We start from the raw sequence: 115343 nt of genomic DNA on the forward strand, positions 1-115343 counted from the left end.
ATTTCGGGGTAGCTTAACGGCCGTTCAAAATCTACAAAATGCCAGTTATACAAGTACTTATAAGTTGAATCCGACTTTATAAAATCAGCCCAGTTACTGGCCATAGCTATTGATTCGTTGCCTAAAATGGCTTTAATGGCTGTGCGTGCTTTAAGTGTCAGGTGGTCTTCGGCTATCTGGCCGCTAATTCGATGTCCATTAGTGCCCCAGGCCATAGCTTGTACCGGGATGTATGACAAGGCTATCGCGATAGCGACTTTTTTCAGTATGTTCAATTTCATGTTAAATGGGTTTTGGGACACAGATGGTACGTTTAATTAGATGTAAATTAACAGGTATTACGTTTGATGTACTTGAAAATTGCACAGTTGAATCGGCTTGCTTGCTTATTTTGAAACTGCCGTCGTAAGGGCCAGAGCGAAAACAGCCTGCCTGCTTTTTCAATGTAAAGTCTGCATTGCAAAAGTTGCCGCGTATACGCAGGGTATCATTAGTTTGATGATAAGTGCCGCGTACATATTCTTTCCAGGCCCCCTTGTTCATACAGCTATCCATCCCAGAGTTTACCTTGGCATACGAATCAATTTCAATATACACAGAATCGCACGTAAAGTTAAACCGGTGGAGCGAATAATTGAGCAATTGCTTCTGCATGGGCACATCGTCTTGCTTCCACTCGCCTTGCAGATAGGCTTCGCCGTTGCCTTGCATGTTCGGGTTAAGCGAGCATGCCGATAAAATCAAGGTAAAAGCAGAAAGGAGAACGGCAAAAGCTTTTTGCATTATTGGGTATTAAGGTCATTCTGGATATAGCGAAGAATCTGTGATAGTTGAAGATTCTTTGCTATATCCAGAATGACCAACTCTTATTTTAATGAACCAATCATATCTTCAGGTCTTACCCATTCGTCAAACTGCTCGTTAGTAAGGTAGCCCAGGCTAATCGCAGCTTCGCGTAATGACGAGCCATTGCTTAGCGCTGTTTTGGCAATCTTGGCCGCTTTCTCATAACCTATGTGCGGGTTAAGTGCGGTTACCAGCATTAATGAATTTTCAAGGTGTTTCTTAATGCCTTCGTAATTCGGCTCAATGCCTGCAGCGCAGTTGTTGGTGAACGATACGCAGGCATCGCCAATTAAACGTGCCGATTGCAGGAAATTAGCGGCCATAACCGGCTTAAACACGTTAAGCTCGTAGTGACCGTTTGAACCAGCGATAGATATGGTAACATCATTACCCATAACCTGGGCCGCTACCATGGTAAGCGCCTCATTTTGGGTAGGGTTAACTTTGCCTGGCATAATAGATGATCCGGGTTCGTTATCGGGTATATGGATCTCGCCGATACCAGACCGCGGGCCTGATGCCAGCATGCGGATATCGTTACCAATTTTCATTAATGACACGGCAATTTGTTTTAAAGCGCCATGGCTCTCTACAATAGCATCGTGTGCTGCCAGGGCCTCAAATTTATTCTCGGCCGTAATAAATGGCAAGCCGGTAAACTCGGCGATATACTGAGCAACCTTAACATCATAACCTTGTGGGGTATTAATGCCGGTACCAACCGCGGTACCACCTAAAGCCAGTTCAGACAGATGGTCTAAAGTATTACGTAAAGCTTTTAGGCCATGGTTTAGTTGGGATACATAGCCAGAAAATTCTTGACCCAAAGTTAATGGCGTAGCATCCATAAGGTGGGTACGACCAATTTTTACAACGCTTTTAAAAGCTTCGCTTTTTGCCTGTAAGGCATCGCGTAATTTCTCAATACCCGGTATGGTAACGTCAATTAACATTTTATAAGCGGCAATGTGCATTGCCGTAGGATAGGTATCGTTTGATGATTGCGATTTGTTGACGTCATCATTTGGGTGGATAAAGGTTTTACCCTCGCCTAATAAGTTGCCGGCTAATACGTGTGCACGGTTAGCTACAACCTCGTTAACGTTCATATTTGATTGTGTGCCCGAGCCGGTTTGCCAAATCACCAATGGAAATTCAGCAGCTAACTTGCCTGCTAAAATCTCCTCGCAAACGGCGGCTATCTGGTCGCGTTTGTCAGCTGGTAAAACGCCCAGATCGGTATTGGTAAAAGCGGCAGCTTTTTTAAGATAGGCAAAGGCTTCAATAATCTCTTTTGGCATTGAAGCTTCAGGGCCAATTTTAAAATTGTTACGCGATCTTTCGGTTTGCGCGCCCCAATATTTGTCGGCCGGTACTTGTACCGCGCCCATAGTATCATGTTCGGTTCTGAAACTCATTACAGTAGCTATATTTTTACAGCCGCAAAGGTAGGGGTAAATCAGCGGGGATCTTAAATAATATTAAAAAAGTCGAGTTAATCCAAATTAGCATCTTGGATTATTTAATGAAGTCGTATCTTTCTAATATGAACGAGAAAGTATCTAGCGTCGATAAAGGAACAAAATTCGAAAAGTCAGTTGAAAAAGTTCTTAACTGGATGTATTCTCAATACGACAGTGTTTCTATAAAACACAATGTTTTAATTAATGGCCCAGATACAAATAGACAAATTGATGTCCTTATTACTGTGACTATACGTGATTTAGTGTTCAACGTTGCAGTGGAATGTAAGGATTACAAAGGTAGACTGCCAGTTGGCATACTAGATGCCTTTGTATCAAAACTCGAAGACGTTAGCGCAAGTAAAGGTATTATAATTGCTAGTAATGGATTTAGTTCATCGAGCATAGCTAAAGCTAGAAGAAAGGGTATTACTCTGTATTCTTTGACGGATAAAATTGAGTTCAATGACGCCGCATTGGACGTCACCATAGTTATAGAAGAAGTTATACCATTTGAAACAGAACTTAAAATTTCCGTAATGCGCGATGCAGCTCAAAATATGAAGGGTGAAACTTTAATAACAGATCCCTTAATAGTAAACGGATATGACGTTCACGAAACTCTTAAAGAAGCTTGGAAAGCTCAAACGTTGGAATATAAATTACATACAGATTTTCAAGAAATTCAAATACCTAAAATCGATCCACCCTATAGAGTCAACTATTTTATAAACACAAAAAATGATATGATCGACACGGTCGAAATCTCAGATTTTAACCCGAGATTAAAATTGAAAATCAATTACTACACTATTCCTTTAAAGGAATTAGTTGATTTAAAAGTACTTGAACATATAGAAGGTAAAAAATATGAAATGTTTATAGATATTGACACGATAACAAATTCACTGCCTAATGCAAAGCCTGTTAATAAAAGATTCGTTGAGGAGTTTGGAGGATCAAAATTTATCATCAACGTTAGAGGGCCTTTCAATATAACATCTATTGGAGGCGAATATACCGGAAGGGATTTTTTCGACAGTTAATACTTTATATCCCCGAAACCAACATAAATTGTATTTTTGAAAATATCGTAAAATCACAAACGACCTGTGAAGTCAACACATCGATGCAATCAAAAACAACAATGAAGAAGCTTTTCCTTTTAGATGGTATGGCCCTGATTTACCGGGCGCATTTTGCTTTAAGTAAAACCCCGCGATTTACTTCGGGCGGGTTAAATACATCGGCAGTAATGGGTTTTACCAATACCTTGCTTGATGTATTAAAAAAGGAAAAGCCTAGCCACATGGCGGTAGTATTTGATACCGACGCGCCAACCGAACGCCACACCGATTTTGCTGCCTACAAAGCACACCGCGAAAAAATGCCGGAGGATTTGTCTTCAGCTCTTCCATATGTAATTAAGCTGATACTGGGTTTTAACATCCCGGTTATTATGGCTGATGGTTTTGAAGCCGATGACATCATAGGCACCCTGGCAAAAAAGGCCGAGCAGAAAGGCTATAAGGTTTACTGTATGACACCTGACAAGGATTTTGCGCAGCTGGTGTCAGAGAACATCTTCGTTTATAAACCTGCCCGCATGGGTAACGATATGGAGATTTTGGGCGTACCCGAAGTTTTAAAGAAATGGGAGATTGAGCGCCCCGAGCAGGTAATAGATATTTTAGGTTTATGGGGCGATGCGGTAGACGGTATCCCGGGTATACCGGGCATCGGCGAAAAAACGGCCAAACTCCTGATCAAACAATACGGATCTGTAGAAGAGATTATAAACCATAGCCACGAATTAAAAGGCAAGCTTAAAGAAAACGTGGAGGCCTTTGCTGAGCAGGGCTTGCTGTCGAAAAAGCTGGCAACTATTAACCTGAACTCGCCGGTTGAGTTGGATGAGGCCGGACTTGAAATGTGCGACCCAAGCAAAGAGTTGCTGGAGCCATTGTTTGCCGAGCTGGAGTTTAGAACTTTGGGCCGTCGTGTTTTTGGTGATGATTTTAGTATCACAGAATACAAGGCGACATCTGCTGGAACGCAGATTGATTTGTTTGGCTCCGCTAACGCAGAGGGACGTACTACGATGACGGTTGACGTGCAGGATATTGGTTCGTCGCCAGATATGGTTATCGCCTCAAAAAACATAAACAACGTTGAGCATACCTATCACCTGGCAGATACGCAGGAGAAGCGGGCTGAACTCATCGCCCTGCTAAAACAACAAAAAAGCTTTTGCTTTGATACCGAGACTACCGGTACTGATGCAAACAATTGCGAACTGGTGGGTTTGTCATTTGCTGTAAAAGCCTTTGAGGGCTGGTACGTACCGGTTCCTGTAGATCAGGCAGAAGTTAAAGCCATTGTAACCGAATTTAAGGAGATAATGGAAGACCCTGCCATTGGCAAGATAGGTCAGAACCTTAAGTTTGATATCCTGATGCTGAAATGGTACGGCGTACAATTGTGCGGCGACTTGTTTGATACTATGATGGCGCATTACATTATAGACCCCGATACCCGCCATGGCATGGATGTGCTGAGCGAAAATTACCTGGGCTACAAACCGGTATCTATTACCGAACTTATAGGCCCTAAAGGTAAAAACCAGGGCAGCATGCGCGATGTGGAGATGGAGAAGATAAAGGAATATGCCGCCGAAGATGCCGATATCACCCTGCAACTAAAAGAAGTTTTTGAACCTAAGATAAAGTCAGTTGGGGCAGATGATCTGCTGCATAAAATAGAGAATCCGTTGATCTATGTCTTGGCCGATATTGAGCACGAAGGTGTTAAAATTGACCATAATACCCTTAAAGAGTTTTCGAAAGAATTAGAGATTGACATAGCTAAACTGGAAAAGACAGTTTATGAAAAGGCCGGTGTAAGGTTCAATATCGCGTCGCCAAAACAACTTGGCGAGGTGCTGTTTGAAAAGCTGATGCTTGACCCTAAAGCAAAAAAAACCAAAACCGGCCAATATCAAACAGGCGAGGATGTGCTGCTGGGCCTTGCCAACAAAAGCGACATAGTGCGCGAAATTTTAGATTATCGCCAGCTGCAAAAGCTAAAATCAACCTATGTTGATGCACTGCCGACTATGGTGAACCAAAAAACCGGCCGCGTGCATACCAGCTATAACCAGGCGGTAGCGGCTACGGGCCGTTTGAGTTCTACCAACCCTAACTTGCAAAATATCCCTATTCGAACCGAGCGCGGGCGAGAGGTGCGCAAGGCTTTCATCCCTAGGGATGATAACCACGTTATTGTGTCTGCGGATTATTCGCAGATAGAGCTGCGCATTATTGCCGAGATCAGTAAAGACGCTAATATGATGGCTGCCTTTGTTAATGGCATTGATATCCACACCGCTACAGCGGCCAACGTTTACGGTGTAGCGGTTGCTGATGTAGATAGCAGCCAGCGCCGTAATGCCAAGGCGGTTAACTTTGGTATTATTTACGGGCAGTCGGCCTTTGGTTTGTCGCAAAACCTGGGGATCCCGCGTAAAGAAGCTGCCGAGATCATTGAACAGTATTTTGCGCAGTTTCCGGGTATTAAGCAATACATGGCCGATACTATGAACTTTGCCCGCGAAAACGGGTACGTAACCACGTTAATGGGCCGCCGCCGTTACCTGCGCGATATTAACTCGGCCAACCAAACCGTGCGTGGTTTTGCCGAGCGAAATGCCATTAACGCACCAATACAAGGCAGCGCTGCAGATATGATCAAAATAGCTATGATCAACATCCACCGTGAGCTCAAAAGTCAAAAACTGGATAGCCGGATGACTATGCAGGTGCATGATGAGTTGGTATTTGATGTGCCTAAGCACGAGATAGAAATAGTGAAACCCATTATAATGGATAACATGCGGAATGCTATAAAAACCACTGTGCCTATTATAGTCGAAATTGGTACCGGAGCAAATTGGTTAGAGGCGCATTAATAAATCCAACCCTTTTGTATGACAAAAAAATAGTGGCGGGACCCTAAACCCGCCACTACCTTACAAACTAATAAACAATTACACAATTATAACTACTGTTACGAAGCGTGTTAGGTAGTGGTTGCCTGCAGTTAGATATTATCGAGAAGCTGTTTTGTTTCACGAGTGTGTGAGACGAGTGAAGCAAAGGACACAAGATATTCAATCAATTAATTAATTATAAGTCAGTTGTAAAAATACTATGAAACTGACTCGTCCTGAAAAATGACGGCAATTCGTAAAGTTAAGTAATTATTCATAGCGGAACGTCTTTTGGTGATTTTGTAACCGATGTCGTTAACTTTGAATACATCATAGCATACAGAGGCATTGGGATATAGAGGGCTTTTTTCGCCTCATCAAACCGAAACCCGATAAATATCTGTTTATAAAATATTTAGATAAACAAAACCAACCTCCTTAATTGAGGCCTTTTTTATTTAACAGCCATTTGTATATTTGCACCATGGAAGTACAAAGTTTACCAGTTAATTATTTGCCTATCATTTTCCAGATGATTGTGGCTTTAGGTTTTGCAGTAGGTACCATGTTTGCAACGCATAAATTGGGGCCTAAACGGGCAACTAAAGACAAGCTTACGCCATTTGAATCAGGTATCGAGGTTATTGGTAACGCACGTACACCTATCTCCATCAAATACTTCCTTGTAGCTATACTCTTTGTGTTGTTTGATGTCGAGGTTATATTTATGTACCCCTGGGCAGTAAACTTCCGTGATTTGGGTCTTACCGGCTTGATAGAGATGTTTATCTTTATGGCTACCCTTTTGGCCGGCTTTATCTACATTATTAAAAAAGGCGCCCTAAACTGGGATTAAAAATTCAGTCTGCCTTATCTCTCTGGTAAGGCTTTGACTATTTGTAGTTATATTCAAATGTCCACTTGGCTATACATCTTGGCCGCATTTGTTATTGCGTCGAATGATTAATGTTTCATTGTTTAGAATTGTTCTAAATATATCTCCTCCCTGTAAACGGTACTAAATACAAGGTTTTTTATCATAAATTTGCGCTTTCCATTCACGTTTTGGAAGAGTATTTGTATTAATAGATTTCATGAGTGATATTCAAATAGTTGGGGCTCCTGCCGGTGTTGAGGGATCAGGATTTTTTGCTACTTCGCTTGATAAGGCGGTAGGTTTAGCCCGTGCAAATTCGTTATGGCCATTACCATTTGCAACATCATGCTGCGGTATTGAGTTTATGGCTACTATGGCATCGCATTATGACCTTTCGCGTTTTGGTGCAGAGCGTTTGAGCTTCTCACCCCGTCAGGCCGATCTTTTAATGGTAATGGGTACCATCTCCAAAAAAATGGGCCCGGTGTTGCGCCAGGTTTACCTGCAAATGGCCGAGCCCCGTTGGGTTATCGCTGTAGGTGCCTGTGCATCAAGCGGTGGTATATTTGATACTTATTCCGTACTGCAAGGTATTGACGAGATCATACCGGTAGACGTTTACGTACCTGGTTGCCCTCCGCGTCCTGAAGCTATCATTGACGGCTTTATGCACATCCAGGAGCTTGTTAAAACAGAATCGACCCGCAGACGCGAGACGCCTGAATATCAAAAACTATTAGCTTCATACGGTATACAGTAATGGGTAAAATAACTAACGAAGAGCTTTTAGCCGCTATTAATACGAAGTTTGAAGAGCAAATAACCGTTTTTGGCGATCCGTATGGTTTATTAACTATCGAAACCAATACGGAAAGTATCATATCGCTTTTAACTTTCCTTAAAACTGATGCTACGCTTCAGTTTATATACTTAACAGACATTACAGCTATACACTATCCTGAGCAGGAGAAAGCTATTGGTGTAATTTACCACGTACACAGCCTCGTAAATAATATACGTATCCGCGTTAAAGTATTTATTGATGCGGTTAACTGCCACATACCGACGGCTACCCCACTGTGGAATGGCGCCAACTGGATGGAACGCGAAACTTATGACCTTTTTGGGGTGATATTTGACGGCCACCCTGATTTGCGCAGAATATTAAATGTTGACGACATGACCGCCTTCCCAATGAGAAAAGAGTTCCCGCTGGAAGACCCGAACCGTGTTGATAAAAAAGATTATTTTTTCGGAAGATAAGAGATGATGAATAACCATCCTGTATTTACAGACAACGATCCACAAAGCGAACTGTCGACCCTAAATTTGGGGCCAACGCACCCGGCTACCCATGGTGTGTTTCAGAACGTGTTGCAATTAGATGGCGAACGAATTGTTAGTGGCGTATCTACCATTGGCTACATTCACCGCGCTTTCGAGAAAATTGCCGAGCACAGACCATTTTACCAGATAACCCCATTAACAGACCGCCTGAACTACTGCTCGTCGCCTATAAATAACATGGGCTGGCACATGACGGTTGAAAAGATGCTGGGCCTTACTATGCCAAAGCGAGTTGACTACCTGCGTGTAATTGTAATGGAGCTTGCCCGTATTGCCGATCACATTGTATGTAACGGTGTATTGGGAGTTGATACCGGCGCGTTTACCGGTTTCTTATACATGATGGAGTATCGCGAGGCGATATATGAAATTTACGAAGAGGTTTGCGGATCGCGCTTAACTACAAACATTGGCCGCATAGGCGGATTTGAGCGTAACTTTAATGCCAAGTCGTTTGCCAAACTGCGTAAGTTTTTGGTTGATTTCCCTAAGACATTAAAAGAATTTGAAACCCTATTTGACCGAAACCGCATATTTGTTGACCGTACCAAAGGTGTGGCCGCAGTTACTGCCGAAGATGCGTTAAACTATAGCTGGAGCGGCCCATTATTACGTGCTGCCGGTGTAGATTATGATGTTAGGGCCATGAATCCTTATTCGTCATACGAAGATTTTGATTTTGAAGTGCCAGTTGGCGAAAACGGCGATGTATATTCACGTTACCTTGTACGTAACGAGGAAATGAAACAAAGCATGCGCATTATTGAGCAGGCTTTAACCAAGTTAGAAAAAGAGCCAAACGATATTTTCCATGCGGACGTGCCGGAGTTTTACTTGCCTCCAAAAGAAGAAGTTTACAACAACATGGAAGCCCTGATCTATCACTTTAAAATTGTGATGGGCGAGATACCAACCCCTAATACTGAAATATACCACGCGGTTGAGGGTGCCAATGGCGAGTTAGGTTTCTATTTAGTAAACGATGGCGGACGCTCGCCTTACCGTTTGCACTTTCGTAGACCAAGCTTTATTAATTACCAGATGTACGCGCCTATGAGTGCAGGCATGTTACTATCTGACGCGATCATAAACATGAGTAGTTTAAACGTTATAGCCGGAGAATTAGATGCTTAGAGTTGAAGATACCGAATATGTGCCGGTAGAATTTTCGGCAGAGCTGACAGCTAAATTCGCTGATATTGTAAGCCGCTATCCCGAAGGAAAACAAAAATCGGCTCTGTTGCCCATACTTCACCTTGTGCAAGCCGAGTTTGGCTGGACAAGCCCTGCAGCAATGGACAAGGTTGCCGAGTTTTTAAGTATACAGCCCATTGAGGTTTATGAGGTTGCCTCGTTTTACACCATGTACTTTTTACGCCCGCAAGGTAAGTACGTGTTAGAGGTTTGCCGCACAGGCCCTTGTTGCCTGGTGGGGGCCGAAAAAATCATGGATCACATAGAGCAGCAACTAGGTGTTAAAGAAGGCGAAGTTACCGCTGATGGCTTGTTTAGCTGGCGGGGTGTTGAGTGCTTAGCCGCTTGCGGTTTTGCACCCGTGTTACAGATTGGCCCCGAATATACTTTTTACGAAAAGTTAACCTCCGAGTCGGTTGATCAGTTGATTACAGACTTAAAGGTTAAAGGATAATTTAACCAAAGTGAGCAATGCGAATTTGGTGATCGGTGATTCATTATTTGCATTGGGTTTAATATTGGTTTTAGTAACCGGCACAGTAAAAGATTATAGCATTATAGTAGTACCGCTGCTAATAATTGCCTTTGCAAGCTGTGTGGTTAGACACATTAATAACTATAATAAAACCGGAAGATATTTTTAGATAAATGAGCAGAACGTCGATGATTTTAAGGGATGTATTATATACGGCAATGGCAGTAATGCTGATTATGCCGGGAAGCCCACTTGAAATGTCCATCAGCATACGGCTGATTATAGCGGTATTAATTATCGCTACCCGCGTTTGGCAGCACATTAACTATTATAAAGCAACCGGCAAAATATATTAAGATGGCTTCTGAAAAAGATAAAGATTACCACATGTTACGTCACCCTGAGAAATACTCGGAGTTGGGTAGTAATCGTGATACTTACGGTAATCTTACTAAAGGAGGAGCCGAAGCTTATAGAAGATACAAGGTGATTTGGAGCAAATACGGAAACAAGTCAATGGTTTGTGACAAACGCAGACGTAATTCGACACGTAAAAGCAATCAAAAAGACAAACAGATTTTACACCAAATGGAAAGAGCTCAGTTTAAAAGCAATTTAAGAAATCATTTGGCTAATGAGGATCAGCCGATTTTAACACCGGCAGGATCAGGAAATATTATTTTCGTTAAATAGGACATGGGACGCAAATTATTACTTGAACATATTAACGTACCCGGCATCAATACATTTGATGTGTATCGTCAAAAAGGCGGTTACAGATCTGTAGAGAAGGCTTTAAAACAAATGACACCTGATGAAGTGGTGGAAGAAGTTAAGAAGTCTGGCTTGCGGGGTCGTGGTGGTGCGGGTTTCCCTACCGGGATGAAGTGGGGCTTTCTGGCTAAACCGGAAGGTGTAGAACGTTACCTGGTATGTAATGCTGACGAATCTGAACCCGGAACTTTTAAAGACCGTTATCTGATGACCTACATCCCTCATGCTTTAATTGAAGGTATGATAGTGGGTAGTTTTGCATTAGGTGCTAAAACATCATACATATACGTACGTGGCGAAATGATGCCGCAGATCCGTATCCTTGAAAAAGCCATTGCCGAAGCCAAAGCGGCAGGTTTTCTTGGAAAAAACATATTAGGTACAGGTTATGATCTTGAGTTGTATGTACAACCGGGCGGTGGTGCCTACATCTGCGGCGAAGAAACCGCTTTATTAGAATCACTGGAGGGTAAACGTGGTAACCCGCGGATTAAACCACCTTTCCCTGCTATTGCCGGTTTGTATGGTTGCCCTACTGTGGTTAACAACGTCGAGTCTATTGCAGCGGTAGTGCCTATCATCAATGATGGTGGCGAAGAGTATGCTAAACTAGGTATTGGCCGTAGTACCGGTACAAAATTGATCTCGGCAGGTGGTAACCTGGTGAAACCAGGTGTTTACGAAATCGATCTTGGCTTACCTGTTGAAGAGTTTTTATATAGCGATGAATATTGTGGTGGTATCGCTGGTGGCAAACGTTTAAAGGCGGTTGTTGCAGGTGGTTCATCAGTACCAATTTTACCGGCCAATTTGTTTTTGAAAACAGCGACCGGCGAAGGCAGATTGATGAGCTATGAGTCGTTAGCCGAGGGTGGATTTGTTAGCGGTACCATGATGGGGTCGGGCGGTTTTATCGCTTTTGACGAAGATCAATGTATAGTTAGAAACACCTGGAACTTTGCCCGTTTTTATCACCACGAAAGCTGCGGACAATGCTCGCCTTGCCGCGAGGGTACCGGGTGGATGGAAAAAGTGTTACACCGTTTAGAGAACGGCCACGGCAGCATGAGCGATATGGACTTGTTGGTTGACGTATCTAAAAAAATTGAAGGTAACACCATTTGCCCGCTGGGCGACGCAGCAGCCTGGCCGGTGGCGAGTGCTATCCGTCACTTCCGCGACGAGTTTGAATGGCATGTATCGCATCCTGGTGAAGCGACAACAAGGAATTATGGATTGGCACATTATGCCGACCCACTTCCGGTACCTGAGCCAAAACCGGAAGCGACGGTATAAAAAAGAATATTGTCATTGCCAGGAACGAAGCAATCGCACGCTGCAAAGTTTGCGATTGCCACGCTACGCTCGCAATGACATACATTGATTAAATTTGACTAATATTAAGTGTCAATGAAAGTTACAATAGACGGAATATCAGTAGAAGTACCAGACGGAACATCCATCCTTAACGCCGCAAGGGTTATAGGTGGCGATATCGTTCCGCCTGCTATGTGCTACTATTCTAAATTGGCTGGTAGTGGCGGTAAATGCCGTACTTGTTTGGTAAAGGTTACGCAAGGTTCTGAAAAAGATCCCCGTCCTATGCCTAAGCTAGTAGCATCTTGCCGTACCAATGTTATGGACGGTATGGTGGTGCAAAATATTACTTCGCCAGAAGTTATTGAAGCACGCAAAGGTGTGGTAGAGATGTTATTGATCAATCACCCGCTGGATTGCCCGGTGTGTGATCAGGCCGGCGAGTGCCATTTGCAGGATCTTGGTTTTGAGCACGGCGCTGTTAAAACCCGTTACGAGTTTGATCGTCGTACATTTAACAAAATAGACATTGGCGACAAGATCCAGCTGCACATGACGCGTTGTATCCTATGCTACCGTTGCGTATATGTTGCCGATCAGATCACTGATAACCGTATTCATGGCATATTAAACCGTGGCGATCACTCTGAAATATCCACCTACATACGAAAAGCAGTTGATAATGATTTTTCAGGAAACGTTATTGACGTTTGCCCGGTAGGTGCGTTAACAGATAAAACTTTCCGCTTTAAGCAACGTGTTTGGTTTACCAAACCTGTGGAAGCACACCGCGATTGCGAAAACGAAAAATGTAAAGGTCATGTAACGCTTTGGTATAAAGGCGAAGACGTTATCCGCGTTACTGCCCGTAAAGACGTTTATGGCGAGGTAGAAGATTTTATTTGCAACAGCTGCCGATTTGATAAAAAGAAAACGTCTGACTGGGTAATTGAAGGTCCGCGTAAGGTATCGCACCAATCAGTTATCAGCGCAAATCATTACGATAGCTTAAAACCACTACCAGTTGTTAAAACAAACCCGGTATTACAAGAAGCTAATAAAACACAATTTGAACGCGAAACACGCTTATAATGGAGTTAGCAGACATCATAATTAAATTTACATTGGTGGTTATCATCTTCGCGATAAGCTTAGTGGTAGCCATGTATTCTACCTACGCAGAGCGTAAGCTGGCAGCATTTTTCCAGGACCGTGTTGGCCCTGATCGTGCAGGCCCATGGGGTATTTTACAACCCCTTGCCGATGGTGGCAAAATGTTCTTGAAAGAAGAGATCATCCCAACCAATGCTAATGCCTTTTTGTTTATTGTAGGCCCTGCATTGGCTATCATGACGGCCTGTATTGCTTCAGCAGTTATCCCCTGGGGACAAAAATTGGTTATAGGTTCTTATGTAGTTGATCTGCAAGTTGCCGATATCAACGTAGGGATCCTATATATCTTTGGTGTAGTGTCATTAGGCGTCTACGGTATTATGATAGGTGGCTGGGCATCAAATAATAAATATTCGTTGTTAGGCGCTATCCGTGCTGCATCACAAAATATCAGCTACGAAATATCAATGGGCTTGTCTATTATCGCTTTATTGCTGGTGACAGGTACTTTAAGCTTACGCGAGATTGCCGAGCAGCAACATGGCTGGCATTGGAACGTGCTGTATCAGCCAGTAGGTTTCCTGCTGTTCCTGATCTGTGCTTTTGCAGAGACTAACCGTTCACCATTTGACTTACCTGAGTGCGAAACTGAATTGGTTGGAGGTTATCATACCGAATATTCGTCAATGAAGCTGGGTTTTTACCTGTTTGCAGAATATATTAACATGTTCATATCATCGGCGGTAATGGTTACTCTTTACTGGGGTGGTTATAATTACCCGGGTATGGATTGGGTTGCTGCGCACACGGGACCTACTATTGCGCCATTAATTGGTGTGGTTGTGATGTTTACCAAGGTATTCATGTTTATATTTTTCTTCATGTGGATCCGCTGGACAATCCCGCGTTTCCGTTACGATCAGTTAATGGATCTTGGCTGGAAAACGTTGATTCCGCTGGCCATTGCCAACATTGTAATTACCGGTATAGTTATTACTTTAATAAACAGATAAGATGCAACCGCTAAGTAATAAAAGGAAATTGATAGAGACCAAGCCGCTTAATTTATTAGAGCGTGCTTACCTGCCTGCAATAATAAAAGGCCTGTCAATTACAATGAAACACTTTCTTAAAGTTGTTTTTGCTAAAGGTGAAGTAACGGTACGTTACCCGGAGCAAAAGCGTGAGTTTTCTGAAAACTTTCGTGGTATGCACTCGCTAAAGCGAGATGAGAACGGTAAGGAACGTTGTACCGCTTGCGGCCTGTGTGCTTTATCATGCCCTGCAGAAGCGATTACCATGATTGCCGGCGAGCGTCAAAAGGGCGAAGAGCATCTATATCGCGAAGAGAAATATGCCGCAGTTTATGAAATAAACATGCTACGTTGCATTTTCTGCGGATTGTGCGAGGAGGCTTGCCCTAAAGAAGCTATTTATTTAGATGGCGACATTGTACCGTCTGACTATTTAAGAAAAGATTTTATATACGGCAAAGACAAATTAGTTGAGGCCCCGTTAAATAAATAAGTTTTATACCTTTGCCCATCCTTTTTAGGGGGCAAAATGTTTGCAATTTTAAACCATGAATATATTTTACTTCATCGCGTTTTTGTCCGTTTTCTTCGCCATTTTGGTAATAACCGCCAAAAATCCGGTGCATAGTATCCTTTACCTGGTACTAACGTTTTTTACGTTCACCATTCACTACATTTTACTGAACGCGCAGTTTTTAGCCGTCGTTAATTTCATTGTATATATGGGTGCCATCCTGGTGCTGTTCCTGTATACGCTGATGTTAATGAACCTTAACAAGGATGCGGAGCCTGTAAAATCAAGTCTGGTCAAGATAGCTGCTGTTATAGGCGGTGGTTGCTTTTTGGTAACGATCATTGCTTCTGTACGCGCCCTGGATCCATCTGCCACGGTAGTATTGAAAGACCCTAACCTGGGCCTGGTGAAAAATTTAGGAAAGACCTTGTTTAATGAATATCTGCTGCCTTTTGAAATATCATCTGTCTTGCTCTTGTCGGCAATGGTTGGTGCGGTTTTATTGGCTACTAAAGATCCTAAAGTAACAGTATAATGGAACAACTTACAAATTCAATGCAAGGCATACCGCTTAACTCGTATATACTGTTAAGCTCGGTGATATTTTCCATAGGTGTTATGGGCGTGTTACTACGCCGTAATGCTATTGTGATATTTATGTCGGTTGAGCTGATGCTTAATGCTGTAAACCTGTTATTAACCGCGTTCTCTGTTCACTTAGGTGATGCCAGCGGACAGGTGTTTGTGTTTTTTATTATGGCCCTGGCTGCTGCTGAGGTAGCAATTGGCCTGGCTATTATAGTAATGATCTACCGTAACACAAATTCGATAGACATTAACGTACTGAATAGATTGAAATGGTAAGCCCCACCCAAACCCTCCCCGGAAGGGAGGGCTTTTTGGAGAAGGTAAATAAATATTAACAATAAAAACAAAAATCATTTAAGTCTCCCCTGCCGGGGTAGATTTAGAGGGGGCTTATATGGAAAAATACATCTGGCTTATTCCTTTATTACCGTTAGCCGGTTTCGTTATCAACGGCCTTGGCCGCAATACTTTGTCAAAAGGTGTTATTGGCACTATTGGCAGCTTGCTGGTGTTGGTATCGTTCGGACTTAGCGTTGCCGCTTTTTTTGAAGTAAAATCAACCGGTCAGGCTATTAATGCTGATCTGTTTACCTGGTTCCAGGTGGGTGGCTTGAAAGTACAATTCGCCTTTTTGGTTGATCAGTTAAGCTCGATTATGCTACTGATTATTACCGGGGTTGGTTTTCTGATCCACCTGTATTCTGTAGGTTATATGCATGACGATGATGGCTTTGGTAAGTTTTTCGCTTACTTAAACCTGTTTGTGTTCTTCATGCTATTGTTAGTAATGGGTTCAAACTACCTGATTATGTTTATTGGTTGGGAGGGTGTTGGCCTTTGTTCATATCTGCTTATCGGTTTTTGGTTTACTAACCCAAGCTACGCCGATGCAGCCAAGAAAGCCTTTATTATGAACCGTGTTGGCGACTTAGGTTTCCTGATCGGTATCTTCCTGATATTTCAAAACTTTGGCAGTCTAGCCTATGCAGATGTGTTTACCCGTGCGGTAAATACCCCGGGTGCACCATTGGTATTGATCACCATGTTGCTTTTTGTTGGTGCTATGGGTAAATCGGCACAGCTGCCATTGTTTACCTGGTTACCAGACGCTATGGCCGGGCCAACCCCCGTATCAGCCCTGATACACGCCGCAACTATGGTTACAGCGGGTGTTTACATGATAGCACGCTCAAACATTTTATTTACGCTTGCTCCTGCCACCATGCATTTTGTTGCATTGGTTGGTTTGTTAACCGCCGTGTTTGCAGCGCTGATAGCTTTAACACAAACGGATATTAAAAAAGTACTAGCTTATTCAACCGTATCTCAATTAGGCTACATGTTTTTAGGGTTGGGCGTTGGCGCATATACAGGCGCTTTCTTCCATGTGTTAACACACGCTTTCTTTAAAGCGTTATTATTCTTAGGTGCAGGTTCTGTTATCCACGCCATGGGCGGTGAGCAGGACATGCGCAAAATGGGCGGATTGAAAGGTAAGATAAAAATTACTTTTGCTACCATGCTTGTTGGTACTATTGCTATCGCAGGTATGCCCCCATTCTCTGGTTTCTTTTCAAAAGACGAAATATTAGCGGCAGCGTTTGCACACAGCACTATTTTCTATATAGTAGGCGTTATTACCGCTATGCTGACGTCATTCTATATGTTCCGGATGATGTACCTTACTTTCTGGGGTAAATTCCGCGGAACACATGAGCAGGAGCATCATTTACATGAATCTCCTCCAAGCATGACTATTCCTTTGATCGTTTTAGCTGTTTTGTCAGCCGTAGCAGGTTTCATCGGCGTACCTCACGTTTTAGGTGGCCACCATGAGTTAAACGAATTTTTAAAACCGGTTTTTCAAGGTTCTGTTAACCGTTTAGGCGAGCACGCGTTAGGAGCCAGCACAGAATACCTGTTAATGGGCCTATCGGTAGGCGTGGCACTAATAGCTATGGCTTATGCTTATGTTAAATATGTAAAGAACGCCCATGTACCGGTTGATGATACACAAGATCGTCCGATACTGGCCAACCTATCATACAATAAGTTTTATGTTGATGAGATATATGATTTTCTGATCCGTAAACCATTAGATGCTCTATCAGGCTTTTTCTATAATGTGGTAGACAAGTTGGGTATAGACGGACTGGTTAATGGCTTTGGTAAAGGCGCAATAGAATCGAGTAAAGGTTTGCGTTTGCTGCAAACCGGTAACGTTGGTTTTTACATATTTATGATGGTAGCCGGCATAGTGGCGGTATTACTGTATAGTTTAAAATTGTTTACAATATAAAATGACGGTTAGTATATTAATTATTTTGCCGGTTATAGCGGCGCTGATTATTCTTTTATTTAAGAATAATACAGCTAAACACGCTGCATTATTTTTCTCTGTAGTTAACCTGGCGTTGGCCTACGTATTCCTGGTCAATTTTGTGCCCGACGCTACCATGCAGTTTGGTTTTGATGCACCGTGGATACCGCAGATAGGCGCCTATTTTAGTGTAGCTGTTGATGGTATAAGCATGTTGATGGTGATGCTTACTACCGTGCTTGTACCGCTTATTATATTGACTAGCTATAAACACCAATATAAAAATGCCAATGTATTTTATGCCTTAATAATGTTTATGCAAGCGGGTATGCTGGTTGTATTTACATCATTAGATGGCTTTTTATTTTATGTTGGTTGGGAAGCAGCGCTGATACCTATCTACTTTATATGCTCACTATGGGGCGGCGAGAACAGGATTCGTATTAACTTAAAGTTTTTCATCTATACGTTTGCCGGTTCGCTGTTTATGTTACTGGCTATAATTTACGTGTACCTCCAAACACCGGCAAAGGTTTACTCGCTGCAAGAGTTTTATCGTACTGCAACTATAATAGCTGATCATCAGGGTTTGGTATTCTGGGCGTTCTTTTTGGCATTTGCTATTAAGATGCCCGTATTCCCGTTCCATACCTGGCAACCGGATACTTATACCGAATCGCCTACTGCCGGCACCATGCTGTTATCAGGTATCATGCTTAAAATGGGTGTGTATGGTGCTATCAGGTGGATGATTCCAATTGCTCCGCACGCGTTTTTAAACTGGCAGTTAGTGATTGTTATTTTAGCTGTAATAGGTGTTGTTTACGGATCCATCATTGCGTTTACGCAAAAAGATGGTAAGCGTTTAGTTGCTTACTCATCAATTGGCCACGTTGGTTTAATCGCCGCCGGTATATTTTGTTGGAACGTACAAGGTGTACAAGGCGCCATGATACAAATGCTAAGCCACGGTATTAATGTGGTAGGCATGTTCTTTATATGGGATATTATTAGCTCTCGTTTAGGTACCCGTGATATCAGCCAGTTAGGCGGTATAGCTAAGGTAGCTCCTCAGTTTGCTATCGCATTTTTAATTATCGTATTGGGCACAGTAGCACTCCCATTAACCAACGGTTTCATCGGCGAGTTTTTATTACTAAATGCTGTTTATCAGTATAATATTTGGCTGGCTGCAATAGCCGGGCTAACCATCATTTTTGGCGCGGTATACATGCTGCGTATGTACAAAAATGTTATGCAGGGCCCAACCAATGAACTTACTGTCACATTTGCAGACATCCACGGTTCTGAGAAATTAGCTTTAGCTATCATCTGTTTATTAATTATTGTTTTAGGTATATATCCGCAGCCTATATTGAACATATCATCAGCAGCGGTTCAAAATTTGGTACACAGTACAACATATATCAGGTAAGTTTTAATCATGAATACTATAATAGTTATATCTGTTTTGCCTATAGTGCTTTTGTATTTAGGTTTATACAAAATGCAAAAAGCATTATTGCCGGTAACCATTGTTGGTTTGCTGGTAGCTTTAGGCTTAGCTGTAGCACAATGGAACGACGTAGCGACCCCGCTTTACAGCGGTATGTTGCTGTTTAATAATTTTTCTATCGCGTTTTCAGCGGTAGCTATCGTATCTACAATCCTGATCTTATTGTTATCAAAAGGCTACTTTGAAAGAATCAGCAGCCATATTGCTGAATATTATGCCATTATGCTGTTTTCGCTAGCAGGGGTCATTGTAATGGTATCATTTTATAACCTGGCCATGTTATTTATTGGTATCGAGATCATGTCGGTTAGTTTATATATTCTTGCCGGTATCAAGAAGAACGATTTTGCATCTAACGAAGCTGCCTTAAAATACTTTCTAATGGGTGCGTTTTCTACAGGTTTCCTGCTGTTTGGCTTTACATTGATCTACGGTTCAACAGGTTCATTCTCGTTAGAGCATATTCAGAAATGGGTATTAGATAGCAATACTATTACACCTATGCTTTGCGCAGGTGTCATGCTGGTAATTGTGGGTTTATGCTTTAAAGTAGGCGTGGCGCCCTTTCACTTTTGGACACCTGACGTATACGAAGGCTCGCCATCATTAATCACCGCCTACATGTCTACAGTTGCTAAAACAGCTAGCTTCGCAGCTTTTCTACGACTGTTTGCTACATGTTTTCCCGTTATATCGAACATTTGGGCACCGGCATTAATTGTTATCGCAATTATTACTTTATTCATTGGTAATATTACGGCCTTATACCAGCAAAGCTTTAAGCGTATGCTGGCATATTCCAGCATATCACATGCGGGCTATTTGCTATTCGCAATACTGGCTTTAGGGGCAAGCTCAGCCAATACTATTTTCATGTACGCTACAGCCTATTCAGTTGCTTCTATTATTGCTTTTGGCGCGCTAATACTTGTACAGCATGAGACCGGAAGCGACAGCTTTGAGAGTTTTAATGGTTTAGGTAAAAAGAACCCCTTTTTGGCAATTGTGCTTACTGTGTCAATGTTGTCATTAGCTGGTATACCACTTACAGCGGGCTTTATTGGTAAATTCTTTGCCTTTAACATGGTGATGGGAAAATACCATGTAGCACTGCTTATTGTAGCTGTTATAAACGCTATTATTAGTGTATTTTATTACTTCAGGGTCATTATCGCCATGTACTTCCGCAGTGCAGAGCGCGAGCAAATTGTGGTGCCACCGTACTATGCGTTTGTGTTTGGCTTTTCGGCCCTGGCAACTATAGTGATAGGCGTTTATCCGGCCATCATAAGTTCCCTTAAATTTTAATACGCTAACAAAGCCCAACAAATTGTTTTAATATTTGTAGTTTTACAAATATCGTAAATGGAAAGTATTTGGGAACACCTGCAAAATTTAACGGACGCTCAATCCATTTTAAGTAAGGGAGGGTTTTACTTTCTGCTTATTGTTGTTTTTGCAGAAACCGGTCTATTTTTTGGGTTCTTTTTGCCAGGAGACTATCTGCTGTTTATGGCAGGTTTACTATGTTCATCTGGCAAAATAGATGTTGGCTTAGGCACATTGGTACTATCCGTAATAGCAGCAGGTATTTTAGGTAATTACACAGGGTACTGGTTTGGTTACCGAACGGGGCCCATGCTCTTTAAAAAGAATGATTCGTTGTTCTTTAAAAAACGCTATATTGAGGTTGCCGAAGAGTTTTATGCCAAGCATGGCGGCATGGCCCTAGTTTTAGGTAGATTTTTCCCAATAATAAGAACTTTTGCTCCTATCTTTGCAGGCGTAGTTAAGGTTGACTTTAAGCGGTTTACTGTATATAACTTTGCAGGCAGCGTAACCTGGGTAAATACTTTTATTTTAAGTGGATACTTTTTGGGCCGTAAATTTCCGCAGTTGCAAAACTATCTGGAGTATATTGTTGTTGGGTTGATTGTTATTACATCAATACCCTTGCTTTGGGCTTTTTTGAAAAGACGATTAGTAAAAACTGAAAATATATAATACAAACATCTAAATATAAGAATGAGTACACAACATCCATGGCACCAGGTTTCTCCGGGTGAAAATATGCCCGAAATTGTAAATGCCATCATTGAAATTCCAAAAGGATCAAAAGCTAAATATGAAATTGATAAAGATTCAGGTTTGTTAAAACTTGACCGGGTGTTATTTTCATCAGTAATGTATCCCGCCAATTATGGTTTTATTCCGCAAACTTATTGCGACGATAAAGATCCTTTGGATATTTTGGTAATATGCTCAATAGATGTGTTCCCCATGTCAATTATCGAAGCTAAGGTTATCGGCGTAATGCATATGGTTGACAATGGCGAGCAGGATGATAAAATTATCGCGGTAGCGAAAAATGATATGTCTGTTAACTATATTAACGACTTAAATGAGCTACCACCCCATACCATGAAAGAAATTGTACGTTTCTTTAAAGACTATAAGGCTTTAGAGGACAAAAGCGTAACTATTGAGCATATGCTTGGTAAAAAATATGCCTGGAAAGTTATAAACGAAAGTTTAGACTTGTATAAGTCTACTTTCCCCGTGTACCAATAATTAATTAATGGACCCTGAACATTACGAAATAAGTGCGTTTTATATATTTGCCACTTTAGCGCTGGTGCTTCTTAACGGCTTTTTTGTGGCCGCAGAGTTTGCAATGGTGCGTGTTAGAGGATCTCAAATTGAGATCAAAGCAAAATCGGGCAGCAGCGTAGCCAAAGTTGCCCGGGGCATTTTACACAACCTTGACGGCTACCTGGCCGCAACGCAGTTGGGTATTACTATTGCCTCACTGGGCTTAGGTGTTGTAGGCGAGGAAGTTGTGACTAACTTGGTTATCCGCGGATTTTTATCTGTAGGTATTCAATTAACACCAGCTTACATCACCACCAGCCATATCCTGGCGTTTACATCTATCACGGTATTACACATTGTATTTGGCGAGCTTGCTCCTAAGTCTATCGCAATACAAAGGTCAATCAATACAACGTTGGCTGTTTCTGTTCCACTACGGTTTTTTTACGTTGTATTTAAACCGCTTATTTGGTTGCTTAACGGTTTTGCCAACTTCATATTGCGCATGTTTGGCATAGCTACTTTAGAAGGTGGCGAGGCGCATCATAGCTCTGAAGAATTACAATACCTGTTAGAACAAGGTAAGGAAACTGGTGCGCTTGATTCAAACGAGCACGAGCTTATTCAAAATGTGTTTGAGTTTAACGAGCGCGTGGTTAAAAATATCATGGTGCCACGTACTAAGATATCAGGTGTTGCATTAGACACACCTAAAGAACAGTTGCTGGAAATACTGATCACTGAAGGCTACTCGCGGTTACCGGTATATGATGAGGTGATTGATAAGATCGTTGGGATTGTTCACGCTAAAGATATCTTACCACTGCTGGCACATAACGAGGAGATCGTTTTAAAGGACATCATCCGCAAACCTTATTTTATCCCTGAGACGAAGAAGATCAATGATTTGATGGCCGAATTGCAGCAAAAGCGCATCCAGATTGCTATTGTGTCTGATGAGTTTGGTGGTACTGCCGGTATGGTTACGTTGGAAGACATTGTTGAAGAATTGGTTGGCGAGATACAGGATGAGTACGACGAAGAAAAGCCAATTGTTGAGGTATTAAATGAGCGGGAGTTTATTGTAAACGCCTTGGCGCCTATTTACGATGTCAACGGCCACTTACCGCATGATTTGCCCGAGGACGGCGACTTTGATACGGTATCGGGTTGGTTGGGCCATATATTTGGTAAAATACCAGACGTTGGCGAGCAAAAAGAATCGAACGGCTACAACATCACTGTTTTGAAAAAATCAGACCAGAATATCGAGTCGGTTAAGCTTGAACTGTTGTTAAACGAAGAGGATACAGTAGATTTGCATTAAGTCTGACTGCCAATGCATCTTTTTTATACTCCTGATATTCAGCCATCACATCCCCAGTACTTTCTTAACGAAGAAGAGAGTAAGCATGCGGTCCGCGTATTGCGGCTTGAGTTGGGTGCAGAAGTGCAACTGATTGATGGCCGGGGAGGCCTTTATACTGCCCAGATAAAAGATGCGCATCCCAAACGTACTATACTGCAAATTACCAATGTAATTACCGCTTACGGTAAACGCAATCACTATCTACATATCGCGATAGCGCCCACAAAAAATCTGGACCGCCTGGAATGGTTTTTAGAAAAAGCTACAGAGATCGGGATTGATGAGATCTCGCTCATTATCTGCCAACGATCAGAACGTAAGGAAGCCAAAACCGAGCGTTTAAATAAGATCATTACATCGGCCATCAAACAGTCGCTCAAAGCATATCATCCGGTATTAAACGAAGGCATTAGTTTTAATAAATTTATTGCTAAATCGTTTGACGGACAGAAGTTTATTGCCCATTGCGAGCCGGGCGTTAAGTTGAACCTAAAAGAAGAACTCCGTCACGGAGGTAACTGTTTAGTTATGATAGGGCCTGAAGGCGATTTTTCGCCTGCAGAAATCAGCCTGGCTTTGGATAATGGATATAAAGCCCTAACTTTAGGTGAAAGCCGACTGCGTACAGAAACCGCCGCGCTGGAAGCATGCTTTGAAGTAAATTTTTTAAACAGATAAAGCGCTAATATTTAACCCTTGCCAAAATGAAAAGGATAGTCTGTGCAATTTGTGCTTATTGCCTGCTGATTTTAACCAGCAGTTTTAATACTATACCTACGTATAAACTAGCCAGGCTGAAATACAGTGGCGGCGGCGATTGGTACGGCGACCGCACAGCTTTACCCAACCTGATCAAATTTTGTAACGACAACTTGAAAACCAACTTTCAGGCGGAAGACGATATTGTTGAGCCGGGCAGTGCGCAGTTGTTTAACTATCCCTTTGTGTTTTTAACCGGACACGGTAATATTATTTTTTCTGATCAGGAAGCCAAAAACCTGCGCAGGTATTTAATGGGTGGCGGCTTTTTGCACATTGACGACAATTACGGGCTTGATAAATTTATCCGCCCCCAAATGAAAAAAGTTTTTCCTGAGCTGGAGTTTGTTGAGTTACCAACCAATTCTCAGGTTTATCATCAAAAATATCCTTTCCCTAATGGATTGCCTAAGGTGCATGAGCATGAGGGTAAACGCCCGCAAGGCTTCGGCTTACTGTACAAAGGACGCCTGGTTTGCTTTTACAGCTTTGAATGCGATTTAGGCAATGGATGGGAAGATTTAGGCACCTACGCCGGCGATAGCCAGGAAGCTCGCTTAAAAGCCTTAAAAATGGGCGCTAACCTTGTTCAGTATGCCTTAACCCAATAACAGAAACATGTATCAGATAAAAGTTAATGACAAGTTTAGCTATACAGTTGACAACGATGGCGAAGGTTTGCTGATGAACAACGGCCTTATTGATGCTGATGTGAGTAAGGTGGGCCCAGCAACATGGCACATTATCGATCAGTTAAAATCATACAATGTTGAGTTAGTAAATTTAGATCAGATCACAAAAACTGCAACCATTCGTGTAAATAATAATACCTACCAGGTTACTGCTAAAGATAAGTTTGATATCCTGCTTGATAAAATGGGATTAAGTGGATTAGCCACAGCAAAAATTAGCGAGCTTAAAGCGCCTATGCCGGGCTTGGTGTTAAAAACATTTGTTGAGGACGGAACTACCGTTCGAAAAGGAGAAAGCCTGTTTATATTGGAAGCTATGAAGATGGAAAACATTATTAAATCACCTTCTGATGGCATAATAAGATCTGTTAAAATAAAGCCCGGTGACAAGGTAGAAAAGGGACAGATACTACTAATGTTTGTATAGGATAAGAAACCTTTGCCGAATAATATGTGTCATTAAAAAGGCGATGGAGTAAACTTCATCGCCTTTTTAAATATAATTGAATTGGTATTAGCCCAATCCCTAATATTTACTTTGCTTTTTTAATGCTAAAGTGGGGTTTGCCACCCGGATGAATTTCTGGCGCGCCAACAAGGTCCATCGCGCAACGGAAACCGATCTCAGCGCTTGCATCATCTTCGTTTATAAAACGACGTGTTGCAGGGTTTAACCAATAAGCCATATCATTCCATGAACCACCTTTATATACTTTTGATTTATCACTTACCAAGGTTGTAGTGCCATATAGATTAGCGTTCACGGTATCTAGATAACCACGAGCATCAGGATTGTACGCTTTACCTGCCAAAGGATCTCGGGTAGGGGTGCCGCCTGCTACAACCGGAGCATTAGGGTCTGTCGCCTGGTTAGAGGTTGCCTGTTGTTGCGAAGCGATCAGCTCAGCATAAGTCATCTTTTTAGCTGATTTTGCCGGATCTTTAATAGGGCGACCGTATTTATCTTTCGCTAATTTACCGGTTGCCGGGTCGGCAAAACGTTTGTCGGCAAACTGGTTACCGCGGAAAGGGTTAAAATCGTCAACCTCATCATAAGTCATTTGACGATAAGTATCTTGTACCCATTCGTTTACGTTACCAGCCATGTTATACAAACCAAAGTCGTTTGGAAGGTATTGTCTTACCGGTGCAGTAATCATAGCTTTATCATTCAGGTAGCCACCTACACCGGCATTGTCACCAGCGCCACGTTTAAAGTTAGCGAGGATTAAGCCGCGGGTTGCTTTGCTCGCAGATCGTACACCTAAGCCATTCCAAGGGTAAATTTTACCATCCGTAATATTTTCAAACTGTGTATTGCCTGCGAATGCTAAAGCGGCATATTCCCACTCGGCCTCTGTTGGTAGGCGGTAAGATGGTTTTAGAATACCATCCTCAATACTACTTGGCCTGACAGCTCTTTTCTGACCGGCAATAGGTTTACCATCCAGATTTTCCGTCATTTTTTTACCATCTATGCCGGCGCCTCTAAACTGATTATTTAAATATATATCCGTGTTGAAAGGTACTTTTTGAGCATTAGCCGCCGCCGGATTTTTAGCGTTCTTTTTATCCTTAGGATTTAAAATTTTACCCGCATTTTGTAAAATGAATTCGTTAGTACGATCGGTACGCCATACGCAATACTCTTGGGCCTGATCCCAGGTAACACCAACAACCGGATAATCCTGAAAAGCAGGGTGTCTCAAGTAATTATAAACATACGGTTCGTTATATGACAATGGTCTGCGCCATACCAAAGTATCAGGCAAGGCCGTGTAATATAATTCATGATCGGTAGGGAATGTAACTGCTATCCAGTGCAGGTAATCAAGCCAATCCTGGTTTGAAACCTCGGTTTCGTCCATATAAAATGCTGGGATGGTTACACGTTTACGTACGTTGTTATACTCATAATTCATGTCCTGGTCTGCACTACCACCAAGAACAAAGGTGCCACCTTCAATAGCAACTAAACCCGGGGCAGGTGATGGATGGGTTTGTTTGAATTTAGAATAGCCGTAAGCTTTATCGCCGTAAGGGATACCAGTTTTTTGCGATTTGCCGCTTTTACTGCCACAACTGCTTAACACTACTAAGCTCACCAACACTAAAGCAGTATTAGTAAAAAGTAATTTCATATTTTTACAATAATTATATAGGGGTAAATTTATAAATTTTTTTATATAAAATACTAATGAGGATTAAGCGTTGTTTAAGCACTATCCCGCATAGCACCTTTAACGTATAAAACCATGTTTGTGTTGCGTGGCGACGTAAAATTTAATAAAAACGACAAACGGCTTATTAGCAAATGTATTATTAGCCTATCTTTATCCAATTATTAAAAACCGACCGACGAATGAAGCTTGTTTACCGTAAGGCCTCTTTTTTGTATTTACTTTCGATATTACCATTAGCTGCTCTTGCTCAATCCGGTACCAATGCGGATGGTTCTAACTTAAATTCTTTACGTACCGCTACTCCTTTTTTAAACATTTCGCCTGATTCACGTTCAGGTGCTATGGGCGAGGCTGGTGCGGCCATATCGCCGGATGTCAATGCAAATTACTGGAACCCGTCTAAACTTACTTTTATTGAGGGTAATACCAACGGTATATCCGCATCATATAGCCCATGGCTAAGGCATTTAGTGCCCGATGTTAGTTTGTCTTATTTGAGCTATTACCATCATCTGGACGACCGTAACACCATAGGCGCTTCATTACGTTATTTCAACTTAGGTTTGATACAGCTTACTGACCGTATGGGGACCGACCAAGGCACGTATCGCCCTAATGAGTTCTCTATTGATGGTTCGTTTGCGCGCAAGTTTGGCGACAATTTTTCATTGGGCCTAACCTTACGTTATATTCACTCCGATTTGTCCAGTCAGTCATTCGCTGCCGGCTCAACAGAAACCACTAAAGCCGGCAACGCTGTTGCTGCAGATATATCCATGTATCACAAGAGTGAAATGCAGCAGTTTGGCAAAGATGCGGTATTCTCTTATGGGGTTAATATATCCAACATAGGCACTAAGATGAGCTACTCTGAAGTGGGGCAATCATACTTTTTACCCACTAATTTAAGGGTAGGCTTAGCCAACACCGTTAATATTGACGACTTTAACCAGGTTACCTTTGCGCTTGATTTTAATAAGCTGCTAGTGCCAACCCCACCCAAGCGCGACGCCAATGGTTTAATTATTAGTGGCAAGAATGATGATGTTTCTGTTCCTGCAGGTATATTCGGTTCCTTTTCTGACGCTCCGGGCGGTTTTAGCGAGGAGTTGAAAGAGGTTTCCGTTTCGCCGGGTGTAGAGTATTTATATGATCAGCAATTTGCCATTCGCGGTGGGTACTTTTACGAGAATGCAGCTAAAGGCGGCCGGCAATACCTAACCTTGGGTGTGGGCCTTAAGTACGACGTTTACCGCTTTGATTTTTCATACCTGGCTGCCAGGCAGCAAAATAGCCCATTGGCCAATACCCTGCGGTTTACGCTGGTCGTTAATTTTGGGAGCAACAAGTAGTTATGGGTAAAATTAGAGTAGGCTTTGGCTTTGATGTACATCAGCTAAGAGAAAATCACCCCTTTGTTTTAGGCGGAGTTAATTTAGAGCATCATTCAGGAGCTTATGGGCACTCTGATGCCGACGTGATGCTGCACGCCATTTGCGATGCCCTGTTAGGGGCCGCCAACCTTCGCGACATCGGCTTCCACTTCTCTAACACGGACGACCGCTGGAAGGGCATTAGCAGCCTTAAACTGTTACAGCACGTTATGGTACTGCTGCGTGAAAAAGGCTGGGAGATAGGCAACATAGACGCTATGGTGTGCCTTGAAGCACCCAAGATCAATCCGCATATCCCTGCGATGATTACCCATATTGCCGGTGCCGCCGGTATCAGCGAAGAAGACATCTCTATCAAGGCCACCACTAACGAGCAACTTGGCTTTATAGGCCGCGAAGAAGGCGTTGTAGCCTATGCTGTTTGTTTGATTGAAAAAGCTTAGCAACTTGCCTTAAACTCATCCTTGTTTCACGCGCGTGTGCAACAGATGTTTTTTGGTAATTTACCGCCTTGTGGCCAATTTCCGGCTTGCAAATCTCCTAATTATATTAAGTTTGTAATACCATTTATACAGTAAGCGAGGGTAAAAAACCAAGATTATACATAGTTTTATCAGCATAAAACCATGTGAAAAACCACCATTTATGAAACTAAACAGAACCGTATTGACCGTGGGCTTTAGCGCCATGGCTATTGTTACCGTCATTGGGCTGTCCGGTCTGAAAAAAGCCGCTGTAAAACCTGCCGACAATCGCCCGAACATTGTTCTGATCATGGCAGACGATATGGGCTTTAGCGATGTTGGTGCGTATGGTGGCGAAATCCCTACACCGAATATTGACGGTATTGCTAAAAGCGGCATCAGGTTTACCCAGTTTTATAATACATCGCGCTGCTGCCCAACCCGGGCATCATTGCTTACGGGTTTGTATTCGCACCAGGCAGGTGTAGGCCAAATGGCCGAAGATCCTTTTGGCAACGCGGCCGACGATCCGTTCCATTGGGGCACACCGGCTTACCAGGGGTTTTTAAGCAACAACAGCCGCACCATTGCCGAGGTTTTAAAACCGGCAGGCTACCACACTTACATGACCGGCAAATGGCACCTGGGTATGCACGGACAAGAGAAATGGCCGGTACAACGCGGTTTCGAAAAATATTACGGCATACTAGCCGGCGCCAGCAGTTACTTAAGGCCAGCCCAGCCACGTGGTTTAACCTACATGAACCAGAATCTGGCCGCGCCCGATTCGGCTTATTACACCACTAATGCCTTTACCACCAATGCTATAGATTTTATCAGGGAGCAAAAGGATGATAAACCCTTCTTTTTATACTTAGCCTACAACGCGCCGCACTGGCCATTGCAGGCATTGCCCGAGGATATTGCCCTATTTAAAGATAAATACAAAGTTGGTTGGGACGCTATCCGTAAGGCACGTTTTGAAAACCAACTTAAGCAGGGAATTTTTGATAAAGATTTCAAATTATCCAATCGCGATGAGCGGGTGCGCAGCTGGGATAAGCTAACACCTGTTGAACAAGAGCGGGTGAGCTACCGCATGGCAGTTTACGCGGCTATGGTTTATCGCATGGATCAAAATGTGGGCAGACTGATTAATCACCTGAAGAAAACAGGTAAGTATGAAAACACCATATTTATCTTCCTGTCAGACAATGGCGCGTGTGCCGAGAGTTATGACGAGCAGGGTAGCGGCGATACATCGCTGATCAACAGCCCTAAATATTCGTCCGTGTCTTATGGTATGGGTTGGGCCAATGCCAGCAACACGCCATTCCGCAAATGGAAAAACCGCCCCGAAGAAGGCGGGATGACCGCGCCATTCATGATCTCGTGGCCGGCCAAAGCAGGTAAAACCTATCAGCCCGGCAGCTTTAACCGCACCCTTTGCCACCTGATAGACTTGATGCCAACGTTTATGGAAGTATCGGGCGCTAAATATCCGGGTACTTTTAATGGTAAACCAACCCCCGAATTGCAGGGCCGCAGTATTATGCCGGCACTGGCAAGTAAGCCGTTATCGGTTCACCCTTACCTGTTTTTTGAGCACGAAAATAATTGCGCCGTACGCAAAGGCGACTGGAAAGCCGCCAAAGCTATCAAAGACACACAATGGCGCCTGTTCAATTTAGCAACAGACCGCGCCGAAGAGCACAATGTTGCCCAGCAACACCCCGATATTGTAAAAGATCTGAATGATCACTGGCAGGAGTGGGCCGTGAAGAATGGCGTTTTGAATAAAAAGAAATCTTGATCTATTGATCGCATTGCTGGTGTAACATTACATCCCGCGATGATTTTATCTCCCCCGTTAATCCGGGCTAGCTCAAAGAAAAGGAAATCGTGATGTACTGTCATTGCGAGGTACGAAGCAATCGCACGGAGCTTGGTGTACACTATTCTGCGTTCACGTCACGTTTCGTTATTCCGTTTAACGCGACTTTTATTAGAGATCACTCAATAATACAAGTGCACAATTCAATTAAACTATTCTGTATATTTAATTATGTTAATAATCTGGCAGGGTTTCAAAAATATGGGACGACTTGCCAATCATATAGACCAATGTCATTAATAGCGTTGATGATATTGTGTTAATTGCACTTTCAAGTTATTGTTATGATTAATATTTTTCAGGTGCCCGACAAGGAAAGAAATTACCAGGGATACATGGTATATGCACTTTCTATCATATGGTCTATCGTAACTGGTGCAACAGTTTCTCTCGGCTTTTTTTTCTTTCCGGATTTGTGGACCCGATGGATGACCTTTTTGGTTGGTTCTATATTTATAGGGATCACCAATCTTACCATAAATTGCCTGGGCTATCACCGCGCTGCAAGTTGGTCGCTTGCAATTATGCTGTGGGTGTACATCACTATACCTTGTTACACGGCCGGCGGGATGGTGGCCCCGGGAATTATATCGCAAATGAGCGTTATCTTAACTGCCGGCTTTTTACTGGGCTGGCGGGGCGGACTTATATGCGGTTTGTTAACCGTAGGCGTTGACTTTGTTTTCGCATACATGGAAGTAATAGGCAGCCTGCCTCAGCCGGTAGTATTACATACCCCCATTACACGTTGGCTAGGTACCGCTATTCCTTTCGGCACAATCCTTTCCCTGCAATACTATGCTACAAATCACTTGCGTACAAGTTTGGTTTCGCTGCGCCAGGAAATATCTAAACGGGAGGAAGCCGAAAACATTAAGGATGAAGCACTATATAGCCTTCAAGAGCGCGTTAAAGAGTTAAAAACGCTTTACGTGGTAAGCGACTTGTTAAGAAAAGACGACATTACTTCTGAAAAAACATTTACCGGGATAGCCGAAACTCTTCCGTCCGGTTGGCAATATCCGGAAATAACGGCTGCCTGTATATCTGTAGCAGGTAAAAAATATCAAACAAGCAACTTTAGGCCTGCGGAGCATAGGCTTTATACTAAGGACGTAACAGCCAAAGGGATAGATCTGGAAATAGAGATAGTCTATTTGAAAACAATGCCGGTGGCTGATGAGGGACCCTTTTTGAGCGAGGAGCGTAATTTGATTGATATGTTAGGAGAGATGCTCAAAATTCATTTAGAACAGCAGGAAAGAGCTATCGAGTTACGCGATTATAAATTTGCGTTAGATGCTGCCGCCATTGTAAGTGTGTCAGGCGTTGATGGCTGTTATAATTTTGTTAACGAAAATTTTGTTAAGATTAGCAAATATGATGTGAATGAACTAAGGGGCGCCTACCATAGCATTATCTGGTCGGGTTATCATCCTCCTGAATATTTTGACGAATTACGGGTTGCGATGCAAAACGGAGCGACTTTTAGGGGGCAATTTTGTAACAAAGCAAAAGATGGATCTTTGTATTGGGTCGATTCGACCATTGTTCCGTTTTTAAATGAGGAGGGGGAGGTTTATCAATATTTATCTATTGATCAAGATATTACCGAGCATAAAAAGGCTCAGGAAAAAATAGAGCAAAGCGAGTTATTGCTCAGGAAGATAACAAGCCAGGTACCGGGCAATACTTATATGTTTGAAATGCCGGAAGGCGGGCTGCCCAAAATACTTTTTATGAATCAGGGTACTAACCCATTTAACCAACGTTTTAATATTGCTGATACCTTGACGGACCCACAAAAACCATGGGAAATAGTGTATGCAGATGATATAGCGCAGTTTAATATCGCCATGCAGGATGCTTGCAGAACAAATTCGGCTTTAAGTTTTCAGTATAGAGTTATGATCAATGATGAGCTGCAGTGGCGATGGATGCAGGCGGTGCCTGATATAGAGAAAGATGGTAAGGTTGTATGGTATGGAGCAACAAGCGACATAACACCGCTTGTTGATTATGTAACATCAATAGAGCAAATAATTTACGACGTTGCACACGTAATGCGCAGGCCAATTTGCACAATGCTTGGGATGACCAAACTTATTATTGACGATCAGCTAACAGCAGCTGAACTTAAACAGCACTCGAGAGCCTTTATCATATAGCTAAAGAGATGGATGATTTTATCCGAGCATTAAACAATGCCTATCAACAAAAAAAGGAAGCTACGCTCTTCAATTTTGATATATCCTCGCCAATTGATAAAAGAGATTCTTTATTTAGTTAAAAGACGCTTTGTATGCCCGAATAAGAAGATTGACGGCGTGCGATTGATTTTCGGATAGTCTTAATGAACTATGTATCTTAATTTTTTTGCAAAGCCTGGTATTTAATCCCGTTGGCGGGATCAGCTTTGCTTAAAATGTTCATGGCTTCCAGCCGGGGTTGGGGTTCGGTGTTGGCGTATATAGCTACTAATTCGTCGGCTTTGGCGGCGTAGAATGCAATTGGCAGCATGGCGCCAATGCGTTGCCTGTTAATTTGTGACAGGGTAGGCAGTAAAGCAGAGATCACTTTACGCGCTTTACCGGCATTATCTGCCATAATATCTAAACCGTTACGATGGTAATCATACAAGAAAAGGCGCATTGGCTCATAAACCTTATTGTTAAGGTTTTCGGCCAGCCAGTAGCGGTTAGCATTGCCATCAAAACCTTTCCAGCCTTTGTACGACGATGTTTGCGCGTTAGTGGCCACAATTTGTGCCAGATTATAATAGTAGCCGCCACCCAGTTTAGTAAAGGTATCGGCATCCATACCGGCAATTATGTACGCGTAAAATGCCATTACCGAGCCCAGGTTTGATTGAAAGTTTTGATCATTATAGTCAATAGACTGCCCCTCGTTATAAATAAATTCGAAGTCTTTATCATTTACGCTAACCACCGTGCTGGTATAATTAGTGTTAAACACCGGGCGCGACGACTGTATTTGCAGCTCGCCGGTAAACTTGGTAGCGTTGTCCCACGCTGTTATGTTTAAAATGAAGTTGCACTCAATGCGCTCTTGCGGCTTTACGGGTTCTGTCAACCACTTTTTGCCGTTCAAAAAATCCTTCATCGCTGTCTCTAACGATTGAAAGATACGCTTGTTGGTAGTTTGTATTTTGGGTGTAAGTACAGTTACATGTGCGTTAAGGTCCTGCGCGTTGGCGCCGAAACCTATTAAAAGCAATGCTATATAAATACTAAGCCTTTTCATTTTTTAAGATCGATATTATTTTTTGGCAGATATCTTTAGCAACATCATCTTTGCTTTTTAAGTCGAAGGTGGTTTTTTGCAGCTGCTTATCTATAATGGTGATCTTGTTGGTGTTGGTTTTAAATCCGGCCCCCTCATCACTTAAGGAATTTAGCACAATAAAATCAAGATTCTTGCGCTTCAACTTGTCGATAGCGTTTTGTTCTTCGTTGTTGGTTTCTAACGCAAAACCTACCAATAGCTGGCCCGGTTGCTTATTATCGCCCAAAAACTTTAATATGTCGGTGGTCTTTTTTGTTTCTATGGTGAGGCCGCCGCCATCCTGTTTCTTTATTTTTTGCGTTGCAATGGTCACCGGCGTATAATCTGCCACCGCTGCGCTCATGATACAGAGTTTAGCGTCGGTGTAGTTCTCCAGGCAAGCCTCCAGCATTGCGGCGGCGCTGGTAACATCAATCCGTTTAACCGTACGTTGCTTGCTTTGTTGTGCCGATGGTCCGGATATTAAAGTAACATCGGCACCCAGCCGCGCCAGCTCATCCGCGATAGCGAAACCCATTTTGCCCGACGAATGGTTACCGATAAACCTTACCGGGTCAATAGCCTCGTAAGTAGGCCCGGCCGTCACTATTGCTTTAATACCCACCAGTGGTAGTTTCTTTCTAATATTGGCGATCAAAAATTCCATGATCTCTTCAGGTTCGGCCATGCGGCCCTCACCATGCAAGCCACTGGCCAGTTCGCCGGTGCCGGGGGCAATCATTATATTACCAAAAGAATGTAAGGTGTTAATATTGGCTTTGGTTGATGCATGTTTCCACATATCAAGGTCCATAGCCGGGGCAAAGTACACCGGGCATTTGGCCGACAAGTAAACCGCCGTAAGCAAATTGTCAACCAAACCGGTGGCCATTTTAGCCAGGGTATTGGCGCTAACCGGTGCAACTACCATTACATCGGCCCAAAGGCCAAGCTCTACGTGGTTATGCCATTCGCCGGTTTCGGCCACAAAGTAATCTGTATATACCGGGTTTTTTGATAGGGTAGCCAGGGTAAGCGGAGTAATAAAATTGGTAGCATCGGGTGTCATCACCACCTGTACATGGGCGCCGGCTTTAACCAGCAGCCTAACCAGCGTTGCCGATTTGTATGCGGCAATACTGCCGCAAATACCTAATAGTACGTTTTTACCTTCAAGCATAAGCCCCCTAACCCCCTAAAGGGGGAATAATAAGTAAAATTAGAAAAATCCTAAGACAAAAAAACTCCCATACGGGAGTTCTATATTGTATGCCTTTGCTCCCCCTTTTAGGGGGCAGAGGGCTATTGTTGATCTTCTTTAGCCGGGTTACGATAGTAGATCTTACCATCTAAAAACTCCTGTACTGCTACCAAACTTGGTTTAGGCAATTTCTCGTAATATTTAGAGATCTCAATTTGCTCGCGGTTTTCAAACACTTCTTCAAGGTTATCGTTTACCGATGCAAACTCAGAAAGTTTACCGTGCAATTCTTCTTTAATATTGTTCGAGATCTGGTTTGCCCTTTTTGACATAACTACCAGCGACTCATAGATATTGCCTGTTTCTATATCCAGTTCGCGCAAATCGCGGGTTACTGTGCTGTTTGCAATTGCAGGTTTAACTGCTGCTGCTGCAGGGTTGTTATTAGTGTTGTTACTCATATCTCTTTTATTTATGGAGTTTTTTTGTTAAGCTCCGGGGTTACTGATCGTGGTTGTTTATAAACAGAATCTTTTTTAGCCAGCTTGCGTGCCAGTTTATCATCATTTTCTGCCTGGGCAATTATTCTCTTAGTTTGAACTATACCGTCCTGGCTGTCTTTTTTTAGCAGTTGGGCCTCGGCGGTGTATTTACTGCCTGGGTACTTCTCAAAAAACTGATCAGCATACGTCATAGCCTGGTTATAGCGCTCCTCTTGTTTGTACTCGCGGCTTTGGTGAGCGTACTCATACTGGGCCTTTATCATTAAATACTCAAGCTCCTCGGCGTATTTAGTATCAGGGTAATCGCGCAATGTATTGTTAAACGCAATAACTGCCGATTGGTTGTTGCCTATGTTTAAATAAAGCTTAGCGTTCTCGTACGATTTTCTTTCTAACCTGTCGCGCAAATCCTGAATCAATTTACTGGCCTCCGCAACACGGTCGCTTTTGGGGTAAAGGTTGATAAACAATTGCAGCTTATCAATACACTTAAAAGTATTCTCCTGGTCTAACGAGTAAACCGGTGCGTCAAGATAGTAGCAATAAGCCGTTAAAAACCTTGCCTCTTCTGCTCGGGGGTCAGACGGGTACGATGTAGCAAACTCATTAAAGTGGTATGCTGCCGCAGTGTAATCCTTAAGCTTGTAATTAGTCATAGCATTAAGGTAAAACAAATCGGTAGCGCCGTCAGTACCACGGTAGCGCGACAGCAAGGTTTCAAACAAGCCTAACGCCTTGTCATATTCCTTCTTGTCGTACAGCCTCTTTCCTTCCTGAAACTTTTTAGCGTTATCATTACTTGCCTTAAGCTTCTCGTACTTGCTTTTACAGCTAATGGCGCCAACAAGCAATACTATATATAAGCCTACAAATAATGGTAATTGTTTTTTAAACATTTTGCAAAGATAATCAATATTATAAATCAGTCAATTATTTATTTGAGTGCTAATATATAGGCTCCTTTTTACTATGTATATATATAGTGCCTCATTTAACATCTTTTAACCTTTAATATTGTGCCGCGTGTTGGCAAAAGCATAAGGCGCCATACTATATATACTAACGTGATGATTACTATATATAAGGTGCAGTAATGGATGGGCTTTGCAATATCAATAATGAACCGGCTTGGGATGGTGTATATTGACTGACTATATATATGTATAGGGGGGCGACTGTATATAGTTATTATATATATGGTGATGCGCGATTACATACTTGCTACTATTATCAGGGCTTCAAAAAAACCTACCCTACCGTAGACCTATTACTTATAATAGAAATAATGGCTATTTGTAAAGGTCTGAGCGATGATATGCATAATCCCTGCAATTTTTTCGTGCTGATTTGCAAAGTGTTATCTATACACCATCATTTTTTTGTATCAGGGATTTGCACAAACGGAAACTATGCGTACCTTTGCAGCCCGCAAAAGAGTTAGCGGGACTCGTTCTAAAAGACATCAAAAAAAGGTAAAAAAATTATATGAAAATATAATTTGGAGATTCGAAAAACAATCATACCTTTGCAGCCCGATCAAAAGGGAAGTTCTTAAAACATAACGAGAATGAAAAGGCCAGAAATTATTTTAGAAATAAAGTTTGGTAAATTAAAAAAGGTTGTTACCTTTGCAACCCGATCAAAAGGGAGCACAAAATAAGAAAGCCGCCGGGAGCAATTCCTGGCAGAAAGTTAACGAGAGTTAGCGAGATAAAAAATGAATAGTTAAGCCGAGGCAACGAGGCGAAAGCATATAAAGGCCCACTGCGACAGTGGATAAGCCGCACAGTTCTTTTAGGAAATAGAAAATCATATAGTAGCGGGCTTTAAGTTCTTACCCAAGGCTTAAAGTTTGCAAACACAAAGAGAAGGATTTTAGCGTAAGATATTGTATAAAGATATATATACAATGATTAATTAAGATTCTGTTATTTATAATAGGGTCAGAGCAATCAAACATAACATTTTACAATGGAGAGTTTGATCCTGGCTCAGGATGAACGCTAGCGGCAGGCCTAATACATGCAAGTCGGACGGGATTGAGGAGCTTGCTCTTCATGAGAGTGGCGCACGGGTGCGTAACACGTATGTAACCTACCCATATCAGGGGGATAGCCTCTCGAAAGAGAGATTAAGACCGCATAAAATCACATTGCAGCATTGCAAAATGATCAAATATTTATAGGATATGGATGGGCATGCGGAACATTAGCTAGTTGGTAAGGTAACGGCTTACCAAGGCTACGATGTTTAGGGGATCTGAGAGGATGGCCCCCCACACTGGTACTGAGACACGGACCAGACTCCTACGGGAGGCAGCAGTAAGGAATATTGGTCAATGGACGAAAGTCTGAACCAGCCATGCCGCGTGCAGGAAGACGGCCCTACGGGTTGTAAACTGCTTTTGCAGGGGAATAAACCTCGATACGTGTATCGAGCTGAATGTACTCTGAGAATAAGGATCGGCTAACTCCGTGCCAGCAGCCGCGGTAATACGGAGGATCCAAGCGTTATCCGGATTTATTGGGTTTAAAGGGTGCGTAGGTGGCCTGTTAAGTCAGGGGTGAAAGACGGTAGCTTAACTATCGCAGTGCCCTTGATACTGATGGGCTTGAATGAACTAGAGGTAGGCGGAATGTGACAAGTAGCGGTGAAATGCATAGATATGTCACAGAACACCAATTGCGAAGGCAGCTTACTATGGTTTTATTGACACTGAGGCACGAAAGCGTGGGGATCAAACAGGATTAGATACCCTGGTAGTCCACGCCCTAAACGATGAATACTCGATGTTGGCGATATACAGTCAGCGTCTAAGCGAAAGCGTTAAGTATTCCACCTGGGGAGTACGCCCGCAAGGGTGAAACTCAAAGGAATTGACGGGGGCCCGCACAAGCGGAGGAGCATGTGGTTTAATTCGATGATACGCGAGGAACCTTACCCGGGCTTGAAAGTTAGTGAATAGAGCAGAGACGCTCTAGTCCTTCGGGACACGAAACTAGGTGCTGCATGGCTGTCGTCAGCTCGTGCCGTGAGGTGTTGGGTTAAGTCCCGCAACGAGCGCAACCCCTATGTTTAGTTGCCAGCACGTTAAGGTGGGGACTCTAAACAGACTGCCTATGCAAATAGAGAGGAAGGAGGGGACGACGTCAAGTCATCATGGCCCTTACGTCCGGGGCTACACACGTGCTACAATGGTTGATACAGAGGGCAGCTACCTGGCAACAGGATGCCAATCTCACAAAGTCAATCACAGTTCGGATTGGGGTCTGCAACTCGACCCCATGAAGTTGGATTCGCTAGTAATCGCAGATCAGCAATGCTGCGGTGAATACGTTCCCGGGCCTTGTACACACCGCCCGTCAAGCCATGGAAGTTGGAAGTGCCTGAAGTGCGTAACCGCAAGGAGCGTCCTAGGGTAAAGTCGATAACTGGGGCTAAGTCGTAACAAGGTAGCCGTACCGGAAGGTGTGGCTGGAATACCTCCTTTCTGGAGCAGTATCTTACCTTTCTTTTCATTAAGTTAGCAAAACTGTTGCTATATGATTATTTTCTAAAATTAGTTTAGCAGGGCTTCGGCTTATGCTATTAACTAATAAACGTAAACCCAAGGATGAAATCACTCAGTATATTAGTACTGATCACATCTGGGAGACAAGATTGTAAGAGATTACGATGACGATTTACGAAATCTAAAATCGTAGATCAGAAATCTAAGATCACATAGTCCTGTAGCTCAGTTTGGTTAGAGCACTACACTGATAATGTAGGGGTCAGCAGTTCAAATCTGCTCGGGACTACAAAAGATAAATCTTTCGGGGGATTAGCTCAGCTGGCTAGAGCACCTGCCTTGCACGCAGGGGGTCAACGGTTCGAATCCGTTATTCTCCACCAAGTATCTATCAGAGGGTATATTATATACCTGACGTAATACGAACGTTCTTTGACATATTGAAAGAAGTAATAACAAGAGAAAACAACAGATAGAGACAGTTGTAGGCTTTTGAAGGAACTTGATGAAAGAAACAAGTGTAAGATTCGTCTTGCGTTTTGAATATTGAATCTTGAACTGGAGAAACGACGACTTATCTAAATAATAAAAAGCATACCGTGCGGCGCAAAAGGCGCATGAGTAGAAGAAAGTAAGAAAGGGTACACGGGGGATGCCTTGGCTCTCAGAGGCGATGAAAGACGTGATAAGCTGCGATAAGCTTCGGGGATTAGCAAATATGAATTGATCCGAAGATTTCTGAATGGGGAAACCTAACTAGTTGAAGACTAGTTGCAATAGCGCAAACCTGCCGAACTGAAACATCTAAGTAAGCAGAGGAAGAGAAAATAATAATGATTTCCTGAGTAGTGGCGAGCGAAAGGGAAAGAGCCCAAACCTATTATGTTACGGCATAATAGGGGTTGTAGGACCACAATATGAATATCAAAATGAATTAGAACAGGGTGGGAAACCTGGCCATAGAGCATGAGAGCTGCGTATAAGTAAGTAATGATAGGATAGTGGTATCCTGAGTACCGCGAGGTCGGAGACGCCTTGTGGGAATCTGCCAGCACCATCTGGTAAGGCTAAATACTCCTGAGAGACCGATAGTGAACTAGTACCGTGAGGGAAAGGTGAAAAGAACCCCGAACAGGGGAGTGAAATAGAACCTGAAACCGTGTACTTACAAGCGGTCGGAGCGGACTTGTTCCGTGACGGCGTGCCTTTTGCATAATGAGCCTACGAGTTACTCTTCTCTGGCAAGGTTAAGTGTTTAAGACACGGATCCGAAGCGAAAGCGAGTCTGAATAGGGCGTATAGTCAGAGGAGGTAGACGCGAAACCTTGTGATCTACCCATGGACAGGTTGAAGGTGCCGTAACAGGTACTGGAGGACCGAACCGATAAACGTTGAAAAGTTTCCGGATGATCTGTGGGTAGGGGTGAAAGGCTAATCAAACTGGGAAATAGCTCGTACTCCCCGAAATGTTTTTAGGAACAGCCTGGCGGTTGAGTTAATAAGAGGTAGAGCTACTGATTGGGTGCGGGGGAGTCAAATCCTACCAAATCCAGACAAACTCCGAATGCTTATTAATATACGCTGGAGTGAGGCTATGGGTGCTAAGGTCCATGGCCGAGAGGGAAAGAACCCAGACCATCAGCTAAGGTCCCCAAATTACTGCTAAGTTGAACTAACGAGGTCCGATTGCATAGACAGCTAGGATGTTGGCTTGGAAGCAGCCATTCATTTAAAGAGTGCGTAACAGCTCACTAGTCGAGCGATCGGGCATGGATAATAAACGGGCATTAAGCAGTATACCGAAGCTATGGATTTCAATAATATTGATCTGGTAGGGGAGCATTCTAATTGCCGGTGAAGCAGGAAGGTAACTGACTGTGGAGGACTTAGAAAAGCAAATGTAGGCATAAGTAACGATAAGGCGGGAGAGAAACCCGCCCACCGAAAGACTAAGGTTTCCTGATCAACGCTAATCGGATCAGGGTTAGTCGGGGCCTAAGGTGAAGCCGAAGGGCGTAGCCGATGGACAACTGGTTAATATTCCAGTACGTTTTATAACTGCGATGCAGTGACGGAGTAGTGAAACTGACGCGAACTGACGGAATAGTTCGTTAAAGGCCGTAGGTATAGGTTTGGTAGTTAAGTACGCCAGATTTGCTGAAAGCCGATAGTACTCTGAGCCTTCGGGTAAGGAGATAGTTCAGGTAATCAGACTTCCAAGAAAACCTGCTAAGCTTCAGGTTATAAAACCCCGTACCGTAAACCGACACAGGTAGTCGAGGAGAGAATCCTAAGGTGCTCGAGTGAATCATGGCTAAGGAACTCGGCAAAATGGCCCTGTAACTTCGGGAGAAGGGGCGCTGGCAGCAATGTCAGCCGCAGTGAAAAGGCCCAGGCGACTGTTTAACAAAAACACATGGCTATGCAAAATCGAAAGATGACGTATATGGCCTGACACCTGCCCGGTGCCGGAAGGTTAAGAGGGGATGTTAGGGTTAAACCGAAGCATTGAATCGAAGCCCCGGTAAACGGCGGCCGTAACTATAACGGTCCTAAGGTAGCGAAATTCCTTGTCGGGTAAGTTCCGACCTGCACGAATGGTGTAACGATCTGGGCGCTGTCTCAGCCATGAGCTCGGTGAAATTGTGGTATCGGTGAAGACGCCGGTTACCCGCAACGGGACGGAAAGACCCCATGCACCTTCACTACAACTTAACATTGATATCGGATACAGGATGTGTAGGATAGGTGGGAGACTGTGATCCGGCTTCGCTAGGAGTCGGTTAGTCAACGTTGAAATACCACCCTTTCTGTATTTGGTGTCTAACCCTTCATTGAGGGGGACATTGTTTGGCGGGTAGTTTGACTGGGGTGGTCGCCTCCAAAAAGGTAACGGAGGCTTTCAAAGGTAAGCTCAGTACGCTTGGTAACCGTACGAGGAGTGCAATAGCATAAGCTTGCTTGACAGTGAGACAGACAAGTCGAGCTGGGTCGAAAGACGGATATAGTGATCCGGTGGTTCTGCATGGAAGGGCCATCGCTCAAAGGATAAAAGGTACGCTGGGGATAACAGGCTGATCTCCCCCAAGAGCTCATATCGACGGGGAGGTTTGGCACCTCGATGTCGGCTCGTCACATCCTGGGGCTGGAGAAGGTCCCAAGGGTTGAGCTGTTCGCTCATTAAAGTGGCACGCGAGCTGGGTTCAGAACGTCGCGAGACAGTTCGGTCCCTATCTGTTGTGGGCGTTGGAAGTTTGAGTGGGGCTGACCTTAGTACGAGAGGACCGGGTTGGACTAACCTCTGGTGAATCTGTTATGCCGCCAGGTGTATTGCAGAGTAGCTACGTTGGGAATAGATAAGCGCTGAAAGCATCTAAGTGCGAAACTAGCCACAAGATGAGACTTCCATTGAGGGCCGTAGCAGACTACTACGTTGATAGGTTATAGATATAAAGGTGGTGACATCATAGTCGAGTAATACTAATCGCCCGAAGCTTTCTTCGTGTTGGATTTATAGGGTGGATATAGCAATATATTCACCCGACCAAAACTAGCAGACAGATAATTAATTACTGTTGTTTTCTCTTATACTTACTTCTTTCAATAATATGTCATTGTTTGTAGTCCGAAAGCCGGAAAGTCTGAAAAGACCGGAAGACCAAGGATCATTAACAAATACAAAATTGGTTTACAGCAATGTAAGCTATAAAAACCTTCAGGTGCCTATATCGGCGGTGTCTACCTCTTCCCATTCCGAACAGAGAAGTCAAGCCCGCCAGAGCCGATGGTACTGCGGTAAAACGTGGGAGAGTAGGTCGGTGCCCAATTTTATAAAGCCTTCAATCGTATGATTGGAGGCTTTTTTGCGTTAAATCGGATTTGGAGCTGAGACGCCTGTACCGGCAACGACTTGATTATTAACCATTCATACGTTATCTTAGCAACAAGTTAAAACCCTGATTAACCGACTATTGCTAATGAAAAAGATAGTACTATTACTGTTTTTAATCCCCAACATATGTTTTGCTCAACGAGAGAGAACTATCGATAGCTTAATAGACCAGGCTAAGAAAAGCTTTTTTAGCGATTACAACAAAACTATCGCATTAAGTAGTCGCGCGATAAAGCTCAGTAGAATTTCTAAAAACTTTGCCAAAGAGGCAACTGCTTACAACATTAAAGGGTTAGGCCACCAATTTAAAGGCGAACTTGACAGCGCATTAGCCAGCCTTCAACGCGCGCAGGTGTTGGCGGCAAAAGTTAATGATCCGCTCTTGTCTGGGAAGATTAGTGGTAGTTTGGGATCAACCTTTTTTAGGCTGGGCAAGTATGATAAGTCATTATATTATGGCTTTGAGGGCTTGAAGTTTATGGAAAAAGCAAGGGACACCAGTGGAATCGCACGCTTGATGGCTGATATTGCCAACAGTTTTATTATGCAAAAACTTTATAATAAGGCTATTGAGTATTTAATGCGGGCTATCGTTTTGGCGCAAAAAGCTAATGAAAATGCCGCGACGGGCAATTTTTATAACTCTTTGGGCGTAACATATAACAACATGTCCCGACTTAGTGAAGCAGAGGCTGCTTTTCAAAAGGCACTTAAAATTTTCAAGGCAAACAATAATATAAAAGGACAGCTATCAACAATAGTTAATGTCTCTGAACTTAATAATTTACTCAAACGGCCCGTCAGCATTCCGGATTTAATGAATGGCGAGAAAATTGCCATCCAATTGGAAGATAAGCAGCGTTTAGGCGAAATCTATAACCTGCTGTCCCAGGAGTATCGCCGTCGTGGCAACACTGTCGAGGCGTTAAAATATATTGAACTGTCGATAAAATACGAAGAAAGTGCCAAGGATATTGACAACCTGATAGGAGCGCTTAAAGAACAATCGTTTCTTTACAGCGATACCAAACTATTTGAAAAAGCCTACGAGACGCGTATGCGCATTAGCGTTTTACAGGATAGCCTTTATAATACAAAGGTGCTCAGACAACTGCACGAAACTGAAGTCAAATATGAAACTGAAAAGAAGCAGCGACAAATAGAGCTTTTGAATAAGCAGTCCACCATTCAAGGTCTAGAAATTAACAATAAAGAATTATTACTAAATAACCAAAGCTTAACCTTGCGGGAAACCCGTCAGCATCTGCGCTCTAAAAACCTTGAGGCTAAAGCCAAGGGGCAACAAGTGGTCTTGCTCAACAAAGAAAATACTATACAGAAGCTATCTATCGCCAGTCGTAATCAAACCATCGGCGTTATTGCCGGATTATTTCTGTTGGCCGCGATGTTTTCGGGATTATTTTATAGCCGCACTAAATTGAAGCAGAAGGCATTGTTACAGGCCCAAATGCTTGCGCAGCAAGAAACACTTACCCGTGCGGTTATAGAGGCTGAAGAAAAAGAGCGCCAGCGCATAGCCAGTGATTTGCATGATGGTGTGGGCCAGTTATTTTCGGCTGTTAAAATGAATATGAACGGTCTGTTTGATCGTATTGAGATAAAGCGCGAAGAAGACCGGTTCTTAGTAGAAAAAACCATGGCTTTGGTTGACGAAAGCTGTAAAGAGGTGCGTTCTATATCGCACCAAATGATGCCAAACAATATTCTGCTGCGCTCGGGCATATCATCTGACGTGAAAAGTTTTATTGAGAAGTTAGACTCTGAGAGCCTCAAAGTGAATTTGGAAGCTAACGGTTTTAAAGACCGGATTGAGAGCAATGTAGAAGTGGTACTCTATCGTGTGATACAGGAGTCGGTTAATAACGTTATCAAGCATGCTAAAGCTACTCAGCTGGATATCATACTCAGTCGTACCGGAGACGGTATTAATGTGCTAATTAAAGATAATGGGGTAGGCTTTAACCTGGCCGACCGCAGTAGCTTTGACGGTATCGGGTTGGGTAACATCGAAACCCGTATAGAATACTTGAAGGGCAAAGTAGTTTACAACTCTGCGCCTGGCAAAGGTACCCAGGTTAACGTTTCTGTACCAATATAAAGGTTGCCGGAATTTTCTGATTAACTGGCTGATTATTAATCTTTTTAATAAAAATATACCTTTGAATTTACACAGCTAATCGCTATATTTATAGGATACTACCCCAATTGATATATGAAACATTTGATTAAACTCACCGCAGCGTTAACCATAGGTTTAAGTTTGGCGCTTTCGTCGTGTAAAAAAGCAGACTCTACGGCCAATAAACCGGTTGACAGGACCGATTATAACGCCCTGAGCAAGCAAATAGCACTGAGCTTTTATAAATCTTTAAATAGCGGATCGAGAGGCTTCAAGGCCAGTAGCACCGGCGGAAGACGCGTTAACAGCACCGGCCCACAATGCGGCGATGTGGTTGTCACTCCAACTAACAGTATACAAATCGGCGACACTACCCGTGTAGTTACCGGCAACACCGTGTTTACTTATCTTTGCAACGGTGGCGTGCTTAACGAATACAGTCTTGCAGATACCTTAAGGACGCAAGAAACCGGCGTAGGCTTTGAAAGCATTTACACCACTGCACAAAATTACAGCACCCGCGCTGTTGATGTGAGCTACTTAAAAAGTATAAGCAATGGTAAAATGTCTGTGGGGTATTTTCAACGTAAGGTTAATAACAACGGCGTAACAACCGATCAGTTAAGTTGGGCAACGCACTACACGTTAGTTAATGTTGCGGTAACTCAAACTGTTGATGGCGCAGTGATAACCGGTGGGCAGGCTAACTTTACTTCAACAGTTTACCATAAGGATGATGTTATTGATATTAACGGGTGGTCTGACGAGCACATTGGCTATATCACTTTTCAGGGTAATGATATAATTAAAGTAATATTTGGAAACGCTCAAGGGTTTACCGGCACCTATCTGGTTAATATCAAAACAGGCGCTGCTATACAATTATAACAGTATTATACAAAGTAGCAAAGCCCTGCCTGTTTGGGCGGGGATTTGCTATTTTTAAGGGAATTATTAGACCTTTTATTTCACCACTTCTTTCTCCAGCTCGTCGCTATCATTGTGGGCTATCTTTTTTACGTAAAGCTCGTCAACCAAAATAATAACAATCGCCAGCATCGGTACGGCCAGTATTACCCCCAGTGCGCCGGACACGGTACCCATAATAAGCTGGCTGATCAACGTTAGCGCAGGTGGCAGATTGATCATTTTTTTTTGGATAAGCGGGGTTATAATATTAGCTACGATAGTTTGGGACGTGATATAGATTATAGCCACCAGTATAGCCATATTAGTGCTCACGGTGAAAGCCAATAATACGCCCGGAATCATTGCTATCAACGAGCCTATACTAGGCACTATCTCTAACAAACCGGTAATAAGGGCCAATATCAGTGCTACCGGCATACCCACAATGGTTAATGCAGTGCCTATCAATATAGTGATGCACAGCATAGAAAACAATGTGCCCTTTAGCCAGCCTTTTAATGACAGGCTAATACGATCCATAATACATGAGCCAAGCTCTTTTTTGCTACGTGGCACCAACAGCAATATCCCGTCTTTATATAGCGATGGGTTGGTGGTGAAAAATATGCCCAGGAACAGGATGATATACATATCGCCCAATACCCCAAAAGTGGTACTGAAAAAGCCCGGAATGGAGCTCATCAGCTTGTCTGAATTAAAGCCTGATAAACCATGCAATATTTTTTGACCTACAGCGCTTTGCCCCAACTTGGCTTGTGCAGTTGCAATGGTTTTTGGCAAGGTATTGCTAAGCTCGGCTACCTGTGCCTGCAGTGTAGTACCCATAAACCAAAATATCGCCCCCAAAAATATAACAGTAACAACTACAGATATGGTCATCGAAGCTTTGCGACCGAGTTTGGTACGGCGTTGTATGGCATCGCCCAGGCCGTGAAAGTATACCGACAGCATAGCTCCTGCCAATACCAGTAATAAAATATCAAAGGCTACGCGCACTACCAGTATAGTTACTACCAGCAAGGCAACAATGCCTACGGTTTGCCATACTTTGGTAATGTAACTTGATTCTTCTGCTATTTCCGACGACGGTTTGGGTTTGCTTGTTGCCATATTGTTAAATGTTATAACAATACGGGCAAAGCGCCAAAATGTTTTGCGCCTTGATGCGGGCTGTGAGAATCTGTTAGTTTAATAAAGCCTATATAAAGTCCAATGCTCAGTTTCATACGCTTTTTCGAGCGTGGAGTTGCCACTATTACTCATTTGGTAAACAACAGGACTGTAACGGGTATTTAAGATAGAGTAGCCGGCGAGGCGGTTACGGTTATTGGCAATTAAAATATAACTCACGTACTGGCCGGGCGTTTCAACGGCGCTGATAAAGTTTTCCTGGTAGGGCAGTACCATATCGTTTACGTTATTTACAAAAGCTACTATTGGATAAGCTATGGCATCGTCAATCATTACCCTCGTACCATCTGGCAAGCCGTTAATGTAATTTGCCATATCGCGGTTTTCGTCCTGCTCGTCTTCTTCCTCTTGCTTAATGTTGCGATTTTTAATAGTAGTTATAAAGTTTCGCTCGTCCTCCATCATTGAGTTTGACAAGAAATAGTACCCGGTGCCAAACTGTACCACTATTATAAGGGCAAGAACGATTTTTAGTGGGATAGTATTTTTAACCGGTTGAACCTTGATAATGAAACACAACAGGGCTAATATTAAAAACATCAGGTAATACTGGTGCGAAATAAATACTTTGTCGTATTTAATGTGCAGAAACTCTACAAATGCGAAGGGCGTTAACAAGGTTAATATCTGGTACGGTTTGTCTCTGAATAAGGCTACCGCGAAAACCATAAGCGGGCAAAAGATGATCATTCGAGCTGATATCAATAAAGAAACTTCCGGCGACTTAAAATCGCGGTTAAGCGTTACGGTTTCGTAAATAAAACGCTCGGCCAGTACTGTCCAGGTAGCGTATGGGCTATTCATGAAATAATCGGCGTCGTTAGCATTAGTAAGGTTAAGAAGCTTATAACACACAATAGACGCTATAGGCAACACAAACAAAATAACGTATAAGGCAAACGTTTTATTAATCAGCTTACGCCTTAACGACGGGCTGTTAAAACTTTGCGTCATCCTAAAAATAGATTCTTTCTCGGCCAGATTTAATGATTGTAGGGAAATAGAAAATACTAAGGGAATAAAGAATAATGTCAGCCAGATAAACTTATAATCGCAAAACAACAGCAACACCAGGCAAATACTGGCGATTGATACGTGAAATGTAGTGTTTGAAGTGTAGTACTTAAATATGTTAAGGAAGAACATATAGAAAAATATCAGCACCATGTATATTGCCTTACCAGACGCAGCCACGTAAAGGATTCCGGGATGAAGCAAAAATGTAAGTAGTAATAAAAACAGGTAAAAATCATCCTGCGTTTTTTTTACCAATGTACTTGCCATAAGGTAAAACAGTGCTGCAGTACCCAATGCTGATGCTATAACCGGCGCCATCAACGGGCTTATGGTAGTGAACGGAAAGGTGGCAAAAAACGGTAGAGGTGGCGAAGTAAGGCCAATAACCTTGAGCTTGTAGCCCGCACCTTCAAATATAATGCGCACCTTCTCAACGTAAAAAAGTGTTTCCTGGTTAAAGTACCCCAGGCTGTGCATATATACGCCAAAAATAAGGTAGTATATGGCTACAACCGCAGTTACAATGGCCAGGCTTTGGCTGCGCGATATATTGAGGCTTAAATTAAACTTCATCAGTAGTTGGCGAAGAATGCGAGTTTACTTTACTTAAACCATGATTGGTTTTTTCCCAATAAAACGGTTTTACTATTAATTGGTAGAGGCCTTTATATGCCGCCCAAGAGTGCAATAGCCAATAAATGGGGTTGGCAATGGCAAATAATATCAGCTCGTAATAGCGGCGTTTAAATACAGCCATCATGTTTACATAGATCATTAGTATGTTACCTACCATAAGGTTGATGATTGACATAAACAACACCCAATCCGGGAAGAAGGAGCGGATGGATGTTAAATCGAACATCAGGTAACATAAAAATATACCCAGCAGCAACGGATAAACCAAAAAGGTAATTGGCGTAGCGCCGATAAAGAAGTTAAAGCCCAGGAAACCTTTCCAGCCAATTTTTTTCCAAAGCTTAACAGGATTACGCATGTGTACCAGGTGGCTTTGCATATAACCCTTAATCCAGCGCGAGCGTTGGCGTACCCAGTTAAACATTTCGTTGTTGGCTTCCTCGTAAGTTGTAGAGTTTATAATAGCCACTTTATACCCCTTAGCGTAAGCACGCACACCTAGGTCGGCATCCTCGGTTACGTTAAACGGATCCCAGCCGCCAAGCTCAATTAAAAACTCAAACTTAAAGTGGTTACTGGTGCCACCCAGCGGGATAGGGATATCGAAGGTATCTAGCCCAGGTAGCATATAATCAAACCAATAAGAGTACTCCAGGGTAAACATACGGGTCAGAAAGTTCTCGCCCCGGTTAAAGTAGTTTAGCGCGCATTGTATTACAACATAGTTGCTTGGCAGCTTAGCAAATAGCGTTACAATTTTTTTAAGCTGATCGGTGTCCGGAACGTCCTCTGCATCATAGATCGTTAAAAATGTGCCCCTTGAAAAGTGAAGCCCGTAGTTACAGGCTTTAGGCTTGGTTTTTGGCATGTGGAAAGGCACAACAATAACCTCAAACACGGCTGGGAAATCAAGGTTGCGTACCGCGTTAAGTGTTTTGTCGTCATCCTCTTCTATCAGCAGTTTAATATCCAGCTTCTCGCGTGGATAATCTAAGCTCTGCAAGTTCCATATCAATTTTTTAATCAGCTTATCTTCCTTGTAAACCGGCAGGTGTATGGTGTAAATAGGTAAATCCTCATCAACAACCTGGCGCACTTCTTCGCGGGTTACCGCCTGGTGCAGTTCAAACCTTGATCCTACCAGTGCCAGGAAGAGTTTGAAAATGATAGATATCAGGAAGAATGAGCTTAAGATTACATTGATAGCAATGGATGTGTTTACAAAATTTACCATCAAGCCAATAACTACAAGCGCAAACATGCCGAAGGTAAAAATAAGCTGTGGTGTAGTAAACGTAGTTAATGCGGAGCTATCAGGGTCGCGGTTCAATAACTCAAATACGGCCGATTTTACGTATTTCTGCCCCAGCAAAATGTGGCTAAGCCAGGTAATATCAAGGTCTGATGCCAGGATGATCTCCGGCTCCATATCATAGGTAAACTTTATATAGTCTATAAACAGCTCATCGCTGGGGTTGGCCATTAAAGTTACTATTTTACCGTTTTGCACCCGTAATGGCAGCGCCAAATGTGCGTCGCAAAATTTTAGTTCGGTTTTTTCAAGTACGTCAAGGTCGTAGTCTTCCTCGCGTATCTGCCTAAATTCCCAACCGGCATTGGCTAATGAGCGCTCATAGTTTTTACGGCTCAGGTAGCCAAAGTTAAGTAGTATTTTTATATACGATAATCCCGATCTTTTTGAAAAATCTTCGATCTTGTCTTGATCGGCTTGTGTCATAAAGCCGTCTTTGATCAAAAGCTCAGGAATGGTTAACTGCATTATACGTTAAATAAAATGTTACACTATTAAACAACTTATTGTTATTTGGTACTGATGTAAATATTGATCCATGCTCAATACCTAACTTATTGTTTAACAACAAATTACTCGCTAAATATATCTGTTGATTTTTGAACCTTGGCACGTACGTATAAGAACGATAGCAAGATCAATACCAACATACCTAACAATATGTAAAGGTTGTAGCTTTCCCAAAAACGGGTAAGCACACTTTTAGTATCAATGTACTCTAAGTTTTCGCTTGATTTACTGATGTTAAACAGGTATTTGTTGCTGTTAACGTCGGATATCGCAACGTTGCTTGATAGCGTTGATAGTTGTTCAGTAATAGATTTTGATGCTGCCAGGAAAGCGTTGGCCAGGTTTTTACCGGTAGCTGTTATTACTAACACTGCGTTATTACTTCGGCCATAAAAGATCTGCGCTAAGCCGTTTGATACAGAATCGGACAGGGAATAAACCACCTTATTATTCTCGTTGTTATAAAGCCTGAATTTGCGGTTAAACTTGATTGGTGCGTCAGGGAAATCTTCCATTAACGGATCATCATGCGATAGCAGGGCAATGATGTTGTTTTTCTTCAAATCATTTTTGTCAATAGCTTCAGCATATTCAAACTCAGGGAAGTTGTTAGCATTGATGTTGTTGTTCAACTCGTAAATGATCTCGCCCATTGCAGCTGCGGCGTAAGGGGCATACTTTTTACTTACTACAATACGTGTAGTACCCGAGTTAAATGCTTCAGGATATTGGTAAAAACTCAGATCGCTGGTGATGAATGGGTTTTTTGATTCAAGGTATGATTTGTCGACATCAACCTCGGCAAAGAAACCGTTAAAGCTGGCAGAACAGTTACCACCGCTTGAGTAAAAACGAAACTCAGTTTCCAGCGTGTTATATTTATGGTGCTGGTAACGGTTAATAGTTACCGCGGTATTAAGTTTACCAGACGCGTCAAGTTTTTCAGAGCTGATCAACATGCCGTTAAGATAAATGTTAAGGTATCCACGGTCGCCCTGGGCAAGGCTGCTATAGTTGGCAATTATGCGTATCTCTACCTCTTTCGGAGTGAAACTAAAGTCGGAGTTTTTAAAGTTGTACACGCTTTTTAAGTTACCAATACCCGACATGAAGTTAGTAGTACCACCAATTTGGCGAAAAGATAATTTAGAGCGGTTTTCGTCAATAGTTTTAAAGAATTTGTTCTCGGCTTTATCAATAATCAGGTAGTCGCCGAAGGTTGAATTCAGGATGTTGATATTACCTAAAGCGGTTATTGATTTTTCGTAGCCGGCGTCATCGCCCCCACTCACAAACAATATTTCAGACGGGGCCACTACTTCTGCCAATGATTTTACGGTTACCAGCTTGCCCTGTACATTTACCAGGCGGGTCATGGTGTCAATGGTTTTTATAACGGCCTTATTCAGGTAAAATAAGCCTTCGCCTTTAGCCGGTAAAATTTTAAGTAAGCCGCGTTTTTGTGGTGTAAGCTTGTTAAGGTTGCCAACTACAATGTAATTTTTAATACTGTCGGGCAGGGTACCTTCTTTAAAAACGCCGATGTTTCTAACGTCAGCTTTTTTTAACCTTGAGTAAGCCCATGCCACTGCCTTTAAATCATGCAGATCAGGATTTGCAGGGTAAGCAATGGCACGCATGGTTTCAAAGCAATTGCCAATGTTTACGTTGTTAAAAAAGTTTTCGGTGCTTTTAAGCAATGATAAATAAGAGTAGCTCTTAATTTTCATCCACATGGCAGGGTTATCTAAATCCTTACACTTATCCTCTGTAACGGTACATAGCGTTTTAACCTGGATTTTCAAAAATTTGTCTGACGATACATCCTGCCTTGATAACTTAAGCGTAACCGTCATTATCGAATCCTGAGATAACGTGCCGCTAAATGCAGGCCGGTCATTAATAATTACGTTAACGTACGACAAACGTTTAATCAAAGCCTGCGATGGTTGTACAAATAAAACCAGCTTACTGCCATTAAGCTCAATGCTTGGATCTATTTTTAAGTAATAAGCACTACTACCGCTCATGCCAATAATGGCATCATCGTCATGCCCCATTGCATGAAAAGAAAGAATCCTTTGTGCAAAGGTGGCGGTGCTTAATAAAAATAAAAAGGCCAGTGAGGTAAAAAATTTGTTCATTGGTTTGCTGCTATTAATTGATTACGTGAAATTCTACTCTAAAATAATTGCCACTGTCGTCGCTGCGGTAAAACAGTTCGCCGCCCATTTCATGGGTAATTAATTTGGCTATTGACAGGCCAAGGCCTAAGCGGCTTTCCTGGGTGGTATTGGCTTCGTTTAAGGTTTTTAGCTTGTTAAACATCATGTCAAGCTCGTCTTGGCCAATGGCTATGCCTTCGTCAATGATCTCGAAAACAAATTTTTGGCGCTGCAAACTGGTAACCACACGTATGTTGTTATTGGTCTGCGAGAACTTGATAGCGTTTGATAACAAGTTTTGAAACACCTGCCCGGCAAAAACCTTATCAAGCTTAACGTTTAGCGGTAGTTTAAGTATGCTGTCAACCAGGTGGATGTTTTTCATTTGCGAGGTCTCCATTAAGCCGCGAAATATGCGCCTAACCTCAACATTAATGTCAAAGATCTCCAGGTTGAATTTTAATTCCGGCGATTCGATCTCTTTAACGTCCATCAGCTTATTAAGCATGTACTGCATCTTATCGGCCGCCTCGGTGATGTAGTCAGTAAACTCTTTCTGATCGGCGCTCAGGCGATAATCCTCCTCCTTGATCATGTTATTACTCATGATGATAGAGCCGATAAGATTTTTTAAATCGTGACCAGCAATGTTAATGAAGCTGTTTTTCTGCTCGTCCATTTTTAACAGGCGCTCATACTGCATGTCGATGATGGCATTTTTTTCGACGATGTCGCGATTTTGATTTTTAAGCTGTTCGTTTGATTTTTCAATCAACAACTGCGATCGCGCTTCGCGCTCTAAAACCTTGAAGCGGGCGCTTGGTATAAGGCATGATACCGAAGCTACGATGAAGAAAAACTGGCCGCCATTACTAACAAACATATCAACGCTGTTATCATTTATAGCATTGAAAAATATGGTTAATAATATTAAAGCGATAAGCGACTGGATAATAGAGTGAACAGGCTCCCAAAACACCTGCATGTTAAAAAACAGGATAAGGGACGAATAAACCAGGAAATATACAGTTAGCTGTTGAATATTAACCATATTACATAACACCGCGGATGTACACGACAGTAAAAAAAATGTAATATGCAACAGTATGCGATAGTTATAGCGCTTGGTTTTAAAGAAAGTGTATAAGCCGTAAATAACAATATCGGTTATTAAACGTACTATTAGAAAATGTACCCATATCTCCGGATTGTAAATAACATCGATAATAGATATTAAGGGGTATAGAAATAAGATAGTCCAGATAATGTTATTAGTCTGGTACCACGCTTTTTTTAAAACTTCTTTTGAAAATTCTTCTTTAGTAATTTGTACAAACATTAAAAACCTGTTTTTAAATTATTGGAAGATTGGACTGTACTCGAGATTAAACTTATAGTTAAATAAGTGAAAAATATAAAAACACAAAGTAAGCTTGTAGCCCCTGCTATTTGCGGAATAGTTGTAATACTGTTCATGGTGTTGAACCCTAGATACGCAAAAAGCCAACCAAGAGTTACGCCAGAACGTGCCTTGGCCTTTAAACGTGCCGCCAGCCTTGATAACGGCGTTAACGTGTCATGGTTAGAGCAAACCTGGGCTAAAGATTTATTAAATGGTAATAGCCCTACAAAAGCCGATTTTGAATTGCTTAAAACGTTAGGTTTTAAAAGCGTCAGGTTACCCGTGGCATTCGCTTTTTTTGAATCTAAAAACATATCGGCAGATAGTGTATATGGATGTATTGATAACATGGTAAAGCTTTGCCAGCAATACGGTATGAAGTTAATAATAGATTACCATTATGGGCAATTAAATGATGATAATTACCTTACTGAAACACCTAAAATTATAAATACCTGGCTAAAACTAGCTAATTACTATAAAAATCGGGGTTCCGATGACTTGTTTTTTGAGTTATACAACGAGCCACCACACATGAACACCCAGGTTTGGAAGGACGCCGCCTACAATTTAGTTACGGCCATACGCAAGGTTGATAAAAAGCGCACGCTTATTATTGGCGCATCAAACTTTAACAGCATATATGAGCTTAGCCGCTTTGTGCGCCTTGCCGACGAGAATATTATTTACACTGTCCATTTTTACGAGCCCTTTTTATTTACCCATCAGGGCGCCCTTTGGGTGGGCGACCAGGTAGCTACTACCGGGGTAACGTTTCCATACATTGCGGAAAAATTTCCCGTTCTTAACCCAAAAACAAAAGGCACCTGGGGCGAGACCAACTACTACCAGTACCGTACGGATGGTAACGAACAATCGTTGACAGACAAATTACTAATAGTTAAAAAGTGGGCAACCAAATATAATGTGCCTTTGGTTTGTACCGAGTATGGTGTTTATAATAAATATGCCGACGAGGACAGCCGGTGCCGCTACATTAAGGCTGTAAGACACGCGTTAAAAAAATTAAATATCCCGAGCGTGCTGTGGGAATATAATGACAATTTTTCTATTTTTAACGGTAAGCCATCGTTAGCCACGTTGCCCGCTTGTATGCGCGATGCTATTGGCTATACCGCTAAAAAATGATGTATTTATTGATTACTTAAATGATTATCTTTGCAAAATAATATAATATTATGGTGTTTTTTGAAGAAAAAAGGCGAGAAGTAATGGTACATATTGAGAAATTCATGCTCGAAAAGATGCAGGAATATCTTAAACCGATTGACACCATTTGGCAGCCGTCAGATTATTTACCAGACTCGACAAAAGATACCTTTTTTACAGAGGTTAAAGAGATGCGTGAAAGCGCTGCAGGCTTGTCTTACGACCTTATGGCCGTCTTAATTGGCGATACCATCACCGAGGAGGCATTACCTACTTATGAATCATGGTTAACCATGGTTGATGGGGTGTCGCGCAATGAAGAAGGCGGCTGGATGAAATGGACCCGCGCCTGGACAGCCGAAGAGAACCGCCACGGCGATCTGCTAAATAGATACTTGTACCTATCAGGTCGTGTGGATATGCGTGCTATGGAGGTATCAACCCAATATTTAATTGCCGATGGTTTTGATATAGGTACAGGGCATGATCCGTACCGTAACTTTATTTACACCTCTTTCCAGGAGTTAGCTACTAACATTTCGCACCGTAGGGTAGCATCGCAGGCTAAGAAAGACGGGGATAACCTGTTGTCAAAAATGTGTGGCGTTATAGCATCCGACGAAATGCGTCATGCTAAAGCCTATATGTATTTCATCAAAAAAATATTTGAGGTCGATCCAAATGAAGCCATGCTGGCTTTTGAGGATATGATGCGCAAAAAAATTGTTATGCCGGCGCATTTTCTGCGCGAGGTTGGCTTGGCTATCGGCCAAACTTTTGGTCACTTTACAGATGCGGCCGAACGCTTAGGCATTTACACCGCAGTTGATTATGTAGATATAATGAAAGATCTGATCAACGAGTGGCAGATAGAAAAAGTAAACGGACTTAACGAAACCGGCGAAAAAGCACGAGACTACATAGTTGCGCTACCTGCCCGCCTTTTGCGTGTTGCCGACAGAATGAAAAATCCAACGCTTGAGTATAAATTTAGCTGGATAAAATAGAACCGGTTTATTTATGCTGCTGCTAATATTATCCACACTGTGACCCTTTGTAAACCTTGTTATCGTTTGCGTCATTTTTTGGGTCATATTTACGTTTGTACGCAAAGCATTAAAATCATAAAAGAACAAAGGCTAACCCTTACCGGTTAGCCTTTTTTTTAGCTTATATATGTTAACCTTCCTGAATCATCTCTACCCCACGGATATCGTCAGTAAGGTCTTCAAACAAACTTGCCAGAATGGATTCTATCGTTAGTGAGTTTACGTCGTCAACATAATGCTCGTTGCGGGTTATCCAAAGCTCTTTTTCGTTTATAGCTATGGTAAAAAGCGCGCCTTCATACATGTCCGGTTGAGAGATCTCTACCGCATCATTAACAATTCCAACGGTAAAGTTAATGGTCTGCTGTCGCTGTTGCGCAAACATAGGGTTAAGGTTTTGCTGCACATGGCTAAGTAATTTATCCGGGGTTGTAGCGGTATGTAGGGTGATGATTTTCATATTAAAAGTACAATCGTAAAAACTTATTGTTTTATTCTAAGCTTTTCATCAGCCCTTACAGATAACATCACGTCGGTCTTCGCCATCACGCATTTATATTTATGTCAATCAAAAACGTAATTCCTACGTTTGCATATAAACATCATACACCATGAATTACAAATTACTGGGCCGCTCGGGCCTTAAAGTTTCAGAACTGTGTTTAGGCACCATGGGCTTTGGCACCGAAGCCGGCTGGGGCGCCGATAAAGAAACCAGCTTTGCTATAATGGATACCTTTGCAAACGCAGGCGGTAATTTTTTAGACACGGCAAACGTATATAAATTAGGTACAAGCGAAAAGATAATAGGCGAGTACCTGCAAAACCACGACCGCAATTATTTCGTGGTAGCAACTAAGTACTCGCTAAAAGACAATACAACCAATCCCAATGCATCCGGCAATAGCCGTAAAAACATGATGCGCAGTGTCGAGGAGAGTTTAAAGCGTCTGCAGACGGATTTTATAGACGTGCTTTACCTGCATATTTGGGATGACCTGACGCCTATGGACGAGGTGCTGCGCGGACTGGATGACCTTATTCGGCAGGGAAAAGTAAACTATGCCGCTATTAGCGATACGCCAGCCTGGCAGGTGGCCAAAGGCAATACCATGGCGGAGCTGATGGGCTGGAGTCAACTTATTGCCTTACAGGTTGAGTATAGCCTTATACAACGTACGCCCGAGCGTGAGCTGATCCCAATGGCCAAGCATTTTGGTATGACAGTTACGCCATGGGCACCACTAGGGGGCGGCGTATTAAGCGGCAAATACCTGCGCGGCGAACAAGGTCGCATAAAGCCTGAAAGTAAACGCCTGGACGACCGCAGCGTGGCTATTACCAAAGTTGTTGTAGATATTGCTGAGGAATTAGGTGTATCCGCCAGTCACGTAGCCCTGCAATGGACCCGCAGTCAGGGGTTTTCATCTATCCCGATTGTGGGTGCAACTAAAGTTAGCCAGGTAGAAGAAAATTTAAAAGTTATTGACGTAACACTAACCCCCGAACAACAACAAAAGCTAGACGAGGTATCAAAGATCGACCTGGGTTTCCCCGGAGAATTTTTTAAAGAGGAGGGCGTAAAGATGAACTCTTTCGGTGGATTTTATGATAGGGTAGAGAAGCGTTAGCTTACACGCTTATCGTTTTGAGGAACGAAGAATCTTCTACTTTGACAGTCGCTATTATACCGACCATGAAAGAGATCCTTCGTTCCCTCAGGATGACAAATATTTTTTTACCCTCTCGCCAAACGCTCCAAAGCGTCAATAAACATCGGCGCGTCGTTGAGGCTTTGTACCAGTTGGACGTGCTCGCCGCCCAGGGCCTTAAATTCGTCACCGTATTCTTTAGTAACTTCGTAAACGGTTTCAAGGCAATCGGCAACAAAGGCAGGGCATAGTACTAGTAAGCGTTTTTTACCCTGATGTGCCAGCTCTTCAATCACCTTACTAGTGTAAGGCTGCACCCATGGATCGTTACCCAGGCGCGATTGGAAACAAACGGTATATTGATCTTTGCTGATGCCTGATTTTTGGGCAATAAGGCGAGCGGTATCGTACGATTGTGCCGAGTAGCAAAACTTGTTAGTGTCGTTCAATGTTTCGCAGCAGCCATCAACCTTTAAGCAATAACTATGGGTATGATCGCATTTCATGAGCTGTCGCTGTGGCAGGCCGTGAAAACTAAACAGCACGTGATCATAAGTAGCAGGCTGATGTTTTTGAGCGTTGTCTGCAAAGGTCTGGATCATCAAATCATCATCGTGAAATGAATTGACGAAGGAGATATTCGGAATAGTTTGCCAGGTCTTAACCAGATCCATCACTTTCTCTTGCACGGAGCCTGTACTGGCCGATGCATATTGTGGAAACATCGGTATTACCTTAATGTCGCTCACCAAATTAGCTTTTAAACGCGCTAAAGCCGACTCAATAGAAGGGCTTTGGTAGCGCATAGCCAGCTCTACCTGATACTCCTCGCCCAAACGGTTGGCCAAAGCTGCGTGCTGCAGTTTACTGTAATGTAACAACGGCGATCCTGTCTCGTCGCTCCAAATCTCGCGATAAAGCTTCGCCGATTTTGGCGCGCGGAAGGGTACAATAATCCCTTGCACCAACATAGTGCGCAATACCGGGTTTATATCAATCACCCGGCCGTCCATCAAAAATTCGTTTAAATATTTGCGTACGTCAGCAGTGCTGGGGCTATCAGGAGTGCCCAGGTTAACCAGTAATATTCCTTTTTTCGACATCGGTACAAAAATAGCAAAAAAGGGGCTAACCGGTTATAGAGGAAATTTCTTTACAAAGCAATGTGATTTTTATCAAACATCGAATAATGAAATGCTTTGCTAGACATCATTTTGTGTTGATATTTATAATTATGCTTCCCGTCTACGGAGCTGGGGAGACTAAAATGTTTCTAAACGTGCCTTTACATCCTCCATCAACCACATAGGGGTCGAGGTAGCGCCGGCAATGCCTATGGTATTATTTGGGGCAAACAAAGTAGGGTCAAGTTCATCAACCGAAGAAATGAAATAGGTATTTGGGTTATGCTTGCGGCAAACCTCATATAGCACCTTTCCGTTTGATGATTTTACGCCGGATACAAATACGATCTTATCAAAGCTGGTGGCAAACACCGGGAGGTCCTTATCGCGGTTTGATACCTGGCGGCAAATGGTGTCGTTAGCATTAAGCTGGTAACCACGGGCGATCAGTTCATCCTTGATGTGGTAAAACTTCTCCATGCTTTTGGTAGTCTGGCTATACAGCGTGATGTTTTTGGGCAGCTCAACATTATCCAGCTCGGCCAGATCCTGAAAAACCAGCGCTTCGTTGTTGGTTTGCCCTTGCAGGCCTATCACTTCGGCGTGGCCGTGTTTACCAAAAATCAAGATCTTCTCTTTTTTATCATGGGATGTTTTGATGCGGTTTTGCAGCTTCAGCACAACCGGGCACGAGGCATCTATCAGGGTTATATTATTCTCTAAAGCGGTGCGGTAGGTTTCGGGCGCTTCGCCATGTGCGCGGATGAGTACTTTTTCGTTGCGTAAACCAGCAAGTGCCTCATGTTCTATAATACGCAAGCCCTTAGCTTTAAGCCGGGCAACCTCTTCGTCGTTATGTACAATATCGCCCAGGCAGTACAGGTAGCCATCCTCTTCAAGGATATCCTCGGCCATATCAATCGCATAGATCACCCCAAAGCAAAAGCCCGAATCTTTATCTATACTTACCTGTAATTTAAGTTGGCCCATAATGCTGCAAATTTACTAAAATTTAAATCAAAGTATTGGCCAGTAGACCCAGGAAGAACAAAAACTGACTAACCAGTAACACTGCGCCAACAATGCTTTGCGTTTTAAAGCGGCATACTTCAAATACAAATAGTAACAGCACACTTATGGCAAACCAGCATACATAGTTCGCCACCGGTACGCTAGGGCTCGCCCAATGCCAGTAATCAAATTTTATAGCAATGGGTTCAATCAACACATCAAGCGCCATTAATCCTGTAGCTCCAATTAGTACACGTAGCCACATTTGTTTAATAGCTACCTGCTGTAAGGCTGTGCCCGCCGCATAGATCAGCAAAAACCAGTTTACACCCATAATAATCGGTATACCGTCTAACCTAATACCCAAGGTTTTGCCATATTGATAATTGCCGAAAAGAATCCCCGTATGCACGCCCAGCCACTCAGCCATAAACCCGGCAATAAATACCACCAGGAAAAATAGCATGAACTTACTATCTCGCTTATTATGACTAATGATCAATATCACCATCATCAATAATAAATGAAACGGCACCAGGTGCAGAAACAATGGTCTGCTTAATACAAGGGACAAACCCACAAAGCCCACGACATGAAAAATGAGAATGATGCGTATTAACTGCGCGGTTTTTGGGTCGCTTATATTTTTCGGCCTTTCCATGTAATGGTTTTGGTTAGGTGGCGTTGTATGGCCAAAAATGCAACCAGCGCCAGACTGAACATTTGCGCCGGGTGTAGTATAATATTGTACCAAGCGTTTTGCCCCGCCGCCAGCGAGATCATTACCCGGGTGAGAACAATTAATCCGACCATGAAAAATACGAAAGCGAAATTTAAGGTCATCAGAATGATCATTGGCCCGCCGATGATGAACACAATGTATATTAAAAACCAGATGATGTTATAATTAAACGCCGCCAAAAAGTTTTTGCTAAAACCATCTACAGCCTCCCGGTAACTGCTGTACATGCGGCAACTAATCATGCCATTGGCCAGCAGCGCCTCGCCTTTGTTGCCTGCAGATTTTACCAACCGCATAATCTCTACGTCCTCCACTATTTTGTGTTTAACCTGCTGGTGCCATTGATGTTTGCGGTAGCTATCTGCATCAAACAACATAAACTGGCCGCTGGCTGCAGCGACGGTATAGTTTTTAACCAGGTAAACCAAGCGCAAGGGCAAAAGGTTAAGTAATATATAATGCATTAAAGGCACCACCATCATTTCGCTTAGGGTATTCATTTGCTGGTTGGCAAACAGGCTGAGTAAGCTTAGTTTGTTGGCATACATTCTATGCACCGCGCTGTTGATCAGGCCCGGGTGCATCTCTTCGTCAGCGTCAACAAAAAGTAAAAAGTTACCCTTAGCTTGTGCGGCCAATTGGTGGCAGGCGTAATTTTTACCCAGCCAATTGCGCGGCAGGTTGTCGCCCTTTATCACACGGAAGTTGCTTTGCTCATTTGCAAATGCAGAGCAAAGCTGATAAGTTTTATCGACTGAATCATCGTCCAAAATGATGACCTCATAATTTTGGTAATCCTGGTCGCGGATGGATTGTAGTAAGCGCAGAATATTTTTTTCTTCGTTGCGCGCGGGGATCAGTATCGATACCAGATCCAGGTAATGTTTGCTAACGCGACGCAGTTTTGGGTCTGATATAAAATTAAACAGCGTTACCACAAACCGCAGGATGATGAAGAAAAAGGTAACTGCTATAAAAGTGACCACTATTTGATAATTTTTGTTTGTTGCTGCCTTGCCGTTGTATATTGTTGCTGATAAACGCTCTGTAACTGCGTAACATTTGCCCAATCTTGCTGTGTTTCTGCTTTTAAATAAACATTTGCAACAGGTTTAAAGTTCTCAAAATTCTCGATAAAAGTGGTGGCAAAAACCAGGTTAAATTTTCCGGCGGCTTTTGCAATAATGCGAATAACGCCCTGTTCAAATATTACTTCGCTCACCAGGTTTGAATACAACTTACCCTGCGGATAAATCAATACCAAGTTGCCCGGGTTGCCAAGCAATTCAGCCGCAAAGTCCAGTGATTGGAGGATCCCTTTTGAGCTTTTACTTACAGAAAAGGCTCCGCCGTAGCTAAGCATCGGCTCTTTAAGTATCGTGCCCTCCAATACCATGGCATGGAATTTTCGTTTGAAAAAATAGCGGTTAATATGGTAAAGTACAAACGTGTCCCAAACGCTAAAGTGGTTGGCAATGAGCAAAATAGACCGGTTGGAGTCTGTATCTATCTGATTGTAATTGATCTGATGGAAATGGCGTGCTGTTAACCAACGTACATAGATATTAAATACGGTCTTTAAAATTATGTTCTGCTTAGGGTAGATCATTTAATGCTCCACGTTAACCTGGTCCTTTAAAGCCTGTTGATGGAAAGCATTGATCTTGCGGGATAGTTCATCAAAGGTTAGTTCGCCCGCTACACCACAGTCGTATAGATGAAAGAATACCGAGGGTTTTAGGCTTTCAAAATAGTCAATCAGTGCGCACGAATACACTATTTGGCAGGGGCCCTTAATGTTTTTGATAAGGCGCTCTATGCCTTTCTCTACCGCAATTTCTGTAGTATGATTAGATATCAGTTGACCTTGCGGAAACACCACTACCAGGTTGTCTTTATTATTTAACAAACCTGCCGCATATTGCAAAGATTTGATCATTTCGCGCGAAGTACGATCGATAGAAAAACCGCCAAACAAGTTTAGCATCATGCGTTTACGCAGGTGGTCCTCCTGCATCATTATATATAAATTGCGCTTTAGATGCCAGTAAGCCAGGTAGTTGCCCCACAGGCCATCCCACCAGCTAAAGTGATTGCAAAGCAGTAATATAGAGTGTCCCTCTTTGGGTTCAAAAGGTGTTACCACCAACCGGTTAAAGTAACCACGCATTCTAAAACGCATGTAGTAAGCAAACCAATTGCTAAACAATTTAACTCGGCGGGCAGGTATCATGGCGTTAAATTTACTAAATATTCATCCAACGCGGGTACCACGAGCCAGTGGCCCAGGTCAACCTCATGCACGTCAGGGCTTTGCAGCAAATTAATAAAGGGGATGGCTGCCAATTTGGGGAACAGTTGATCTTGCCTGCCAAATATCAACCTGCATTTTATTTTATGTTGATTTATAAGTGACGCTATTTTAACAACATCGGGGCGCAAAAGCTTAATCAAATTAAGGGTGTAATAAACATCCATGCGCTTTTGGGGCGTATTCATTTCGCTGTAAGCAATGTCGTATAGGCTTTGATCAATAAACCCAACTTTGCGCAAATTTTTAAGCAGGGCGGGAGCTAGCCACTTGCTTTTGGTGACAGTTTTAAAAAGCAGTTGGCCCCATGCTTTATTTTGTATAATATCAAACCCTTTATAAACGGCGAGGCCATCGGGCGCCATTAATATTACTTCGTCTATCAAATCGGCATACTCCTCAACCAGTATGAGCGCCAGGTTGGCGCCGATGGAGTATCCCATTACAGAAAAACGTTGGCGGCCATACGTTTTAAACCACTGCTCTACATAGGCTTTTACCATAGCTTTGGGCATACCGGCAATAATTTGCTGCTCAGTCCAATCGTCCAACTTACTTTCATTATGAAAAAAATGATCGAAGCCGTAAACATGGTATTGCTTTAAAACAGACTGTTCTAAAACATTAAATTGCTTACCCGTCATACCATAGCCATGGAATGCCAACACGGGTTTTTGGCCTGTGCCGTATTCATGAAAATGTACTTTGCCTAAGCCGGCCAGATTTAAAAAGCCCATTACGGCAATTATAAGGACTAAGATTTACAGGATGAAATGTTTTAAGATTAAAATGGCTGAACTATGATTTATTGACTGTCAGGATTGAGGCTTGCTCCTGCTGCTGTTATCTCATTTCAGACATGATCATATCTGTCGCGCCAATATTTTGCTGGACATACCCACGTGCCTTTTGACCGGCATCCTTAAGTAGTTCAGGGTCACTGATTAAATCGCTTGCAGTTTTTTTAAAGCCTTGCTCATCATCGACACTAAAACCTGCGCCGATGGCTAACAGGTCTTTAGCCTCTTTAAACTTTTGGTAGTTAGGGCCAAAAATTACCGGCAAACCAAAAGCGGCAGCCTCTAAGGTGTTATGTATGCCCGCTCCGAAACCACCACCTATGTAGGCTATATGCCCGTATTGGTACAGTGACGACAGCATGCCGATATTATCGATTATTAAAATTTGAGATTTGACATTTGACATTTGAGAAAAACGCTCATATGAATTTTGTGGCAGCAAATGTATTAGCCTGTTTATCTTATCCTCGTCAATTTCATGCGGGGCGATGATAAATTTCCAATCCGGGTATTCAGTAATCAGGCCAGCTAACAATTGCTCGTCTGCCGACCAGGTGCTACCGGCTATGAAAGTTTTTTGATTATCAGTGAAAGCGGCAATTTCCGGCAGTATCCTTAGGGTCTGAGCATTGGCCCATACGCGATCAAAGCGAGTGTCGCCGCTGATGGTTACGTTGTTGATGTTGATAGCTTGCAATAGTTGTTTTGATTGTTCATCCTGAACGAAAAAGTGGCTCACAAAACTCAGCATTTTACGGTGCAGGCCCCCATACCATTTAAAAAATACCTGTCCAGGCCTAAAAATTCCGGACACCATGTACAATGGGATGTTTCGGTTATGCAATTCATTAAAATAATGATACCAGTACTCGTATTTGGTAAAAACAGCCAGTGTCGGATTAATTGCTTCAATAAACTCGCGGGCGTTGGCGGCAGTATCCAGCGGTAAATAATAAACCGCGTCAGCTAAAAGCGTGTTCTTTCTTATCTCATATCCCGAAGGAGAAAAAAAGGTGATTACTATTTTTGCCTGTAGATTATCTGCCCTGTATCGTTCTAATACAGGGCGACCCTGTTCAAATTCGCCAAGAGAGGCAAAATGAAACCAAACACTGTCCGTAAAGGGGGCGATAGCAACGTTACGACGGCCGGCTATCCACAATCCCGCCTTTTTGTTAAATATCGAAAAAATTAATATTAATATGCTGTAAATACGAAGCCCAAGGTTATATAATTGTAACATTTTGACTGCGAAATCTGTATATTCGCCGCGATAAATATAATAACAATTTAAGTAGAATTTGTGAAAATAGCTGTAGTAGGAACAGGCTACGTGGGTTTGGTAACAGGCACATGTTTGGCCGAAACCGGTAACCAGGTAATATGCGTTGATGTTAACCAAAGTAAGGTTAAAATGATGCAGGAGGGTATGCTGCCTATTTACGAGCCCGGCCTTGAGTCGCTTTTTACACGTAATTTAAAACAAGGACGTCTGCATTTTACTACTGATCTTGCTGAAGCGGTTGCCGAAGCGAAGATCATCTTTTTGGCTCTGCCGACCCCCCCGGGAGGCGATGGCGCGGCTGATTTAAGTTATGTGCTTGGTGCATCAAAGGATATTGCGAAGCTAATTACGGAGTATAAGGTTATTGTAACCAAATCGACCGTGCCGGTTGGTACTGCCGATAAAATTACTGACGTGTTTAATGCGCATACCAACGTAGACTACGCTGTAGTTTCAAATCCCGAATTTTTACGCGAGGGGGTAGCCGTTGAGGATTTTATGAAGCCCGACCGTATTGTTATTGGTACCCTTGATGAGCGCGCACGTAAATTAATGGGCGAACTTTATGCCCCATACGTGCGCCAGGGCAACCCGATAATTTATATGGATCCGCGTTCGTCTGAGCTGACTAAATATGCCGCTAACTCTTTCCTGGCAACCAAAATATCTTTCATGAACGAAATTGCCAATCTGTGCGAATTGGTTGGTGCTGATGTAGACATGGTAAGGGGTGGTATTGGTGCCGACGACCGTATCGGTCGCAGGTTCTTGTTCTCTGGTATTGGTTACGGTGGTAGCTGTTTCCCTAAAGATGTGCAGGCGTTGGCAAAATCTGCCAAAGACAATCAATATGATTTTAAGATACTAAACGCGGTAATGGATGTTAACGACATTCAACGTAAAATATTGGTTGATAAGATAAAGGCATATTACAACAATAATCTTAAGGGTAAAAAACTTGCCATTTGGGGCCTTTCTTTTAAACCAGAGACTGACGATATCCGCGAAGCACCGGCCTTATACATTATTGAAGATTTATTAAAAGAAGGTGCAACTATCACGGCGTTTGACCCGGAAGCCATGACAAATGTTAAAGGCGCATTGGGCGATAAAATTGAATACGCTGCAGACCAATACCAGGCAGCGAAAGATGCCGATGCCTTATTGATATTGACAGAGTGGTCGGTGTTCCGTACACCTGATTTTGATCAGCTGGAATCGTCATTAAAGACTAAAGTGATTTTTGATGGTCGTAATTTATACGATATCCAAAAAATGATTGACTGCGGATATTATTACAACAGTATAGGTAGAAGGGTAGTTAGCTAATGAGTCAGAAACGAATATTAATTACCGGTGCTGCAGGGTTCTTAGGATCGCATTTATGCGACAGGTTTATTAAAGAAGGTTACCACGTTATAGGCATGGACAACCTGATAACCGGCGACCTGCGAAACATTGAGCATTTGTTTAAACTAACAAACTTTGAGTTTTATCATCATGATGTTTCTAAGTTTGTGCATGTGCCCGGCGACTTACATTATATTCTGCACTTTGCATCGCCTGCCAGCCCTATTGATTATTTAAAGATCCCAATACAAACGCTAAAAGTAGGATCACTAGGCACCCACAATTTGCTGGGCCTTGCACGCTCAAAAAAAGCGCGCATGCTTATCGCATCAACCTCAGAAGTATATGGTGATCCAACTGTTAATCCGCAGCCCGAAGAATATTGGGGCAACGTAAACCCGGTTGGTCCGCGGGGTGTCTACGACGAAGCTAAGCGATTCCAGGAAGCTATCACCATGGCTTACCATACTTTTCACGGGTTGGAAACCCGCATAGTAAGGATATTTAATACTTATGGCCCGCGCATGCGTCTTAATGACGGCCGTGTATTGCCAGCATTTATTGGCCAGGCTTTACGTGGCGAGCCTTTGACAGTGTTTGGTGACGGATCGCAAACACGTTCGTTTTGTTATGTTGATGATTTGATTGACGGTATCTATCGCTTACTGCACAGTGATTATGCCCAACCTATGAACATCGGCAACCCGGACGAGATAACAATCAAGCAATTTGGCGAAGAGATTATCAAATTAACAGGGACGGACCAAGAATTAGTATGCGTACCATTACCTACGGATGATCCAAAGCAGCGTCGTCCGGATATTACAAAGGCTAAAGATATTTTGGGCTGGGAGCCTAAGGTGTCAAGAAGTGAGGGTTTAAAAGTTACTTACGACTATTTTAAATCCTTGCCTGAAAAGGAAATACAACACAAAGATTTTACTTATTACAACAAAAGTTAACATGGCAAAAATAGTAGTAACGGGTGGTTTAGGTTTTATTGGCTCGCATACAGTTGTTGAGCTTATTAACGCCGGCTACGAACCTATAATAGTTGACGATCTTTCAAATTCGAACCCTAAAATTTTAGACCAGCTTGCAAAGATCATCGGTTACAAACCGGCCTTTCATAAAATTGACCTTTGCAACGAGGTCGACGTTAAGGCATTTGCCGATAGCAATACAGACATTACAGGCATTATTCATTTTGCTGCTTCAAAAGCGGTGGGCGAGTCTGTACAGCAACCTATAAAATATTACCGCAATAACATCTACTCGTTATTAAACGTAATCAACGCGTTTGATAAACGTTCTGCTAACCTGGTTTTTTCATCAAGCTGTACCGTTTACGGCCAACCTGATGTATTGCCAGTTACAGAAGCTGCCCCTGTAAAAAAGGCCGAATCGCCATATGGGAATACTAAACAGATAGCAGAGGAAATGTTGCAAGACATGTCTGCAGCAGGTAGCACCTATAAGATTATATCCCTACGTTACTTTAACCCGGTTGGCGCGCACAGTACCGCGCTTATTGGTGAGTTGCCTATCGGCGTGCCTCAAAATTTAGTGCCGTTTATAACGCAGGCCGCTATTGGTAAACGCGAAAAAATCACGGTATTTGGGGATGATTATAACACTCCTGACGGCAGTTGCGTGCGCGATTACATCCACGTAGTTGATCTGGCTAAAGCACATGTTGCTGCCTTAAGATTAATGGAGACTGAAGCATTTAAAGGCTACGATGTATTTAACATCGGCACTGGCACTGGCAGTTCGGTTTTAGAAGTAATAAAGGCCTTTGAACAGTCAACCGGGCAAAAACTTAATTATCATAAAGGGCCTCGTCGTAACGGCGACATAGAGAAGGTTTGGGGCGATGTCGCCAAATCAAAAAACACGTTAAAATGGCAAACCGAACTTGATCTGGATACTATGATGCAGTCGGCCTGGGAGTGGGAAAAATATATTGCACAAAATCCTTTATAAAAATCAATAAATGAAAAAGATTATCATTACCGGCGGCGCTGGTTTTATAGGTTCGCACGTGGTGCGCAGGTTTGTTACCAACTATCCTGACTATACTATCATTAACCTCGATAAATTAACATATGCTGGTAACCTGGCAAACTTGAAGGACATTGAAGATGAGCCTAATTATAAGTTTGTAAAAGGCGATATTGTCGACCTAGCTTTTGTTAATAAGCTTTTTGCTGATGAACAGCCGGACGCTGTTATCCACCTGGCTGCCGAATCGCACGTTGATCGTTCTATAACCAATCCATTAGAGTTTGTGATGACTAATGTGGTAGGTACAGTAAACCTCTTAAATGCGGCGCGCGACACTTGGAAGGGCAATTACGATAGCAAACGTTTTTACCATGTATCAACCGATGAGGTGTATGGTACATTAGGCGAAGAAGGTATGTTTACAGAAGAAACAGCCTATGATCCGCACTCGCCATACTCGGCCTCAAAAGCGAGCTCAGATCATTTTGTGCGTGCATATTATGATACTTATGGTTTAAATACCGTTATTTCAAATTGTTCAAACAACTATGGTTCATTCCATTTTCCTGAAAAATTGATTCCGCTTGCTATTCACAACATCCAGCAAAATAAACCTGTACCGGTGTATGGCAAAGGCGAAAATATAAGGGATTGGTTATGGGTTGAAGATCATGCCCGTGCCATTGATGTAATTTTTCATAAGGCGGCAACCGGTACTACTTACAACATTGGCGGCCATAACGAGTGGAAAAACATAGACCTGATTAAAACTTTATGTTCTATAATGGATAGCAAATTGGGCAGGGCAGAAGGCGAATCGGCAAAACTGATAACCTTTGTTACTGACCGTGCCGGCCATGATTTACGTTATGCTATTGATGCCACCAAACTTAAAGACGAATTGGGTTGGGTGCCAAGCATTACTTTTGAAGTAGGATTAGAGAAAACAGTAGAATGGTATTTGCAAAATGAGGAGTGGTTAACCGACGTAACATCGGGTCATTATCAGCAATACTATGCAGAGCAGTATAGCGACCGATAAATGTTTGGTTTCTTTAAAAGGAAGAAAAAACAGGATAATGAAAAGTTTATCCACAGCTATGAGTCAATAGCTGTAGATATGCACTCGCATGTTTTGCCGGGTATTGATGACGGGGCGCAAAATGTAGAAGAATCTATCTTTTTAATAAAAAAAATGATGGAGGTAGGCATCCAGAAAGTTATTGCCACGCCACATATCATGGCCGACTTTTACAGGAACACCCCCGAAACTATTAATGAAGCACTTGGACTATTAAAAGCCGAACTTCAAAATCGCTCGATAGAGATTCAAATTGAAGCTGCGGCTGAACATTATTTCGACGAAACATTTGAAAAACGAGTTGTAGAGCACCGGCTTATGCTCATGGGCGATAACTATGTGCTTTTCGAATACCCTTTTATATCGCCCCCACCAAATGCTCTACCGGTAATACAAAAGATGATTGAGCTGGGTTACAAACCTATCTTGGCGCATCCAGAAAGATACCCGTATATGTCCGTTAGCGAAATGGCTAACCTGCGTGCGTGGGGATGTAACTTGCAATTAAATACAATATCATTAACAGGGTATTACGGTAAAGAGGTTAAGAAGAAAGCGGAGGAGATGATTGACGCAAATGTGGTTGACTTTATATCCAGCGACATGCATCATCCGCGGCATGCTTCGGCACTTAAAGACGCTCTAAATTATCCATACCTGCAAAAAATATTGACAGATTATCCGCTGAAGAATATAATGCTTAAGTAGATGTGCCAATGTGCGGACATGCAAATGCAATTATAAATAGAAAGAGGCTTACAAGTTATTTGTATGCCTCTTTCTATTACGGTAGTCGTTGCTCTAATAATTTACTAAATCCAGACGCATTGCACTACCGGGGCTGGCATATCTGCACTCCACTACTCATATCTCAACGCCTCAACAGGGTCAAGCTTGGCTGCTTTTTTGGCGGGGTAGAAGCCTGAGCCCAATCCTATTAAAGTACAAAGGGCAATTGCACAGAAAAGCCACAACCATGGCACAATAAACTGTCCGCTTATCTGTACGGCTATGAGGTTGCCTGCGGCCATTCCTAGTATAATTCCGCCAATTCCGCCTATCAGGCATATTACTATCGCCTCTATTAAAAACTGTTTACGTATAACAGATGGGGTGGCCCCAATGGCTTTACGGATCCCAATTTCGCGCGTACGCTCTGTTACAGATACCAGCATGATGTTCATTAAACCTATGGCTGCGCCAATTAAGGTGATGATGCCAATTCCAAAACCGGCCACCGTCATGCCGGTTAACTGCCCGGCCAGTTGCTGCTGCATAGAATCGCTGCGTAAGATCTCGAAATTGGAAGGCTTGGTTACGTGCAGCCCACGTATATTTCTGAACAGGGCTTCAGCTTCGCTGGTACTAGCCGTTAAAGCGCTGCCGTTGGTAACCATTACGGCTATTTCAAAAGACGGCTTTGCTGTGGTAGCCATTTGTTTGGCCTTTAAAATGGGTATGGCAACCATCCTGTCGCCACCCGAGCCCATGCCTGAGCCTTTTGACTCAAAAGCGCCAATGATTCTGAATTTGCTGCTGCCAACAAACACAAATTTATTGATCGGGTCAATATTGCCAAATAATTTGTTTTTAACCTCACTGCCTATAATCACCACATTGGCGCCATACAACAGTTCCGATTCAGAAAAATTACGGCCAAGTGCAAGTTTATAGCCGTTGGTATGTATATAATTCTCGTTAGTACCGGTTATGTTAATGTTAGGATTAGTTTTTGCGCTACCATATTTTACTACCGCTGTACCACCAATGCCAAGATTAATAGAAACCAACGCGGGTAATTTATATTGAGTTTTAAAGCGCTGCGCCTGATCATAACGGATTACGGGGTAAAACTTGCGACGCCCACCCTGCCCAAAGTTGACCCCCGAGCCTCGATTTTGTATGGTAAATGAGTTTGCGCCAAGCCGGGAAAAGGCATCATTAGTGTATTGTTTAATACCTTCAATGGCTGTAAGTATCCCCACTAACGCCATAATGCCGATAGCAATAATTAGTGATGTTAGGGCTGTACGCAACCTGTTACCGGCTATTGACTGCAGTGCAATGGATATGTTTTCGCGAAGCGTGGTTTTTACCGGCATGGTATAAAGATAAAAAACTTACAGGTAAGACAGTGTTGCTGTAATGATGTTACAATTTTTAAAAGTAATATCTTAATTTTACATACGTTAATGTAGTATCATGAAAACTATCAAATCAATTTATATCGCGCTGTTCTTGACAGCGACGGCTCTTAGCGCTAGTGCGCAATCTGCATCAGTAAATAATGTTGTTGCTGCTTACTTAGATGTTAAAAGCGCTTTGGTAAACAGCGATGGATCGCTTGCTGCATCAAAGGCTAAGACTTTATTGACTCAAATTAGTGCTGTAAAACCGGATGTTAAGCAGCAAGCTACGTGGTCAAAGTTAGTTGGTAAATTAAGCGCCGATGCCCGCCATATTAGCGAAGTAACCAAGGTAGAACAGCAAAGAGTTTCGTTTGCGGCTTTGTCATCAAATATCTATCAGTTAGTAAAGGCGGTAAAACCTAGTACTGGAGCATTGTATGTACAGTATTGCCCAATGAAAAAGGCGAGTTGGTTAAGCAATAAAAAAGAGATTGAAAACCCCTACTATGGCGATGCAATGCTGACCTGCGGCGGGGTGAAGGAAACTTTAGCAGCTAAATAATTCCAGTGGGTCAAGATCGCGATATAAGAATCAAGATTGCATTTTGAATTGTCTGGATGAATTTAGACAAACAATAAGGGCCGGTAGTTACTTAACTACCGGCCCTTTATATATCTTGAATCTTCGTTATTGACTCTTAAATCTAATCCTAAACAGCAAACGATGTTCCGCAACCGCAAGTGCTGGCCGCGTTAGGGTTATTAAAGGTAAAGCCACGGGCGTTTAAGCCATCCTGAAAATTGATTTCCATGCCCATTAAATACATGCCGTGTGCTTTGTTCATAAATACACGTAAACCTTCAAGCGTAAATTCCTCGTCGCCTTCTTTCTTCTGGTCAAAGCCTAACACGTAGCTCATACCAGAGCAGCCGCCACCTTCAACGCCAATGCGCAAGCCAAAATCATTGCTAATTTCTTGCTGGTCTCTCAGTTTATACAATTCTTTAACGGCACCTTCTGTAAGGGTTACCGGCGCTGGCATAATGGCAACAGTTGTACTCATCTTATTTTTAATTATCTACACAAATATAAGGTAAAATGCGGATTTTTGTTCAGAGCGACTTATTTATGACCTGCGCTTAACACTAAACACACTATGGAAGCTTATTCTTATTTATTAGATATTTTAAAATATACCATTGCAGGGCTAGGCGTTGTATGGATAGCGTTTTATCTGCTTAAGCCATACCTTGACCGCAACGAAAACTTGCAGCTTATTGAACTCAAAAAAACTATCAGCGCACAAACACTACCGTTAAAGTTGCAGGCTTACGAGCGTGTAGTGTTATTTATAGAGCGAATGAACCCGACAAACCTTTTAGTGCGCCTGACCAATCCGGACTACAGCGCTGCCGAACTATACATGCTGGTAGTTGCCGAATTGCGTAACGAGTATCAACACAATGTTACTCAGCAAATTTATGTAAGTGCCGGCACCTGGGCTATTGTGAAAAGGCTTAAGGATGAAACGCTTGCAGTAATAAATAGTGTGGTAAAGATATTGCCTGAAAACGCTACCGGATTAGAACTAAGTAAAGCAGTACTAACACATATTAGCCAAATTGAAAATAATCCTTACGATGCAGGTTTGGCTTTGATCCGCAAAGAACTGGAAGAGTTATTTTAATAAAATGGCGGTTAAACGGATAACAACATCGGGTATTGAAATAACGGAGGTTTATACCGAGCCTTCAAAAATAAATGAATTACCCGGCGAGTTTCCGTATACCCGCGGGATACAAAAGGATATGTACCGGGGCAAACCCTGGACAATGCGCCAGTATGCAGGCTTCTCTACCGCCGAAGAATCAAACAAGCGTTACCATTATTTACTAGGCCAGGGCACCATGGGGCTCTCGGTAGCTTTTGACCTTCCTACCCAGATAGGCTACGACAGCGACCACGACCTTGCCGAAGGTGAGGTAGGTAAGGTAGGGGTTGCTATAGACTCCTTAAAAGATATAGAGGTTTTGTTTGATGGTATCCAACTTAAGGATATTACCACCTCAATGACCATTAATGCCACCGCACCTATATTGCTGGCTATGTATATCGCGTTAGCAAAAAAGCAAGGGGCCGATCTTAACCAATTGTCGGGCACGGTGCAGAACGATATATTAAAGGAATATGCGGCCCGCGGTACCTATATATATCCGCCGGCGCCATCTATGCGTTTAATTACAGATGTGTTTGAGTATTGTAGCAAGGAGTTGCCTAAGTGGAATACGATATCTATATCAGGCTACCACATTCGCGAGGCAGGATCAACCGCGGTGCAAGAGCTGGCCTTTACGCTTGCTAATGGCAAAGCTTATTTAGTGGCGGCCCAAAGCAAGGGTCTAGATATTAATGTTTTCGCAAAGCGACTATCGTTCTTTTTTAATTGTCATAACAATTTTTTTGAAGAGATAGCAAAGTTTAGGGCGGCACGCCGTATGTGGGCCAATATTACAAAACAGCTTGGGGCAACAGATCCGGGAGCGCAAAAGCTCCGCTTTCATACGCAAACCGGTGGGTCTACGCTTACTGCACAGCAGCCCCTCAATAACATCGTACGGGTAAGTACCCAGGCCCTGGCCGCGGTATTGGGTGGTACACAGTCATTGCATACTAATGGCTACGATGAGGCCTTGTCATTACCAACAGAGGCTGCTGTAGCGGTTGCGCTGCGCACCCAACAGATTATCGCTTTTGAAACCGGCGTTACTGATACTGTAGACCCGCTTGCAGGGTCTTACTTTGTAGAAGCATTGACCAACGAACTTGAAGCCGCTGCTTATATATATATAAATAAGATAGACGCCATGGGCGGATCTGTTAAAGCTATTGAGCAGGATTATATTCAGCAGGAGATAGCGGCATCTGCCTATCAATACCAGACTGAAGTGGAGAGCGGTGAGCGCGTCTTAGTGGGCGTTAATAAATATAAACAGCCTGAGTTGCCTTTAAAAAATGTATTCAAGGTTGACGATAGTATACGCGTACATCAAATAGAAAAAATAAAGGTGCTAAAGGCCAGGCGAGACAATATTGCTGTTGCAAATAGTTTACAGGGGCTAAAACGGGCTACCGAGGAAGGGAAAAATGTAATGCCTTTTATATTGACAGCTGTGGAAAACTATGCAACCCTTGGCGAAGTTGCTAACATTTTTCGGGACATTTTTGGAGAATACTAACATCCAAATCAGCGCAAATTGTAACCGGCGGCGCGCTGACGCCTATTGAAGATACCATAAAACCGCGCGAATAATAGGAGCTAAATTATAATAAAGTGCCCCTAATGCACTGAAACGCAATGTTTACTATTGGTAGGGCAGAATGCCGGGTTTATACGCTCTTAATATAACTTATAAAGTTGAATATCGTACAATAAATAGGACGACTTTTTGAAAATATATTTTAACAAAAAATGCAAAAAGAGTTTTTTAATTCGGTTTTTTTCCGAATATTCGATGTTCCGTAGCAGGCCTTAATTATTGTCGCTCTGGGCCTGAAAATCAATATTTTGCAAATTACTTATATGGAAAAAACTTGTACTAACGTCTGGAATAGCTGCCTTCAAATCATAAAAGACAACATCCCTGCACAAAGCTTTAAAACTTGGTTTGAGCCAATTAAAGCACTGCGCATGGAAGGTAGCGTTTTGACGATACAAGTACCCAGCTTATTCTTTTACGAATGGCTTGAAGAACATTACGTTCAGCTATTACGTAAAACCATAAAAAAGCAGTTGGGAGATGAGGGTCGGTTAGAGTACAACATCGTTGTTGAACAATCGTCGGCCAGTAAACCATATACTACTAATATGCCTTCAAACGGAAACGGTGCCGAGTCGAAAAATCAGTCAATGCCTATCCCTATTTCTATTAATAAGGATATCAAGAACCCTTTTGTAATACCGGGGCTTAAAAAACTGAATGTAGACCCTCAGCTAAACCGCCAATACACTTTTGAAAACTTTGTAGAGGGAGATTGCAATCGCCTGGCACGTTCTGCAGGCTATGCTGTTGCTGCCAAACCGGGCGGTACATCATTTAACCCTTTAATGATATATGGTGGTGTAGGCTTAGGCAAAACCCACCTGGCACAAGCCATTGGTAACGAAATTAAACGCTCGTTGCCTGATAAGCTGGTACTTTATGTATCGTGCGAAAAATTTACGCAACAGTTTGTTGACGCCCTTAAACATAACAACATAAATGACTTTGTAAACTTTTACCAGGCTATTGACGTGTTGATCATGGATGACGTACACAATTTTGCCGGTAAAGAAAAAACACAGGATTTCTTTTTCCATATCTTCAACCATCTGCATCAGTCTGGTAAGCAATTGATCATTACATCAGATAAAGCGCCTAAAGACCTTGCCGGTTTAGAAGAACGTTTGTTATCAAGATTTAAATGGGGCCTTAGTGCCGACTTGCAGATCCCTGATCTGGAAACCCGTATGGCTATCCTGAAAAACAAAACCTACCAGGACGGTATTGAGTTGGGCGATGACGTTATAGAATACGTTGCGCACAACATTGATAATAACGTAAGAGAGCTTGAAGGTGCCATGGTATCTTTACTGGCGCAATCAACCCTTAACCGTAAGGAGATTGACCTTAACCTGGCCAAGCAAATGCTGAAGAACTTTGTAAAAAATTCTTCAAAAGAGATCTCGATGGAATATATTCAAAATCTGGTTTGCGAGTATTTTGAAGTGCCAATTGATATGGTAAAGTCGCCAACGCGTAAGCGCGAGATTGTGCAGGCCCGCCAAATCTCTATGTACCTGGCTAAAGCGCATACCAAAAGCTCCTTAAAGTCAATAGGCCATTTCTTTGGTGGCCGCGACCACTCTACCGTTATCTACGCGTGCCAAACTGTTGAGGATTTAATTGATACCGACAAGAAATTTAAAGGCTACGTAGCCGATATACAGAAAAAGCTAAAGATGTCTTAACGATATAAACTTAGCTATACAAATAGAGCGCCATTGTGATTTGATCATGATGGCGCTTTTGTTTTTGTGCCCTCCGTGTTAACGAATGTTAACATAGGTTAAATATTGTTTTGCCTTAGATTAATTGTTGGTGATATGTAGCTATATTTAAACTGTGTAACCTAAATCACAATCATACAATGAAATACGCTATAACGTTTATACTCGGCTTACTTACATCGGGGATGGTGCGCGCCCAGCAAATTAACCTTAAACCCGGCGAAGAGTTTGCTTATCAAACTCACAATACTGAAGTGCCTGTTGGCTCAAAAGCCCGCCCTTTAGAGGAAGCTTACACCTTTCAATTTAAAGTAATAAGCAGTAACGCCACCGAGTGTAAACTGCAGTGTACCTTGACAAAAGCAAAACTTTGGCAAGCGGATAAACTGTACCGTTTAAACGCTGACAGTGTAAGAAACACCGAGCTCAACTATTCGGGCTTGCTTACGCAATTGATATTGCTAAACCAACCGTTTACTGTGGTGCTAAACCCTAAAGGGAAGTTTATGCGCGCCGAAGGTATAGCTGACCTGATTAAAAAAGCTACCGCTTCATGGTATCTTGAAGAGAACGTGCAACAATACCAGCAAGGTAATATTGAGGGCTTTTTAAGCCGTTTAAACTGGATGTTTTTTGAGCTGCCTGATCAAAAGTTGAGCTACCAATCAACCTTTACCGGCGCCGATAAAAAGACCATCTACAAGGTAAACGCTATGCGCGGCTCGCTGTTAGATATTTCGCCGGTTACAGTCGAAAAAACCTCGCAGGCTAAATACTTACTGAATGATGTAAATGGTTTATTAGAAGATGTAAGCACCACCTATACCCAAACTGGTGTGCCTGATCCTAAGCGCTTTACGAGTACGCAAACTATAGTATATGGCAAAGCCGATGCGTCTATAGTAGACACCGCCTGGCTTAATATGGCTATACCTTTAAGCTACTGGAGCGAGCATTTTAAAAACAAAGCCGGTGAGGTAGACTCGGCGAAGGTGTTTAGCTATTTTGCAAGCCATGATGCTGTTTATAAGGATGATCCATATTACATTTTGGCTAAACTTAAAAACGTGCAAGGGTTAAAAGGGCGCAAAAGCTTCGATAATTACCGTGCCGAACTGGCCAAGACTCCCAATAACGTGCTTGCAGACCAGAGCTCGCATCTTTTTAACAAGTTGCAATGGGCTGCCGAGGTTAATGCGGATACGGCTTACAATGTAATTGCCTATATGCACAAGTTTTCAGATTTTGGCGAGTGGCTACAGGAGTCGTTCGCGCAGGCCTTTTTAAGGAAAGATATGCCGGTGTCTGACGAGCTGCTGAAAAAGCTGAATAATGACACGAAATTAGGGGTAAAACCGCTGATAAATCCGATGTATTTATGGGTAAATGCAAAGAAAGAACCGGGTAATACAAGAGTATTGAGTAGCACTTACAACCAATTCATGAAAATGAATGATTTGAACATGCACAAAGGTAATGGAGCGCGTTACGCCTTGTTGATTTACAAAATGCTGGTTAACGCTAAAATGGAAAAGGAAGCCGTTAAGCTGCTTGACAGAACTAATCAGACCCTTGCGCGGTTTACGGCTGACACCCTAAACAAAAGCCGACTGGCCGACAGGAACATTTTGGCCTATACTTACTACCTAAAATACCAGCAAACCCTTAAAACTGATTCGGCTGCTGCTTTGGTGTTTTTGGGGAAGGCGTCGCAATTTTCGCCGTTAGATAAACGGGAGAAGGCTTATACCAGCTTTTATGACCGGGTGTTTTTACAATCAAAAGAAAGCTATAGTGAGGAGTTTATGAATAAGCTTTTTGCAGGTGGCAATATTGATACGGCCTTAAAGATATTTGCCAACAATATCAGCGCCAACCCGGGCAGGCTGCCTGACATGCAGAAGTTTTATCAAAAACGCTTTACTGATAAGAGTTTTAAGGACTTCTTTTTGAACAACGTTGTAAGTACCTGGAAAGATGCCCCGCCTTTTGAGCTTACCGATCTTGGTGGCAAAAAGCGTGCGCTGGCCGATTATAAAGACAAATGGCTTGTATTGGATTTTTGGGGTACCTGGTGCAGCCCCTGTCGCGAAGAAATGCCGAAGGTAAACGCCTTTAATAACGAGCTGCTTGAAGGCAAATACAAGGGCATAAACTTGCTGAGCGTGGCCTGTTTTGACAATCAGCCATCGGTTAAAAATTATATAGCCAATAACAACTTCGGTATAACTACTACCATGAGCGATAACCTCATTCAGCAGAAATATAAGGTAAGCGGCTATCCCAGCAAGATACTGATTGCACCTAATGGCAAAATGATAGACATTCAGTTTGGGTCTGACTGGATAGAGGTGATCAAAAACTTTAACGAATTGTACGCGGCCGCCAATTAAATCGCTAATCTGGAAATCTAAAATACTATATTTTGTGTTCCTATTCAAGTAAAGGATGGCTCGACGAAGCTCTCTGTGCAAACCCCGACGAGTTTATAAAAATGATAGGCGCGCGGCACAAAGGCGTGTATGATGAGCGCATTGTATTTAGCGGTATAAAAATTGATGGCGACCTGGCCAGTGTTTGGGCACCGTATAAATTTTACCTTGATGTAATTTTAGGCATGGTGGTGTCGATGTATTTCAGCTAATGAAAACTAGTGCCGGCTGGAAGATTATTTACCTGGTAGATACCCGCCGTAAAGATAATTGCGTGGAATAATAATTTAATGCTGTTTTTTGGAGATTATTATTTAAAATTGGTACTGATAGCGCCTTTAAGCGCGGTTATAACGAATAACGACTCTGCTTTCAAAAATGACTGACCATAAACCTAAACAAATACTGCTTGTTGACGACGACCAGCTTTTTTTGAAGCTGATTGAGCGCGTATTTAAAAAATCAGGGTTTGTGGTAAGGCTGGCGCCATCGGCCGAAGCGGCTATTGAGTTCTTGCGCACAAAGGAGTTTAGGCCGGATATTATCTTGTCGGACTACCTGATGCTTAAGATGAATGGTTTTGAGTTTAGGCGTAACCTGATGAACGATGCGGACTTTAAGGATATTCCATTTGTGTTCCTGACGTTTTTCTCTGACTCGGATTTGATGGAAAAAGGGCTTGACTTGCAGGCTATTGATTATGTCATTAAAGACACACCTATTAATGTAATTGTATCTAAAGTAAATAACATCCTCTTCGCGGTTGATAAGCAGCGCGAGCTGTCAGAGATCGAGGTAAGAAAAGCGGCCAAATCACTAAACATAAAATCTATTCCTGTTAAGTCCCCCGTTATTGACGGCTTCTCCGTTGATTTTTGGCATATGGCTTACCATGATATTCCCGGTGGCGATTTTATTGATTTTATAAAGGTAAATGAGCGTTATCATTTCATCGTACTGGGCGATATTATGGGCAAAAAGTGGATGGCCTGGTTCTTTACTTTCGGGTTTTTAAGCTATGTGCGATCGGCGGTGCGTTTTGCAGCGTTTAATCAAGAATACTCTACCGCTCGTATCATGGAGCAGGTAAACAGCATCATTTGTTTTGATGAAGTTTTGAAAGATATTTTATCAAGTTTGTCTTTATTACTGATTGATGCCGAGACCGGCAAAATAACCTACTCGGGCGCTGGCGATTTGCCCTTGCTGCATTACGACCACGTAACCGGCGAATTAGCCTCTGTGAGTTCGTCGGGCTTATTGTTGGGTTTATTTGAAGAAGGCGATTATAGCGAGCGCGAAATAGCATTAAAACCAGGGGACCGCTTGTTTGTGTTTACTGATGGTATGATCGATTTTGTTGACGCAACAGGCAAAAAGAGCGATTATAATCAATTTTCGAAAACGCTTAAGCCTTTTATGGAAAAAGAGAATAACTTTACACAACTGGCGCAAACCTTATTTGCCGAAAACCTGAATGAGCAGGTAGACGACCGAAGCATTATTAGTATTTATAAAAATTAAAGCATGATCAAAGTACATAAAGAACATAGTGACATACTGCTTGTTAAGCTTGAAATTAAAGAGGCTAGTCTTGAAAACAGCGATGCTTTTAAAGCCGAAATGATAAAGCTGTATGATAAATATAAAAAGCCTATTGCTGTTGATATGAGCAGGGTTGAATATATTGACAGCTCATTTTTAGGTGCTATAGTTTCGGCTTTTAAGCACTTGATATCTTTTAAGGCCGAAGTTGTTTTAGTGGCCTTAAGTAAAGATATTACTAACCTGTTTACGCTCACCCGCCTTGACAAGGTTTTTAAGATTTATAGTTCATTTGATGATGTCCCAAAAAACTAAAAATGGCTAATCCGGTAAGTAAACAGTTTTTGTTGCCCAACACCAGGCAATCAATAAAAGCCTCGGTACAGGAGCTTCTAGACTTTATTGTAAACCAGCTACCCGCCGATGTAAATAAAGACGGGGTAAGCTTCAAGATAGAAGTAATATTAATTGAACTGCTCACCAACGGCATTAAACATGCCGGTACTAAAGAGACATTTTTAGATATCACTATTGATGACCACAACATCAATATTGATAAAAAAGATTTTGGTAACCGTTACCAGCCTGGTAACATCACCTCGTTACTGGTACATAACCCGGGCCACCGCGAACTGCTTACTAAAGATGGCCTGCACAGCATGTACGCTGTAGTAGAGAGCGACACGCGTATTAAATTTATCTGCGAAGAGGTTGACGATGACGAAGTTTTGGATGTAAACGACCTAATGGAGCATTTCGGCTTGCTGATCATTACCAAAGCATCAGACAGCTTTACATACGAGTACAATATCAATATGGGGTTGAATACCTTCAGCGTACATATAGTAGCCTAGCATTAGGTCTAGTTTTTCAGAAACTTATTGTAACCTATAATTTTATTGTCGGTGTTGCTTGTTATGGTAACCATATACAGCCCCGGCCTTAAATCGCTTACCTCACTTTGCCAGTGAGGCCCACTAGTATGCCCTTCTTTTACTTTTAATCCCCATGTATTAGTAATAGCAATATTGTATTTGCCGGCCGGGATATTGTTGCTCATAGCAATGTTAATTGAATGGCTTGCCGGGTTTGGGTAAACAGTAGCATTACTGTTGATATTAGTGTTTCCTACTGTAGGTTCAAAAATTTTATGATCAACCTTTAAGTTCATAGAGTAGGTCACATTGTCGGTAAAGTCGCGTTGTCTAAGGCGATAAATATTAATGCCATAGACCGGAAAATTATCCTGAATGCTGTAATTCCCGGAATTGTTTGACACCAGGGAAGCTAGCACCTTAAACGTTTTGCCATTATCGTCGCTTCGTTCAATATCAAATAGGGTATTGTTGCTTTCGTTCTCTGTGGTCCAGGTGATGCTTACGTTTTTTGCCTTTTCAGGTTTATATGCGTTTAAGCTGAGTAAATGGTAGGAGCGCGAAGTCTCCTTTTTTATAACAATAGTAAATCTGGTGCCGCCAAAGGTATTGGTATCCGCTTGTGAGATATTGAAACTGTAAGCTGGATTTTGGCGCAAATCCAACGAATCTTTAACCAGGTTGTCGATCAGCCAAATTTCAAACATCGGGGGGATGTTCGCTATCTCTTTCAGTTTTAGTTGATACGCGCCGTCGTTACGGGCAAACACATTAAGGCGCGTCGCCGAGCTTGTTTGCGGAAACGGTTGAGTGTTAAATACTAAAGGGCTTTCTTTGGTTATAAAGCTAAACAACCTTACCTGGCCCGCTCCTTTAAAATATCTTATATCTTCTTTATTGTCGTAGCTGACTTTAGCCTCATTTTTAAAGATTATAAGGGTTTCGTCTGTATTAATATCGTCTTTAAACAATTGCAGCCTGATCAATTTTGGACTGTCAATAGGCGAGAATGCAGCGGCCCCACAAGTTTCAAGGTTAAAACTTGCAGTAAAAAAACATGCCAATAGTAAAAATACTTTCATTGTAGGTATTCATTAAATTGGTGTTAGGGCGACGATTTAATATCGTATGCATAGGGTAGCCATTTCAACTTACGGTATAACAACGCAAGATCAATGGCCATGGTTTGCATTATTAATACGAATTAATAATACTGAAAGTTGTAAGAAAACGAAGTTAGTTGAAGTTTAGCGCGTGCAGGAGAGATCTAACAAGGCATTTTTTTGGAGGATAACTTTTGCCAACCAATCCTGCGTTAAGTTTAGGACAATAGCATTATTGGGAATTTCGATCTCGAAGAAATCCACCATAAACACTAAACTTAGGGTAACTCAGTTACTATTTATGGTGGATTGAATGATGCTTGGCTATTAAACCAGCTTAGCTAAAGCAGCCTTAATACGTGGGATGGCGTGTTCAATATCCTGTAAAGTACAAGCCCCTACAGATGCGCGAAACCAATTAACATTGTCACCGGTACCAAAAGCCGAGAAGGGCACGAAAGCAATACCTGCCTCCTTTATCAGGTAAAAGTTAATATCTACCGAATCTTTAAGCGTATTACCCTCGGGCGTGGTTTTACCAGCGTACTCTATTTTGATAGTCAAATAAATGGCACCCATTGGCGCTATCGAGTCGACGCTGAACCCATCGGCCTTTAGTTGCTGAAACCCTTGATGTAAAGCGTCTAAGCTACTTTGTATCCTTGATTTTAAAGCATTCAGGTATATGTCAACCTTCGCGTCGTCAATAATGTATTGAGCCATGGCAACCTGTTCGGCCTTAGGGGCCCACGCGCCCATGTGGCCCACAATTGCTTTCATGTTATTAATGATACCTGCGGGGCCAAAGCCCCAGCCCACACGTACGCCGGTGGCGGCAAAGCATTTTGATGCGCCGTCAATAAATATCACATAATCGCGCAATTCGGGGCGTAGGGTAACCGGGTCAAAATGCTGGTTATCGCCAAACGTTAATTGCGAGTAGATTTGATCGTATAAAAAGTATAGTGGTTTTTCGCCCGCTGTACGGGTTTTGTTTTCGGCAATCACCATGTCGCAAATCTCTTCCAGGTCCTTTTTATTAAACATGGTGCCGGTAGGATTTAATGGCGAGCATAATGCCAACAAAGCAGCGCCCTTAATATGGGGCCGCAACTCATCTGCCGTAGGCATAAAGTTGTTTTCGGCGGTGGTTTGCACCATAATCCCTTTGGCTTTGAGTAAATCGCAATAGTGATTATTGTTCCATGACGGCGCCGGAAAAACAACCTTGTCGCCCTCATCAACCACCGCAAGGTAGGCTGAATAGATTAACGGGCGCGAGCCGCCTGATATCAGGATCTCATTAGCTGTATAAGTCAATCCTAAACGCTTTTTCAAAAATAAAGAAACACTTTCGCGCAATTGCAAAACCCCATCCGCAGGCGGGTAGTTAGTTTGATTGTCTGCATATGCATTAACAATACCTTGCTTTAACTCGTCTGGTATCGGATATATGTTTGAGTCGTAATCGCCAATAGTGAGGTTGGCAATGTTTTGGCCCTGACGTTTAAGTTCGTTTATTTCGCCGGCTATTTTGATAATTTCGGAACCGCGAAGATTTTCGGCTAATGCAGATACTTTCATTTTATTTGGTATACAGGTAAAACGGTAAAGTTAAATTTTTAAGCTTAAAGCAAAAAGGCGAAAGGTAAAAGGTTTGTAATAATCACCTTTTGCCTTTCGCCTTCAATATTTTTCAGGGTATGCTTACCCCATTATAGGTTTGCGTAGTTTAATAATGCGCATCCAATGCATCATTTTCATTACCGGGTAAACCGGATCAAACTCATACCATTTAGCAGCGAAGTTTGAGTGGTTAGGGCGCTTGTGGTGGTTGTTTTGAAACAATTCGCCAAGCATCAAAAAGTCAAGTGGGATAGAGTTTTTCGACTTATCGCCGTTGTCAAAGTTTGAGTAACCGTATTTGTGTCCACACCAGTTCACTATAGCACCGTGCAATGGGCCCATTACAAAGTGGATTGGTAATAACAAAAACATCCACCAATGGGTAGCAAAGGCAATATAAAACGCGGTATAGGCTAATATAAAAAATATACGAGACCCGTATGTTGAGCCCCAATAATCTACCAGATGCCACTCAGGGTAGTTGCCTCTAAATTGCGCATCGGGCTCTTTCAAACGCTTTTCATATAGTTTATAGCTTTGCGCCGTCCGCCACATCATCTGAAATACATCTGTAAAAAAGTGTGGTGAGTGCGGGTCTTTCTCCGTGTCGCTATACGCATGGTGCTCGCGGTGCATAATAGCATAAGCTCGCGGATTCAAAAAAGAAGAACCCTGGCAAATAAACGTTAATGCGTGAAAAATACGCTCGTAAATAATGTGGGTACTGTACATTTTATGCGATGCATAACGATGCAAGTAAAATGTCTGAAAAAATAGCGACAGAAACCAGTGCGCCAAAAAGAAGATTAATATGATCACGAATTAAAAGGGATTTGTTATTGTATTTTTAATTAACGCCAAAGATACCATTTTAGTTTCTGTCGGCTAATAAACTTATTATTAAATTGCTATATAGTGATCAGAATCACGTTTCATACTTTCTCGTCAGTATTTGAAATTAGGTTGAAATAAATGAATTTTAATTTAAGTAACTTCACATTATCAACCTACAACATTATCAACCAGACCTTTAAAGCCTGAAAAATGAAGAACCCAAGTTTGTCAAAATTCACCACCTGTGCTGTAACGGCGCTTGCCATCATTGCAGGCATAAGCGGCTGCCGAAAACTGCCCGTGGCCGAAAAAGTCAATGCATATCGTGATGCTGTACCAAACCCGCCAAATACCGTCGGTGGGCCCGCTATTGGCAACATAGGGCCGTTAATAGGCATACCTAACACTACAGTAACGCTCGCAGGTATAAACATTGATCCGGTTGCTGCTAATAATATCATCACTATCAATGGGGTGCCGGCTCCTATAACCAGTGTTATAGTAACTAATGTGGTACCTGGTTCGGTACCAAAAGTTACTTTGGCATTTACAGTACCGGCAAATGCAACCAGTGGTAAGGTTGTGCTTACAACCAACGGCAAAGAAATTACTTGGCCCGTTGATTTTAAAGTGCTGTCGGCAACGGTTAGCACGTATGCCGATTTGGGGAGTAATTATATAGAGCATATTGCATTTGATAGAAATGGTATTGCTTATGGCGAATATGTAGATAAAGTGTTTAGAATTTCGCAATCGGGAGCGGTAACGCTATTTAAAGATGGCAGCGGAGGCAAACCTTTTAAATTTATTTGGGGCATTGCTGCTGATGCTTTTAACGAAGTGTACGTACCTGATGCGTTAGATCATCGTATCTACAAAATTCAGGAAAGCGGTGTGCCAAGAATTTTAGCCGGCAATGGTATTGACGGAGTGGTTGATGGTGTTGGGCCGCAGGTAAGATTCGGCGCACCCCGGGGCATTGCAAGAGACCTGAGCGGAAACCTATACATTACAGATGTGCACCGCGTACGTAAAATATCAACCAGCGCGGAAGTAACCACTATTGCCGGTAGCGACAACGAAGGTTCTGTTGACGGTAAAGGTGCTGCAGCGCAGTTTGGCGCACTTGATGGCATTGCTGTAGATACTGCAGGCAACATTTATGTTAGCGATAGACGATATTATAACATCCGCAAAATAAGGCCCGACGGCACGGTTACTACACTTGCCGGCTCAGGAACTGCCGGTATGACCGATGGCCAGGGTACTCAGGCAACGTTTAATGATCCCCGGGGAATGGTGGTTGATAACCAGGGCAACGTTTTTGTATCTGATCAAAATACTGCAACCTCTACCTACGCCATACGCACTATAAATAAAGCAGGCAATGTGGTAACCTTTATAAAGGGCACATCAAGCACCGGGGTTATCAATGGCCCGGTAGCCACAGCGTCTGTTAACTCACCAAATGGTTTAGCATTTGGCCCCGACGATAATCTGTATATAGTTAATACCGGAGCTAAAATAGTAAGCAAGGTAACTTTAAAATAGCACAATCTACATTTACCTATACCTTATCATTGTTAAAAACGCCCCATATCCGGGGCGTTTTTTTAGTTTAAAAATAGATCTGCTAATAATCTATACGATTCAAGGCGATCATCAAAGTCCTCGGCAATGGTTACTGCTACTATCTCGTTTACCCCATAACTCTCTGCCAGTTGGCTCAGGCGTGTTTTAACCATAGCAGGCGTGCCTGCCACCACGCGTTGGCGATTGTAGCGCATACGATCTTGTTCCTGCAGACTGTACGCTACGTCTTTTATATCGTCATAGCCCAATGGCGATAAGCCACGGCCGCGTTCAAACTCAATAAAACGATGGTCCATTACCGCTTTGTGCTGCCTTACTTTTTCTTCATCCTCGCTGCAAAAAACAAATATGGCCATGTTGGCTTCGGATTGTTGTAATTCTTCTGACGGCTGAAAACGTTCTTTATAGGTTTGCACTGCCTGCGCACCACCTACCGGATTAATAAAATGCGCAAATGAAAAAGCCATTCCAAAATGCGCAGCGAATAAGCCACTTTGCCCGCTTGAGCTTAGCAGCCACATAGCCGGTACTGTTTGTACCTGTGGTATGGCGCGTATTTTTTGCTGTATGGTACCCGGTTCTGCACGGTCATGGAAATAATTGCGCAGATCTGCCAGTTGCTCTACAAAATCATTTTCGGCAAAGTGGTTTGACGGGTTAAGCATAGCGGCGGTTATGCGGTCGGTACCAGGCGCGCGGCCCATGCCAAGATCTACCCGGCCCGGAGCCAATGCTTCAAGCATCCTAAAATTTTCGGCCACCTTTAGGGTGCTATGGTTGGGCATCATGATACCACCGGATCCAATACGCATAGTGCTGGTTTGCGCCGCCAGATATGCTATTAAAACTTCGGGGGTTGATCCGGCCAGGCTGCCGGTATTGTGGTGCTCTGAGACCCAAAAACGAGTATAGCCAAGTTGTTCGGTATATTTTGCCAGCGCGATGGTTTCTTGTATAGCCTGTTCGGCAGTAACGCCTTTACGTATAGGCGATTGGTCAAGTACGCTAAGGCGGATTTTAGTTGTGCTCATAGATATAAATAGAACACAAAAGTACGGGCAGTGTTGATCGTTAGGTCACTATCGCTGTTTTATGGCATTAGTGTTACAGAAGCAAATTATTTGATATCGTAATCTATAATTAAGCTGGTTGCCGTAACCTTGGTGCCGTCAGAGTAATCTGTTTCAATGATACCAACGCCTTTAGCAACATAATAGTCAATAACCTCAACGGTTTTAAACCCATCGCCTTCGTCATATTGAAAGTTCAGCCGTGTATGCATAACATCTGTAAACTTTTTGCCCGATACACTCTTGGTAATACCTTTTTCAACCAGCGCACCAACAATTCGGGCGGGCAATCCGTTAACAAAGCCACCCTCAGTAACCGATGCAGTCCATGTTCTTCCAACAACGTAATTGTCTTTTAAATAAAGGTATTCAACGTCAATCCCACCCGAAAAGGCCACACGCTTAATGTAGCTATCGTCCTGATGAGAGAAATAGCTGGAGGAATTTTCAGTAGTGCCCGACTGGGTATAAATAGTTGAATATGTTTTTTTGTTGATAAGGATGTCCTTACCTATCATCGTCTGTGTTTCAGTTTCTGCAGTACCGCCTAATGCTGTTTTATTGTATTTCCAGAAACTGCCTTTTGAGGTAGGTTGGTAAGTATTATAAACCTTCTCGCCAACCGAAAAATCAGGTTCATCGTTTTTGCAGCCGGCCACAAACGTGACAGCAATAGCAAACAAGATATATAACGATTTTTTCATTTGAATGTGCGAAACGATTAACTATTAAGCAAAGCTACCACAATTGGCTACCTAATTACTATCAGCCAAGAAGTGATACAAAAATATTACAGCGCCGGTATAGGCGGGTTTTTTTTGCCCGTCAATCTCCATTGCTACACCAATTGTTGCTTTAGTAATGCCCCGTAAGTTGGCTATTGCATCCAATTTGCAGGTTAACCTTACCTGGCTGTCCACAACCACGGGCTGAGAGAACTTTATCTCCTGTATGCCATAGTTAATCAGCATTTTAAGGTTGCGCACCTCAACTATCTGGTGCCAAAAATGGGGTAGTAATGATACTGTTAAATAACCATGTGCAATAGTGGCGTTAAAAGGGCTTTCAATTTTGGCGCGTTCAGGGTCTGTGTGTATCCATTGTTCGTCAAGCGTAGCCTTTGCAAACTGGTTTATTTGGTCCTGAGTAATGGTATGCCATAGCGAAGTGCCAATTTCCTTACCCAAATGTGCTTCAAATTCGTTGTGATTGTTTATGATTACCATTGCTTATTAAGTTTTACAGGCCCGCCCTATAATTTTACAGGCCTAAAAATAGTAAACGCAAACCATTACGCAATGTTTATAAAGCACAATATTATTTAAGTAGGAAAGCCTTATTTAAACATATTTTTCAAAGCAGCCAGTTTTACCGCCATATCGTTTCTGGTGCTGCGTCTTTTCTTTTAGGCTGATTGCCGGAGTTTGGTGTTGATGGCTGTGGCTTTGCCGCAACAGTGCGATTGTCTTTTTTAGGCTCATCACCTTTCATAGACAACGATATGCGTTTACGGGCAACATCAACCTCGGTAACCGTAACCTCAACTTGTTGCTGCACTTTAAGTACCTCGTTAGGGTCTTTAATAAAACGGTTGGTGATCTGGCTCAGGTGAACCAACCCATCCTGATGTACGCCGATATCAACAAAGGCGCCAAATGCAGTAAGGTTAGTTACAATGCCAGGCAGTTTCATGCCGGCTTTAAGGTCAGTAATGCTATTTATGCCTTCGGTAAAGCTAAAAGCTTCAAACTTTTCACGGGGGTCGCGGCCTGGTTTAGCCAGCTCGGCCATGATGTCGTTTAGCGTAGGTAAGCCAACAGATTCTGTAATATACTTTTGCAGCGGGATGCTTTGGCGCAGCTTGTCATCTTTCATCAAGTCGCTCAGGGAGCAGCCTTTATCTTTGGCCATTTGTGCTACCAACGCGTAACGCTCAGGGTGTACAGCGCTGGCATCCAACGGATTTTCGGCATTGTGAATCCGAAGGAAGCCTGCCGCTTGCTCATAGGCCTTATCACCTAAACGTGGCACTTTTTTAAGTTGGTCGCGTTTTTTGAATGCGCCGTTCTCGTCCCGGTATTCAACTATCTTTTGCGCCAGTTGCGGCCCAAGGCCAGACACATATGCTAAAATTTGTTTTGACGCAGTATTTAATTCTACACCGACTGCGTTTACTGCGCTTATTACCGTGTCATCGAGCGAAGCTTGTAATTTGTTTTGATCAACATCATGCTGGTATTGCCCTACGCCGATAGATTTCGGATCTATCTTTACTAACTCTGCTAACGGGTCCATTAGCCTGCGGCCGATAGATACGGCACCCCTAACGGTAACATCCTTATCCGGAAATTCCTCGCGTGCAACGTCTGAGGCTGAGTAAATGGACGCACCGCTTTCGTTTACCATCACAATTTCTGCAGCTGGTAAATTAAGTTTGCGCACAAATGCTTCAGTTTCACGGCCGGCGGTGCCGTTACCTATGGCAATAGCTTGGATGTCATATTTCTTAAACAAATGTTCGACCGTTTTCTCAGCCTCTTTGGCCTGGCCGGCGCCGGTATGTGGGAAAACTGCAGTATACTCTAACAACTTGCCTTGCTCATCTAAACAAACCAATTTACAACCCGTACGGAAACCGGGGTCAATAGCCATCGTACGCTTTTGGCCCAGCGGTGCAGCTAACAATAACTGGCGCGCATTTTCTGCAAATACACGGATAGCCTCCTCGTCAGCCCGTTTTTTAGTAAGCAGTCGTACCTCGGTTTCCATTGATGGGCGAAGTAAGCGCTTGTAACCGTCGCTGATGGCTTGTCGTACCTGGTTAGCAGCATCGTTGTTCCCGGTCAAAAAGGCCTTTTCCACCTGTTCTATCGCTTCATCCTCGGGGGGCAAAACATCAAGGTATAATATTTCTTCTTTCTCGCCGCGACGCATAGCCAGTATCCGGTGCGATGGCACCGACTTTACTGGTTCATCCCACTCAAAATAATCTTTATACTTAATACCCTCGGTTTCTTTGCCAGGCACAACCCTGCTTTTAAAAGTGCCTTTAGCCATAAACAGTTCGCGTGTTTTGGTACGCACAGCTGCATCTTCGCTGATATGCTCAGCAATAATATCGCGGGCACCGCCCAGCGCTTGCTCTATATCAGCAACACCTTTTTCTTCAGAGATATATCTTTCAGCCTCGGCCTGGATATCAAATCTATTCTGTGCAAAAAGCATATCTGCCAATGGCTGCAATCCTTTTTCGCGGGCAATGCTGGCCCGCGTTTTTCGTTTCGGGCGGTAGGGTAAGTAAATATCCTCTAATAGCACCATCGTTTCTGCAGCGTTGATCTGTCTTTCCAGTTCGGACGTTAATTTGCCCATGTCTGTAAGCGAGCTCAATATCGCTTCACGACGTTTGTCCAGCTCGCGCAGTTGTTGTGTACGGTCGCGAATGGCAGCAACCTGCACCTCGTCTAAACTACCGGTAGCTTCTTTGCGGTAACGCGATATAAACGGTACTGTAGCGCCCTCGTCTAATAAGTTAACGGTAGCGATAACTTGTTTTTCGATAATCGAAAGTTTGGTAGCTATTTTTTTAAAATGGGTCATGATCTATCCTTTTCGGGATAGCGAAAGTCGGGTTATGCTGGGATATTGCAAAGGGGTGTTGGTAAGTAAATGAGGCTTATCGGGTAATTGGCGCTACTTTTTCTTTTTCGCCTTTTCCAAATTCTTCTCAACCCTAAACTTTACAATTTTGGTAATCAGATCCAACGGCAACGGCTTATCTAACTGAAACTGCATTGTGCCTTTGCCGGTCTCGTATTGGGCAGTTTCTGCTGCAAATGCTTCAATACCCATAGGGGCGGGATAAAAGCCGATGTGCTTTTTGTAGCCACCGAAATGCACCAGGTTGCCGTTGAGTATAAAGGTAGGTATACCGTAGCCAATGGTTTCGGTAGCATCCGGCGCAGCTTGTTGAATGGTTGTGCGAATGATTTGCAGCAGTTGCTGCACATCTTCGGGATAGCCTGCTATATACTCGTCAATGTTTTTTGCTGGTTCACCTTTCATGGTATCTTGCTTTGTTGTACAAATTTAATAGTTTTTAAAGACGATGATAGAGGCCGAAAAGACATTAATGGGGGTGAGATGCGACAATAGATTTAATTTTAAAAAAAATTAATTTAAAAGAAACCAAATGTTTCAATAGTTGTTGTTTTTGCAATCAATACTGCTAACAATAACATTAAATTGAATATGAAAAGAATTTTTTTACTCTCACTAGTAATTGGCGGGTTTTTTACAGCATGTAAAAAGGATAGTAATAATAACGTGGTAGATATTATCACAGACAAAAAGGTAGATACCTTGAAGGGAGCTATCACCACAGATCTTAAGCTCGACCCCGCAAAAACGTATATACTGCAAGGTCAGGTGTATGTTAAAAATAATGCTACTCTAACTATTCCGGCCGGAGTTACTGTTTATGCCCAAGTTAATGCGTCCCGCTCATTTAAAAGTGCGCTGATCATAACCCAGGGGTCTAAAATTTATGTGAATGGTACTGTAGATAAGCCAGTGGTTTTCACCTCGGCAGCCTCAACCAAAATGCCCGGTGATTGGGGTGCGCTGGTAGTGCTTGGTAAAGCGCCAACAAACTCAGGTACCGGCAATGCTGCAGGGCTGCCTATATCAACTGATACGCGGTACGGTGGTAATGTATCCAACGACAATTCGGGTTCCATTACTTATTTGCGCCTGGAGTATACCGGCGGCATTAATGCACCAGCAGAAAATGAATGGTCAACTGATAAAGTAAGCGGTATGGTATTTGAAAGCGTGGGCTCAGGTACTGTTGTTGACAATGTTATGGTAAAATACTCAAACGATGACAGCTTTCAATGGGTGGGTGGAACCGTTAATGCCACGCATTTGATCTCTTACAATAGTGGGGATGATGATTTTGATTATGATATGGGCTACCAGGGAAACATGCAGCAGATAATAGGCTACCGTACCCGTGCCTCGTCGCAAGCGTTACGTGCTAATGGCGTAGAAAGTTATAATGATTCGGTACCGACCACCAATCCGCCGTTAACACGGCCGGTTATTTCTAACATGACTATTATAGGCCCGCAAGGTGTCGATCAGTCTAAGACTAATATCAATCAAGGCGTGTATATGCGTAAAGGCACACGATTGGCAATTAGAAACTCAATAGTTGCTGAGTTTTCAGAGGGTGGTTTTATGGTTTGCCCAAGGACCCGCCCGGTTATTTTTAACAATGACAATGCCGAATTTAGAAGCAATTTAGTACATGCAGATGTTTTAGACCGTACTTTCGCCTGGGATCAGGACGTGGTAGTAGTAGCAGACCCGTTATTAACAACATTCCTTACTAATACGGTTAATAACAATTCGGTTATCTCGGCTTCGGCCGACTTTAAGTTGACAGCTATGTATAATGCGGGCAATGCGCCGAATCTAACCCCAGCCGCTGGTTCGCCGGCCTTGAGTGGCGCCGACTATTCCGGTGTCGATTTTTCGAACGCATTTTTTACCAAAACCACTTATCGCGGTGCTATAGGCTCAAGTAATTGGGCTGCGCAAAGTATTTGGTGTAACTGGCAATAATAGAGCTGAGAAAGTTCATATAGAATAGCCGCAACTATTTAGTTGCGGCTATTCTGTTTATAGGCGTTTCTTTGCATTATATACAGACAGCGGCTTAACAGCCAAGACTGGGTTTGATTGAGCTATAGTCTGTAAATTAATAGCAGACTAGATCAGTCTTTAAACAAAGAGGTGTTAATCAGTAGACCGTCTAAAACTTGCGGAGCTCGGCCAAACAGAAATTATAATAGGCTGACAAAGCAGAGAGGAATATGCCGAGGGTGTTTTGAAATTGGCAAAAGTATTATGTAATTTTGCATAATTATACTCATCGCTTACTAAAAGTAGGTACCTAGCGTATAATATACAGCTTGTAAATTAACAATAAAAAGTAATATATGTCATCAGTAGAGACCGCTTACACTAAGTACAAAGTAAAAGATTTTTCTTTAGCCGAATGGGGTCGTAAGGAAATTGGGTTAGCCGAAGCAGAAATGCCGGGTTTAATGGCGCTCCGCGAGGAGTTTGGCGCTGCACAGCCATTAGCCGGTGCGCGGATTGCAGGCTGCCTGCACATGACTATCCAAACAGCTGTGTTAATTGAAACATTGGTTGCACTGGGTGCAGAAGTTACATGGTCATCATGTAATATATTTTCCACTCAAGATCATGCTGCCGCTGCTATTGCTGCTGCAGGCGTTTCTGTTTACGCCTGGAAAGGTTTAAACGAGGTTGATTTTGATTGGTGCATTGAACAAACTTTGTTCTTTGGCGAAGACCGCAAACCATTAAACATGATTCTTGACGATGGTGGCGATTTGACCAACATGGTGTTTGATCGTTATCCTGAATTGGTTTCAGGTATTAAAGGTTTATCAGAAGAAACTACTACAGGCGTTCACCGTTTATATGAGCGCATGAAAGCTGGTACATTATTAGTGCCTGCTATAAACATTAACGACTCGGTTACAAAATCGAAATTTGATAACAAATACGGTTGCCGCGAATCATTAGTAGACGCTATCCGTCGTGCTACTGACGTTATGATGGCTGGCAAAGTAGGTGTTGTTTGTGGTTATGGCGACGTTGGTAAAGGTTCTGCAGACTCATTACGTAATGCAGGTGTACGTGTTATCGTTACCGAAATTGACCCTATCTGCGCATTACAGGCAGCTATGGAAGGTTACGAAGTTAAGAAGTTAGGTACTGCTATCGCTGAGGCTGACATTGTAGTAACCGCTACTGGTAACAAAAATATCGTTCGCGAAGAGCATTTCCGTGCATTGAAAGACAAAGCTATTGTTTGTAACATAGGTCACTTCGACAATGAGATTGACATGGCCTGGTTAAATGGCACTTATGGCAATACTAAAATTGAAATTAAGCCACAAGTTGATAAATATACTATAGACGGCAGCGACGTTATCGTTTTAGCTGAAGGTCGTTTAGTAAACTTAGGTTGTGCTACAGGCCACCCTAGCTTTGTAATGAGTAACAGCTTTACTAACCAAACGCTAGCACAGCTAGAGCTTTGGACAAATACCGCTGCTTACGAAAACAAGGTTTACACATTACCAAAACACTTAGACGAAAAAGTTGCCCGCTTACACCTTGCTAAGATCGGTGTTGAGCTAGAAGTACTTGACCAGGATCAGGCCGAATATATCGGTGTTACTGTTGAAGGTCCGTTTAAACCGGAATACTACCGTTACTAGTTTCAAAATTAAAAGTAAAAATACAAAAGGGTGTGATTCTAGGATCATGCCCTTTTTGCGTATTAACCTTTAGGTAACTCTAAATAGAAGGTTGTTCCTTTGTTCTCCTCGCTATTAACCTTGATAATCCCCCCATGCCAGTCAACTATAGTTTTTACTATTGATAGCCCAATGCCAATGCTGGGCTCGCCATTAAGGCCTTTACGGCGGGCAGGAGTAAATTTTTCAAAAAGCTCAGTATGAAATTGCTCAGGGATGCCAACACCGGTGTCGCTAAAAATAAATTGAACGCTGTCCTCTTTTTCTTCTACCGTTAATGAAATGATATCGCCATCCCTGGTAAATTTAAGCGCGTTGCTTACCAGGTTGTTTATTATTTGCATAAATTTTGCTTCGTCAATATGCGCGTAGATAGTTTCGTCTGAACTGGAGTATAATATCGTCCGGTGAAGAGCGTCTTCAGACAGCCTGATCTCTTCTATATATTCTTTAAGTTTGGTGGCAATATCTATCCGTTTTTTTACTAACTCTACCGTAATGGTGTCCGTCTCTTCACGGCTGATCAAATCATTAACCAAATCTAAGGCCTGCTTCAGTATTTTCACTAAATTTTGAGACTGGCCTTTTACCTTTACATCATCCGTAGCAGTACTTAATGATTGAGCAACCATTTTACCGATAGACAAAGGGCCTCTCAGGTCATGCGACAACATTGTCAGTATAGCGTTCTTTTTATTTGCAAATTTTTCAATCACATACCGGTTGTTCACCTCGTCAGTTACATCAATAATATTTGCGATGATGGTTTTTGTATCAGCGGATTGCAGCACGAAAGGCGTAACCCTTAGCGTTCTATACAAGTCGTTTAGTAGTATCCTAAATTCCAAACTGCCATTAAACGAGTTATTTAATAGTGCGATAAATTGTTGCTCCAGGTATGGAATATCATCTTTATGAATAGCAGACAATATGCTATCAACTGTAGCATCTTGTTTAATTCCAAATAGTTTAATGTCACCAGCCAGGTAAGTAAACCTGTTAAGGGTTAAATCAAAAATAACGCTGGCATTGCCGGGTACGTTTAGGGTGTCAAAATTTTGTTGCTGGGTCATATTAACTCATTATGATTAGTATAACCCCAAAAAACGTTTTTAGATTTAAATTATTGATTATCTAAGATTTGTGGCGTGGTATCGGACATCTTTAAATCAAGTGTAGTAAATCCTCAAATCTTTTTAAACCAATGCCTTTATGAAGCATACAGCCAATTGTAGTGTAAATGTCTTCTGCTGTTTTACCCTGCTCACGCAAATACTTAACAGAGGTCGATCCTGCTGATTTTGACAACTTCCTTTCGCCGTCTGCCATAAGTAGTGGATGATGATAAAAGGTTTTGTTTTTAAAGGCACCCTCACCCAAAACATCGGCTAGATAGTGTTGAGCAACAGAAGATGCGTAAAGGTCTTCGCCACGCACAATCAGATCAACGCCGAAATGCAGATCATCAATAACCGATGCTAATTGGTAGGCCGGGTGATCATCCTTTTTCTTCACTACAAAATCCGTCATTGCATCGGGCATCCGGGTAGTTAGTACACCGTCGTTTAAGGTTCTCAGGCTGATTTGGCGGTCGTCTGTATATAATCGCCAGGCGGTGTCTGGGGTATCTAAGGGCAAGGACCGGTCGCGGCAGTTGCCGGGGTAAGTGCCAAAACCTTGTAGTTGCGATCGGCTGCATTGGCAAGCGAATACTCCGCGCCGATCTGCCAATTGTTGCAGCGCTTCTTGATACAGGTCCATCCGGTGCAATTGCGACCAGTTTTGTTTGTAATCACTAACATCGCGCGGCCCTTCATCCCATGGGATGCCTAAAAAGTTTAAAGTATCAAATATATCCTGCACATATTCGGCGGAGACACGGCCCTGGTCCAAGTCGTCTATTCGCAGCAAAATACTTGCCCCCGTTTTACGTGCCAGGGCTGCCGTCAATGCAAACGAAAAGGCATTGCCCAGGTGGAGGTATCCACTTGGGGTAGGGGCTATACGTGTTTTGACAAATTGCGCGGCTGTGTTTAGCATTAACCGCTAAGGTAATTCAAAATTGCCCTAAACAAAAAAAGCCCCTTTGCAGGGGCCTGATTTATTGTGATGGTTGTATTATTTAATACCGATGGCTTTGCTAACCTGTTCAAAATTATTGAGGTTAAGCCCAGGGTTATTAGCCATTAATGGTGTAAGTGAGGTGCCCGGAATAACAACTACCCTGAGATCTAAGCCGGTAGATGTGAAGTTTGCTTTAAGATCTATATAGCCAACGCCAAACGCTTGTAAAACCAAGGTGTTACCAGCTTCGCTATATGGTAAAGCGTTCCATGATACTGTAGTGCCGGTATTTCTGAAATATACTAACACCATGCCTTGATCTACCACGCTTTGGGTAATTGCCGGTATGGCAAAACGGCTATTGCCCACTAAAACCACACTGCGGTTAGTTAGATAATAGCTATTGATGCTAGCTGCTGCTCCTGCTGCACCTGTAGCGCCAGCCGCCCCGGCAGCGCCGTCTGCACCTGCAGCCCCTGTGGCACCAGTGGCGCCTGTAGCTCCGGTTGCACCCGCTGGCCCGGTTGCGCCTGCCGGCCCGGTTGCACCAGTTGCCCCTTGCGGGCCGCCCGGCCCTTGTGCGCCCGCCGCTCCGGTGGCACCTGTTGCGCCAATTGCTCCGTTTGCACCTGCGGCACCTGTCGGCCCGGGTGTGCTTGTGCTTTTACATGCGCTGATGCTTATAACCGCTGTTAATGCTATTAAGTTAAGTATATGTTTTATTTTCATAATACGCTATTTGTATATACAAGTATATAGGCTTGTACGCAGCAATAACTATTTAGGTTACGAATCTTGGCTTACAAGTAATTTATTTTCGTTGTGTACAATAAATTTAACAGAATAATCTTTACTATAAGTTAACATCTATTTATAACTTATTGATAAACAGCGGCAACAAAAAAATATTATTTTCGTTTAAATACTAAACACTTACCTTATGAACAATATGCGCAACTTGCACGATAAAGTGCATAATTGGATGAATGCGATAGGTTTTAGGCTGAACGCTTCGCAAAAAAACCGAAAAAGCAAGGTTACTACCAACCATTACTTTTTTGAAACTTTTAACTTCTTTGAAAAAAACACAGACGGTGACCTTAATAATTCAAAGTTTTTGTGTTTCGACATGTATGGCGAAAAAGTGAATGTTAGATCACTGCTGGATATACAGAACGCTTTTTTTGAGAACATCAGTCAGCTTAAATAGCACAGTTAGATACGGCGTTTAAGCGTTAGCATGACATTTAGGAATTCGTGGTCGCGAAAAATGCCCAACATAAATGACCGTCCATCAGCTGACTTGAAAAGATTATCAATTTGCTGCATTGATAGTGGCGATACCGGTTTGAAATTTATAGATACAATCTCATCATTGGGTTGTAATCCTGCTACATCAGCTGCTGATCCTTCTTCTACTTTGTGTATGATGATGTGCTTAAAATCGTCTTTCAGATTGGTGTAATAAACTAAGCCGCTCATATCGTGCTCATCCTTTTTATTGATACTTAACCCCGGTTTTAGGTACAGTACGCTATCCGGGTAACTAATAATGATATCAAATTTTTTAAGCATTGCAATTCCCAGGTTTCCGTCCCGTTTTGCACTTAAGGCCCGTAAGTTCTCATCAAAATCAGGAAATGACGTAATAACATCCTTCATTTTATATTTCCCTAAATCAAGCTGTTTTATGCGGCTTACGGTGCCATTCATAAACCCGGTGACAGTCATCCCTAAATTGGCCGTTATGGCATTTTTTTGAAGCACGGCTTTATTCTCAAGGTTTTCCATTGATAAAAAGTGCCCTGCGCCTAAATCAATAACCAACTTGCTCAATTTTTCGGTGCCATCAGCAAAAACAACTTTAGTATCCAGGTAAGGTTTTTGGCCGTCAATTTTAATAGGGAGTTTTACACCCCGTCTAAAAAAACGCATATCTTTTGGCTTGGCCACCTGCATAGTTGTATCAGAAAACTTGATTTTTACGGCAAGCTGGCAAAAAAACTCATACCCCAACAGGCCGTGAATAGGTTTGCCGGAGTAGCCTGATAGCCCCAGTGCATCGTCTTTTAAAATAGCCGCGCTTACATTATGGCTTTCCAATCCATCAACATCAACTTTAAGTGGTGCAGTTACAAACGCTTCTATAGGTTCGGTTTCGCCTAAACCAGCTATTTTAATGCTGCGGTTTTTGTTAACGATAAATGAGTCGAGTAATTTAGGATCCGTAATTAACATGAACCCGACGCCGGTATCTAAAATGAAATTAAACGGGCCTTTATTATTGATTTTTAGTTTAATAACTATCAAGTTTCGCACCAACTCGATGGCTACATCCTGGGTGTTACCGCTTTTTATGGTGAAGTATTGTGCTTGTGCCGGCGCGCAAAAGTTGCACATGCATGCCGTTAAAAGCAACGTATAAAAACGCCTTATGTGGATTATTCGCCGCAGCAACTTATTATAATTGGATAATAAAGTTAACAAATAATTACGCTATCTAGTAATTATTTGCCTGTGCGTTAGGCTGTTTACTTTTTCTTAGTATCCTCGGGCGTTTCAAGTTTACCCTTAATATCCGGATGTTGTGGTGGGAGGGTTGTCACTTCTCTTTCAACCTCGGTTTGCACCACCGCTACCGCGTAGTCTGCAGGTTGTATTTTGCAGCCCACAGCTTCCGCATAAACCTGGGTAAACTCGGCACCTATATACAAAATGGCCGCTGTATAGTATATCCACAGCAAAATTAAAATGATAGAGCCGGCTGCGCCATAGGCAGAGCTTTGGGCCTCGTACTGTAAATAAATGGCAATGCCGTATTGCCCCAGCATAAAGAGCATGGCCGTAAATATGGCGCCGGATCTGACGTCTTTCCAGCGTATTTTAACGTCGGGCAGTACTTTAAATATAATAGCAAAAAGGGTTGATATCACAATAAGGGTAATGCCCAGGTTAATGCCCTTTATAATTAAATTAGTTACGTATGGTAAAAAGTGAACCACTCTTTCGCTTAACGCATTCATTAAAAAATTAAGCACCAGCGAGACCAGTAATAAAAAACCCAGGCTCACAATTAAAGAAAATGATAAAAATCGGTTCTGAAGCATTTTAAGCCATCCTTTTTTTGGCTTAGCTTTTACCCGCCATATCATGTTTAACGAGTCTTGTATCTCTACAAAAATGCTACTGGCGCCTACCAGTAATGTAACAACGCCAATTACTACAGCTGTACCGGTTTTGCCGGAAAAGGCAAGGCTCTTTAGCATGTCTTGTATTTGTATTGCAGCGGTGGCCCCTACATATTGCGCTATTTGAGGGTAAAGCTTGTTAGCAGCGGCATCGTGCCCTAAAAATAGCCCTGCTAACGACATTACCAGGATTAAAAGCGGTGCAAGCGAAAAGACAGTGTAGTAGGCTAGCGATGCGCTTAGTTTAAGTCCGTTATCATCTATAAAACCGCTAAAGGTGGCTACTAAAACTTTCCAGAGTTTATTAAGGTAGGATTTCGTGAAAATTTTAATCATAAATGAGATATATTTGTATATACTGCCAAATAGCATACTATACAGCAATGAAAAAGATCAATTGTTTTAAAGGATTTTTTAAGGTAGTAATAACTTTACTATTACTGAGCAATTTTAATGCTTTTGCCCAAAAAACCAACATCTTTATAGTGCGTGTTGCAGAGAAAAGCCAAACAGTATTAGCTGCCAGCAACGTAAAGCCCGGCTTAACCAGCGAGGGGCACGACCGTGCAGAAGCGCTGGTGAAAATATTAAAGCGCGAAAAGATCCAAACCATTTACATACCGACTGGCAAACCTGCCGAGCAAACCGCAGCGCCATTAGCCGAGAAGGTTAAAGTTTTGCCAAGGGTGTATACTGCTGATAGTGTTAGCGCATTTATCAGTAAAATTACGCGCAACTTTCAGGGTAATAACGTGCTGATAGTTGCTGAACAAAAAGATCTTATACAGATGATAAGTGCTTTGGGTGTTAAAGCGCCATTTGATGGATTGGCTAACGATGATTACGACCTGTTGTTTTCTATAAGCATTAATGAGAACGACGCACGCGAGATATTTATAACCCACTACGGCAAAAAACATCATGAAAGCGAGATACCGCAAGAGTATAATATAGAAAAATACAACCCGTCGTTTATTCCGCCGGTAAGGAGTTTTTAACGACTGGAATACACAACGCCGTCACTGTTCTCAACAAATAAGCGGAGAATATCTGTAAACAGGTTAATAAAACTTAATGACTGATTCAATACTTATGCCCCAAAAAGGCTTGTTGGCGTGAAATACTGACATGAAGAAGTAAGATTAATGGATAAATAGGTGAAGCAATCAGAGATTGAATTGAAACTCGATTCCTTGAAAGCATTATTTGAAAGCGAAGTTGAACTATGGAATGAATATGAAGCAATGAATTCGACTTTGTTTTTAAATGAAAAAATTATGAATTTTTTTTGCTGATAGTTTACATCTCGTCAATCAAGATGATATACTAGAAAAATATCAATTAGAAGATATCCAAAAATTTATGAATTGCTTATAAAGTATTATCCAGATAATATTCAATATCATGAAGACTTAATTGCGTTTGTTTACAACATAAATGATGATGAACAGAACCTTGCAATTAATTAATATTGCACTCGAAAGGATGGATAAAAAAAGAAAGTATTTATTCAAAATCAAAAGAGAAATTCTTCAAAGTAAGAAATGACCTCTTTTTTGCCGGCTCGAGAAGTTTTTTGTCAAATGTTTTGACTTAAACTAATATGTTAATGAAGCAAGAAGTTTAACTCTACTATGATACCTTGTGTTTAACCCCTAACGATTTGACACAATCAACAAGTCCAGGTCCTTACTCGGTAAAGAGAAACGTTCGGCCAGGTGCTTATTGGTAAGGTGTCCTTGGTAAATATATACCGCTTCGCGGATGCCGGCCTTTTGCCAAATCAGATTTTTTATCCCACCCTGTTCGCCAATGTCTAGTAAGATAGGCGCGAAGATATTTGTCAGCGCATACGTAGCGGTACGCGCTACACGCGATGCAATGTTAGGCACACAGTAGTGAATTACATCATACTTGCGAAACACCGGATGGGTGTGGTTGGTAATTTCCGAGGTTTCAAAGCATCCTCCCTGGTCAATGCTCACATCAATAATAACCGAATTAGGTTTCATTTTACTTACAGTAGTCTCGCTCACTATGCAGGGGCTGCGGCCATCCTCGGCCCGCATGGCGCCAATGGCAACGTCGCAGGTGGTAATGGCTTTTTCTAAAACAATTGGCTGTACCACTGATGTAAACACCCGCGCGCCTATGTTATTTTGCAGGCGGCGCAGTTTGTAAATAGAGGGATCAAAGACCTTAACTTCAGCGCCTAGTGATATCGCGGTACGTGCGGCATACTCGCCCACCGTACCTGCGCCAAGTATAACAATCTCTGTTGGTGGTACACCGGTTATTCCACCCAGCATCAATCCCTTACCATCAAAAATATTGCTCAGATATTCGGCCGCTATCAGTATAGAGGTTGCGCCAACAATCTCGCTCATGGCGCGTACAACGCTTAACGAGTTGCCCTCGTCTCGCAGGTGCTCAAAACATAAAGCTGTAATCTGCTTTTTTAGCATGGCGTGCAGGCAATCTGGTTTAAGGGTTGATACCTGCAGCGCAGATATCAGTATCTGGCCGGGTTTCATCATGGCTATCTCCTCTAAAGTAGGGGGGGCTATCTTGATGATGATATCAGCTTCGTAAACTTTTTTGGTGTCAAAAACGATTTGGGCGCCTTGTTCTGAATAGTCTTTATCTAAAAACTTAGCGGCTTTGCCGGCATTGCTTTCCAGCATTACTTCGTGACCGTTGTTAACAAGTAAGGCAACGGATAATGGGGTTAACGGGATCCGGTTTTCCTGAAAGGATATTTCTTTGGGGATACCTATATAAAGTTTATTCTTCTTATTCTTAACCTCAAGCGCCGACTCCTGGGGCTGCATCATTGCCTGCTTGGCAACATCAGAAAATCCACTGTATTTCCCTGAACTCATAATCTGTTTTAATGTGGATGAAGATAACAAAAACCTTAAACCTTATCAATAGCAATTTCGCGGCTTCCATCTGTCAAAACCTTAATGGCTACGCTGATGTAGTGCAGCGGTAACATATCCGGTATTTGTTCGGGCCATTCAATAAAGCAGTAATTGCCCGAGTAAAAATATTCTTCAGCACCCATGTCCAAAGCCTCTGTTTGTGTTTTAAGGCGGTAAAAATCAAAGTGATAAATTTTTTGGTTTGGCGCGCTGTACTCATTAATAATAGCAAATGTCGGGCTGGTAACACCACCCGTAACGCCTAAAGCCTCGCACACCGATTTGATAAATGTAGTTTTACCAGCACCCATATCGCCGGTAAATAGAAAAACTTTTTCGGTACCGGCAAAGCTAATGAGTTGCGCTGCTGCTGCGGGAAGGTCTGAAAGGGTTGGGGCGGTAAGTGTCATATAAATTTGTCATTGCGAGCATGCGAGTTCCACGCAACGCTCGTAATGACAAAAGTATAAAAAACTTATTTAGGCCCGTAAGTAACTATCGGTATAATCACTTCTTCTAACGATATGCCGCCGTGCTGGAAGGTTTCGTTATAAAAATTAACAAAGTGATTGTAGTTGTTAGGGTAAACAAAGTAAGTATCCTCTTTGGCAAACACAAAGCTTGAGCTAAGGTGCAGCTTAGGCAGCATCGCATCATGCGGGTTGCGTATGTGGAATACATCCTTGGCGTTAAAGTTAAGGTTGCGACCCTGTTTGTAACGCAAATTGGTATTGGTATTACGGTCGCCGATGATTTTGCTTGGTCTACGTACCCTGATAGTGCCATGATCGGTTGTGATAACCACACGCACCTGTTTCTGGGCTAAAAACTTCAACAAGTCAAATAACGGAGAGTGCTCAAACCATGATAGCGTTAAAGACCGGTAAGCCGCGTCGTCACTTGCCAGCTCGCGAATCATCTGCATGTCTGTACGGGCATGCGACAGCATATCCACAAAATTGTAAACTACCACGTTCAGGTCGTTCTTCATCAGGTTGTTTACAGAGTCGTTTAGCGCGCGGCCCTCGTCAATGTTCAAAATCTTATGGTACGAGTGCTTGCATTCTCTACGGTACACACGGCTTATCTGGTCGGTAATAAAATCAGACTCAAACAGGTTTTTACCGCCTTCGTCCTCGTCATTCTGCCATTTATCCGGGAAACGTTTCTCCATTTCCAAAGGCATCAGGCCCGAAAAGATGGCGTTACGTGCATATTGCGTTGCTGTAGGTAAAATACTGTAATAGGTATCTTCCTCCTCCAGTTTAAAGTATTGCGATATGATAGGGTTGATGATCTTAAACTGATCATACCTTAAATTGTCAATCAATATAAAAAATACCGGCGCTTTACCATCAAGTATCGGGAACACCTTCTTTTTAAACAACTGCGGCGAACTGGTTGGAGCCGTGTCGGGGTTCTTAATCCAATCAAGGTAATTACGTTCAACAAACTTGCAAAACTGGGTGTTGGCCTCTGCTTTTTGCATGGTCAATATCTCGTGCATGCCGGCATCTTCCAGTTGGCCAAGCTCAAGCTCCCAGTAAATTAGTTTTTTGTAAACGTCAACCCACTCCTGGTGGCTCAGGTTGTCGTTAAGCGTAATACCCAGCGTCCTGAAATCCTGCTGATAGGCCATGGTGGTTTTTTCGGTCACCAGGCGTTTGTTTTCAGTCAGTTTTTTTATGGTAAGCAGTATTTGCTTAGGGTTAACCGGTTTTATCAGGTAGTCGCCAATTTTTGAGCCAATGGCATCTTCCATCAGGTATTCTTCCTCATTTTTGGTAATCATCACTATCGGCACATCGTTGTTGATGTTTTTTATCTGTGCCAGTGTTTCAATACCGGTAAGGCCCGGCATATTTTCATCCAAAAAAACCAGGTCAAAATATCCATTTTTAAACGCCTCGACAGCGTCGTTACCGTTGGTTACGGTGGTTAATTTATAGCCCTTTTCGGTCAGGAAAAGTACGTGTGGTTTTAACAGGTCAATCTCGTCGTCAGCCCAAAGTATGGTGGTCTCCTGCATAATAGTATCTTTATAGTAATCTGTAAATAAAAGCTGATTGTCGAACTAAGCGGTTAAAGCATAATTAAGCCAAACATAGGCATATAACCCTAAACAGTTTGTTTTGTTACACATGATGACGCGGTATTAACAAAATTTAACAAATAGAAAGTGCAATGTTTATCTTAATTTAACACTTTTGCATTGCATAAAATACACCTTGAATAAAAAGAAAATTATAAATGATCCGGTTTACGGATTCATCAGTATACCAACCGAGTTGGTGTTCGATCTGATTGAGCATCCTTACTTTCAGCGCTTGCGCTATATTAAGCAACTAGGCATGACCCACCTGGTGTATCCCGGCGCGTTGCATACCCGGTTTCATCATGCGCTGGGTGCCATGCACCTGATGAAGATGACCATTGAAACCCTGCGCAGCAAAGGCCACGAAATTACCCAGGCCGAAGAAGAAGCCGTTACCATAGCCATATTATTGCATGATATTGGTCATGGTCCGTTCTCGCACGCGTTAGAGAACACCATTGTTAAAGGCATCTCGCACGAGGATATTTCTATCCTGCTGATGGATAGGTTAAACCATCAATTTGACGGCAAACTAACAACCGCTATCAGCATATTTAAAGGCACGTACCGTAAGCGCTTTCTGCACGAGCTGGTATCAAGCCAGCTGGATATGGACAGGTTAGACTATTTGAACCGCGACAGCTTTTTTACCGGGGTATCAGAAGGGGTGATCAGCTCTGAGCGGATCATCAAAATGCTGAATGTGCAAGACGATCATATTGTTATTGAAGAAAAAGGTATTTACTCGGTAGAGAAATTTATTATAGCCCGCCGCCTGATGTACTGGCAGGTTTACCTGCATAAAACGGTGTTGGCAGCCGAGCTTTTGCTGGTGAAGATATTAGAACGCAGCCGCGAACTGGTGTTAAGCGGCAAAACGCTGTTTGCAACCCCGGCCCTTTGCCATTTTTTAGAGCGAACCCTAACCCGCGATGAATTTGAAAAAGAAGGCCATGTAGAGGTGTTTACCCGATTGGACGATACGGATATCCTGTCGGCTATAAAGGTTTGGGCCAATAACGATGATTTTGTACTTGCAAAACTGTGTAGCGATTTTGTGCACCGTAAGTTGTTTCATGTTGATATCAGCAATAAACAACCTAACAAGCCATTGGTGGCCGATCTGCGTAATAAAGCCATGGTAAAGTATGGTATCAGCGACGACGAGGTAAAGTATTTTGTTTTCACAGGATCGATAACCAACAACGCCTACCGCGTGGGCGAGGGCAACATTGGTTTGCTGATGAAAGACGGCACCGTAAAAGACATAGCCATAGCCAGCGATTATGCTAACCTTGAGGCCCTTGCCAAAACGGTAGAAAAGTATACATTGGTTTATAGTAAAGATCTTGTTTAGTGAGTGGTTAGTAGTGAGTAGTGAGTGGTTAGTAGTGAGTGGTTAGTAGTGAGTAGTGAATGGTTAGTAGTAAGTAGTGAATGGTTAAGGTAAATATGGCTGTAAATAGTGATTTTGTTATATCTCTACCACGATTTTCGCAATCAACCATTCACCATTCACTTAATAAATAAATAATTAACTTTGCGCCCATGCAATTTACCGCACAGCAAATAGCTTCATTACTAAACGGAACTGTCGAAGGTGACCCTTCGGTAGCGGTTAGTGCGCTGGCTAAAATTGAAGAAGCCGGCAGCGGCGCTCTTTCTTTTTTGGCTAATCCTAAGTATGAACAATATTTATACACTACCGATGCCTCTATTGTTATCATAAATAACAGTCTTACGCTAACGCAGCCCGTTACGGCCACGCTGATAAGGGTAGAAGATGCTTACAGTGCTTTTTCAATTTTATTAGATGCTTACAGCACGTTAAAGCTAAATAAAAGCGGTGTAGAGCAACCCAGCTTTATACACCCAACGGCCACTATTGGCCAGGATGTTTACATAGGTGCGTTTGCCTATATCGGTCCGGATGTTAAAGTGGGCGACAATAGCAAAATTTATCCCGGTACTTATGTTGGTGATAATGTTACTGTAGGTAACAACGTTACGCTTTTTGCCGGCGTAAAAGTTTATTTTGATTGTGTTTTGGGCGATAATGTAATTATTCATTCGGGTGCCATTATTGGCAGCGATGGATTTGGCTTTGCGCCAACCGGCGACGGAACCTTTAAAAAGATAGCCCAGATAGGTAATGTGGTATTAGAGGATGATGTTGAGGTAGGATCGAATACTACTATTGACAGGGCGACGATGGGATCGACCATTATACGTAAAGGCGTAAAGCTGGACAACCTGGTACAAATAGCCCATAATGTCGAGATAGGGAATAACACGGTAATAGCCGCTCAAACCGGGATATCCGGCTCAACAAAAATTGGCGAGCAGGTAATATTGGGTGGCCAGGTTGGTGTAGTAGGCCATATCAGTGTAGCCAAAGGCACACAAGTACAGGCGCAATCGGGTATTAGCCGTACCATTACCGACGAAAACAAAAAATGGGCGGGCAGCCCCGCGTTTGCATACAGCAGTAATATGCGGTCGCAAGTGGTGGTACAGCGCCTGCCTGAGCTTGAAAAACGGATCCAGGAATTAGAAAAAATAATAGCAGAACTGAGGAAAGTTAATTAGTCATTTGTTATAGGCCATTAGTCATTGAGTTTAATCATCGGCTAACCAAACCAATGACTAATGATCAATGACGAATGACCAAATAAGGATGAATATTAAACAAAGAACTATCAAGGCGCCCGTATCTATTTCGGGATCGGGTTTACATACCGGCGAGAAGGTTACCCTAACCTTTAACCCCGCACCAGAAAACCACGGCTATAAGTTTAGAAGGATAGATGTTGAAGGCATGCCCATTATTGATGCCGATTGCGATAACGTAACCGATACATCACGCGGTACCACATTATCTCAAAATGGCGCCAGCGTAAGTACCATTGAACACGTACTTGCCGCCCTGGTTGGCCTTGAAGTTGATAACGTGCTGATAGACATGGACGGCCCCGAAACGCCTATTATGGATGGCAGTTCTATCCAGTTTGTTGATGCCATACGCAGCGCCGGTTTTTTAGAGCAGGAAGCTGACAGAGAATATTACCACATACCGTATAATATCCATTACTCTGAACCCGACCGTAAGGTAGAGATGGTGGCTATGCCTTTAGATGACGATTATCGTTTTACCTGTATGGTTGATTATAACAGCCAGGTATTAGGTAGCCAGCACGCCAGCATATCATCAATAACAGAGTTTGTTGACGACATTGCATCTTGCCGCACTTTCTGCTTTTTGCATGAGCTGGAGATGTTATTAAAGCACGACCTGATAAAAGGCGGCGACTTAAATAACGCGATAGTAGTAGTAGATAAAGAGGTTGACCAGGAAGAGCTTGATCATTTAGCCAAACTGTTTAACCGTAAAGACATCAGCGTAGCCCCACAGGGTATCCTGAATAATATTGAATTGCGCCACCAAAACGAGCCTGCAAGACACAAATTATTGGACATGATTGGCGACTTGGCGCTGGTTGGCGTACCATTGCGCGGGCACATTATGGCTGCAAGGCCGGGCCACGCGGCTAACGTAGCCTTTGCCAAAAAGATAAAAATGCTCATTAAAAAGGAGCGTAGCCGCAAGCATTTTAAAATTTACGATCCAGGCATGAAGCCGGTATATGATACCGTGCAGATAATGGAGATATTGCCGCACCGCTACCCCATGTTAATGATAGACAAGATCCTTGAGTTAACAAAAAGCCACGTAGTGGGCCTTAAAAATGTAACCATGAACGAAGGTTTGTTTATGGGCCATTTCCCCGGCGCACCCTTATTTCCGGGCGTATTGCAAATTGAGGCTATGGCCCAAACCGGTGGCATACTGGTGCTGAATACCGTGCCCGATCCGCAGAATTATATTACCTTGTTCCTTAAAATAGAAAATGCCCGCTTCAAAGACAAAGTTGTTCCGGGCGATACGATCATTTTCCATTGTAATTTAATAGCGCCAATTCGCCGTGGCATTGCCCAAATGAAAGGTGTGGGTATGGTTGGCGAGCGTGTGGTTGTTGAGGCCGAGCTAATGGCACAAATAGTAAAAAAAACAAAAACTGACGAAGCATGATCCAACCTTTAGCATATATACATCCTCAAGCTAAAATAGCCGACAACGTAGTAATTGAACCCTTTGTAACTATACATAAGGATGTTGAAATTGGCGAGGGTACCTGGATAGGCTCAAACTCGGTTATTATGGATGGCGCGCGTATTGGCAAAAACTGCCGTATTTTCCCCGGCGCGGTGGTATCTGCACCGCCACAGGATTTAAAATACAAAGGCGAGCCAAGCACGGTAACCATTGGCGATAACACCGTTATCCGCGAATGCGTAACACTTAACCGCGGTACAGCTTTAGATAAAAATACCACCACTATAGGCAGTAATTGCTTGCTGATGGCTTACGTACACGTAGCGCACGATTGTATGATTGGCGATAATGTGATTATTGCCAACTCGGTACAGTTAGCAGGCCACATTAATGTGTACGATTATGCCTTTATAGGCGGCGGTTCACTGGTACACCAGTTTGTCGAAATTGGCGCGCATAGCATGATATCGGGCGGGTCATTGGTGCGAAAAGACGTGCCGCCATTTACCAAAGCGGGCCGCGAGCCGGTATCATACATCGGTATCAATTCGGTGGGTATTCGTCGCCGCGGTTTTAGCAGCGAAAAGATCAATGAAATACAAGAGATTTACCGTGTTATCTTCTTGAAAAAATACAATATCACCAAGGCTTTAGACATTATCGAAGCCGAATTTAACCCAACTGTTGAGCGCGACGAGATTATCAATTTTGTACAAAACTCGCAACGCGGTATCATGAAGGGGTTTGGTATATAGTTGGCTGGTCAGTTGTCGTAGGTGAGAGTGAAAACGATATAGACTGCCAGCATGTAAAGTATGCGGCTGGTGCCATGTGTTTTAAACTGAGTTGACGCTTTTTTCACTACGTCATTGCGAGGAACGAAGCAATCTCTACATAAGCTTATCAATGCGCACAATTTGGTGGTGGGTGTACTGCCCGCTATCGCTAGTAATTCAGTATAATGATTGTCCTGTGTAGAGATTGCTTCGTTCCTCGCAATGACGGCCTTTTTTGAAATATGAAATACGCTCTATAGTTAATAATCTAAATGAAAATCACTCTTCAAAATATCGGCCGCCGCTTTAACAGAGACTGGATATTCAGAGGGGTAGACTACACCTTCATTGCCGGCGAAACCTACGCCGTCCTGGGCTCAAATGGTTCGGGTAAATCAACTTTATTTTCTGTTTTAAATGGCAGCCTGGGGCCATCTGCCGGTACAATTACCTATGCGTTAAACGATCAGCCGCTGGAGGTTGAGCAGGTGTTTCAATACCTCAGCCTTGCCGCGCCGTACCTTGAATTGATAGAAGAGTTTTCGCTGAGCGAGATGATCGATTTTCATTTTAAGTTTAAAGCCTATAAACCGGGGATAGATAAGCAAGCTTTGACTGCTTTGCTCAACCTGCCGGGAAGCGCTGATAAACTGATCCGCTATTTTTCGTCAGGCATGAAACAGCGCCTTAAACTGGCTTTGGCTTTTTGTGCCGATACACCTATACTCATGCTGGACGAACCGACATCAAATCTGGATGCGCAGGGGGTAGAATGGTATCTAAGCCTGGTACAGCAATTTGCTGCGGGCAGGCTAACTATTATCTGTTCAAACCAATTGCATGAGTATAGTTTTTGTACGCATAAGTTAAATATTACTGATTATAAGTGATGCTGACCGTATACAGCACTATAGTAACCGTAGTCACATTACTAATGGTGCCTTACTTGCTGTTAAATCTTCGTACTATTAAATTTCTCAAAGCGCAACCTGTAATTGCGGCGCAACCAACACTGGCCATAATTATAGCAGTACGTAACGAGGAGGAGGACATTGAAAAAGCACTGCAAAGTTTGTGTAATATCAATTATCAAAACCATCAGATAATTGTAGTTAATGATCGCTCTACGGACCGCACCGGCGAAATTCTTGCACGTTTTAATCACCCAAAACTTACCGTAATTACGCTTCGCAGTTTGCCGGATGGCTGGCTGGGTAAAAACAATGCTTTATACCAGGGCTACTTACACAGCACCGCAGACTGGCTCTTGTTTACCGATGCTGATGTCGAGTTTCACCCCGATGCTATAAGCCGGGCTTTTGGGTATGTTGAAAAACACCAGCTTGATCATTTATCGATATTGCCCGATGTAAGATCAAGGTCGACCTTATTAAATAGCATATTGGGTACATTCAGCATGATGTTAATGACGGTTATACGCCCATGGGACGCCCGGAAACCTAAAAGAAGCGGCTTTATAGGCGTAGGTGCCTTTAACCTGCTAAGCCGCACCGCGTATGAAAAAGTAGGCACCCACATAGCCATAAAATTAAACCCGGTTGACGACGCGAAACTTGGCAAGAATATTAAACAAGCTGGCTTGCGCCAGGATGCATTAAGCGGCAAAGACTATATCTGTTTAGAGTGGTATAAAACGATTAAGCAGTTTAGAGATGGCTTAATGAAAAATAGTTTTGCAATGGGTAATTATAGCCTATACCGTACACTGTTCGATATTTCGGGCGCTTTGCTATTCGTCGCACTTCCACTGCCGGTAATGTTGATATTTGGCGATATTGCCATCCGTTTAATGGCGCTGTTGTTTTTGGTCGTCCAAATTCTATATTTCGCTGTAGTGCCACCCAACAAATGGTGGTATGCCTTGATGGTCCCTTACGCAGGATTTTTAATGGCTTATATTGTTGCCCGGTCGGCCTTTATCACCCTAAGGCAAGGCGGCATTTACTGGCGAGATACGTTTTACCCGCTGGATGCACTGAAAAAAGAGCGATAAAGGTGAGAAAAATACGGGTTTTACTACCAAAATACTCAGACTTTGCCAGGCAGAATCAGTCAATTCATTGATAAAATCCTTTACTTTTTGTTTCATTTAGCGAAAATAATATTAATTGTAAATATCTCATTGTCAATTGTTTAATCGAAAATTTTGTTTCATTTTGTTTCACCCTATTTTTGTAATTCTCTTATAACTAGATAGTTAACCAAAAATCTTGTTTCACTTGTTTCATCTGTGTCACACACGCGTGAAACAAGGCCCGCATACACCCCATTTATTGCACAATTAATACAATCGCTATTAGGCAAAACAATAAGCCATGCCATACCTTTATTATAGTATTTAACATCAAGAACTACTTATGATACCAGTAAAAGGATATGCGGCGCAAACGCCCGAAACAGACCTTGCTCCATGGGACTTTGAAAGACGTGAAGTTGGTCCGCACGATGTGCAATTCGACATACTATTCTGTGGCGTATGCCACTCAGACCTTCACCAGATCAAAAACGACTGGTTTGAAGGGATATTCCCTATGGTGCCGGGCCACGAGATAGTTGGCCGCATAGTAAAAGTAGGCGACCACGTAACCAAATTCAAGGTAGGCCAATTGGCAGGCACCGGCTGTATGGTAGACTCGTGCCGCGTTTGCGAAAACTGCAAAGAGGGGCTTGAACAATACTGTATACCGGGCAGCACGCAAACCTATAACGGCTTAGAGCAAGACAAGAAAACCCCAACCTACGGCGGCTACTCAAACAGCATTGTGGTTAACGAGGACTTCGTGCTAAGCATGAAAGAAGGCGTTGACCTGGCCGCTACCGCACCATTACTGTGTGCAGGCATCACCACCTACTCGCCACTACGCCACTGGAACGTGGGCAAGGGCCACAAACTAGCCGTATTAGGCTTGGGCGGATTGGGCCACATGGCCGTTAAGTTCGGGGTAGCGTTTGGTGCCGAGGTTACCGTACTGAGCACATCGCCTAAGAAAGAGGAAGACGCTAAAAAGTTAGGCGCTCACCACTTCCTGGTAACGTCAGACGCCGAACAAGTTAAAGCAGCAGCCAACACGTTCGACTTTATACTAGATACCGTATCGGCCCCGCATGATTTCAACATGTACCTAAACCTATTGAGAATGAATGGTGTGCATATCTGCGTAGGTGTTCCGCCTGAACCAGCCAGCATCGAAGCGTTTGCCTTATTCGGCGGGCGCAGAAGCCTTGCCGGTTCGAGCATTGGCGGCATTGCCGAAACTCAGGAGATGCTTGACTTCTGCGCAGAGCACAACATTGTGTCGGATATTGAGATGATTGACATTAAAGATATCCAGACCGCTTATGACCGTATGGTAAAAGGTGATGTACGTTATCGCTTTGTAATTGACATGGCTACTCTGTAAGCCAGATAGGAGGCGGGCGATTTGAGAAATGAGACACGCTCATTATAATAACTACTTGATAGAAAGCCGGGTTATTCCGGCTTTCTTCGTTTAAAATTCTCAAGTCTGATATCTCAAATCTCGCATCTATTTTCTAAGTTTGCCGCTCAATAGTAAGTATCATGTCTAAAGCATCTGAAGTAAAAAATGGCAACATCCTGCGCTTTAACGGCGAACTGTTGCAGGTTGAAGAGTTTTTACATCGCACCCCGGGTAACTTACGCGCTTTTTACCAGGCACGTATGCGCAATGTTAAAAGTGGCAAACTGGTCGAGTACCGTTTCCGCACAGATGAAGACGTGACTATTGCCCGTGTTGAAACCAACAACTATCAATACTTATATGATGATGGTATGGGGCTGGTAATCATGGATAATGATACCTATGATCAGCATACTGTACCAAAAGCCTTGTTTGGGCCGGCCGTTAAATTCCTGAAAGAAGGTATGAACGTTATCGTAGCTTTTGAGAGTGATGAGCCTATTATGGCTTCTATCCCGCAGTCTGCCGAGCTAGAAATTACCTACACCGAGCCCGCTGTTAAAGGCGATACTTCAACCGGAGCTATGAAAAAAGCAACCGTTGAAACCGGTGCAGAGATAAGTGTTCCGCTATTCATAAACATAGGCGATAAAGTTAAGGTTGATACTACAAGTGGGACGTATGTCGAACGTGTGAAAGCTTAAACCCTCTTTTAATGCCAGGTGGGCAGTATTACTCTATCGGCCTTAATACCCTATCCCACCTTACGCGGCTAAAAACGTTCTTAGTTGAATCAGTACTGAAAATAGTCAACATAGCCTTACCAACGATATGATCCTCGGGTACATAGCCCCAATAGCGCGAGTCGAGCGAATTGTGGCGGTTGTCGCCCATCATCCAGTAATAGTCCATTTTGAAAGTATAGCTGCTGGCCTTACTCCCGTTAATCAGGATGTTTTTTCCATTAACAGCTACTTTATTATTTTCATAAACCTCAATAGCCCTACGATATAAGGTTAGTGTCGAATCAGTCAAGGATACTGTCCAACCTTTTTTGGGAAGGCGGATCGGCCCGTAGTTGTCCAGATTCCATTTAAAGTTTTCGTGGTGCGGGAAGATGGCCGCATCATAAC

Annotated in this window: 101 protein-coding genes, 2 tRNA genes and 3 rRNA genes (2 of these 106 cut by a window edge); 65 read left to right on the top strand and 41 right to left on the bottom strand. The window is 42.7% G+C overall.

The features are described from left to right. The 3 genes from ACFSYC_RS07795 to fumC form a co-directional block, all read right to left on the bottom strand. A protein-coding gene (locus ACFSYC_RS07795; RefSeq protein WP_377125329.1) for a S1/P1 nuclease crosses the window boundary here: on the bottom strand, positions 1–281 show its 5' portion. The gene continues 514 nt to the left of window position 1, outside the view; only the first 281 of its 795 coding nucleotides appear in the window; it begins with the start codon at positions 279–281; the stop codon falls past the left edge of the window. A gap of 1 nt (position 282) precedes the next feature. Then, a complete protein-coding gene (locus tag ACFSYC_RS07800) occupies positions 283–783 on the bottom strand; it encodes a fumarate hydratase (protein WP_377125332.1) in 501 nt (166 codons plus the stop codon). 83 nt (positions 784–866) lie between these two features. After that, complete coding sequence (fumC, locus tag ACFSYC_RS07805; protein ID WP_377125335.1) at positions 867–2264, bottom strand: class II fumarate hydratase; 1398 nt, start codon at positions 2262–2264, stop codon at positions 867–869. Between the two features lie 128 nt (positions 2265–2392). On the opposite strand from fumC, the gene ACFSYC_RS07810 reads away from it, so the two are divergent. The 24 genes from ACFSYC_RS07810 (at position 2393) to ACFSYC_RS07925 (ending at position 25205) form a co-directional block, all read left to right on the top strand. Further along, entirely contained in the window at positions 2393–3355 is a 963-nt protein-coding gene (locus tag ACFSYC_RS07810; RefSeq protein WP_377125337.1) for a restriction endonuclease, read from the top strand. Positions 3356–3456: 101 nt separating this feature from the next. Next, complete coding sequence (gene polA / locus ACFSYC_RS07815; RefSeq protein WP_377125340.1) at positions 3457–6276, top strand: DNA polymerase I; 2820 nt, start codon at positions 3457–3459, stop codon at positions 6274–6276. A gap of 505 nt (positions 6277–6781) precedes the next feature. Then, the gene (locus ACFSYC_RS07820; RefSeq protein ID WP_377125343.1) at positions 6782–7153 is read left to right on the top strand and encodes an NADH-quinone oxidoreductase subunit A; all 372 of its coding nucleotides are present in this window, start codon (positions 6782–6784) and stop codon (positions 7151–7153) included. Positions 7154–7391: 238 nt separating this feature from the next. Continuing rightward, positions 7392–7934 (top strand): NADH-quinone oxidoreductase subunit B, encoded by a 543-nt coding sequence (locus ACFSYC_RS07825; RefSeq protein WP_377125346.1) that lies wholly within the window; start codon positions 7392–7394, stop codon positions 7932–7934. Continuing rightward, entirely contained in the window at positions 7934–8437 is a 504-nt protein-coding gene (locus tag ACFSYC_RS07830; RefSeq protein ID WP_377125349.1) for an NADH-quinone oxidoreductase subunit C, read from the top strand. The genes ACFSYC_RS07825 and ACFSYC_RS07830 overlap by 1 nt, the downstream gene beginning before the upstream one ends. Positions 8438–8440: 3 nt before the next feature. Then, positions 8441–9655, top strand: coding sequence for an NADH-quinone oxidoreductase subunit D (locus ACFSYC_RS07835; protein ID WP_377125352.1), 1215 nt, complete (start codon positions 8441–8443; stop codon positions 9653–9655). Next, on the top strand, positions 9648–10169 hold the full coding sequence (locus tag ACFSYC_RS07840; protein ID WP_377125355.1) for an NADH-quinone oxidoreductase subunit NuoE family protein: 522 nt from the start codon (positions 9648–9650) through the stop codon (positions 10167–10169). Before ACFSYC_RS07835 ends, ACFSYC_RS07840 begins: the two co-directional genes overlap by 8 nt. 194 nt (positions 10170–10363) lie before the next feature. Continuing rightward, positions 10364–10546, top strand: a complete 183-nt coding sequence (locus tag ACFSYC_RS07845; RefSeq protein WP_377125358.1) for a hypothetical protein — start codon at positions 10364–10366, stop codon at positions 10544–10546. 1 nt (position 10547) lies between these two features. Continuing rightward, positions 10548–10883, top strand: coding sequence for a hypothetical protein (locus ACFSYC_RS07850; RefSeq protein ID WP_377125361.1), 336 nt, complete (start codon positions 10548–10550; stop codon positions 10881–10883). A gap of 3 nt (positions 10884–10886) precedes the next feature. Continuing rightward, positions 10887–12260: an NADH-quinone oxidoreductase subunit NuoF gene (nuoF, locus tag ACFSYC_RS07855; protein WP_377125364.1), complete on the top strand. Its 1374-nt coding sequence runs from the start codon at positions 10887–10889 to the stop codon at positions 12258–12260. A gap of 114 nt (positions 12261–12374) precedes the next feature. Beyond that, a complete protein-coding gene (locus ACFSYC_RS07860) occupies positions 12375–13373 on the top strand; it encodes a 2Fe-2S iron-sulfur cluster-binding protein (RefSeq protein ID WP_377125367.1) in 999 nt (332 codons plus the stop codon). Further along, on the top strand, positions 13373–14407 hold the full coding sequence (nuoH, locus tag ACFSYC_RS07865) for an NADH-quinone oxidoreductase subunit NuoH (protein ID WP_377125370.1): 1035 nt from the start codon (positions 13373–13375) through the stop codon (positions 14405–14407). Before ACFSYC_RS07860 ends, nuoH begins: the two co-directional genes overlap by 1 nt. Position 14408: 1 nt before the next feature. Continuing rightward, a complete protein-coding gene (locus tag ACFSYC_RS07870; protein WP_377125373.1) occupies positions 14409–14921 on the top strand; it encodes a NuoI/complex I 23 kDa subunit family protein in 513 nt (170 codons plus the stop codon). 55 nt (positions 14922–14976) lie between these two features. Then, positions 14977–15477, top strand: a complete 501-nt coding sequence (locus tag ACFSYC_RS07875) for an NADH-quinone oxidoreductase subunit J family protein (protein ID WP_377125376.1) — start codon at positions 14977–14979, stop codon at positions 15475–15477. After that, entirely contained in the window at positions 15477–15806 is a 330-nt protein-coding gene (gene nuoK / locus ACFSYC_RS07880; protein ID WP_377125379.1) for an NADH-quinone oxidoreductase subunit NuoK, read from the top strand. The genes ACFSYC_RS07875 and nuoK overlap by 1 nt, the downstream gene beginning before the upstream one ends. Before the next feature lie 118 nt (positions 15807–15924). Then, entirely contained in the window at positions 15925–17829 is a 1905-nt protein-coding gene (gene nuoL, locus ACFSYC_RS07885) for an NADH-quinone oxidoreductase subunit L (protein WP_377125382.1), read from the top strand. Between the two features lies 1 nt (position 17830). Next, on the top strand, positions 17831–19285 hold the full coding sequence (locus tag ACFSYC_RS07890; RefSeq protein WP_377125385.1) for a complex I subunit 4 family protein: 1455 nt from the start codon (positions 17831–17833) through the stop codon (positions 19283–19285). A gap of 9 nt (positions 19286–19294) precedes the next feature. Beyond that, the gene (locus ACFSYC_RS07895; RefSeq protein WP_377125388.1) at positions 19295–20674 is read left to right on the top strand and encodes an NADH-quinone oxidoreductase subunit N; all 1380 of its coding nucleotides are present in this window, start codon (positions 19295–19297) and stop codon (positions 20672–20674) included. A gap of 57 nt (positions 20675–20731) precedes the next feature. Beyond that, on the top strand, positions 20732–21370 hold the full coding sequence (locus ACFSYC_RS07900) for a DedA family protein (RefSeq protein ID WP_377125390.1): 639 nt from the start codon (positions 20732–20734) through the stop codon (positions 21368–21370). Positions 21371–21391: 21 nt separating this feature from the next. Further along, positions 21392–21937, top strand: coding sequence for an inorganic diphosphatase (locus ACFSYC_RS07905; protein WP_377125393.1), 546 nt, complete (start codon positions 21392–21394; stop codon positions 21935–21937). A 7-nt stretch (positions 21938–21944) separates the two neighbouring features. Further along, entirely contained in the window at positions 21945–23285 is a 1341-nt protein-coding gene (locus ACFSYC_RS07910; protein ID WP_377125396.1) for a hemolysin family protein, read from the top strand. A 12-nt stretch (positions 23286–23297) separates the two neighbouring features. Beyond that, a complete protein-coding gene (locus tag ACFSYC_RS07915) occupies positions 23298–24005 on the top strand; it encodes a 16S rRNA (uracil(1498)-N(3))-methyltransferase (RefSeq protein WP_377125399.1) in 708 nt (235 codons plus the stop codon). A 26-nt stretch (positions 24006–24031) separates the two neighbouring features. Beyond that, entirely contained in the window at positions 24032–24697 is a 666-nt protein-coding gene (locus ACFSYC_RS07920) for a DUF4159 domain-containing protein (protein ID WP_377125402.1), read from the top strand. 7 nt (positions 24698–24704) lie between these two features. Further along, positions 24705–25205, top strand: a complete 501-nt coding sequence (locus ACFSYC_RS07925; RefSeq protein ID WP_377125405.1) for a biotin/lipoyl-containing protein — start codon at positions 24705–24707, stop codon at positions 25203–25205. 106 nt (positions 25206–25311) lie between these two features. Here the strand turns inward: ACFSYC_RS07925 and ACFSYC_RS07930 are convergent, their stop codons facing one another. Then, on the bottom strand, positions 25312–26919 hold the full coding sequence (locus tag ACFSYC_RS07930; protein ID WP_377125408.1) for an SUMF1/EgtB/PvdO family nonheme iron enzyme: 1608 nt from the start codon (positions 26917–26919) through the stop codon (positions 25312–25314). Positions 26920–27140: 221 nt separating this feature from the next. On the opposite strand from ACFSYC_RS07930, the gene porV reads away from it, so the two are divergent. The 4 genes from porV to ACFSYC_RS07950 all read left to right on the top strand — a co-directional run bounded on the left by porV (position 27141) and on the right by ACFSYC_RS07950 (position 32881). Beyond that, positions 27141–28313, top strand: coding sequence for a type IX secretion system outer membrane channel protein PorV (gene porV / locus ACFSYC_RS07935; RefSeq protein WP_377125411.1), 1173 nt, complete (start codon positions 27141–27143; stop codon positions 28311–28313). Between the two features lie 2 nt (positions 28314–28315). Beyond that, positions 28316–28798, top strand: a complete 483-nt coding sequence (gene ispF / locus ACFSYC_RS07940) for a 2-C-methyl-D-erythritol 2,4-cyclodiphosphate synthase (protein WP_377125414.1) — start codon at positions 28316–28318, stop codon at positions 28796–28798. Positions 28799–29000: 202 nt separating this feature from the next. After that, positions 29001–30632 (top strand): arylsulfatase, encoded by a 1632-nt coding sequence (locus ACFSYC_RS07945; protein WP_377125416.1) that lies wholly within the window; start codon positions 29001–29003, stop codon positions 30630–30632. 365 nt (positions 30633–30997) lie between these two features. Beyond that, positions 30998–32881, top strand: a complete 1884-nt coding sequence (locus tag ACFSYC_RS07950) for a PAS domain-containing protein (protein ID WP_377125419.1) — start codon at positions 30998–31000, stop codon at positions 32879–32881. Positions 32882–33080: 199 nt separating this feature from the next. On the opposite strand, the gene porD is transcribed toward ACFSYC_RS07950, so the two are convergent. The 4 genes from porD to ACFSYC_RS07970 all read right to left on the bottom strand — a co-directional run bounded on the left by porD (position 33081) and on the right by ACFSYC_RS07970 (position 36598). After that, positions 33081–33977 (bottom strand): type IX secretion system protein PorD, encoded by an 897-nt coding sequence (gene porD / locus ACFSYC_RS07955; RefSeq protein ID WP_377125422.1) that lies wholly within the window; start codon positions 33975–33977, stop codon positions 33081–33083. Then, positions 33964–35178: a bifunctional phosphopantothenoylcysteine decarboxylase/phosphopantothenate--cysteine ligase CoaBC gene (coaBC, locus tag ACFSYC_RS07960; RefSeq protein ID WP_377125425.1), complete on the bottom strand. Its 1215-nt coding sequence runs from the start codon at positions 35176–35178 to the stop codon at positions 33964–33966. Before coaBC ends, porD begins: the two co-directional genes overlap by 14 nt. Before the next feature lie 122 nt (positions 35179–35300). Continuing rightward, positions 35301–35660: a DNA-directed RNA polymerase subunit omega gene (locus tag ACFSYC_RS07965; protein ID WP_377125428.1), complete on the bottom strand. Its 360-nt coding sequence runs from the start codon at positions 35658–35660 to the stop codon at positions 35301–35303. Positions 35661–35671: 11 nt separating this feature from the next. Beyond that, positions 35672–36598 (bottom strand): outer membrane protein assembly factor BamD, encoded by a 927-nt coding sequence (locus ACFSYC_RS07970; RefSeq protein WP_377125431.1) that lies wholly within the window; start codon positions 36596–36598, stop codon positions 35672–35674. A gap of 1072 nt (positions 36599–37670) precedes the next feature. Between ACFSYC_RS07970 and ACFSYC_RS07975 the strand changes: the two genes are divergently transcribed. The 7 genes from ACFSYC_RS07975 (at position 37671) to ACFSYC_RS08005 (ending at position 46133) form a co-directional block, all read left to right on the top strand. Then, positions 37671–39192 (top strand): 16S ribosomal RNA (locus ACFSYC_RS07975). 235 nt (positions 39193–39427) lie between these two features. Then, positions 39428–39502, top strand: a tRNA-Ile gene (locus ACFSYC_RS07980). Positions 39503–39519: 17 nt separating this feature from the next. After that, positions 39520–39596: transfer RNA gene (locus tag ACFSYC_RS07985), tRNA-Ala, on the top strand. 241 nt (positions 39597–39837) lie between these two features. Next, a 23S ribosomal RNA gene (locus ACFSYC_RS07990) occupies positions 39838–42717 on the top strand. A 211-nt stretch (positions 42718–42928) separates the two neighbouring features. Next, a 5S ribosomal RNA gene (gene rrf / locus ACFSYC_RS07995) occupies positions 42929–43040 on the top strand. The 16S, 23S and 5S rRNA genes sit together here with 2 tRNA genes alongside, the layout of an rRNA operon. 150 nt (positions 43041–43190) lie before the next feature. After that, positions 43191–45224 carry a tetratricopeptide repeat-containing sensor histidine kinase gene (locus tag ACFSYC_RS08000; protein ID WP_377125434.1) on the top strand — a complete coding sequence of 678 codons (2034 nt, stop codon included), beginning with the start codon at positions 43191–43193 and terminating at the stop codon, positions 45222–45224. Positions 45225–45338: 114 nt separating this feature from the next. Further along, complete coding sequence (locus tag ACFSYC_RS08005) at positions 45339–46133, top strand: hypothetical protein (RefSeq protein WP_377125437.1); 795 nt, start codon at positions 45339–45341, stop codon at positions 46131–46133. Between the two features lie 75 nt (positions 46134–46208). On the opposite strand, the gene ACFSYC_RS08010 is transcribed toward ACFSYC_RS08005, so the two are convergent. From ACFSYC_RS08010 to ACFSYC_RS08030, 5 genes are all read right to left on the bottom strand, one after another. After that, the gene (locus ACFSYC_RS08010; protein ID WP_377125440.1) at positions 46209–47285 is read right to left on the bottom strand and encodes an AI-2E family transporter; all 1077 of its coding nucleotides are present in this window, start codon (positions 47283–47285) and stop codon (positions 46209–46211) included. Positions 47286–47363: 78 nt separating this feature from the next. After that, complete coding sequence (locus ACFSYC_RS08015) at positions 47364–48956, bottom strand: hypothetical protein (RefSeq protein WP_377125443.1); 1593 nt, start codon at positions 48954–48956, stop codon at positions 47364–47366. Continuing rightward, positions 48946–50799, bottom strand: coding sequence for a glycosyltransferase family 2 protein (locus ACFSYC_RS08020; RefSeq protein ID WP_377125446.1), 1854 nt, complete (start codon positions 50797–50799; stop codon positions 48946–48948). Before ACFSYC_RS08020 ends, ACFSYC_RS08015 begins: the two co-directional genes overlap by 11 nt. Before the next feature lie 104 nt (positions 50800–50903). Beyond that, complete coding sequence (locus tag ACFSYC_RS08025) at positions 50904–52985, bottom strand: cellulose biosynthesis cyclic di-GMP-binding regulatory protein BcsB (RefSeq protein ID WP_377125449.1); 2082 nt, start codon at positions 52983–52985, stop codon at positions 50904–50906. A 13-nt stretch (positions 52986–52998) separates the two neighbouring features. Further along, on the bottom strand, positions 52999–54345 hold the full coding sequence (locus ACFSYC_RS08030) for a sensor histidine kinase (protein ID WP_377125452.1): 1347 nt from the start codon (positions 54343–54345) through the stop codon (positions 52999–53001). Positions 54346–54411: 66 nt separating this feature from the next. Here ACFSYC_RS08030 and ACFSYC_RS08035 point away from each other — a divergent pair, with 66 nt between their 5' ends. Together ACFSYC_RS08035 and ACFSYC_RS08040 are read left to right on the top strand one after the other, a co-directional pair. Further along, the gene (locus ACFSYC_RS08035; RefSeq protein WP_377125455.1) at positions 54412–55557 is read left to right on the top strand and encodes a glycoside hydrolase family 5 protein; all 1146 of its coding nucleotides are present in this window, start codon (positions 54412–54414) and stop codon (positions 55555–55557) included. 50 nt (positions 55558–55607) lie between these two features. Next, positions 55608–56585, top strand: a complete 978-nt coding sequence (locus ACFSYC_RS08040; RefSeq protein WP_377125458.1) for an acyl-ACP desaturase — start codon at positions 55608–55610, stop codon at positions 56583–56585. A gap of 172 nt (positions 56586–56757) precedes the next feature. On the opposite strand, the gene ACFSYC_RS08045 is transcribed toward ACFSYC_RS08040, so the two are convergent. Then, positions 56758–57087, bottom strand: a complete 330-nt coding sequence (locus tag ACFSYC_RS08045; RefSeq protein ID WP_377125461.1) for a hypothetical protein — start codon at positions 57085–57087, stop codon at positions 56758–56760. A gap of 151 nt (positions 57088–57238) precedes the next feature. Between ACFSYC_RS08045 and ACFSYC_RS08050 the strand changes: the two genes are divergently transcribed. Further along, positions 57239–58258 (top strand): aldo/keto reductase, encoded by a 1020-nt coding sequence (locus ACFSYC_RS08050; RefSeq protein ID WP_377125464.1) that lies wholly within the window; start codon positions 57239–57241, stop codon positions 58256–58258. Positions 58259–58365: 107 nt separating this feature from the next. Here ACFSYC_RS08050 and hemH read toward each other — a convergent pair whose 3' ends face one another. The 8 genes from hemH to ACFSYC_RS08090 form a co-directional block, all read right to left on the bottom strand. Beyond that, the gene (gene hemH, locus ACFSYC_RS08055; protein WP_377125467.1) at positions 58366–59382 is read right to left on the bottom strand and encodes a ferrochelatase; all 1017 of its coding nucleotides are present in this window, start codon (positions 59380–59382) and stop codon (positions 58366–58368) included. A gap of 159 nt (positions 59383–59541) precedes the next feature. Beyond that, the gene (locus ACFSYC_RS08060; protein ID WP_377125470.1) at positions 59542–60393 is read right to left on the bottom strand and encodes a 4-hydroxy-3-methylbut-2-enyl diphosphate reductase; all 852 of its coding nucleotides are present in this window, start codon (positions 60391–60393) and stop codon (positions 59542–59544) included. Between the two features lie 22 nt (positions 60394–60415). Next, positions 60416–61075 (bottom strand): carotenoid biosynthesis protein, encoded by a 660-nt coding sequence (locus ACFSYC_RS08065; protein WP_377125473.1) that lies wholly within the window; start codon positions 61073–61075, stop codon positions 60416–60418. Continuing rightward, complete coding sequence (locus ACFSYC_RS08070; protein ID WP_377125476.1) at positions 61054–62142, bottom strand: glycosyltransferase; 1089 nt, start codon at positions 62140–62142, stop codon at positions 61054–61056. Before ACFSYC_RS08070 ends, ACFSYC_RS08065 begins: the two co-directional genes overlap by 22 nt. Then, positions 62142–62765 (bottom strand): 1-acyl-sn-glycerol-3-phosphate acyltransferase, encoded by a 624-nt coding sequence (locus ACFSYC_RS08075; protein WP_377125479.1) that lies wholly within the window; start codon positions 62763–62765, stop codon positions 62142–62144. Before ACFSYC_RS08075 ends, ACFSYC_RS08070 begins: the two co-directional genes overlap by 1 nt. Further along, on the bottom strand, positions 62766–63389 hold the full coding sequence (locus tag ACFSYC_RS08080; RefSeq protein ID WP_377125482.1) for a lysophospholipid acyltransferase family protein: 624 nt from the start codon (positions 63387–63389) through the stop codon (positions 62766–62768). Continuing rightward, the gene (locus ACFSYC_RS08085) at positions 63386–64204 is read right to left on the bottom strand and encodes an alpha/beta hydrolase (protein WP_377125485.1); all 819 of its coding nucleotides are present in this window, start codon (positions 64202–64204) and stop codon (positions 63386–63388) included. The genes ACFSYC_RS08080 and ACFSYC_RS08085 overlap by 4 nt, the downstream gene beginning before the upstream one ends. 106 nt (positions 64205–64310) lie before the next feature. After that, the gene (locus ACFSYC_RS08090; RefSeq protein ID WP_377125488.1) at positions 64311–65510 is read right to left on the bottom strand and encodes a 3-deoxy-D-manno-octulosonic acid transferase; all 1200 of its coding nucleotides are present in this window, start codon (positions 65508–65510) and stop codon (positions 64311–64313) included. Positions 65511–65570: 60 nt separating this feature from the next. Between ACFSYC_RS08090 and ACFSYC_RS08095 the strand changes: the two genes are divergently transcribed. Genes ACFSYC_RS08095 through ACFSYC_RS08115 form a run of 5 tightly spaced genes read left to right on the top strand, consistent with a single transcriptional unit; the run spans position 65571 to position 70698 of the window. After that, a complete protein-coding gene (locus tag ACFSYC_RS08095) occupies positions 65571–66881 on the top strand; it encodes a UDP-glucose dehydrogenase family protein (RefSeq protein ID WP_377125491.1) in 1311 nt (436 codons plus the stop codon). Next, entirely contained in the window at positions 66881–67864 is a 984-nt protein-coding gene (locus tag ACFSYC_RS08100) for a UDP-glucuronic acid decarboxylase family protein (protein ID WP_377125494.1), read from the top strand. The genes ACFSYC_RS08095 and ACFSYC_RS08100 overlap by 1 nt, the downstream gene beginning before the upstream one ends. A gap of 1 nt (position 67865) precedes the next feature. Then, entirely contained in the window at positions 67866–68888 is a 1023-nt protein-coding gene (gene galE / locus ACFSYC_RS08105; protein WP_377125496.1) for a UDP-glucose 4-epimerase GalE, read from the top strand. A gap of 10 nt (positions 68889–68898) precedes the next feature. Then, complete coding sequence (gene rfbB / locus ACFSYC_RS08110; protein WP_377125499.1) at positions 68899–69951, top strand: dTDP-glucose 4,6-dehydratase; 1053 nt, start codon at positions 68899–68901, stop codon at positions 69949–69951. Further along, a complete protein-coding gene (locus ACFSYC_RS08115) occupies positions 69952–70698 on the top strand; it encodes a tyrosine-protein phosphatase (protein ID WP_377125502.1) in 747 nt (248 codons plus the stop codon). 152 nt (positions 70699–70850) lie between these two features. Here the strand turns inward: ACFSYC_RS08115 and ACFSYC_RS08120 are convergent, their stop codons facing one another. Continuing rightward, complete coding sequence (locus ACFSYC_RS08120) at positions 70851–72092, bottom strand: ABC transporter permease (RefSeq protein WP_377125505.1); 1242 nt, start codon at positions 72090–72092, stop codon at positions 70851–70853. A gap of 100 nt (positions 72093–72192) precedes the next feature. Here ACFSYC_RS08120 and ACFSYC_RS08125 point away from each other — a divergent pair, with 100 nt between their 5' ends. Further along, positions 72193–72681, top strand: coding sequence for a DUF3347 domain-containing protein (locus ACFSYC_RS08125; RefSeq protein WP_377125508.1), 489 nt, complete (start codon positions 72193–72195; stop codon positions 72679–72681). Between the two features lie 148 nt (positions 72682–72829). Here the strand turns inward: ACFSYC_RS08125 and ACFSYC_RS08130 are convergent, their stop codons facing one another. Then, on the bottom strand, positions 72830–73183 hold the full coding sequence (locus ACFSYC_RS08130) for a HesB/IscA family protein (RefSeq protein ID WP_377125511.1): 354 nt from the start codon (positions 73181–73183) through the stop codon (positions 72830–72832). Positions 73184–73276: 93 nt separating this feature from the next. Here ACFSYC_RS08130 and ACFSYC_RS08135 point away from each other — a divergent pair, with 93 nt between their 5' ends. From ACFSYC_RS08135 to ACFSYC_RS08170, 8 genes are all read left to right on the top strand, one after another. Further along, the gene (locus tag ACFSYC_RS08135) at positions 73277–73807 is read left to right on the top strand and encodes a DUF7935 family protein (RefSeq protein ID WP_377125513.1); all 531 of its coding nucleotides are present in this window, start codon (positions 73277–73279) and stop codon (positions 73805–73807) included. A gap of 4 nt (positions 73808–73811) precedes the next feature. Next, the gene (locus ACFSYC_RS08140) at positions 73812–75356 is read left to right on the top strand and encodes an acyl-CoA mutase large subunit family protein (RefSeq protein WP_377125516.1); all 1545 of its coding nucleotides are present in this window, start codon (positions 73812–73814) and stop codon (positions 75354–75356) included. A 344-nt stretch (positions 75357–75700) separates the two neighbouring features. Next, on the top strand, positions 75701–77128 hold the full coding sequence (dnaA, locus tag ACFSYC_RS08145; protein WP_377125519.1) for a chromosomal replication initiator protein DnaA: 1428 nt from the start codon (positions 75701–75703) through the stop codon (positions 77126–77128). A gap of 179 nt (positions 77129–77307) precedes the next feature. After that, positions 77308–79560: a TlpA family protein disulfide reductase gene (locus tag ACFSYC_RS08150; RefSeq protein ID WP_377125522.1), complete on the top strand. Its 2253-nt coding sequence runs from the start codon at positions 77308–77310 to the stop codon at positions 79558–79560. Positions 79561–79592: 32 nt separating this feature from the next. Beyond that, entirely contained in the window at positions 79593–79811 is a 219-nt protein-coding gene (locus tag ACFSYC_RS08155; protein ID WP_377125525.1) for a hypothetical protein, read from the top strand. Between the two features lie 166 nt (positions 79812–79977). Further along, positions 79978–81123 carry a PP2C family protein-serine/threonine phosphatase gene (locus tag ACFSYC_RS08160; protein WP_377125528.1) on the top strand — a complete coding sequence of 382 codons (1146 nt, stop codon included), beginning with the start codon at positions 79978–79980 and terminating at the stop codon, positions 81121–81123. Between the two features lie 3 nt (positions 81124–81126). Then, complete coding sequence (locus ACFSYC_RS08165) at positions 81127–81459, top strand: STAS domain-containing protein (RefSeq protein ID WP_377125531.1); 333 nt, start codon at positions 81127–81129, stop codon at positions 81457–81459. 2 nt (positions 81460–81461) lie between these two features. Continuing rightward, entirely contained in the window at positions 81462–81998 is a 537-nt protein-coding gene (locus tag ACFSYC_RS08170) for a hypothetical protein (RefSeq protein WP_377125534.1), read from the top strand. A gap of 8 nt (positions 81999–82006) precedes the next feature. Here ACFSYC_RS08170 and ACFSYC_RS08175 read toward each other — a convergent pair whose 3' ends face one another. From ACFSYC_RS08175 to ACFSYC_RS08185, 3 genes are all read right to left on the bottom strand, one after another. Beyond that, positions 82007–83101: a T9SS type A sorting domain-containing protein gene (locus tag ACFSYC_RS08175; protein ID WP_377125537.1), complete on the bottom strand. Its 1095-nt coding sequence runs from the start codon at positions 83099–83101 to the stop codon at positions 82007–82009. A gap of 348 nt (positions 83102–83449) precedes the next feature. Continuing rightward, positions 83450–84706 carry a pyridoxal phosphate-dependent aminotransferase gene (locus tag ACFSYC_RS08180; protein ID WP_377125540.1) on the bottom strand — a complete coding sequence of 419 codons (1257 nt, stop codon included), beginning with the start codon at positions 84704–84706 and terminating at the stop codon, positions 83450–83452. A 123-nt stretch (positions 84707–84829) separates the two neighbouring features. Beyond that, a complete protein-coding gene (locus ACFSYC_RS08185; RefSeq protein ID WP_377125543.1) occupies positions 84830–85567 on the bottom strand; it encodes an acyl-CoA desaturase in 738 nt (245 codons plus the stop codon). A gap of 225 nt (positions 85568–85792) precedes the next feature. Here ACFSYC_RS08185 and ACFSYC_RS08190 point away from each other — a divergent pair, with 225 nt between their 5' ends. Further along, positions 85793–87133 carry a hypothetical protein gene (locus ACFSYC_RS08190; protein ID WP_377125545.1) on the top strand — a complete coding sequence of 447 codons (1341 nt, stop codon included), beginning with the start codon at positions 85793–85795 and terminating at the stop codon, positions 87131–87133. Positions 87134–87195: 62 nt separating this feature from the next. Here the strand turns inward: ACFSYC_RS08190 and ACFSYC_RS08195 are convergent, their stop codons facing one another. The 5 genes from ACFSYC_RS08195 to ACFSYC_RS08215 all read right to left on the bottom strand — a co-directional run bounded on the left by ACFSYC_RS08195 (position 87196) and on the right by ACFSYC_RS08215 (position 92310). Next, positions 87196–88206: an LLM class flavin-dependent oxidoreductase gene (locus tag ACFSYC_RS08195; protein ID WP_377125548.1), complete on the bottom strand. Its 1011-nt coding sequence runs from the start codon at positions 88204–88206 to the stop codon at positions 87196–87198. An 86-nt stretch (positions 88207–88292) separates the two neighbouring features. After that, positions 88293–88949, bottom strand: a complete 657-nt coding sequence (locus ACFSYC_RS08200) for a hypothetical protein (protein ID WP_377125551.1) — start codon at positions 88947–88949, stop codon at positions 88293–88295. Between the two features lie 51 nt (positions 88950–89000). Beyond that, positions 89001–89471, bottom strand: a complete 471-nt coding sequence (locus tag ACFSYC_RS08205; protein ID WP_377125554.1) for a MaoC family dehydratase — start codon at positions 89469–89471, stop codon at positions 89001–89003. Positions 89472–89613: 142 nt separating this feature from the next. After that, positions 89614–91845 carry a Tex family protein gene (locus ACFSYC_RS08210; RefSeq protein WP_377125557.1) on the bottom strand — a complete coding sequence of 744 codons (2232 nt, stop codon included), beginning with the start codon at positions 91843–91845 and terminating at the stop codon, positions 89614–89616. 93 nt (positions 91846–91938) lie between these two features. Next, the gene (locus tag ACFSYC_RS08215; protein ID WP_377125560.1) at positions 91939–92310 is read right to left on the bottom strand and encodes an iron chaperone; all 372 of its coding nucleotides are present in this window, start codon (positions 92308–92310) and stop codon (positions 91939–91941) included. A 186-nt stretch (positions 92311–92496) separates the two neighbouring features. Between ACFSYC_RS08215 and ACFSYC_RS08220 the strand changes: the two genes are divergently transcribed. Together ACFSYC_RS08220 and ahcY are read left to right on the top strand one after the other, a co-directional pair. Continuing rightward, positions 92497–93873, top strand: a complete 1377-nt coding sequence (locus tag ACFSYC_RS08220; protein ID WP_377125562.1) for a hypothetical protein — start codon at positions 92497–92499, stop codon at positions 93871–93873. Between the two features lie 377 nt (positions 93874–94250). Beyond that, positions 94251–95567, top strand: coding sequence for an adenosylhomocysteinase (gene ahcY, locus ACFSYC_RS08225; protein ID WP_377125565.1), 1317 nt, complete (start codon positions 94251–94253; stop codon positions 95565–95567). A gap of 62 nt (positions 95568–95629) precedes the next feature. Here the strand turns inward: ahcY and ACFSYC_RS08230 are convergent, their stop codons facing one another. The 3 genes from ACFSYC_RS08230 to ACFSYC_RS08240 all read right to left on the bottom strand — a co-directional run bounded on the left by ACFSYC_RS08230 (position 95630) and on the right by ACFSYC_RS08240 (position 98399). Then, the gene (locus tag ACFSYC_RS08230) at positions 95630–96679 is read right to left on the bottom strand and encodes a PAS domain-containing sensor histidine kinase (RefSeq protein WP_377125568.1); all 1050 of its coding nucleotides are present in this window, start codon (positions 96677–96679) and stop codon (positions 95630–95632) included. A gap of 91 nt (positions 96680–96770) precedes the next feature. After that, positions 96771–97646, bottom strand: coding sequence for a glutamate--tRNA ligase family protein (locus ACFSYC_RS08235; protein WP_377125571.1), 876 nt, complete (start codon positions 97644–97646; stop codon positions 96771–96773). 78 nt (positions 97647–97724) lie between these two features. Beyond that, positions 97725–98399, bottom strand: a complete 675-nt coding sequence (locus ACFSYC_RS08240; protein ID WP_377125573.1) for a hypothetical protein — start codon at positions 98397–98399, stop codon at positions 97725–97727. Positions 98400–98610: 211 nt separating this feature from the next. Here ACFSYC_RS08240 and ACFSYC_RS08245 point away from each other — a divergent pair, with 211 nt between their 5' ends. Beyond that, on the top strand, positions 98611–98880 hold the full coding sequence (locus ACFSYC_RS08245; RefSeq protein WP_377125576.1) for a hypothetical protein: 270 nt from the start codon (positions 98611–98613) through the stop codon (positions 98878–98880). A gap of 5 nt (positions 98881–98885) precedes the next feature. Here ACFSYC_RS08245 and ACFSYC_RS08250 read toward each other — a convergent pair whose 3' ends face one another. Further along, positions 98886–100070 (bottom strand): aspartyl protease family protein, encoded by a 1185-nt coding sequence (locus tag ACFSYC_RS08250; RefSeq protein ID WP_377125578.1) that lies wholly within the window; start codon positions 100068–100070, stop codon positions 98886–98888. Positions 100071–100201: 131 nt separating this feature from the next. Continuing rightward, a complete protein-coding gene (locus ACFSYC_RS08255) occupies positions 100202–101194 on the bottom strand; it encodes a YihY/virulence factor BrkB family protein (protein WP_377125581.1) in 993 nt (330 codons plus the stop codon). A 47-nt stretch (positions 101195–101241) separates the two neighbouring features. On the opposite strand from ACFSYC_RS08255, the gene ACFSYC_RS08260 reads away from it, so the two are divergent. Next, positions 101242–101856 (top strand): hypothetical protein, encoded by a 615-nt coding sequence (locus ACFSYC_RS08260; RefSeq protein ID WP_377125584.1) that lies wholly within the window; start codon positions 101242–101244, stop codon positions 101854–101856. Positions 101857–102513: 657 nt separating this feature from the next. Here ACFSYC_RS08260 and ACFSYC_RS08265 read toward each other — a convergent pair. The 3 genes from ACFSYC_RS08265 to porX form a co-directional block, all read right to left on the bottom strand. Then, a complete protein-coding gene (locus tag ACFSYC_RS08265; protein WP_377125587.1) occupies positions 102514–103740 on the bottom strand; it encodes an alanine dehydrogenase in 1227 nt (408 codons plus the stop codon). Positions 103741–103775: 35 nt separating this feature from the next. After that, entirely contained in the window at positions 103776–104192 is a 417-nt protein-coding gene (tsaE, locus tag ACFSYC_RS08270; protein ID WP_377125590.1) for a tRNA (adenosine(37)-N6)-threonylcarbamoyltransferase complex ATPase subunit type 1 TsaE, read from the bottom strand. A 65-nt stretch (positions 104193–104257) separates the two neighbouring features. Beyond that, on the bottom strand, positions 104258–105811 hold the full coding sequence (porX, locus tag ACFSYC_RS08275) for a T9SS response regulator signal transducer PorX (RefSeq protein WP_377125593.1): 1554 nt from the start codon (positions 105809–105811) through the stop codon (positions 104258–104260). Between the two features lie 199 nt (positions 105812–106010). On the opposite strand from porX, the gene ACFSYC_RS08280 reads away from it, so the two are divergent. The 8 genes from ACFSYC_RS08280 (at position 106011) to efp (ending at position 114914) form a co-directional block, all read left to right on the top strand. After that, entirely contained in the window at positions 106011–107234 is a 1224-nt protein-coding gene (locus ACFSYC_RS08280) for an HD domain-containing protein (protein WP_377125596.1), read from the top strand. Positions 107235–107425: 191 nt separating this feature from the next. After that, a complete protein-coding gene (gene lpxD / locus ACFSYC_RS08285) occupies positions 107426–108466 on the top strand; it encodes a UDP-3-O-(3-hydroxymyristoyl)glucosamine N-acyltransferase (protein ID WP_377125599.1) in 1041 nt (346 codons plus the stop codon). An 88-nt stretch (positions 108467–108554) separates the two neighbouring features. Then, a complete protein-coding gene (locus ACFSYC_RS08290; protein ID WP_377125602.1) occupies positions 108555–109967 on the top strand; it encodes a bifunctional UDP-3-O-[3-hydroxymyristoyl] N-acetylglucosamine deacetylase/3-hydroxyacyl-ACP dehydratase in 1413 nt (470 codons plus the stop codon). After that, positions 109964–110746, top strand: coding sequence for an acyl-ACP--UDP-N-acetylglucosamine O-acyltransferase (lpxA, locus tag ACFSYC_RS08295; protein ID WP_377125605.1), 783 nt, complete (start codon positions 109964–109966; stop codon positions 110744–110746). Before ACFSYC_RS08290 ends, lpxA begins: the two co-directional genes overlap by 4 nt. 293 nt (positions 110747–111039) lie before the next feature. Beyond that, positions 111040–111657: an ABC transporter ATP-binding protein gene (locus ACFSYC_RS08300; protein ID WP_377125608.1), complete on the top strand. Its 618-nt coding sequence runs from the start codon at positions 111040–111042 to the stop codon at positions 111655–111657. Further along, the gene (locus tag ACFSYC_RS08305; RefSeq protein ID WP_377125611.1) at positions 111657–112781 is read left to right on the top strand and encodes a glycosyltransferase; all 1125 of its coding nucleotides are present in this window, start codon (positions 111657–111659) and stop codon (positions 112779–112781) included. Before ACFSYC_RS08300 ends, ACFSYC_RS08305 begins: the two co-directional genes overlap by 1 nt. Before the next feature lie 364 nt (positions 112782–113145). Further along, positions 113146–114189 carry an NAD(P)-dependent alcohol dehydrogenase gene (locus ACFSYC_RS08310; protein ID WP_377125614.1) on the top strand — a complete coding sequence of 348 codons (1044 nt, stop codon included), beginning with the start codon at positions 113146–113148 and terminating at the stop codon, positions 114187–114189. Positions 114190–114350: 161 nt separating this feature from the next. Then, a complete protein-coding gene (gene efp, locus ACFSYC_RS08315; protein WP_377125617.1) occupies positions 114351–114914 on the top strand; it encodes an elongation factor P in 564 nt (187 codons plus the stop codon). Positions 114915–114942: 28 nt separating this feature from the next. Here efp and lepB read toward each other — a convergent pair whose 3' ends face one another. Beyond that, a protein-coding gene (lepB, locus tag ACFSYC_RS08320; RefSeq protein ID WP_377125620.1) for a signal peptidase I crosses the window boundary here: on the bottom strand, positions 114943–115343 show its final stretch. Its footprint extends 700 nt past the window's final position; the window shows 401 of its 1101 coding nt (coding positions 701–1101); the start codon falls outside the window, past its right edge; it ends in the stop codon at positions 114943–114945.

This window comes from Mucilaginibacter antarcticus (assembly GCF_042686155.1).
Taxonomy (GTDB): Bacteria; Bacteroidota; Bacteroidia; order Sphingobacteriales; family Sphingobacteriaceae; genus Mucilaginibacter; species Mucilaginibacter antarcticus.

Excerpts from the sequence above, each read along its gene's own strand:
- ACFSYC_RS07800 (WP_377125332.1), bottom strand. The coding sequence starts at position 783 with ATGCAAAAAGCTTTTGCCGTTCTCCTTTCTGCTTTTACCTTGATTTTA.
- fumC (WP_377125335.1), bottom strand. The coding sequence starts at position 2,264 with ATGAGTTTCAGAACCGAACATGATACTATGGGCGCGGTACAAGTACCG.
- ACFSYC_RS07810 (WP_377125337.1), top strand. The coding sequence starts at position 2,393 with ATGAACGAGAAAGTATCTAGCGTCGATAAAGGAACAAAATTCGAAAAG.
- polA (WP_377125340.1), top strand. The coding sequence starts at position 3,457 with ATGAAGAAGCTTTTCCTTTTAGATGGTATGGCCCTGATTTACCGGGCG.
- ACFSYC_RS07820 (WP_377125343.1), top strand. The coding sequence starts at position 6,782 with ATGGAAGTACAAAGTTTACCAGTTAATTATTTGCCTATCATTTTCCAG.
- ACFSYC_RS07825 (WP_377125346.1), top strand. The coding sequence starts at position 7,392 with ATGAGTGATATTCAAATAGTTGGGGCTCCTGCCGGTGTTGAGGGATCA.
- ACFSYC_RS07830 (WP_377125349.1), top strand. The coding sequence starts at position 7,934 with ATGGGTAAAATAACTAACGAAGAGCTTTTAGCCGCTATTAATACGAAG.
- ACFSYC_RS07835 (WP_377125352.1), top strand. The coding sequence starts at position 8,441 with ATGATGAATAACCATCCTGTATTTACAGACAACGATCCACAAAGCGAA.
- ACFSYC_RS07840 (WP_377125355.1), top strand. The coding sequence starts at position 9,648 with ATGCTTAGAGTTGAAGATACCGAATATGTGCCGGTAGAATTTTCGGCA.
- ACFSYC_RS07845 (WP_377125358.1), top strand. The coding sequence starts at position 10,364 with ATGAGCAGAACGTCGATGATTTTAAGGGATGTATTATATACGGCAATG.
- ACFSYC_RS07850 (WP_377125361.1), top strand. The coding sequence starts at position 10,548 with ATGGCTTCTGAAAAAGATAAAGATTACCACATGTTACGTCACCCTGAG.
- nuoF (WP_377125364.1), top strand. The coding sequence starts at position 10,887 with ATGGGACGCAAATTATTACTTGAACATATTAACGTACCCGGCATCAAT.
- ACFSYC_RS07860 (WP_377125367.1), top strand. The coding sequence starts at position 12,375 with ATGAAAGTTACAATAGACGGAATATCAGTAGAAGTACCAGACGGAACA.
- nuoH (WP_377125370.1), top strand. The coding sequence starts at position 13,373 with ATGGAGTTAGCAGACATCATAATTAAATTTACATTGGTGGTTATCATC.
- ACFSYC_RS07870 (WP_377125373.1), top strand. The coding sequence starts at position 14,409 with ATGCAACCGCTAAGTAATAAAAGGAAATTGATAGAGACCAAGCCGCTT.
- ACFSYC_RS07875 (WP_377125376.1), top strand. The coding sequence starts at position 14,977 with ATGAATATATTTTACTTCATCGCGTTTTTGTCCGTTTTCTTCGCCATT.
- nuoK (WP_377125379.1), top strand. The coding sequence starts at position 15,477 with ATGGAACAACTTACAAATTCAATGCAAGGCATACCGCTTAACTCGTAT.
- nuoL (WP_377125382.1), top strand. The coding sequence starts at position 15,925 with ATGGAAAAATACATCTGGCTTATTCCTTTATTACCGTTAGCCGGTTTC.
- ACFSYC_RS07890 (WP_377125385.1), top strand. The coding sequence starts at position 17,831 with ATGACGGTTAGTATATTAATTATTTTGCCGGTTATAGCGGCGCTGATT.
- ACFSYC_RS07895 (WP_377125388.1), top strand. The coding sequence starts at position 19,295 with ATGAATACTATAATAGTTATATCTGTTTTGCCTATAGTGCTTTTGTAT.
- ACFSYC_RS07900 (WP_377125390.1), top strand. The coding sequence starts at position 20,732 with ATGGAAAGTATTTGGGAACACCTGCAAAATTTAACGGACGCTCAATCC.
- ACFSYC_RS07905 (WP_377125393.1), top strand. The coding sequence starts at position 21,392 with ATGAGTACACAACATCCATGGCACCAGGTTTCTCCGGGTGAAAATATG.
- ACFSYC_RS07910 (WP_377125396.1), top strand. The coding sequence starts at position 21,945 with ATGGACCCTGAACATTACGAAATAAGTGCGTTTTATATATTTGCCACT.
- ACFSYC_RS07915 (WP_377125399.1), top strand. The coding sequence starts at position 23,298 with ATGCATCTTTTTTATACTCCTGATATTCAGCCATCACATCCCCAGTAC.
- ACFSYC_RS07920 (WP_377125402.1), top strand. The coding sequence starts at position 24,032 with ATGAAAAGGATAGTCTGTGCAATTTGTGCTTATTGCCTGCTGATTTTA.
- ACFSYC_RS07925 (WP_377125405.1), top strand. The coding sequence starts at position 24,705 with ATGTATCAGATAAAAGTTAATGACAAGTTTAGCTATACAGTTGACAAC.
- ACFSYC_RS07930 (WP_377125408.1), bottom strand. The coding sequence starts at position 26,919 with ATGAAATTACTTTTTACTAATACTGCTTTAGTGTTGGTGAGCTTAGTA.
- porV (WP_377125411.1), top strand. The coding sequence starts at position 27,141 with ATGAAGCTTGTTTACCGTAAGGCCTCTTTTTTGTATTTACTTTCGATA.
- ispF (WP_377125414.1), top strand. The coding sequence starts at position 28,316 with ATGGGTAAAATTAGAGTAGGCTTTGGCTTTGATGTACATCAGCTAAGA.
- ACFSYC_RS07945 (WP_377125416.1), top strand. The coding sequence starts at position 29,001 with ATGAAACTAAACAGAACCGTATTGACCGTGGGCTTTAGCGCCATGGCT.
- ACFSYC_RS07950 (WP_377125419.1), top strand. The coding sequence starts at position 30,998 with ATGATTAATATTTTTCAGGTGCCCGACAAGGAAAGAAATTACCAGGGA.
- porD (WP_377125422.1), bottom strand. The coding sequence starts at position 33,977 with ATGAAAAGGCTTAGTATTTATATAGCATTGCTTTTAATAGGTTTCGGC.
- coaBC (WP_377125425.1), bottom strand. The coding sequence starts at position 35,178 with ATGCTTGAAGGTAAAAACGTACTATTAGGTATTTGCGGCAGTATTGCC.
- ACFSYC_RS07965 (WP_377125428.1), bottom strand. The coding sequence starts at position 35,660 with ATGAGTAACAACACTAATAACAACCCTGCAGCAGCAGCAGTTAAACCT.
- ACFSYC_RS07970 (WP_377125431.1), bottom strand. The coding sequence starts at position 36,598 with ATGTTTAAAAAACAATTACCATTATTTGTAGGCTTATATATAGTATTG.
- ACFSYC_RS08000 (WP_377125434.1), top strand. The coding sequence starts at position 43,191 with ATGAAAAAGATAGTACTATTACTGTTTTTAATCCCCAACATATGTTTT.
- ACFSYC_RS08005 (WP_377125437.1), top strand. The coding sequence starts at position 45,339 with ATGAAACATTTGATTAAACTCACCGCAGCGTTAACCATAGGTTTAAGT.
- ACFSYC_RS08010 (WP_377125440.1), bottom strand. The coding sequence starts at position 47,285 with ATGGCAACAAGCAAACCCAAACCGTCGTCGGAAATAGCAGAAGAATCA.
- ACFSYC_RS08015 (WP_377125443.1), bottom strand. The coding sequence starts at position 48,956 with ATGAAGTTTAATTTAAGCCTCAATATATCGCGCAGCCAAAGCCTGGCC.
- ACFSYC_RS08020 (WP_377125446.1), bottom strand. The coding sequence starts at position 50,799 with ATGCAGTTAACCATTCCTGAGCTTTTGATCAAAGACGGCTTTATGACA.
- ACFSYC_RS08025 (WP_377125449.1), bottom strand. The coding sequence starts at position 52,985 with ATGAACAAATTTTTTACCTCACTGGCCTTTTTATTTTTATTAAGCACC.
- ACFSYC_RS08030 (WP_377125452.1), bottom strand. The coding sequence starts at position 54,345 with ATGTTTGTACAAATTACTAAAGAAGAATTTTCAAAAGAAGTTTTAAAA.
- ACFSYC_RS08040 (WP_377125458.1), top strand. The coding sequence starts at position 55,608 with ATGGTGTTTTTTGAAGAAAAAAGGCGAGAAGTAATGGTACATATTGAG.
- ACFSYC_RS08045 (WP_377125461.1), bottom strand. The coding sequence starts at position 57,087 with ATGAAAATCATCACCCTACATACCGCTACAACCCCGGATAAATTACTT.
- ACFSYC_RS08050 (WP_377125464.1), top strand. The coding sequence starts at position 57,239 with ATGAATTACAAATTACTGGGCCGCTCGGGCCTTAAAGTTTCAGAACTG.
- hemH (WP_377125467.1), bottom strand. The coding sequence starts at position 59,382 with ATGTCGAAAAAAGGAATATTACTGGTTAACCTGGGCACTCCTGATAGC.
- ACFSYC_RS08060 (WP_377125470.1), bottom strand. The coding sequence starts at position 60,393 with ATGGGCCAACTTAAATTACAGGTAAGTATAGATAAAGATTCGGGCTTT.
- ACFSYC_RS08065 (WP_377125473.1), bottom strand. The coding sequence starts at position 61,075 with ATGGAAAGGCCGAAAAATATAAGCGACCCAAAAACCGCGCAGTTAATA.
- ACFSYC_RS08075 (WP_377125479.1), bottom strand. The coding sequence starts at position 62,765 with ATGATCTACCCTAAGCAGAACATAATTTTAAAGACCGTATTTAATATC.
- ACFSYC_RS08080 (WP_377125482.1), bottom strand. The coding sequence starts at position 63,389 with ATGATACCTGCCCGCCGAGTTAAATTGTTTAGCAATTGGTTTGCTTAC.
- ACFSYC_RS08085 (WP_377125485.1), bottom strand. The coding sequence starts at position 64,204 with ATGGGCTTTTTAAATCTGGCCGGCTTAGGCAAAGTACATTTTCATGAA.
- ACFSYC_RS08090 (WP_377125488.1), bottom strand. The coding sequence starts at position 65,510 with ATGTTACAATTATATAACCTTGGGCTTCGTATTTACAGCATATTAATA.
- ACFSYC_RS08100 (WP_377125494.1), top strand. The coding sequence starts at position 66,881 with ATGAGTCAGAAACGAATATTAATTACCGGTGCTGCAGGGTTCTTAGGA.
- galE (WP_377125496.1), top strand. The coding sequence starts at position 67,866 with ATGGCAAAAATAGTAGTAACGGGTGGTTTAGGTTTTATTGGCTCGCAT.
- rfbB (WP_377125499.1), top strand. The coding sequence starts at position 68,899 with ATGAAAAAGATTATCATTACCGGCGGCGCTGGTTTTATAGGTTCGCAC.
- ACFSYC_RS08115 (WP_377125502.1), top strand. The coding sequence starts at position 69,952 with ATGTTTGGTTTCTTTAAAAGGAAGAAAAAACAGGATAATGAAAAGTTT.
- ACFSYC_RS08120 (WP_377125505.1), bottom strand. The coding sequence starts at position 72,092 with ATGCCGGTAAAAACCACGCTTCGCGAAAACATATCCATTGCACTGCAG.
- ACFSYC_RS08125 (WP_377125508.1), top strand. The coding sequence starts at position 72,193 with ATGAAAACTATCAAATCAATTTATATCGCGCTGTTCTTGACAGCGACG.
- ACFSYC_RS08130 (WP_377125511.1), bottom strand. The coding sequence starts at position 73,183 with ATGAGTACAACTGTTGCCATTATGCCAGCGCCGGTAACCCTTACAGAA.
- ACFSYC_RS08135 (WP_377125513.1), top strand. The coding sequence starts at position 73,277 with ATGGAAGCTTATTCTTATTTATTAGATATTTTAAAATATACCATTGCA.
- ACFSYC_RS08140 (WP_377125516.1), top strand. The coding sequence starts at position 73,812 with ATGGCGGTTAAACGGATAACAACATCGGGTATTGAAATAACGGAGGTT.
- dnaA (WP_377125519.1), top strand. The coding sequence starts at position 75,701 with ATGGAAAAAACTTGTACTAACGTCTGGAATAGCTGCCTTCAAATCATA.
- ACFSYC_RS08150 (WP_377125522.1), top strand. The coding sequence starts at position 77,308 with ATGAAATACGCTATAACGTTTATACTCGGCTTACTTACATCGGGGATG.
- ACFSYC_RS08160 (WP_377125528.1), top strand. The coding sequence starts at position 79,978 with ATGACTGACCATAAACCTAAACAAATACTGCTTGTTGACGACGACCAG.
- ACFSYC_RS08165 (WP_377125531.1), top strand. The coding sequence starts at position 81,127 with ATGATCAAAGTACATAAAGAACATAGTGACATACTGCTTGTTAAGCTT.
- ACFSYC_RS08170 (WP_377125534.1), top strand. The coding sequence starts at position 81,462 with ATGGCTAATCCGGTAAGTAAACAGTTTTTGTTGCCCAACACCAGGCAA.
- ACFSYC_RS08175 (WP_377125537.1), bottom strand. The coding sequence starts at position 83,101 with ATGAAAGTATTTTTACTATTGGCATGTTTTTTTACTGCAAGTTTTAAC.
- ACFSYC_RS08180 (WP_377125540.1), bottom strand. The coding sequence starts at position 84,706 with ATGAAAGTATCTGCATTAGCCGAAAATCTTCGCGGTTCCGAAATTATC.
- ACFSYC_RS08190 (WP_377125545.1), top strand. The coding sequence starts at position 85,793 with ATGAAGAACCCAAGTTTGTCAAAATTCACCACCTGTGCTGTAACGGCG.
- ACFSYC_RS08195 (WP_377125548.1), bottom strand. The coding sequence starts at position 88,206 with ATGAGCACAACTAAAATCCGCCTTAGCGTACTTGACCAATCGCCTATA.
- ACFSYC_RS08200 (WP_377125551.1), bottom strand. The coding sequence starts at position 88,949 with ATGAAAAAATCGTTATATATCTTGTTTGCTATTGCTGTCACGTTTGTG.
- ACFSYC_RS08205 (WP_377125554.1), bottom strand. The coding sequence starts at position 89,471 with ATGGTAATCATAAACAATCACAACGAATTTGAAGCACATTTGGGTAAG.
- ACFSYC_RS08210 (WP_377125557.1), bottom strand. The coding sequence starts at position 91,845 with ATGACCCATTTTAAAAAAATAGCTACCAAACTTTCGATTATCGAAAAA.
- ACFSYC_RS08215 (WP_377125560.1), bottom strand. The coding sequence starts at position 92,310 with ATGAAAGGTGAACCAGCAAAAAACATTGACGAGTATATAGCAGGCTAT.
- ACFSYC_RS08220 (WP_377125562.1), top strand. The coding sequence starts at position 92,497 with ATGAAAAGAATTTTTTTACTCTCACTAGTAATTGGCGGGTTTTTTACA.
- ahcY (WP_377125565.1), top strand. The coding sequence starts at position 94,251 with ATGTCATCAGTAGAGACCGCTTACACTAAGTACAAAGTAAAAGATTTT.
- ACFSYC_RS08230 (WP_377125568.1), bottom strand. The coding sequence starts at position 96,679 with ATGACCCAGCAACAAAATTTTGACACCCTAAACGTACCCGGCAATGCC.
- ACFSYC_RS08235 (WP_377125571.1), bottom strand. The coding sequence starts at position 97,646 with ATGCTAAACACAGCCGCGCAATTTGTCAAAACACGTATAGCCCCTACC.
- ACFSYC_RS08240 (WP_377125573.1), bottom strand. The coding sequence starts at position 98,399 with ATGAAAATAAAACATATACTTAACTTAATAGCATTAACAGCGGTTATA.
- ACFSYC_RS08245 (WP_377125576.1), top strand. The coding sequence starts at position 98,611 with ATGAACAATATGCGCAACTTGCACGATAAAGTGCATAATTGGATGAAT.
- ACFSYC_RS08250 (WP_377125578.1), bottom strand. The coding sequence starts at position 100,070 with ATGTGCAACTTTTGCGCGCCGGCACAAGCACAATACTTCACCATAAAA.
- ACFSYC_RS08255 (WP_377125581.1), bottom strand. The coding sequence starts at position 101,194 with ATGATTAAAATTTTCACGAAATCCTACCTTAATAAACTCTGGAAAGTT.
- ACFSYC_RS08260 (WP_377125584.1), top strand. The coding sequence starts at position 101,242 with ATGAAAAAGATCAATTGTTTTAAAGGATTTTTTAAGGTAGTAATAACT.
- ACFSYC_RS08265 (WP_377125587.1), bottom strand. The coding sequence starts at position 103,740 with ATGAGTTCAGGGAAATACAGTGGATTTTCTGATGTTGCCAAGCAGGCA.
- tsaE (WP_377125590.1), bottom strand. The coding sequence starts at position 104,192 with ATGACACTTACCGCCCCAACCCTTTCAGACCTTCCCGCAGCAGCAGCG.
- porX (WP_377125593.1), bottom strand. The coding sequence starts at position 105,811 with ATGCAGGAGACCACCATACTTTGGGCTGACGACGAGATTGACCTGTTA.
- lpxD (WP_377125599.1), top strand. The coding sequence starts at position 107,426 with ATGCAATTTACCGCACAGCAAATAGCTTCATTACTAAACGGAACTGTC.
- ACFSYC_RS08290 (WP_377125602.1), top strand. The coding sequence starts at position 108,555 with ATGAATATTAAACAAAGAACTATCAAGGCGCCCGTATCTATTTCGGGA.
- lpxA (WP_377125605.1), top strand. The coding sequence starts at position 109,964 with ATGATCCAACCTTTAGCATATATACATCCTCAAGCTAAAATAGCCGAC.
- ACFSYC_RS08300 (WP_377125608.1), top strand. The coding sequence starts at position 111,040 with ATGAAAATCACTCTTCAAAATATCGGCCGCCGCTTTAACAGAGACTGG.
- ACFSYC_RS08305 (WP_377125611.1), top strand. The coding sequence starts at position 111,657 with ATGCTGACCGTATACAGCACTATAGTAACCGTAGTCACATTACTAATG.
- ACFSYC_RS08310 (WP_377125614.1), top strand. The coding sequence starts at position 113,146 with ATGATACCAGTAAAAGGATATGCGGCGCAAACGCCCGAAACAGACCTT.
- efp (WP_377125617.1), top strand. The coding sequence starts at position 114,351 with ATGTCTAAAGCATCTGAAGTAAAAAATGGCAACATCCTGCGCTTTAAC.